This window comes from Halodesulfovibrio marinisediminis DSM 17456 (assembly GCF_900129975.1).
GTDB classification, from domain to species: Bacteria; Desulfobacterota; Desulfovibrionia; order Desulfovibrionales; family Desulfovibrionaceae; genus Halodesulfovibrio; species Halodesulfovibrio marinisediminis.
Window position 1 is genome coordinate 346030 of sequence record NZ_FSRG01000006.1, and the last position, 84216, is coordinate 430245.

At 45.8% G+C, this 84216-nt stretch carries 75 protein-coding genes and 2 tRNA genes; 47 read left to right on the plus strand and 30 right to left on the minus strand.

Annotated features, from left to right (window positions below):
* Positions 1-10: 10 nt before the first annotated feature.
* Positions 11-86 (minus strand) — tRNA-Thr (locus BUR09_RS12835).
* A 356-nt stretch (positions 87-442) separates the two neighbouring features.
* Here BUR09_RS12835 and BUR09_RS12840 point away from each other — a divergent pair.
* Positions 443-793, plus strand: coding sequence for a hypothetical protein (locus BUR09_RS12840; RefSeq protein WP_074217347.1), 351 nt, complete (start codon positions 443-445; stop codon positions 791-793).
* Positions 794-928: 135 nt separating this feature from the next.
* On the opposite strand, the gene BUR09_RS12845 is transcribed toward BUR09_RS12840, so the two are convergent.
* Positions 929-1609, minus strand: coding sequence for a GntR family transcriptional regulator (locus tag BUR09_RS12845; protein WP_074217348.1), 681 nt, complete (start codon positions 1607-1609; stop codon positions 929-931).
* Positions 1610-1853: 244 nt separating this feature from the next.
* Between BUR09_RS12845 and BUR09_RS12850 the strand changes: the two genes are divergently transcribed.
* The 5 genes from BUR09_RS12850 (at position 1854) to BUR09_RS12870 (ending at position 7531) form a co-directional block, all read left to right on the plus strand.
* Entirely contained in the window at positions 1854-2852 is a 999-nt protein-coding gene (locus BUR09_RS12850) for a TAXI family TRAP transporter solute-binding subunit (protein ID WP_074217349.1), read from the plus strand.
* A gap of 328 nt (positions 2853-3180) precedes the next feature.
* The gene (locus tag BUR09_RS12855; RefSeq protein ID WP_074217350.1) at positions 3181-5274 is read left to right on the plus strand and encodes a TRAP transporter permease; all 2094 of its coding nucleotides are present in this window, start codon (positions 3181-3183) and stop codon (positions 5272-5274) included.
* Positions 5275-5284: 10 nt separating this feature from the next.
* Positions 5285-6508, plus strand: a complete 1224-nt coding sequence (locus BUR09_RS12860) for a nickel pincer cofactor-dependent isomerase, group 22 (protein WP_074217351.1) — start codon at positions 5285-5287, stop codon at positions 6506-6508.
* A gap of 138 nt (positions 6509-6646) precedes the next feature.
* The gene (locus BUR09_RS12865) at positions 6647-6862 is read left to right on the plus strand and encodes a hypothetical protein (protein ID WP_074217352.1); all 216 of its coding nucleotides are present in this window, start codon (positions 6647-6649) and stop codon (positions 6860-6862) included.
* 372 nt (positions 6863-7234) lie between these two features.
* Positions 7235-7531: a hypothetical protein gene (locus BUR09_RS12870; RefSeq protein WP_074217353.1), complete on the plus strand. Its 297-nt coding sequence runs from the start codon at positions 7235-7237 to the stop codon at positions 7529-7531.
* Positions 7532-7827: 296 nt separating this feature from the next.
* Here the strand turns inward: BUR09_RS12870 and BUR09_RS12875 are convergent, their stop codons facing one another.
* On the minus strand, positions 7828-8109 hold the full coding sequence (locus tag BUR09_RS12875; RefSeq protein ID WP_139296842.1) for a hypothetical protein: 282 nt from the start codon (positions 8107-8109) through the stop codon (positions 7828-7830).
* Positions 8110-8271: 162 nt separating this feature from the next.
* Between BUR09_RS12875 and BUR09_RS12880 the strand changes: the two genes are divergently transcribed.
* Positions 8272-9672 (plus strand): glutamate decarboxylase, encoded by a 1401-nt coding sequence (locus BUR09_RS12880; protein ID WP_074217355.1) that lies wholly within the window; start codon positions 8272-8274, stop codon positions 9670-9672.
* A gap of 150 nt (positions 9673-9822) precedes the next feature.
* Here BUR09_RS12880 and BUR09_RS12885 read toward each other — a convergent pair whose 3' ends face one another.
* The 5 genes from BUR09_RS12885 to BUR09_RS12905 all read right to left on the minus strand — a co-directional run bounded on the left by BUR09_RS12885 (position 9823) and on the right by BUR09_RS12905 (position 15410).
* Positions 9823-11547 carry an aldehyde ferredoxin oxidoreductase family protein gene (locus BUR09_RS12885; RefSeq protein WP_074217356.1) on the minus strand — a complete coding sequence of 575 codons (1725 nt, stop codon included), beginning with the start codon at positions 11545-11547 and terminating at the stop codon, positions 9823-9825.
* Between the two features lie 158 nt (positions 11548-11705).
* Positions 11706-12356, minus strand: coding sequence for a response regulator (locus tag BUR09_RS12890; RefSeq protein WP_074217357.1), 651 nt, complete (start codon positions 12354-12356; stop codon positions 11706-11708).
* Positions 12349-13683 (minus strand): PAS domain-containing sensor histidine kinase, encoded by a 1335-nt coding sequence (locus tag BUR09_RS12895; protein ID WP_175566031.1) that lies wholly within the window; start codon positions 13681-13683, stop codon positions 12349-12351. Before BUR09_RS12895 ends, BUR09_RS12890 begins: the two co-directional genes overlap by 8 nt.
* Before the next feature lie 244 nt (positions 13684-13927).
* Positions 13928-14530 (minus strand): cytochrome P460 family protein, encoded by a 603-nt coding sequence (locus tag BUR09_RS12900; RefSeq protein ID WP_084539483.1) that lies wholly within the window; start codon positions 14528-14530, stop codon positions 13928-13930.
* A gap of 394 nt (positions 14531-14924) precedes the next feature.
* Positions 14925-15410 carry a DUF1269 domain-containing protein gene (locus tag BUR09_RS12905; protein ID WP_074217359.1) on the minus strand — a complete coding sequence of 162 codons (486 nt, stop codon included), beginning with the start codon at positions 15408-15410 and terminating at the stop codon, positions 14925-14927.
* Positions 15411-15744: 334 nt separating this feature from the next.
* Here BUR09_RS12905 and BUR09_RS12910 point away from each other — a divergent pair, with 334 nt between their 5' ends.
* Positions 15745-16149 carry a VOC family protein gene (locus tag BUR09_RS12910; RefSeq protein ID WP_074217360.1) on the plus strand — a complete coding sequence of 135 codons (405 nt, stop codon included), beginning with the start codon at positions 15745-15747 and terminating at the stop codon, positions 16147-16149.
* 348 nt (positions 16150-16497) lie between these two features.
* The gene (locus BUR09_RS12915; RefSeq protein ID WP_074217361.1) at positions 16498-18030 is read left to right on the plus strand and encodes a phosphoethanolamine transferase; all 1533 of its coding nucleotides are present in this window, start codon (positions 16498-16500) and stop codon (positions 18028-18030) included.
* 98 nt (positions 18031-18128) lie between these two features.
* Here the strand turns inward: BUR09_RS12915 and BUR09_RS12920 are convergent, their stop codons facing one another.
* The 6 genes from BUR09_RS12920 to BUR09_RS12945 form a co-directional block, all read right to left on the minus strand.
* Positions 18129-19664: an ABC transporter ATP-binding protein gene (locus BUR09_RS12920; protein WP_074217362.1), complete on the minus strand. Its 1536-nt coding sequence runs from the start codon at positions 19662-19664 to the stop codon at positions 18129-18131.
* Between the two features lie 2 nt (positions 19665-19666).
* Positions 19667-20587, minus strand: a complete 921-nt coding sequence (locus BUR09_RS12925; RefSeq protein WP_074217363.1) for an ABC transporter permease — start codon at positions 20585-20587, stop codon at positions 19667-19669.
* A 2-nt stretch (positions 20588-20589) separates the two neighbouring features.
* Positions 20590-21651 carry an ABC transporter permease gene (locus BUR09_RS12930; protein WP_074217364.1) on the minus strand — a complete coding sequence of 354 codons (1062 nt, stop codon included), beginning with the start codon at positions 21649-21651 and terminating at the stop codon, positions 20590-20592.
* A gap of 30 nt (positions 21652-21681) precedes the next feature.
* Positions 21682-22752, minus strand: coding sequence for a BMP family ABC transporter substrate-binding protein (locus BUR09_RS12935; protein ID WP_074217365.1), 1071 nt, complete (start codon positions 22750-22752; stop codon positions 21682-21684).
* Between the two features lie 77 nt (positions 22753-22829).
* Positions 22830-23321 (minus strand): xanthine phosphoribosyltransferase, encoded by a 492-nt coding sequence (gene gpt, locus BUR09_RS12940; protein ID WP_074217366.1) that lies wholly within the window; start codon positions 23319-23321, stop codon positions 22830-22832.
* 113 nt (positions 23322-23434) lie between these two features.
* Positions 23435-24610, minus strand: coding sequence for a THUMP domain-containing class I SAM-dependent RNA methyltransferase (locus BUR09_RS12945; protein WP_074217367.1), 1176 nt, complete (start codon positions 24608-24610; stop codon positions 23435-23437).
* Between the two features lie 630 nt (positions 24611-25240).
* Between BUR09_RS12945 and BUR09_RS12950 the strand changes: the two genes are divergently transcribed.
* A complete protein-coding gene (locus tag BUR09_RS12950) occupies positions 25241-26479 on the plus strand; it encodes a glycosyltransferase (protein WP_074217368.1) in 1239 nt (412 codons plus the stop codon).
* A gap of 370 nt (positions 26480-26849) precedes the next feature.
* Here the strand turns inward: BUR09_RS12950 and BUR09_RS12955 are convergent, their stop codons facing one another.
* The gene (locus BUR09_RS12955; protein ID WP_074217369.1) at positions 26850-27440 is read right to left on the minus strand and encodes a TrmH family RNA methyltransferase; all 591 of its coding nucleotides are present in this window, start codon (positions 27438-27440) and stop codon (positions 26850-26852) included.
* Positions 27441-28113: 673 nt separating this feature from the next.
* On the opposite strand from BUR09_RS12955, the gene BUR09_RS12960 reads away from it, so the two are divergent.
* The 5 genes from BUR09_RS12960 (at position 28114) to BUR09_RS12980 (ending at position 33790) form a co-directional block, all read left to right on the plus strand.
* Positions 28114-29553: a sodium:proton antiporter gene (locus BUR09_RS12960; RefSeq protein ID WP_074217585.1), complete on the plus strand. Its 1440-nt coding sequence runs from the start codon at positions 28114-28116 to the stop codon at positions 29551-29553.
* Positions 29554-29906: 353 nt separating this feature from the next.
* Positions 29907-31352 carry a sodium:proton antiporter gene (locus BUR09_RS12965; protein ID WP_074217370.1) on the plus strand — a complete coding sequence of 482 codons (1446 nt, stop codon included), beginning with the start codon at positions 29907-29909 and terminating at the stop codon, positions 31350-31352.
* A 291-nt stretch (positions 31353-31643) separates the two neighbouring features.
* Entirely contained in the window at positions 31644-32297 is a 654-nt protein-coding gene (gene cbiM, locus BUR09_RS12970; RefSeq protein WP_074217371.1) for a cobalt transporter CbiM, read from the plus strand.
* A 3-nt stretch (positions 32298-32300) separates the two neighbouring features.
* Positions 32301-33068 carry a cobalt ECF transporter T component CbiQ gene (gene cbiQ / locus BUR09_RS12975; RefSeq protein ID WP_074217372.1) on the plus strand — a complete coding sequence of 256 codons (768 nt, stop codon included), beginning with the start codon at positions 32301-32303 and terminating at the stop codon, positions 33066-33068.
* Positions 33068-33790 (plus strand): energy-coupling factor ABC transporter ATP-binding protein, encoded by a 723-nt coding sequence (locus BUR09_RS12980; RefSeq protein WP_074217373.1) that lies wholly within the window; start codon positions 33068-33070, stop codon positions 33788-33790. Before cbiQ ends, BUR09_RS12980 begins: the two co-directional genes overlap by 1 nt.
* A 376-nt stretch (positions 33791-34166) precedes the next feature.
* Here BUR09_RS12980 and BUR09_RS12985 read toward each other — a convergent pair whose 3' ends face one another.
* From BUR09_RS12985 to BUR09_RS12995, 4 genes are all read right to left on the minus strand, one after another.
* A complete protein-coding gene (locus tag BUR09_RS12985) occupies positions 34167-36491 on the minus strand; it encodes a mechanosensitive ion channel family protein (RefSeq protein WP_074217374.1) in 2325 nt (774 codons plus the stop codon).
* A gap of 134 nt (positions 36492-36625) precedes the next feature.
* Entirely contained in the window at positions 36626-36790 is a 165-nt protein-coding gene (locus BUR09_RS16900; RefSeq protein WP_175566032.1) for a hypothetical protein, read from the minus strand.
* A 61-nt stretch (positions 36791-36851) separates the two neighbouring features.
* Complete coding sequence (locus BUR09_RS12990) at positions 36852-37883, minus strand: glycosyltransferase family 9 protein (RefSeq protein WP_074217375.1); 1032 nt, start codon at positions 37881-37883, stop codon at positions 36852-36854.
* Positions 37884-38495 (minus strand): D-glycero-alpha-D-manno-heptose-1,7-bisphosphate 7-phosphatase, encoded by a 612-nt coding sequence (locus BUR09_RS12995; protein ID WP_074217376.1) that lies wholly within the window; start codon positions 38493-38495, stop codon positions 37884-37886. It abuts the gene before it with no gap.
* Between the two features lie 431 nt (positions 38496-38926).
* Here BUR09_RS12995 and BUR09_RS13000 point away from each other — a divergent pair, with 431 nt between their 5' ends.
* The 19 genes from BUR09_RS13000 (at position 38927) to BUR09_RS13085 (ending at position 55942) form a co-directional block, all read left to right on the plus strand.
* On the plus strand, positions 38927-39970 hold the full coding sequence (locus BUR09_RS13000; RefSeq protein WP_074217377.1) for a CNNM domain-containing protein: 1044 nt from the start codon (positions 38927-38929) through the stop codon (positions 39968-39970).
* Between the two features lie 241 nt (positions 39971-40211).
* The gene (locus BUR09_RS13005) at positions 40212-40625 is read left to right on the plus strand and encodes a cytochrome c maturation protein CcmE (RefSeq protein WP_074217378.1); all 414 of its coding nucleotides are present in this window, start codon (positions 40212-40214) and stop codon (positions 40623-40625) included.
* A 75-nt stretch (positions 40626-40700) separates the two neighbouring features.
* Positions 40701-42614 (plus strand): heme lyase CcmF/NrfE family subunit, encoded by a 1914-nt coding sequence (locus BUR09_RS13010; protein WP_074217379.1) that lies wholly within the window; start codon positions 40701-40703, stop codon positions 42612-42614.
* Positions 42604-43251, plus strand: coding sequence for an ABC transporter ATP-binding protein (locus tag BUR09_RS13015; protein ID WP_074217380.1), 648 nt, complete (start codon positions 42604-42606; stop codon positions 43249-43251). The genes BUR09_RS13010 and BUR09_RS13015 overlap by 11 nt, the downstream gene beginning before the upstream one ends.
* Entirely contained in the window at positions 43245-43922 is a 678-nt protein-coding gene (locus BUR09_RS13020) for a heme exporter protein CcmB (protein WP_074217381.1), read from the plus strand. Before BUR09_RS13015 ends, BUR09_RS13020 begins: the two co-directional genes overlap by 7 nt.
* Positions 43923-44047: 125 nt before the next feature.
* A complete protein-coding gene (locus BUR09_RS13025; RefSeq protein ID WP_074217382.1) occupies positions 44048-44722 on the plus strand; it encodes a cytochrome c biogenesis protein in 675 nt (224 codons plus the stop codon).
* Positions 44723-44754: 32 nt separating this feature from the next.
* Positions 44755-44910 (plus strand): hypothetical protein, encoded by a 156-nt coding sequence (locus BUR09_RS16905; protein WP_175566033.1) that lies wholly within the window; start codon positions 44755-44757, stop codon positions 44908-44910.
* A gap of 36 nt (positions 44911-44946) precedes the next feature.
* The gene (locus tag BUR09_RS13030) at positions 44947-45081 is read left to right on the plus strand and encodes a CcmD family protein (RefSeq protein WP_019999436.1); all 135 of its coding nucleotides are present in this window, start codon (positions 44947-44949) and stop codon (positions 45079-45081) included.
* On the plus strand, positions 45074-45649 hold the full coding sequence (locus BUR09_RS13035) for a tetratricopeptide repeat protein (protein ID WP_074217383.1): 576 nt from the start codon (positions 45074-45076) through the stop codon (positions 45647-45649). Before BUR09_RS13030 ends, BUR09_RS13035 begins: the two co-directional genes overlap by 8 nt.
* 347 nt (positions 45650-45996) lie before the next feature.
* On the plus strand, positions 45997-47454 hold the full coding sequence (gene guaB, locus BUR09_RS13040) for an IMP dehydrogenase (RefSeq protein WP_074217384.1): 1458 nt from the start codon (positions 45997-45999) through the stop codon (positions 47452-47454).
* Positions 47455-47475: 21 nt separating this feature from the next.
* Positions 47476-49026 (plus strand): glutamine-hydrolyzing GMP synthase, encoded by a 1551-nt coding sequence (guaA, locus tag BUR09_RS13045; RefSeq protein ID WP_074217385.1) that lies wholly within the window; start codon positions 47476-47478, stop codon positions 49024-49026.
* A gap of 29 nt (positions 49027-49055) precedes the next feature.
* Positions 49056-49433, plus strand: coding sequence for a Sec-independent protein translocase protein TatB (tatB, locus tag BUR09_RS13050; protein ID WP_074217386.1), 378 nt, complete (start codon positions 49056-49058; stop codon positions 49431-49433).
* A gap of 362 nt (positions 49434-49795) precedes the next feature.
* Complete coding sequence (gene tatC, locus BUR09_RS13055; protein WP_074217586.1) at positions 49796-50548, plus strand: twin-arginine translocase subunit TatC; 753 nt, start codon at positions 49796-49798, stop codon at positions 50546-50548.
* Between the two features lie 91 nt (positions 50549-50639).
* The gene (gene hisB, locus BUR09_RS13060) at positions 50640-51230 is read left to right on the plus strand and encodes an imidazoleglycerol-phosphate dehydratase HisB (RefSeq protein ID WP_074217387.1); all 591 of its coding nucleotides are present in this window, start codon (positions 50640-50642) and stop codon (positions 51228-51230) included.
* A complete protein-coding gene (locus tag BUR09_RS13065; RefSeq protein ID WP_074217388.1) occupies positions 51230-51880 on the plus strand; it encodes a hypothetical protein in 651 nt (216 codons plus the stop codon). The genes hisB and BUR09_RS13065 overlap by 1 nt, the downstream gene beginning before the upstream one ends.
* The gene (gene hisA / locus BUR09_RS13070; RefSeq protein ID WP_074217389.1) at positions 51877-52611 is read left to right on the plus strand and encodes a 1-(5-phosphoribosyl)-5-[(5-phosphoribosylamino)methylideneamino]imidazole-4-carboxamide isomerase; all 735 of its coding nucleotides are present in this window, start codon (positions 51877-51879) and stop codon (positions 52609-52611) included. Before BUR09_RS13065 ends, hisA begins: the two co-directional genes overlap by 4 nt.
* Before the next feature lie 185 nt (positions 52612-52796).
* Complete coding sequence (locus BUR09_RS13075) at positions 52797-53780, plus strand: glucokinase (RefSeq protein WP_074217390.1); 984 nt, start codon at positions 52797-52799, stop codon at positions 53778-53780.
* Between the two features lie 4 nt (positions 53781-53784).
* A complete protein-coding gene (locus tag BUR09_RS13080) occupies positions 53785-54480 on the plus strand; it encodes a TVP38/TMEM64 family protein (RefSeq protein ID WP_074217391.1) in 696 nt (231 codons plus the stop codon).
* A 1-nt stretch (position 54481) separates the two neighbouring features.
* The gene (locus BUR09_RS13085; protein WP_074217392.1) at positions 54482-55942 is read left to right on the plus strand and encodes a dihydrolipoyl dehydrogenase family protein; all 1461 of its coding nucleotides are present in this window, start codon (positions 54482-54484) and stop codon (positions 55940-55942) included.
* Positions 55943-56021: 79 nt separating this feature from the next.
* Here the strand turns inward: BUR09_RS13085 and BUR09_RS13090 are convergent, their stop codons facing one another.
* Complete coding sequence (locus BUR09_RS13090) at positions 56022-57182, minus strand: cytidine deaminase (protein WP_074217393.1); 1161 nt, start codon at positions 57180-57182, stop codon at positions 56022-56024.
* 195 nt (positions 57183-57377) lie between these two features.
* Positions 57378-58172 carry a hypothetical protein gene (locus BUR09_RS13095; protein ID WP_139296846.1) on the minus strand — a complete coding sequence of 265 codons (795 nt, stop codon included), beginning with the start codon at positions 58170-58172 and terminating at the stop codon, positions 57378-57380.
* Between the two features lie 111 nt (positions 58173-58283).
* Between BUR09_RS13095 and BUR09_RS13100 the strand changes: the two genes are divergently transcribed.
* Positions 58284-58772: a CinA family protein gene (locus BUR09_RS13100; RefSeq protein WP_074217395.1), complete on the plus strand. Its 489-nt coding sequence runs from the start codon at positions 58284-58286 to the stop codon at positions 58770-58772.
* 146 nt (positions 58773-58918) lie between these two features.
* Here BUR09_RS13100 and BUR09_RS13105 read toward each other — a convergent pair whose 3' ends face one another.
* The gene (locus tag BUR09_RS13105; RefSeq protein ID WP_074217396.1) at positions 58919-59404 is read right to left on the minus strand and encodes a hypothetical protein; all 486 of its coding nucleotides are present in this window, start codon (positions 59402-59404) and stop codon (positions 58919-58921) included.
* A gap of 270 nt (positions 59405-59674) precedes the next feature.
* Here BUR09_RS13105 and BUR09_RS13110 point away from each other — a divergent pair, with 270 nt between their 5' ends.
* The 4 genes from BUR09_RS13110 (at position 59675) to BUR09_RS13125 (ending at position 62875) form a co-directional block, all read left to right on the plus strand.
* A complete protein-coding gene (locus BUR09_RS13110) occupies positions 59675-60124 on the plus strand; it encodes a universal stress protein (protein ID WP_074217397.1) in 450 nt (149 codons plus the stop codon).
* 227 nt (positions 60125-60351) lie between these two features.
* Positions 60352-61467, plus strand: coding sequence for a histidinol-phosphate transaminase (gene hisC / locus BUR09_RS13115; protein ID WP_074217398.1), 1116 nt, complete (start codon positions 60352-60354; stop codon positions 61465-61467).
* Positions 61457-62119: a (d)CMP kinase gene (gene cmk, locus BUR09_RS13120; protein ID WP_074217399.1), complete on the plus strand. Its 663-nt coding sequence runs from the start codon at positions 61457-61459 to the stop codon at positions 62117-62119. The genes hisC and cmk overlap by 11 nt, the downstream gene beginning before the upstream one ends.
* A gap of 252 nt (positions 62120-62371) precedes the next feature.
* Positions 62372-62875, plus strand: a complete 504-nt coding sequence (locus BUR09_RS13125) for an FxsA family protein (RefSeq protein WP_074217400.1) — start codon at positions 62372-62374, stop codon at positions 62873-62875.
* 61 nt (positions 62876-62936) lie between these two features.
* Here BUR09_RS13125 and BUR09_RS13130 read toward each other — a convergent pair whose 3' ends face one another.
* The gene (locus BUR09_RS13130) at positions 62937-64178 is read right to left on the minus strand and encodes a uracil-xanthine permease family protein (protein ID WP_074217401.1); all 1242 of its coding nucleotides are present in this window, start codon (positions 64176-64178) and stop codon (positions 62937-62939) included.
* 196 nt (positions 64179-64374) lie between these two features.
* On the minus strand, positions 64375-65001 hold the full coding sequence (gene upp, locus BUR09_RS13135; protein WP_074217402.1) for a uracil phosphoribosyltransferase: 627 nt from the start codon (positions 64999-65001) through the stop codon (positions 64375-64377).
* Positions 65002-65122: 121 nt separating this feature from the next.
* Between upp and coaE the strand changes: the two genes are divergently transcribed.
* The 3 genes from coaE to BUR09_RS13150 all read left to right on the plus strand — a co-directional run bounded on the left by coaE (position 65123) and on the right by BUR09_RS13150 (position 68797).
* Positions 65123-66724 carry a dephospho-CoA kinase gene (coaE, locus tag BUR09_RS13140; RefSeq protein ID WP_074217403.1) on the plus strand — a complete coding sequence of 534 codons (1602 nt, stop codon included), beginning with the start codon at positions 65123-65125 and terminating at the stop codon, positions 66722-66724.
* 81 nt (positions 66725-66805) lie between these two features.
* The gene (locus tag BUR09_RS13145) at positions 66806-68134 is read left to right on the plus strand and encodes a TrkH family potassium uptake protein (protein WP_074217404.1); all 1329 of its coding nucleotides are present in this window, start codon (positions 66806-66808) and stop codon (positions 68132-68134) included.
* 12 nt (positions 68135-68146) lie between these two features.
* Positions 68147-68797, plus strand: a complete 651-nt coding sequence (locus BUR09_RS13150; RefSeq protein WP_074217405.1) for a potassium channel family protein — start codon at positions 68147-68149, stop codon at positions 68795-68797.
* Positions 68798-69120: 323 nt separating this feature from the next.
* Here the strand turns inward: BUR09_RS13150 and BUR09_RS13155 are convergent, their stop codons facing one another.
* From BUR09_RS13155 to BUR09_RS13165, 3 genes are all read right to left on the minus strand, one after another.
* The gene (locus BUR09_RS13155; protein ID WP_084539505.1) at positions 69121-70191 is read right to left on the minus strand and encodes a response regulator; all 1071 of its coding nucleotides are present in this window, start codon (positions 70189-70191) and stop codon (positions 69121-69123) included.
* A 142-nt stretch (positions 70192-70333) separates the two neighbouring features.
* A complete protein-coding gene (locus BUR09_RS13160; RefSeq protein ID WP_074217406.1) occupies positions 70334-75331 on the minus strand; it encodes a response regulator in 4998 nt (1665 codons plus the stop codon).
* A gap of 156 nt (positions 75332-75487) precedes the next feature.
* A complete protein-coding gene (locus tag BUR09_RS13165) occupies positions 75488-76216 on the minus strand; it encodes a substrate-binding periplasmic protein (protein ID WP_074217407.1) in 729 nt (242 codons plus the stop codon).
* Positions 76217-76681: 465 nt separating this feature from the next.
* Between BUR09_RS13165 and BUR09_RS13170 the strand changes: the two genes are divergently transcribed.
* The 4 genes from BUR09_RS13170 (at position 76682) to BUR09_RS13185 (ending at position 80299) form a co-directional block, all read left to right on the plus strand.
* Positions 76682-77449: a rhomboid family intramembrane serine protease gene (locus BUR09_RS13170; protein ID WP_074217408.1), complete on the plus strand. Its 768-nt coding sequence runs from the start codon at positions 76682-76684 to the stop codon at positions 77447-77449.
* A gap of 138 nt (positions 77450-77587) precedes the next feature.
* On the plus strand, positions 77588-78385 hold the full coding sequence (locus BUR09_RS13175) for an ABC transporter ATP-binding protein (RefSeq protein ID WP_074217409.1): 798 nt from the start codon (positions 77588-77590) through the stop codon (positions 78383-78385).
* A 2-nt stretch (positions 78386-78387) separates the two neighbouring features.
* Positions 78388-79548 carry a SufB/SufD family protein gene (locus tag BUR09_RS13180; protein WP_074217410.1) on the plus strand — a complete coding sequence of 387 codons (1161 nt, stop codon included), beginning with the start codon at positions 78388-78390 and terminating at the stop codon, positions 79546-79548.
* Between the two features lie 301 nt (positions 79549-79849).
* Positions 79850-80299 (plus strand): coiled-coil domain-containing protein, encoded by a 450-nt coding sequence (locus tag BUR09_RS13185; protein ID WP_074217411.1) that lies wholly within the window; start codon positions 79850-79852, stop codon positions 80297-80299.
* Positions 80300-80578: 279 nt separating this feature from the next.
* Here the strand turns inward: BUR09_RS13185 and BUR09_RS13190 are convergent, their stop codons facing one another.
* The 3 genes from BUR09_RS13190 to dksA form a co-directional block, all read right to left on the minus strand.
* On the minus strand, positions 80579-81547 hold the full coding sequence (locus BUR09_RS13190) for an NAD(P)-dependent alcohol dehydrogenase (protein ID WP_074217412.1): 969 nt from the start codon (positions 81545-81547) through the stop codon (positions 80579-80581).
* 108 nt (positions 81548-81655) lie between these two features.
* A complete protein-coding gene (locus BUR09_RS13195) occupies positions 81656-83254 on the minus strand; it encodes an NFACT RNA binding domain-containing protein (protein ID WP_074217413.1) in 1599 nt (532 codons plus the stop codon).
* 6 nt (positions 83255-83260) lie between these two features.
* Complete coding sequence (gene dksA, locus BUR09_RS13200) at positions 83261-83623, minus strand: RNA polymerase-binding protein DksA (protein WP_074217414.1); 363 nt, start codon at positions 83621-83623, stop codon at positions 83261-83263.
* 518 nt (positions 83624-84141) lie between these two features.
* Between dksA and BUR09_RS13205 the strand changes: the two genes are divergently transcribed.
* A tRNA-Gly gene (locus BUR09_RS13205) sits at positions 84142-84216 on the plus strand.

Consider the following 84216-nt stretch of genomic DNA (forward strand, 5'->3'; position numbering starts at 1 on the left):
CTTTATTTACTGGAGCCAACAATCGGAATTGAACCGACGACCTACTGATTACGAATCAGTTGCTCTACCGACTGAGCTATGTTGGCTTATGTGCGGTGTGATTTTTATCGCAACAGAATACCGAGGTCAAGCGAAATATCTTTATATTTGGAATGGATATACATCAATCAGGCATTCAACCTAAACCTGACATCGCCTGCCTGCTAAAGATAATTCAAGATCAACCATAGTACGAAGATAATTTAACGCCGTTGCAACGTTCGATGGAAGCAATACATATTCAAACCACAAACATAACCACCTTATAAAACCAGCAAAAACGTATTCACTTAATATAAAAAAGATTTTTTATGTAATAAAAATCTACTCTCTATCAAATAGACCAGGACAAACTGGACGTGGTATTCTTGCATCATCTTTATAAGATAAAGGAGATTATTTTATGGCTAACCAAGATTATCCCGGCGTTTGCATGTCCTGCTCTACACCAGAATGCCAAATTGTTGCACCGGACATCCAAGCCGTTCGTGAACGTGTTAAACACGATCCAATCACAGGTTACACAAGAAACGTTGTGAACAACCTCACCACCGCAATGAGTGATAAATTTACCGATGAATACGAAGCATACCTCGCATTCGATGTGGTAAAAGCAGCTATCGTTATGGGTCTCAAAAATGGACAAAAAATCGACTTAGGCGGCCTTGGTGAGTTTACTATCCAAACTGTAAACGGCAAAAAAACTGTTACTTTTACGGCATCACCTAGCCTTGATGCTGCAATTAAAGAATAAATAACACCCTATTGAGTCAGCACACAAAAAGGCGACATCCAAAAGATGTCGCCTTTTTTATTTCTACTCATAGCTCACTCATATCAAAATCAGCTAATTGAAAAGTCGAATATCAAGAAGATATCCGACTATTTTTTATTCAAACCCTACTTCTTTTTCACAAAGAGCTAACGGGGTAATTTTTGAAACACGCTTTTCATACGCGATCTTCGAATTGTAAATATGTCTGCGAGCAAGGTCATTCAGCACATCCAGTTCTTTCTTTCTGAGGGCTTCAATAAACTCAAAATGTTCCTCTCCGGATTGGATAATATTCTCACGCTTATCCCATGCCGCAAATCGCGTAATGTAGAGCTTAATATGCAGATCTGTAATAATTTCAAGCAACGGTATATTATCCGCACGCTTGTATATAATGTTGTGAAACGCGGTATTCAGTCTGCTTAGCTCTTCAATACTGGAATCCACGCTGTCCATAAACTTTTGTGCAATAGCTTCGAGCTCTGCAAAATCTTCTTCACGCATATTGTTCAAGGCAAGACTGTAAGCGAACCGTTCTAAATTAATACGGATATCAAACACATCGCTGATCTCTTTCATTGAGAGACTTACTACGCGTGCGCCCTTATATCGCTTAATTTCGATAAGTCCTTTACTCTCTAGTATCTTGAAGGCGTCACGGATAACGTGACGCTTAACAGAAAACCTTTCTGCCATGTCAGTTTCGCCAAGACGCTCTCTTGGTAAAAGCTGTCCCGAAAGAATAAGATCTTCCAAATGATCAGCTACCTGCTGGCAAGGTGAAGAATCCTTCATACCAATTTCCTACCATTACTATCTTTTAGAATAAGCACCCTTAAAAAGGCGGTCTGGATAATACTCAACTTTCCACAAAAGGGAAGATGCTGAGTAAAATATATGACATTCTATGTCTATTTATCGCACAATAGATTAACAACAATCTATATAACAAGATTGTTGACAATCTTGTCAAGCTCTGACATTCATTTTCCAACAATGTGTTGTTTCGTGATTTTTACTGTGAAAAAGGAGTGTGACCGTGCGTAAGATTTGTTCTCTCATCATCATTGCTGCGTTAATAACCATGAGCATTCCTGCTATGGCTCAAAATAATAAACGCCTCATTATTGCAACAGCCACTACAGGTGGCACCTACTACCCTGTAGGGGTTGGCATTGGTACTCTCATAAGCTTAAAACTTGCTAAAAAAGATGGCATTACCGCAACTGCAATCAACTCTGCAGGTTCCGGTGAAAACATCGAAATGCTTAATAACAAAGAAGCACATTTTGCTATTCTCCAGTCCCTTTTCGGACTCCAAGCATCCCGCGGTAAAGGTTTCTACAAAGGCAAACCTGTAGACTCCTTCCGTTCCGTTACCATGCTGTGGCCTAACGTTGAACACTTTGCGTTAATGAATAAATACGTGAAGACAGGTACAGTAGCTGACCTTTCCGGACTTAGCGAACGTTTTTCCATTGGCAAACGCGGAAGCGGCACCGAAGGTTCCGGTCGTGCACTCCTCGACGTGCTCGGTATCGATCCAAACAGCTTAAAACTCGAGTTCCTCGGCTACACACCTTCCACACAGGCTATGCTTGATAACCGCATCGCTGGAGCAAACATCCCTGCGGGTGTTCCAGCAGCAGCTATCACTCAGCTCTTTGCTATGAGCCACGGCAAAGCTACCGTTCTCGACTTTTCCGACGAGCAGCTCGCACAAATCCAGAAGGAATTCCCTATCTGGTACCGCTACTTAATCCCAGCAAACACATACCCTGGACAGGAAAAAGAAATCCGTACAATTGCTCAGCCTAACTTCTTAGCAGTACGTGCAGACCTTCCAGATGAAGTTGTCTACAAAGTTACCAAAACTATTTACGAGAACCTCAACTTCCTCGGTACAATCCATTCTGCGACCAAAAATATGAGCGTTCAGAACGCACTTAACGGTCTGCCTGTAGCACTGCATCCTGGTGCCGCAAAATACTACCGTGAAGTTGGTATTGAAATTCCAGAGCGTTTGATCGCTAAGTAATCTCCAATGCGTCCGGTTGGTCTTTTAAGAGCCTCCGACGGCCAGAGAACCCTTTTGAAAAAGGGCTTCTCTGGACTCTCCTAAAAATTTTACCTGCAAGACCAATATGTTATGTTCTTAACCTCGTGGCTTATGCACCACTACCTTTCCCACCGAGAACCGCTTGGCCCAACAAGCTAACTTACCCTGAGAAAAGCAGTGAAGCATAAGCCGCGAAAAGTGTTAATAACGTTCTTTCTCGCTAACATAAGTTTAGGAAAGAGTCTGGGAGAGGCAAGAAATCCAACAAAAAACCACACAGCTAAAAGTTATAAAATAAGGTTCTGATATGGGATTGTTTAGAAAGAAAGGAGTCAAGGCAACAGAAGACTCCGGTGAGGTGATGGTCAGCACACGTGAGCTGACAGGTCGCCCTGCTGTTGTTTTTTACTGTCTATGCATTGTTGCAAGCGTATTCCACATACTCACAAATACAGTCTGGCTCATGCCGGAGATCCATAGGAACGCGCTGCACTTCGCCTTCTTTGTTCCGCTTGCTTTTATGATTTACCCGTTCAGCGCCAAGAGTCTTGATAAAAAGCCATACGTTGACTGGTTTCTTGCGGTGCTGAGCATCATCTGTGGATTATATCTGGTCTTTTTTGAAGACGCATTGCACGCCCGCAACGAGCAGATGATTGAACTCGATATATTTTTCGCAGGGCTGACTCTGTTGCTTATGTTGGAGATTGCGCGCCGCGCAGCCGGCAAAATTATTCCTTTGCTTGCCGTCTTCTTCTTAAGCTACGCCCTGTACTGGGGACAGTTCCTTTCTGGCAACTGGAACTTCCCCGGTGTTACCATTTCTCGCGTGCTGTACCGTATGTACTTTGCACCGGATGGAATCTTCGGCAGCATCGCTACCATTTCAGCATCATACGTATTTTTGTTCGTACTGTTTGGCTCATTCCTCGTAAAATCCGGTGCTGGTGACTTCATCATCAAACTGGCAATTTCCGTTGTAGGTCGCAGTGTTGGCGGTCCTGCAAAGATGGCTGTATTCTCCAGCGGGTTAATGGGCTCTGTTTCCGGTAGCGCAGTTGCAAACACCGTGAGCACTGGTTCCATTACTATTCCAATGATGAAACGTACCGGCTTCAGCCCTAAGTTTGCTGCGGCTGTAGAAGCTGCCGCAAGTACAGGCGGTCAGATTATGCCGCCTATTATGGGTGCAGGTGCTTTTGTTATGGCGCAATGGACTCAAATTTCATACCTGAAGATTGTTGCCATCTCATTCATTCCGGCAATTCTGTACTTCGTGAGCGTTATCTTTTTTGTTCATTCCAGAGCACGTAGCGAAGGCTTACAGCCAACTGCGGAAGAGGATATTCCACGTTTCTTTGATGTGCTTAAAGAAGGCTGGCCGTTCTTTATACCTATCGGTGTACTGATCACACTGATGAGCATCGGCTACACCCCTACATTCGCAGCTTGTTGTGCTATTGCCGCGATTGTCGGTGCAAGCTGGATGACCAAAAACCACCGTATGGGTTTAATGGACATTGTTGATGCACTGGCTCTAGGCGGAAAAAATATGGTAGCTACAGCTATTATTCTGCTGTGTTCCGGTGTTGTTATCGGCATTGTGTTGCTGGTTAGCCTTGGAGTAAAATTCTCCATGCTCATCTCAACAGTTGCAGGTTCCAGCTTGCTTGTAACTATTGGGTTGGTTGGCGTAGCTTCCCTTATTCTGGGCATGGGCCTACCTGTGACAGCATCCTACATCATTCTCGCCACATTAAGCGCGCCATTCTTGGTAAACCTGATTAAACTCCGCTATGTAATGGCTGTTAACCCACAGTTCGTTGAATCTATGGGATTGAGTCTGGATATGATCTCTGACCCGACGGCTGCCGGAGCGTTGTTTGCCATAATTAATACGCAGGTTCCTACAGAGCATGCGACTATCTTCCTGCTTGCAGCGCATCTGCTTATCTTCTGGTACTCACAGTCTGCAAACGTAACCCCACCGGTTTGTCTTGCTGCATACACAGCTGCAGGAATCGCTAAGTCTGACCCGTTCCAGACAGGTATTCATGCGTTTAAACTGGCAAGTGGTCTGTTCATTATCCCAATTATGTTCGTGTATGAACCGGCAATCCTATTCCTCGGTCCTCTCTGGCAGACAGTATTAACTATCGGCATCATTCTGCTGGCACTGTTCTGTACTGCGGTCTCACTAGAGGGAGTATATATTCGCAAATTGCACCCGCTTCTGCGCATTGCATTTGGTGGCACTGCCATCCTGCTTTACATCCTGCCTGAGCTTCAATGCTGGATTGGAGTTGGCATCTTTGCTACCCTTACAGCATTACTTAAATATACCAGTGCATTCGATATGGATGAACAGCTGGAAGAATCCGCACTGACCGAAGCAGCTTAGCAGGAATACTATGACATACCCTCTCTTTTATGACGTTGAACAAACGTTTGAGACATCTCAAATTGATAATATTGCAAAGACCGTGGATGCGGTCTTTGCTTCTTTTGACAGCTCTGCACTAAAACAAAATGCACGCGTCGGCATTACAGTCGGCTCCCGTGGAATCGATCGCATCGTGCCGCTGCTGCAAGCTGTTGTACGCAACCTCACCGCGCTTGGCCTACGTCCTTTCATTATCCCTTCCATGGGATCACACGGAGGTTCAACCGCTGAAGGTCAAACCGCAATTCTTGCTAAACTGGGGATTACGGAAGAATCAGCAGGCTGTCCTATTGTTTCATCTATTGAAACTGTAAGCCTTGGTGTTCTGGATGAAGGACCTGAAGTGTTTGTGGCTAAAGACGCTCTGGAAGCAGACTATGTCTTTGTTATGAACCGAGTAAAACCACACACTCTTTTCCATGGAGAAGTGGAGTCTGGCCTCTGTAAGATGCTGGCAATCGGTCTTGGTAAACCACGCGGTGCAGACAACCTCCACAACTTCCCACTGGAAAAGGTAATCAAGCCTGCTGCCCTGCGTATTCTAGAGCATATCAACCTTCTTGCAGGTCTTGCAGTTGTAGAAAATGCTGTAGAAAAACTACATAGCCTTAAGCTCTGCACAACAGAAGAAGTCGTTAAGACTGATTCTTCGTTACTGGCTATATCATCCGCCATTCTACCGCGCATTCCTGTTGATACCCTTGACCTGCTTATTATTGATGAAATGGGCAAAAACATCAGCGGGACCGGTATGGATACAAACGTCATTGGTGCATGGCGTCGCATGGCTGGCGAACGCAAGCCGGAATACAAAACGCTTGTTGTGCTGAATCTCACACCACAGTCACAAGGAAACGCACATGGCATTGGCATGGCAGACCTCATCCCGCAACGCCTTGCAGATTCTATAGACACCGCCGCAACCTATGCAAACTCACTAACGACAGGAGTATGGGCTAGCGGACGCCTACCGATTACCCTTCCAACAGATAAAGCAGTAATCGACGCGGCACTGGCAAAATCTCCGGAGAACATTCGGGCAGTTCGCATTACAAACACTCTTTCGCTACAGCACTTCTGGGCTACAGAAGCTGTCCTCGAAGACCTTGCCTCAGCTGGTGCCGCTGTACACCATACACGTTCGCATAAACTTGCATTTGACGACACCGACATTTTACAACAATTCGCGTAAGATCCCGCCTTCAGCGCATTTAAGCGAATGCGCTGAAGGCAATAATACTCAAACTAAGTTCTCTCCTACTGCTATAATTGTGCAAGACACACCTAGCAGCAGCGCATCCCAGCAAATAGCGCTGCCAAGGAGAGACACATGCTTCGAAAGATTATTTTACTGGGTGGCTGCATCATGCTGCTTGCCTCATTAGCAGGATGCAAAACTACAGCATATGGCGGCTACGATCCTTCTTGGTACGTTCCTTACGGTGGGGAGTATAATTTCTACTTTGAAGACCACCACCATCATCACCACCATCACCACGGCCACCATAGTCATCATCATAGCCATCACCACCATCACCGCAGATAACTTCCAGTGCAGCCTATTTATTCATTATAACCGAATAATATGAATACAAGCACACCTCTCAGGCACACAAGCAACCAACAGTATCTGCAATGCCATCTTCGCACGCTTTCACTCAACTTTTCTGGCGACACAGGTATATTCTCGACGACTTAACGTTAGCTGACTAACTCTTACACTTACCCGCTCCCATTCTCCCCAATTTAGCAAGCACAGAATTTTTCAATAATTCGATCAAGTTTTCGCCATCAGCGCATTTCACCAGATGCGCTGATGGCAATAATACTCAAACTAAGTTTTCTCCTCCTGCTATAATTGAGCAAGACACACTTAGCAGCAGCGCATCGCAGTAGTAGCGCTGCCAAGGAGAGACACATGCTTCGAAATCTTATGCTATTTATTGGCTACGCTATGCTGTTTGCCATGCTCTCTGCATGCACAGCGTCAATGGCCGATGACTATGGCGACAACGATTACTATACCCCACCACCAGCCTGGGCACCTCCGTGCGAGGTAAACGCCAATTTCTATTTCGACATCCACGGTCATCATCACCATCACCATAATTCCTGTCCGTATTGGGGAACTCCTGACTGGGCAAAACCACCAAAGATACCAGAAATACATATGCCTTCAATGCCTAAGATGCCAGAGATGCCCCATATGCCTTAATACGGACATCTAGCTCCCCAACATCCAGCCATTCATGTATTCAATCTGCGCTGATTGTTTTCTCTTGAATTTTCCTATTAAACCATTCGGCAACAATTTGAGAAAGTTCCCATCATCAGCGTATCCCGTGAGATACGCTGATGACGATAATACTCAAACTAACCTCTCTCCCTTTGCTATAACATAACGAGACACACTTAGCAGCAGCGCAGTTTAAACACCCTCAAAGGCCCTAACAAGCTGCGCTACCAAGGAGAGACACATGCCTAAAAAAGTTATGCTACTGATTGTTAGCATTATGTTTGTTGGCGCTTTGGCGGGATGTAAGACCACAGTTTCCAGCGGATATTATTACCCGCACAGGAACACCATCTACATTGATAACTATGAGTACCGCCATCATCACAGGTATCACAAGCCCCACCGGTATCACCGTCCTCGTCATCACAGATACCATCGTCCTCGTCACCACAAGTATCATCGTTCTCGTCACCACAAATATCAACGTTCTCGTCACCATAGGTATCATCACCGTTATCGCAGATAACAGTGCAATACCTAGTATCAATAAATAACAAATTTGCTTGATACTCACAGTGCGGTCAAAAACGGCAGCACAATCTTTCATAGATTGTGCTGCCTTTTTGTCCCGCTACAATAGCAAGTTATACTTTCCTCACTACGTAACTATTTTATTGTATTAATTAACCAAATACATTCACAAGCGCAGAGAGGAACATATGCCCCTTCATAATCATAAAACGACTATTGATGATCTCTTCACAGTCGAGGCTATGACAAAGCCCTTAAACGTACACCGCATTTCCCGCAAAGAGCGTAACCCCGAAGCGGTCTATCAAATGATCCATGATGAACTGCTTCTTGACGGCAATTCGCGCCAGAACATGGCAACGTTCTGTTCCACATGGCTCGAACGAGAAGTGCACGAGCTTATGCACGAATGTATCGACAAGAATATGATCGACAAAGATGAGTACCCGCAAACAGCTAATATTGAATCGCGCTGTGTCTCCATGCTCTCCAATCTTTGGAATGCTAAAGAAGTTACTGATCCCGCCGCTAAAGATCATTCACCAGCCATTGGCTGTTCCACCACCGGTTCAAGCGAAGCTGCCATGCTTGGTGGTATGGCGCTTAAATGGAACTGGAAGGCACGTCAAAAAGCGGCAGGAAAACCATACGACAAACCCAACCTTGTTTGCGGGCCGGTGCAGGTCTGCTGGCATAAGTTCGCACGCTATTGGGAAATAGAGCTACGCGAACTCCCCATGCATAAAGGCAGCTACATGTCATCGCCTGAAGACGTACTTGCGCACTGCGACGAAAATACCATAGGCGTCGTCCAAACCCTTGGTACAACCTTCACTGGACATTACGAGCCAATCGAAGAAGTGCACGCAGCCCTCGACAAACTTCAGCAAGACACAGGGCTCGATATCCCCATGCACATTGATGCAGCCAGTGGCGGATTCGTCGCCCCATTCATGCATCCAGAAATAAAATGGGATTTCCGCCTCTCGCGCGTTAAATCAATCAACTCATCCGGTCACAAGTTCGGACTTTCTCCCCTCGGCTGCGGCTGGGTCATCTGGGCATCTGAAAAAGACCTACCGGAAGATCTCATCTTCCGCGTAAACTATCTTGGTGGGCAAATGCCAACCTTCGCTCTCAACTTCTCCCGCCCCGGTGGTGAAGTCATTGCCCAGTACTACAATCTTCTCCGTCTCGGATTCGAAGGATACATGAAAGTGCAGGGAGCATCGTACGATGCCGCAAGATTCTTCACAGAAGGCCTTAAAAAATTCGGTCTCTTCGAATTTATCAACGACAGTTCCAAAGGGCTTCCGCTTGTTTGCTGGAAATTCAAAGACAATGCAAAGGCTCCTTTCAGTCTCTACCAGCTTTCTGACGAACTGCGTCAACGTGGCTGGCTCATCCCCACATACACTCTACCACCTGACTGCGAAGACATTGTCGTTCAACGTATCGTTGTCCGGCATGGCACTACCGTGGATATGCTCCACCTTCTGCTCAAAGATTTCAAAGAAGTCATAGATGAATTAATGGAAAGTCCACCGTGCGGTCCCGACAAGGAACGCAAGTCGTTTAATCACTCGTAACTTGTTTGTCTCCGACGGCGCTTGCCATCAAAATGCCTTCGGCGAGTCTGCGACACTTTTTTACCTCAGGCGGCTGGGGGCAAAAGGAAACAAAAAAACGCCGGAGTTACCTCCGGCGTTTTGTAATTATCGTATAGTATCAGCCAGCTATTAAACTTTAGCTTTCTGAAGTTCTTCGTTGGAGAAGTCCCATTTCACGTTATGTGGTGGGAGAGCTTCTTCAGTGAACCAACGTGGAAGCTGATCATCTTTATCGGTGAAGCCAGCGCGACGGTTAAAATCGAGCTCATCCTGAAGCGCACCAACACCGAGGTTTACTACGTCATCAACGGAGTATTCGGAACCAAGGAGACCGGAAACGAGTTTTGCCATACATGGCACACCACGTTCGTCATCAAGAACTGCGAACGCTACGAAGAGACAGAGACCAAGGGAGTCAACAGCAGCGGTTGCAATCTGAAGGTTTTTAGAAACTTCAACGTTGCCTTCTTTGTCGTGACCATCAACATCGCCACCGCATTTGAGTACGTTCTGACATACTGCGTAACCGGCAGTGTGGTCAGCACCCATTGGAGTAGTTGCGTAGGTAACACCTACACCTTTTACTGCGCGTGGGTCGTATGCTGGCATAGCCTGGTTTTTAACAGTCGGAATACGGTCAACACCGAATGCTGCTGCGGTAAAGCCTGCGCCGTTACCAAGGATACGGCCTACAGGATCGCCGGTACCAACTTTTCTGAGGAACTCAAGCGCTGCAGGGCCATCACCCCATGCGATCAGGCCGCCTTCCATTGCCATTGCAAGTGCGCTTGCCATTTCGATGGTGTCCATACCGATTTCGTCACAGGTACGGTCCATTGTAGCGATGAGATCGAGGTCATCGATAAGAAGATGTGCGCCAAAGCCCCAGATGGTTTCATATTCAAAACCAGTGGTGAGCATTTTGCCATTCTTATCGTTGTAAACCTGAGAACACTGGATGATACAACCGGTGTGACAACCGTGGGAAACTTTACCTTCACGTTTGGTGATGGTGTCTGCCATGGTTTCGCCGGAAATCTTACTAGCATTTTCAAAACGACCGTCACGGAAGTTTTTGGTTGGCAACGCACCAGCTTCGTTAATGATGTTAACGAGGATAGCGGTACCGTATGCAGGAAGACCCTGACTGGTTACTGGGTGGCTGCGAAGAATGTCAGTCCATTCTTTACGGGCTGCTTTGAAGCCTTCTTCATCACCCATAACAGCTTTGCCCTTAACTTCAGGGTCAAGGATGATGGATTTAACTTTCTTGGAACCAAGAACAGCACCCATACCACCACGACCAGCTGAACGGGTAGGGAGACCTTCAGGGTCGGAGAACTGAATGGTTGCTGCCTGCATGCAATGTTCACCAGCAGGACCACAAAGACAGGTAACTGCTTTTTTACCAAACTCTTCCTGCAGTTTTTCCTGTGCCGGGTAGTTGTGCATACCAACGATGTTGCTAGCAGAAGAGAATTTTACTTCGTCTTTGGAAATAAAGATGTTTGTAAAATCTGCATCGTCTTCCGGCTTATCTTCGAGGATAATTGCCTGAAGTTCCATTTTACCCATCTGGTTAGCAAACTGGCCACCAGAGTTACTTTCTTTAATACCACCGGTAAGTGGAGACTTAGCGCCTACAGAAACACGGCCAGAGTTAGCAGCGTTGGTGCAAGCAAGCACACCGGAAGCAAAAACAAGCTTGTTTTCTGCGGAAAGTGCATGACAATCAGCAGGTACTTCTTTGTTTACAACGCGGGAAGTTAATGCACGACCACCAAGACTTGCATACTCACCCAACTCTTCAAACGCATACTCTTGAGTACGAGTATTGATTCTGAGAATTCTCATTTTCAACTCCTTGTATTGCTCCGGTTTTCACCGGTGTATAAATCCACGATAGATATATAGAAGTAAGTCGAATCAAAGATTCTCTCAATCAGGGAAAGGCGGAAAACCACTAAGGCATTCCCCTAACACATTCATTTCACTTAATATTGATTGAGTGCTTAAACAGTCGTCAATCCACAACGAATAGCGTACTTTGTGAGCTCTGCCACACTTGTATATTTCGTTTTTTGCATAATCTTACTTCGGTGCGTTTCTACTGTTTTAACACTAATGCACAACTGCTCTGCAACTTCTTTGGTGCTGTTGCCTTCTGCAATTAATTTAAGCACTTCACTTTCTCTTGCGGAAAGTGTGACGTCCTCATCCTGAGGTTTACGCAATGTTCCTATGTAGTCCATGACTACGGAGTCCCTGAGAGGCTGGCTAAGACATATTTCGCCTTTCATTGCAGACCTCACAGCATGTGCTAGTTCATCAAAACAACAATCTTTTAACAAGAAACCATATGCATTTGTCTTAAGGATTTCCCGCACGAACTGTGTGTCCTTATGCATCGACAATGCGATGATACGCGTATCAGGGAATTCCTGAGTAATTTTCTGCGCAGCCGCAATACCGTTCATGTCCGGCATGCTGATATCAGAGATAACAACATCAGGACGCAATTCGGCAACCAGCTCCAGCAGCTCTACTCCGTTACTGGCCTTTCCGACAATTTCAATGTCCTTTTCGTCTTTAACTAAAGAGCAAAGACCTTCTAAAAAAACCTTATGGTCATCCGCAATGACAACACGGATAGTTTTATCCATCGTATGTTCCTGTTGCTGCACTCATTTCTACATTAAGAGCGGGCGCAGCTTGTTTGAATGGAATAAATATAAGAACGTTGCCGCCAACAGAATTAGTGGTGAACGTTACATCTCCTCCAAGATGACGGACTGACTCTTGAATGGTCAGCAGACCAAAACCTTTTCTGAAGCCCCCTCCTGCTGTCCTATCGGGAAACCCCTTCCCATTATCATGTACGGTAATAACAACACCGTCTGAACGGTTATAAAATTCAATTGTACATGAAGACGCGCCGGAATGTTTAACTACATTTGCCATAAGTTCACGAACAATACGGAACATAATGATCTTGAAGTCACTACCCCATATGCAGCACTGTAGATCATCTTCAACAATAAACTCAATATCGTGTTCCTTGGCGTACTTCTCACCAAGCCACTCCACAGCAGAAACAAGACCCAAAGCATACAATGTAGGGGGGCTTAGCTCCCACACAAGGGTTCGTGTCAGTTCAATACCACTCCCGAGCTGTTCCATACTGGAATCCAGCAATGCAAGCTCGTCACCTTCTGACAAATATCGACGTAGCAAGTTGAGGCGCATTTTAACGATTGCTAAAATCTGACCAAGACTGTCATGTAATTCGACCGCAATCTTACGACGCTGCTGTTCTTCAGACAGTGCAAGGCGTGTCGATAACACGCGTACAGCCTCGCGGTTGCGCTTCTCTTCAGTGATATCACGTGCAACCCACACTATTTTTCGAGGGCCACAACCGTGCTGTGGCAGAGCAAGGGCACGCCCTTCCAACCAGTATTCTTTACCTGCATGCTCCACACAATATTCAAGAATCTGTAGTCGCTTGCAATCAAGGCTTTTCAACAAAGCACGGCGTATCGTGTTCGACATTTTTTCATCAAAAAGCTCGGCCAGTTTTTTCCCCGTAGGTTCTACAGGATGACAACATCTTAATAAATCTTCACGGGATGTAATAACATTCTGACACACGCAAAATTCATCAAAAACATAATACACATTCTGTGAGGCATTAAAAATAGACTGCATTAACGTTTCACTGCGTTGCAGAATACGGACCTGAAGTTTGGTATCTGCCAATTCAATCAACAATGCTGTCTTGTTCTCAACTATCTCTTTCTGCTGCTTACGATACACAAAGGCAACAAGGCTCAGAATGACAATCGGTACACCGCACAAGAGCACAAGCAGCCCCTGCCTACTCAGTTCAACATTAAAAAAGTAAACCGCCCCCGCCACAGCCATACATAGAGCAATACCGGATAGACAAAGAGCGTCTACAACTACACTATTTTTAAGAATATTTGGCAATTTGGAATTCTCCCTCTCACCGTGCACCATATACCACGCAGCAATCACGCATATACAGGAACTACACAGTTCCTAATTCATACCGTGAATCAGCAACAAAAAAAAGAGCAGAGACTCTCAGAGAAGGACAAACATATTTGTTGCCGCAACTCTCTGCTATCCTCTACTCTTTTTTACTTAGTCAGTATTTAGGCAAAAATTTAATTCTGCGTCTTATATTTTAATGTGGGTCGGTAACAAAACGCTAAGGAAAAATAGCAGGAACCGTAAACACATAGTCACTGTCCTTTAACGGAGAATGGCACTGTACACAGCCCTGCACATCTGTATTAAAATCTTCCGGTAATTCAAAATGTTCTGACTGCCAAAGCGAAAACCCCCAACCAAGAGTGTCAGCAAACTGCTCCCTATCTTTGTACATAATACCGACCCCAAGAATTTCCGCAGGAACCCATGATTCTTTCCACGTAGGTAATCTACGCTGGCGCCATAGCACTTTAATCAGCATGGCCCCTTCCGGCCACGGAGTAAACCTCTTCTCACGAGCAGCGCGAATCGCCACATCATTCCCCAAAATAACCCGAATAGACTCCTGATCCTCATGATGGGAGACGCTCAGCACCCGCCAGTCGCGATAATCAACAGGAAACGGCAGCTTGTTCGGTGCCATTCGTGGCTGCTTCCACTCTGCTCGCCCACTATCCCACTTGTTAAAAGCCTTCTCCCACTCTTCAAAAGAAGAAATACCGCCAGACGGAATAGATACCGCCATTGCCGGACACGCAAACAAAACAGCAAAGAACATAAGCCATACAACTCGTCGTATATTCTGCACGGACTCTGCCACAGAGATACTCCTTTCATACAAGATACTTTTCTTATTACCTTTTTGAAGTATCGTCCCCCCGCAAAATCGTCTCAAGTATATATGGCTGTATACTGATTACTCTGCTGATTTATTCTTTTGTTCTATGCAGTTAACTCCGGTAGAAAATCCACCACCCTTGCCTAACTGAAGAAAACAGGTATCCACCTACACGGATACCTGCCTTCCTTTTGAGCTTCTCAATAAGCTGTACCGACCTGACGCGGAACAGGAGTAAAATTTATTTACGCCGACGCGGTAAGCGGCATCCCTGCCGAGCCATCTTAGTTTTTCTAAAACCAGCCACGATACCGGACAACACAAACAAGCCTGCTACGAAGGACATAGAAATCATCATAACCGCACTCCAATTCGACTATTTATCGCCAATGGCTTTACGCAGTCGTTCTTCATCTTCATGTGAAAGTGAAGTCTGCATTACGTGCCCTCCACTATTTTTCAACCGCTCAAGAACACGCTCAGAGGTCATTTTAGAACTCAAAACAAACAAGGCAGAGGTTCCCGGAGTCAACTTTCCACCAAGCTCTTTCATAAAGTTATCGTTAATCCCTACATCACTGAATGCCCCCGCAGCTGCACCGGCTCCGGCCCCTACTACCAATCCAAGCAAGGGATGCAGTACCAAAAGACCAATCAGCACTCCCCAGAAACTGCCACCAATGGCACCTGCGGCCGTCAAATCATGTATTTGCTGCAACTTCACTTTGCCATTCTGTTTATGAATTGCAATCGCAGCATCTTCAATATCTACTAGGTATTCGCCAGCCATCTTTAACAGCTCTGCACGAACTTCTGCAGCACGCTGCTCCGAATCATAGGCAATCACCACTAAATCGGCCATGCTGAACCTCCATATCAGTTTAAATTGACATCGTTCAGCATACCCTGAGCACAGCCTGTAGGGTTATGATAACTCACATCAAATAAATTCAGAATTCCCCTGTCACCAGCAGGTCTAGGACCTATCATCTCACAGTAACTTATTATTTTGAAAAAAAGTTTCTTTGAACAAATCCGCAGTCCCTGTAGCTTCACTCCCCTTTTTCAACACAAGGCAGCAGGCAAATTTGCTCTCACCCTCTTTTCTTGCTGAATATATTAGGATAACAAAAGAAACAAATACCAATCCGACCCTTACCACAACCAATGCGGACTACTTTCGGGAGGAAAGAATAATGAAGTTAGGATATGTGACTCTGTATGTAGATGACATTCCAGAAGCAATCGCGTTCTACGAGAACGTGCTCGGCCTCACCCTTCGGTTCAAACACGAAAGCGGCATGTACGCAGAAATGGAAACCGGAAACACTGTTCTTGCTTTTTCCCACCACGAACTCGCAACACAACTTGTCCCTCAAGGCTACCAAAAGGCACACCCAGACAAAGAAGCACTAGGTATGCAAATAGGTTTTAATGTCGAAAATGTCTCTGAGGCCTACCAAAAAGCGCTTGAAAACGGTGCAAGTACCATAACGCCACCGGAAGTTAAACCGTGGAACTTTGAATCAGCCATGGTTAAAGACCCTAGCGGACACCTTGTTGAGTTTTGCAAACCAGTCCATGCAGTGAATCCATCATAATCGCATCACACAACTACAAAGCCCATACACCCACCCTGGTGTATGGGCTTTCTTTATGAAATACGACTAATTAATATCAAAAATGTCTTCAAAAATATTTAAGTCAGTCAGTACCCATGCTGTGATTCGACGGAAAAAGCGGTCTACTCAAGAAGTTAATAAATCAATGAAGCAGCCATGCTCATAACGACCGCCCCCCCTTCTTTACGCTTCTTTACGCTTCGTTACATCACCTAATTATTCGTACTAAACCCTCTAGCCAATCAGGCGTTAATACTTTATTAACCCTCTGACCTATATATGAAAAATAATTTTTTTCATTTTTATACAAAACTTCAGGAATACTAAATGGCATTTCCAAAAACGAATATCACCCTCTTGTTGCTCTCTCTTGCCTTTGCAGGAATGATGTACCTGCCGTTATCACAACTTAGTCCTACATACGCTCTATTCGCGTTTACGTACTTAGTCCTTTTTCACTACAGTATTTTTGCCATTGCCCTTAGAATCAAGAAAATAGCAATAATCGTAATCCCTGTTCTGCTCTTTTTAAGCACGGTCGGTGCCTATCTTTACAACTTCCTCAACATTAAAATTAGCGACAACCTGTTATTTCTCTTAATTGAAACAACAGTAGGTGAAGCAAGCGAAACCCTCACCCCACAGTTTGTTCTATCTATCGTTATTGCTCTGCTTCTCTCCATTTCTGCATATGCTGCCATCAAACGATGCACTCAGCCCCCCAAACTTAAGTGGCCGATTCTACTACTCTTACTCCTTATTCCAATTAACGTCGCCTTATCTAAATGCAACAAGCATCCTATAGCCGTACAGCTGCGCCCATCCATTGCAACAAAATATGCCTTTCCGTTTTGCGTCATCGATTCTGTAGCCAACTTTTCCATTCGCTGGGTTCAATACAAAACTAGACCAAAACCTAAGAGTTCTGCCTCACTCGATTCTGAACTCATTACCCCACAGCAAACCGAGCCACTCACAGTTATCTTTGTTATTGGAGAATCCGCACGAGCCGATCATTTCCAGATCAATGGATATTCCAGAGAGACAACTCCGCACCTTATCAAAGAAAAAAATGTCATTACCTATGGTGCAATCCGTTCATTTGCTGCCCTTACAAGAATTTCTGTTCCGGCAATGCTTACTCCGGCAACTTCTGCACATCCGAAAATCACAACAAACTCATTTCTTGATTTATTCGTTAAGCACGGATTCGCCACAGCGTGGATCTCAGCAAACAGCAGGGCTGTCTATAGTAGTGACATGCCAACAACTCGCATTATGGGAAATGCGCAGCAAACTATTTTTCGAAACGATTTTACTACTGCTGACTACTCTACATTCAGGGATGAAATGATGCTCCCTGTAGTTAAGAGGGTACTTTCCAACATTGATGGTAATCGAACCATTGTTATACATACCCGTGGAAGTCACTTTAATTACCATACAAAGTACTCAGAAAAATATCGGAAATTTACTCCGGACAAATACAGCAACTACGAAAATCTAAACACTGTCATTAACGCATACGATAATAGTATCCTTGCTACAGACGCATTTTTAGCCAATTTATATGACTTGGTCAGAGATAAAAATGCACTTGTTATCTATTCATCAGATCACGGTGAATCGCTTGGAGAAGACGGCATATTCATGCACGGCAATAAAAAAAGGCCTGAACAACGAAATGTGCCGCTAATCATCTGGTACTCTGACAAATATGCGATCCATAACCCACGGTATGTTGAGGCCTTGAAACAACAAATCGGGAAATCGTTATCGCATGATATCCTCTTCCCGTGGACAATTAACCTTGGAGGTATTGCACTCAAAAACACTTCCTTGCCTGTATTAATGAACTAAACGAATCTTACCAGCTTAGTTACAACATAAAAAAAGGATGGAGTGAAATCACTCCATCCTTTTTTATATTGCAGATTATAATCTCTTCCGAGTAGCACTTATTCAGGTGTAACACCTGCCATCATAAGCCCGATTGCTTCAACCTTCTTGGTATCCGATTTCGGGAACTGATCGATAATGCGTCCACGATACATTACTGCGATGCGGTCTGCGAGTTGCAATGCCTCGTTCAGCTCTGATGTAATGAGCAGAATACCGGCACGATTTCTAACTTCCAACAGACGCTGCCATACTTCCTCGGTTGCGGAAATATCGAGCCCCTGTGTCGGGTTTTCTGCAACGATGATGTCAGGCTGACGGAAGAACTCTCGACCGATAACGAGCTTCTGCAGGTTACCGCCGGAAAGAGCTCGTGCGTCTGCATCGATGTGACCAGGCTGTACGTTAAACTGCTCTACAATATCGATAGTTGTATCAACAGCTTTACAACGGTTCAGGAACGGTCCTGTTGTGAACGAGTGACGCGTTGTCAGCAGGAAGTTGTCTACAAGGTCAACATACTTACAGGTTGCGAGACCTTGGCGATCTTCCGGAATGTACGCGAGAGAGCGTCCTTTTCTTGGAGGACGCGGGTAGAAGTCGTGCCATTCAAGACCGAGGATTGCTACTTCGCCACGTACCGGCTTACGGAGACCACAGACGACTTCTACAAGCTCCTTCTGCCCGTTACCTGCAACACCGGCAATTGCGACAATCTCACCTTTCTTAACGGAAAGCATGATTTCTTCAAGGCCGTCGCCATCAAGCCCCTGGACATCCAAAACGGTGGAGCCAAGCTCAACAGGCTTCGCATCAAGAGAAAGCTCAACGTCACGACCAACCATGCGGTTAGCAAGCACAGTTTCGTTCGGAACGTCGGATCCTTTAAATTCGTCTACAATTTCACCCTTACGGAGAATTGCAATTTCGTCTGCTACTGCCATAACTTCTTTGAGTTTATGGGAAATAAAGACGAGAGATTTACCTTGGTCTGCCATGCGCCACATAGCTTCAAAAAGCTGCTCAGTCTCAGTCGGAGTAAGAACGGCTGTCGGTTCATCAAGAATCAGTACGCGGCTGTCGCGATACAACAGCTTGAGAATTTCCACACGCTGCTTTTCCCCCATGGACAGGGAAGAAACAACGGCAGAAGGATCAATCGGCAGACCGTATTGCTCTGCCAGATCCGCAACTTCTTTTTCCTGCGCTTTCGGGCTGACAAGAAACGCTTTTTCCTGACCAAGCAGAACGTTCTGAGCAACCGTCATGGATTCTACCAGCATAAAATGCTGATACACCATACCGATGCCTGCTTTAATCGCATCTTTCGGAGAGGTAAACATTGTGAGTTTGCCGTCTACCAGAATATCACCGGAAGTCTGCTGGAATCTGCCGGAGAGAATGGACATAAGGGTAGATTTACCCGCGCCGTTCTCACCAAGCAATGCTTTAATCATACCCGGGCGAATATCGAGAGTGATTTCGTGGTTAGCACGCACCTTACCAAAGTGTTTGCTAATTCTTTTCAGACGAACAAACGGTGCCTCACCTTCAAATGCGCCACGATTGGTTCGTTTATTGACGTATTCAGCCACGGCTATTCTCCCGGCTCAATATTCACGCCGAGAGCAGCAGGAGCCTGACGTCCCTTGCCTCGCGCTGATGAAAATAGAAGAACAATAACTGTCAATGCGTATGGAAGCATAAGCAGCAGCGAAGACGGCAGTGTCGCACCAACGGCCTGCAAACGCATCTGGAATGCCATAATCCCACCAAATAGATACGCGCCGAACATTGCGCGTCCCGGACGCCAGAATGCAAAAATAACCAATGCTACCGCAATCCAGCCACGTCCTGCTGTCATATTGTTTGTCCACAAATGGGTGTAGGCAAGAGACAGATACGCACCGCCAAGGCCACACAGGACACCGCCAAAATAGATACCGGCCCAGCGCAGTTTTACAGGGTTAAGACCTGCGGCAAAACATGCGGCAGGGTTCTCACCGGCTGCACCAAGAGCAAGCCCCCAGCGGGTTCTGGTCATAAAGAACCAGAACAAGAACGGCAGCAAGTAGGACAGATATACCAGCGCATCCTGCTTAAAGAAGATATCGCCAATTACAGGAACAGACGCCAGTACTGGAAAATCGAACGGTGAAAAGCCCGCTGCAGACATGCCCACGTATGCTGTGCCGAGGAAGTCTGCCAGACCGACACCAAGGATGGTAAGAGCAAGGCCGGATACAACCTGATTGCCTTGGAAAACAAGACAAACAATGGCATGTGCAAGCCCGAAGAATCCGGCAAGAATACCGGCACAGGCAAATGCGAGCCACGGGTTGCCGGTATAATGTGAAACTAAAAACGCAAAAAATGCGCCGAAGATCATCATACCTTCAACACCAAGGTTCAACACGCCGGAACGCTCTGTCAGCATCTCACCGAGAGTTGCATACAGAATTGGAGTACCGGACTGAATAGTCGCAGCCAGAATAGGAATAATAAGTTCTAAGCCCACGATTATCCTCGCTTGCTTCTCTGGAATGAGTACCAGTTAAAGAACTGCCCAGCCAACACGCTTAACAGAATAAGTCCCTGCATGATGCCGGTAAATGAAGCTGGCACCTGCAATTCAAGCTGTAAGTTTTCTACACCTACACGCAGGCCCGCCAAAAGAATGGAGTACCCTGCAATGGAGGTAATACGCAGACGTGCAAGCCATGCAACAACGATTGCGGTGAAACCGTAGCCCACCATAATCGTCGGCTGAAGACGGTTAAGCGTTGCAGATGTTTCAATCAGCCCTGCCCAGCCTGCCAGCGCGCCGCATATGCCCATTACCAGCACAACAAGAGCGCTGTATGGCATACGCGCATAACGGGCTGCACGAGGGTTCTCACCGCTAACCATGATTTCAAAGCCAAGGCGGGTATGTTTTAAAAATACGGTTAATGCAGCCGCAGCGCCCGCACAGACAAGAATGCCCCAATGGATTCGGCCAAAGAACTCGCCGATAATTGCTGTGTCAGGGAACATAATGGTCATCGGGAAGCCGAAACTTGCTGGATCCTTCCATGCGCCGTAGACAAGAAACTCTAAGAACAGGATACCGATGTAGTTAAACATCAGAGTCGAAATAATTTCGTTGAGTCCCATCTTTTCACGCAGCAGAGCCGGAATAATCGCCCAGAGACCGCCAAGCACTGCCGCAGCAAGGAACATAAGCGGCAACAGTGCCCACATAGGTGCATCCGGCATACTCAGCACAACCCAAGTTGCCCCGACAGCACCAAGAGCATACTGCCCTTCTGCGCCGATATTCCAAATCTGCATACGGAAGCAAACTGCAACCCCTAAGGAACAGAGGAAAATAGGGATAGCTTTGAGAACAGTATCCTCAAGTGCCCAGTCATGTGCAAAGGCTCCGTCCCATAACAGGTACATTGCTTCTAACGGTGGTTTTCCCTGAATAGCCAGCAACAGCCCGCTTACGCCAAGGGAGAATACCAACGCAACCAGAAAGATAAAAAAGGAGCCCCACTTAAGGGGCTCCTGACGTTTTTCAATAGTAAAACCTAGCATAAGCTAAGATACTCCAGATTAGCCCAACGGCTACTGGTTAGAGCCCTCAACGCCTTCAACAAACCAATCCATACCAGTAAGCATTGCGTCGGAAGCTACTTCACCTTTTGCAACACGGATAGTACCAGACTGATCTTTGATAGGGCCTGCAAACACCTTGAATGTACCGTTTTTGATTTCCGCTTTGCGAGCGTTAACCATAGCCTGTACATCCTGTGGAACCATATCACCGAATGGTGCGAGATCAACTACACCTTCGGAGAGACCCCACCAGTAGTTGTCAGCTTTCCATTCACCTTTCTGAACTTTTTCAATAACTACAGGGTAGAATGCACTCCAGTTCCATACTACAGAAGTAAGGTGTGCTTTTGGCGCAAACTCAGACATGTCAGAGTTATAACCGATGGAGTAGATGCCAGCTTCCTGTGCTGCTTCCTGAGGACCAGGGGAATCCTGATGCTGAGCAATAACGTCGGAACCGATGTCGATAAGAGACTTAGCAGCTTCTTTCTCGGTTGCTGGGTCGTACCAGGTTTTAGTCCATACTACGTGTACTTTTGCATTTGGGTTCACAGCACGAACACCAAGAGTAAATGCGTTAATGCCGCGTTTTACTTCTGGAATCGGGAACGCGCCAACGTAGCCGATGATGTTGGATTTGGTCATGGAACCAGCTACAAGACCTGCGAGGTAACGGGACTGGTAAATACGACCAAAGTATGCAGACATGTTCGGTGCGGTTTTGTAACCGGAACAATGCATAAATGTGATATTAGGAAATTTCTTTGCGACCTTGAGCATTGGGTCCATGTAACCAAAGCTGGTACCGAAAATTACATCATACCCTTTACGAGCCATGTTGTTGATAACACGGGTTGCATCAGCACCTTCAGGTACGGATTCAACATAAAAAGTTTTTACGCCGTCCATTTTAGCAACAGCCTGACGACCAAGGTCGTGAGCGTAAGAGTAACCAGCGTCACCGATCGGAGATACGTACACGAAGCCAACTTTCAAATCTTTCGCCTGTGCTACAGTTGCACCGAAACCGGCAACAACAACCATAGCTGCAAGCATTGCAATACCTACTAATTTACGCATTGTTTCCTCCCATGAAACATCAATCCCGAATGGTAAAATGGAGTTGCAGAATCCCCTGCAACAACCAGAACAACAACCTATTTATTATCACTTACCCGCTTAGCGAGTGGCTCTGTAAACTGCACCTCAGAATCCCAAGGGAATAAGATCCAGGTATCCTGAGAGTATTCTCTGATGTATGTGTCAACAAGCGGCTTGCCTTCCGGCTTTGCATACAAGGTTGCAAAGTGGGCTTTAGGCAGCATGTCACGCACAACTCGTGCTGTTCCGCCAGTGTCCACCAGATCGTCAATAATCAGCCAGCCTTCGCCGTCTCCATCAACGTCCTTCAGGATATTCATCTCACCCTGATTTTTCCAGCTGTAGCTGTTGAGACAGATGGTTTCGATCTGGTAAATTTCCATTTCCCTTGCAAGGATAGCAGCCGGAACCAAGCCTCCACGCGTAACAGCGTAAATGCCCTTCCAGTCACCTTTTTTCAATAAATCCCAAGCAAGCTGCTTGGCATCCCGTTGCAACAACTCCCAAGATACAGGAGTAACTTTAGAATAACGGTTGGAGTCAGACACTGTAGTAATCCAATATGTATTTAAAGTGGAAGTATTTCGGTAACATATTTTTTCTGAAAGGAAAGAGGATGTATGAGTCCTCTCTCCTTCCAGACATACAACCTAATGCATAATTAGCTAAGCTTATTTGCCTTTTTGGAACCAGAGTACAACTGGTAACCCAGCAGCTTACATTCAATCTTTGCACTAAAGAATGTAAGACGCTTAAAGGTGCGTAAGCCAACCTGTTTTGCTAAGTCCAAGTTACCTGTAAAAATAAACCCGTTGTAGCCCTGACACTTCTTCTTAAAGAAGTCGCCAATTGCCTGATACACTTCGCCAAGGAAGCGAACATCACCAAGGCGTTCGCCGTATTCAGGGTTCATAATTACAATTCCGCCGCCTTCGGGAACTTCTGTCTCACGGAAATCGCACACATCAAATTCGATGTAGCGGTCAACTCCCGCAGCAGCAGCGTTCTTTTTAGCAGCTTCAATAGCTTCTGCACTCTTATCTGTTGCGATAATTCTGAAATTCAGTTCGCCGTTTTCAGCAGCTTCAGCTTCGTCGAGAAGCTTGTCCCAGCGAGCCTGATCATAATCTGGAAGGTGCATAAAACCGTAGTTTTCACGCATAAGCCCCGGCGCGCTGTTTAGCCCGATAAGTGCAGCCTCGATAGCAAGAGTACCACTACCACACATCGGGTTTACTACATTGCTCTTAGCATCCCAGCCACTGGCAAGCAGAGCTGCTGCGCCAAGAGGTTCGGACATTGGAGCTTTCCAAGGAAGTTTACGGTAACCGCGACGGTTAAGAGGTTCGCCGGAAGTATCAAGATACAGTTTACACCGGTTCTGAACCCAATGCAGAAACAAGACTGTACCTGTCTGCTCAGGACCGGAATCCGGCCTGCGACCATGCTTATCGCGCATGAAGTCACAAATAGCATCTTTTACGCGAACGTTGGCATAACGAGTATCACGAATGGAGTCGTTCTGCACAAAAGAAGAGATAGAAAGGTAGCCGTCGGGCGCAATGATTTCGTCCCAGTCGATGTATTCACGAATGTACTTATATACATCGTCGGCATTGTATGCCCTGAAAGATGCAAGCTGAAACTGAACACGGTGCGCAGTGCGCAAGTGCAGGTTCAAACGCATACAGCCTGCCATAGTTGTGTATGTCTCAACAGCAGCAGTATGTTCTTTTTTTACAGGGAAGTTAAGTTGTTTAATTTCTTCAGCCAAAATAGGTGCAGCCCCACGTGGGCATGTAATAAGCACCTCTGACTTGCGGTTAAAAATACTCATGATTCTCCTGCACTCTTCGTGCAGCTACAAATAAAAAATCCGGCAAAATTACACGTTCCGTCCGCATAATATTACCAGACAAAAACAAGGCTTGCGCCCTGCACCCTTTCAATTACCCCGCAAGAAAGCATCGCTGGCTTCAGCCAACTAAAAGCTTTTTGTACGAAGTTGATCTTACTCATTGATTTTCCGATATTTTTTATGAAAAAATCAGTATCAGTTCTTAAGATGGAACACGATATATATGAGTCGTGAGCAAGATGCAAACTCCCACAACCTGAGACACATTTTGCGTCTCAACGTGTATCAATTCTCGAAAAAACTGTATCAACCACCTCCTATTTTTTTTCTTTCTATAAAACATCGCCCTACAGCCACAGTCCTAGAGTTGCCTGTTTTTCCAGATACGTTTAAGAGAAAGACACTATTTCAACAATCGGGCACACGCTTCAGCCACCATCAAACAGTCTAGACGCTATCACCATAAGGCCTGCTGCAAAAACACTTTTCACGCAGCACAACGTACCAGCTAACCTGTCGCCTTCTATCTTAGCCTTGCTTACAGATTGTATCATTACATATGGCAACGCCCGATTGAATACACATTCAAGACACTACAGAATGCATACTATGACGACAACCACACTATCCATACTTGTTTCAAGCATCAGCTCAACCGAAGCTGTTGCCCTGACTCTTGCCTCATTCACGAATCTGCCGAAAGACCTCGAATGCGAAATTCTCATCACTGCTGACAGTGAAGCAACTCCTGCCATCTCAGCGCTTATTGAAGAAGTAGCACCGTTGCTTCCAGTACGCCCTGCTGCGCTCGAACTCACTGCGCCTATCAGCAGAGCACGCGCATTCAACCTTGCTGCAGACAACGCAAAAGGCGGTTATCTGCTTTTCCTCGAAGCAGGAACACAAATTACAGCAGAAAGCATCAGCCCGCTGCTTCAACATCTCTCAGACAATTCGTCCACCGGCATTGCAGCACCACTGCTCATTTGCCCTCAGTCCGGACGAGTACAAAACTGCGGAACAACTTTTACTCCATCTCTACGACCACAGCCACTTTTTGCATCATTCCCTGCAACGCACCCAGCCGTAACCAAACAACGCTCATTCCAAGCGGTACCTGTAAACGGCATGTTCATGCGTGCAGAAACCTTCAAAGAGATCGGTCAATTCGACACCAAGTACAAAACCGGTATGGAAGTACTCGATCTCTGCTGTGCAGTACGCAACAACGAACAGACCATTGAACTCATCCCGCAGTCCACGCTGCTGGAGCCAGATAAAAACGAGTCCATTCTTGAAGATGATCTCAGCATAGACACAATGCGCCTGAATGACCGCTGCAAAGGCTGTTTCGGGCCCGACAAGCACCTCATTGCAAAAAAAGAAGGCTACGTTTTCACAATTTCACCGTGGCTGGAAAGCTACATGACTCTTACACCAGAACGAGAGCAGGAACTGAACGAACAGATGATGCAGTCACCAGACCCGTCAACCTGTCTGGCGCTCATCATTGAGGAACCTCTCTGGCAAACAGGGTATGTACAGCTCGCAGCCTACCTCGAATCGACAGGTAAATTTGAAGAAGCATGCGGCATCAGGCTGCTGCAAACGTTCTTCTTCCCGATGCTGCCGCTTTACCGCAAGCTTGCAGCCGTGGCAGAAGCCGCACAGAATGAGAGTCTGCTTCAGATGGCGAACGACAAGCTCGGGCATATCGACAACCAGCTTGAAGATATCAGCGCACTTACCAAAAAAGCAGCAGGACTCGCCAACTGGGCACGCAAAGCCAAAGAAAAAGAGCTTCAAGAGCTCTACGAAGGTTGGCTTAAGGACTTAGGACTGCTCTAACCACTAGCTTTATTTTTATTTTTGCCTTCAGCGACACTGCGGGGCTTGCCTCCGGCGGCCAGAGAACCTTTTTGAAAAAAGGCTTCTCTGGACTCTCCAAAAACTTTCACTTGCGAAAACAGCCCGTTATTTACAAAACCTCGCGGCTTATACACCACGACCTTTCACGAAACAAAAAAAGGGCTGTCCTATCAAAATAGGACAGCCCTTTTATATTTTTACGAAAGGTAGTAGAGCGTAAGCCGCAAATTACACAAGCAACGTGCTTAGCTCGCTATTAAAAGTTTCTGGAAATTCTTAAGAACCTCTTGCAAGAGGTTCTTAAGCCGCCGGAGCCTAAACAACGTACTCACCGGAGGCTAAACAAAAGCTATCGCTCGAGCCAATCTTCAAGAACAGCTTTGTACTCTTCTTCAGTGTAGGTTGGCTGATCATACTTACCGGAAAGCTGACGCTGACGGGAAGCCTCAGAGAGGATTACAGCTGCTGCTACGGATACGTTGAAACTCTGAATCATACCGAACATCGGGATGTAAACTTCACCGTCTGCAACTTCTACAAGCTCAGGATCGGTTCCGCGATGCTCATTACCCATGATAATTGCAGTTGGCTCAGAGAGGTCGTAGTCACGAAGCGGCTTTGCGTTCGGGGAGCAGCTTGTAGCGAGAACTTTCATGCCTTGGGCACGCAGGGACTTCATAAGATCGTCAGTGTTGTCGTGACGTTCTGTATCTACCCATTTACGTGCAGACGCAGAAGATTTGTTCCCGAGTTTCGGGAATGGGGTATCTGTGTAGTAAAGGTGAACTTTTGGTACCCCAAATGCGTCACAGCTACGCAAGATAGCGGAAACGTTATGTGGATCGTGTACGTTCGCCATTACAAGAGTCAGATCTTTCTGACGAAGTTTTAACACTCGTTCGAGTTTAGCAGTTCTTTCTGGAGTTCTTTCTTTTGTCATCTGCACACCATATATCCTGTCAAATTTACCGGACAAAACCGGCAACAGGTTTGTCGTTGTATTAAGAGCCATTACCTGATGAAGCACGGAATTTAAGCCATCAGGGCAAGCCATAATTCATAAAAAACATGCGCACCAACAGCTGAGATGCCTTACACAGAAAGTTCCAAAAATGAGTCATCCCAAAGTGTATATTGGCATGAAACTGATTTTCTTTCTTGTAATGTTGCGCGAATTGGGTGTACAGGCTTTTACAGCTCTTGTCACGCAATGCATAGTCGCGCTGAACTTGGTTAGATATATAATTTTTCGCGAGAAGCTTTGAAAGTCTAACCAAATGATTTTCAAAGTAAAAAAGACTAACTCGCTGCAAATTATATTTTTTTACACCTAATCTATTGAAATGTGCATTGTGTACGAGTAAAAGAGCGACTTGTCTTCTAGTTTAATCCAAGAAGTTCGTGAATATACCAAAAACCAGATGCACCCACACATGCAATGGAGAAATGGCAATAGTTGTCTTTGTTTTATTGTCCATTCCTACTGGTATATCTCGCTTTGTATCTGTTGATACACAACTTGTATGAAGGAGTCTTACGCTGTGTTTACCTTTTTGAAATCCAAAGCTATTAAAAGTCTTAGCTTTGCCTTAGCAGGATTGTTGCTGCCTGCTATGGCATTCGCGTCCGCTTCTGCAGGCGCTCCGCACCTTGATGGTGCATCCCTTTCTGCGCTGTGGGTAATTCCATTCGCATGTATGTTGCTTTCTATTGCAATCGGTCCGATTGCTGCGCCACACTTCTGGCACAACAACTTTGGTAAAATTTCTGTATTCTGGGCGCTCTGTTTCCTCGTGCCATTTACTATGGCATACGGATTCTCCCTTGCTCTTTACGAAGCATTGCACGCTCTTCTTCTCGAATACTTCCCGTTCATCATTCTGCTTCTGGCTCTGTTTACCGTAGCTGGCGGCGTTCGTCTTAAAGGTAACCTTGTTGGTACACCTATTGTGAACACCGTGATGCTTCTCATCGGTACAGCTCTCGCTAGCTGGATGGGTACTACTGGTGCAGCAATGCTCCTTATCCGTCCGCTTCTCCGTGCTAACGCTCACCGTAAATACAAAGTACACACTGTTGTATTCTTCATTTTCCTTGTTGCAAACATCGGTGGTTCCCTCACTCCACTTGGTGACCCACCACTCTTCCTCGGCTTCCTGAAAGGTGTTTCCTTCTTCTGGACCACCTCTCACATGCTGCCACTCATGGTGTTTGCAGCTACTATCCTTCTTGCTCTTTACTTCGGCGTTGATACCGTACTCTTTGCTAAAGAAGGTAAACCTGTACCACCTACCAACTGTTGTGACGAAGCACCAGCAGCTCCTGGTCGTTGTCGCTTCGAAAATGGTCGTCAGATCTACGGCTGCGGTTCTGAAGCTAAACTTGGCCTCGACGGCAAAGTTAACCTCCTGCTTCTCCTCGGCGTAATCGGTGCAGTACTCTTGTCCGGTATGTGGAACCCGCATGTAAGCTTCAACGTATACCATGTTCATGTTGAACTGCAGAACGTTGTTCGTGACATCATTCTTCTTATCATCACCGGTCTTTCTCTTAAACTTACCGACGACGAGTGCCGCCGTCTCAACGACTTTAACTGGTTCCCAATCCTCGAGGTTGGTAAACTCTTCATCGGTATCTTCCTGTCCATGATCCCAGCTATCGCTATCCTGAAAGCTGGCGAGAACGGTGCCCTTGCTTCTGTTATCAACATGGTTTCCCACAACGGCGAACCTGTTAATACCATGTACTTCTGGCTCACCGGTCTCCTTTCCTCCTTCCTGGACAACGCACCTACCTACCTCGTGTTCTTTAACACTGCTGGTGGCGATGCAGTTCACCTCATGGGCGACATGGCAAGCACTCTTCTTGCTATCTCCGCTGGTGCTGTATTCATGGGTGCTAACACCTACATTGGTAACGCACCTAACTTCATGGTTCGTTCCATTGCAGAAGACCAGGGCGTAAAAATGCCTAGCTTCTTTGGCTACATGGCATGGTCCTTCGGTATTCTCATCCCATTATTCGTTCTCATCACCTACGTCTTCATCGCATAGATTTAGGTTTGAATGATTGTATTGCCCCCGTGCTCAGCACGGGGGCTTTTTTTTGCCTAACTTCAGAACGATAGAAGACAGCTTACTACCTGCGCTCACACCAAAACACCGCATGCATACGTGTAATCCTTCTCCCCACCCTGCTCTCTGGACATAAATTCGACAATCAACTTCGCTGCCCAACTTTTTTTGAGAGAAATATCACATTCATCTTATTATCAGAGCAAAAGATCTACTTTTAGAAGTAGTTACTAACTTCGAGAATTCGTTGACGCCTTCTTAATAACCATAGTATGCCTGTATGCTAATTGTGTCTTACACAACGCTGGAATTGATAAAAGGAGTTTGAGTTTATGTTGACAGGTAAGCCTAACTTACTGTTTGCTAAATTGCTTACAGTTTTCGCAACGCTTCTGCTGCCATGCGCTGCGTTTGCGGCCTCAGCTGGCGCACCACATCTTGATGGTGCCGCCCTCTCCGGCATATGGGTTCTGCCATTTGTCTGCATGCTGCTTTCTATCGCAGTATTTCCGTTGGCTGCGCCACACTTCTGGCACAGTCACTTTGGTAAGATCTCTTTATTCTGGGCTCTTTGTTTTCTCATTCCATTCACAATTAAATTCGGTTTCTCTCTTGCCCTTTATGAAACATTACATGCCCTTTTATTAGAATATTTCCCATTTATTATTCTTTTATTAGCGCTGTTCACAGTGGCTGGCGGCGTACGTCTAACTGGTACTTTGGTGGGTACCCCTATTGTGAACACCTTAATCCTTGTTATCGGTACAGCACTGGCGAGCTGGATGGGAACGACCGGCGCAGCTATGCTGCTTATCCGCCCGTTGCTTCGTGCAAATGCACACCGAAAGTTCAAGGTGCACTCCGTAGTGTTCTTCATTTTCCTTGTGGCAAACATCGGTGGCTCCCTGACTCCATTAGGTGACCCACCGCTCTTCCTTGGCTTCCTGCAGGGTGTGTCCTTCTTCTGGACTACAACCCATATGCTGTTACCAATGCTATTCTGTATAGCTATCCTGACAGTTGTGTACTTCTTCTTAGACACCTACCTCTATAACAAAGAAGGTCGTCCTGCCCCTGAAGGTCTGGATGCTTCCAATACCGAGAAACTCGGTCTGGAAGGCAAGATAAACCTTCTTCTCCTTCTTGGTGTTATCGGATCTGTACTGCTGTCGGGTACATGGAAGCCAAATATTGAATTCAACATCTACCACGTACATGTTGAGTTGCAGAACGTTGTTCGTGACATGCTCCTTCTCATCATTACCGGTCTCTCCCTGAAGCTGACCTCTGATGAAAGCCGCAGACGAAACGACTTTAACTGGTTCCCGATTCTTGAAGTTGGAAAGCTATTTATCGGTATCTTCCTATCCATGATTCCGGCAATCGCTATTCTGAAAGCAGGAACAGACGGCGCTCTTGCACCGATCATCAACCTTGTTTCAAATGCTAATGGCCAGCCGGTTGACATCATGTACTTCTGGCTTACCGGTATTCTTTCTTCCTTCCTCGACAACGCACCAACCTACCTCGTGTTCTTCAACACAGCCGGTGGTGACGCAGTACACCTTATGTCTGATATGGCAAGCACCTTGCTCGCTATCTCAGCCGGTGCTGTATTCATGGGAGCCAACACATACATCGGTAACGCACCAAACTTTATGGTTCGTGCGATTGCTGAAGATCAGGGCATAAAAATGCCTAGCTTCTTTGGCTACATGCTCTGGTCATTCGGCATTCTCATACCAGTATTTATCCTTGTAACCTTTATCTTCATTTAAACCGCATAACGAAAGCCCCCTGCACACCGCAGGGGGCTTTTTATTAATAACAGTCAGGCAGAGATGTAACAATCTTAACAAACTTACCGCCCAATAATTACCTTACACAATAAATAGCATCGCCCTATTCTACCTGCAAAAGCAGTTTCCACCCACAGTCTCCCAGCCAAGTCTGTCAGCAAGCCGACTAAGCGTGTCATTTTTTTAAATTCGTAACACGTTGACGATAACCTTCCACGAATGGTATCGGTAATCCATCGCGCCAATCACTCATACCATTGGATACATATTATGCATATTGCCGAAGGTGTTCTTCCTCCAGTCATTTTAGCTTCCAGCGCTGCATTAACAGCAGCGGGAGTTTGTATCGGGCTGAAAAAGCTTAATTATGATCGCATCATGACTACTGCTATCCTTTCAGCCGCTTTCTTTGTTGCATCGCTTATCCACATACCTATCGGGCCGGTTTCCGGTCATCTTATTCTGAACGGACTTCTTGGTCTGATGCTCGGTTGGGTAGCTTTCCCAGCAATACTAGTTGCCCTGACCCTTCAAGCAATCCTGTTCCAATTTGGTGGCCTCACTACACTTGGTGTGAACACGCTGAACATGGCACTTTCACCTGTCATATGTTTCTACGTTTTCCGTCCCATGCTCAGCAGAGGAACCTTCTCCCTGCGAATGGCAGCCTTTTTATGCGGCATGTCAGCAGTGGCCCTTTCCGCAGTACTGACATCGGGAACTCTTGCCCTTGGTGGTGACAATTTCCTGAACTCCGCAAAAATATTACTGCTTTCCAGTGTACCAGTTATGATCATTGAAGGACTGATTACAGCTATTGTTGTCGGTTTTTTAGCAAAAGTGGCGCCACAAATTTTCGATTTCAAAATTGCTGTGCCGAATCCCGGCATTGCTACGCAGACTTCACCAAGCGTAACAGAGTAACATATGGCTCTTGAATCTTTTGCTGAAGGCACAAGCCCTTTTCATTCAATGGACGCAGCAGCTAAAATTACTGCTGCGACATTTTTTTCAATCTGCACTGCGTTGCTCACGACTATTCCAACAGCCTGTGCAGCACTAATCGTAGGTATCGCCCTGCTTTGCATTGCGCAATTGCCCGTTAAAACTCTTTGCAGACGTCTTCTGTTCATCAATGCATTCATCGCTTTTCTCTGGCTCACCCTACCTGTTTCAACCACAGGAACGCCAATCTACTCTTGGGGCGGCTTCACCATAACCAAAGAAGGCGTTGATTTGACGCTGCTTATCACGCTAAAATCAAACGCAATCATCACAGCATTTATTGCACTGCTTGCAACATCCAACATAACCGACATAGGCGCAGGGTTCGCAAAACTTCGTGTTCCACAAAAACTCAGCCTGCTTTTCCTCTTCACATGGCGTTACATTCACGTCATTCAGGAAGAATACAAACGGTTATCCACCGCCGCAACGCTACGTGGATTTGTTCCAACTACCAACAGTCATACTTACAAAACCTACGCAAACCTTATTGCAATGGTGCTGGTAAAGAGCCACGACAGAGCCGAGCGTGTTTCTAACGCTATGAAGCTTCGCGGTTTCAATGGCACATTCCATTCTCTGCACAGCACGCAGAAAACCTCCACAGACACAGCCGTTACCGCCTGCATTATACTTATCGGCACAGCCCTACTCGCTGCCGATTTTTTCCATCTTACGGAGTTATTGTAATGAGCACCCCATTGCTTTCCCTTACCGACATCCACTACACTTACGCTGGAACCACCGCACCTGCACTCACCGGTGCAAGCCTTGAGTTATTCTCCAGTTCTCGACTCGGTGTGCTCGGACACAACGGCAGTGGTAAAACAACACTTTTTCTTGCAGCAATGGGTATTCTCACGCCAAACAAAGGCACCATCACCTACACAGGCAAACAGCTCAAAGCTGAAAAAGATTTTCGCACACTGCGCGCTGAGATCGGATACCTTTTCCAGCGCTCAGACGACCAACTCTTTTCACCTACCGTCATAGATGACGTGGCATTCGGCCCCCTTAATCTAGGCAAAACGCCTGAGCAAGCATTCCAAATCGCCACAGAAAAGCTTTCTCTCGTGGGACTGCAAGGATTCGAAAACCGCATTACCCACAAACTCTCAGGCGGCGAAAAAAAGATGGTTGCCCTCGCCTCAGTACTGGCAATGCAACCCAAAGCGCTCCTCCTTGATGAGCCGACAAACGACCTTGATCCAGATACCCGCGAACGACTCATAGGCATCTTGAAAGATCTCGATATTGCGCTCTGCATCATCTCCCACGACTGGGATTTTCTCGACAAAACATGCACCAGCTTCCTCAACGTGGAAAACGGTGTTACCAAGTCTGCCGAGTGCATACCGCATACGCACGTCCACACGCATCATGGTGGCAACGTCGCTCATAAACATGAATAATTTTTTGCTAACGCCTCCGCCAGGCCTTTGATGATTTCTTCTTTTTGCCTCCGGCGGCCAGAGAACTTGTTACACTTTCGCTATCTGTAATCTCTCGTTCCTCGAGAACAGCTACGACTTTTGTAAAAAGGCTTCTCTGGACTCTCCAAAAACTTTTACTCGCGAGGGCAACACGTTACTTACGTCCCCTTACGGCTTATACACCACTACCTTTCACTTAATAAATAAGGGCTATCCTAGCTACACAGGACAGCCCTTTTTTCTATTCAAGTCAGTTAATTAAAGCCGCGTAAAAATATTAAACAACATACTTTCGTCGCCTAATAAAGGCTTCTGGAGATTCTTAAGCCGCCGGAGGCATTCCTAAACAGATACTCTACTTTGTTCCCTTAGCTTGGGCTGCGGCATCATCGTCAGCCATATTTTGCGCAGCTGCTGAAAGCTCCTGCTGCTGCTCCGGAGTAAGCTGCTCCCCCTTGGGAACGTGCACAGCCACAGTAGGCCGAGCAAACTCAATGCCTTCCTCTTTAAAAATCTGACGCATTTTAGTGTACACGATCTTACGTATACTCCACTGTCCGCCCGGCTTCGTCATGAACTTCACACGCATGCGCAATCCATATTGTTCAATTGCTTTTACGCCTTGCGACTTAATGTCATCCAACAAAAGAGCATCCAGATCCGGATCCTCACGAACCTCTTTATTGATACGTTTAATGATCTTTTTAATCTTATTCACATCGGTATCGAACGGAACAAGATATTCAAGCTTCATGATGGCAAATCCACGGGACATGTTCGTCACAAAATTAATTGTTCCGAATGGAATAGTGAAAAGAGAACCACGATGATGACGTAACTTCAGAGCACGTATAGAAATTTCTTCGACTGTCCCCATGGAATTACCCACTTGGATGTAGTCATTCACTCGGAACGCATCATCCATCAGGAAGAATATGCCAGAGATAATATCTTTAACGAGAGTCTGTGCACCAAAACCGATTGCGAGCCCAAAGACACTGGCACCGGCAAGAAGCGGTGTAATGTCGATACCAAGAGATGATAAAATAATAAGAGAGACTACTACGACAAGAAAACCAAAAAGGAATTTGCGGAACAACTGAAGCAGTGTTGCAAAGCGGTCTCCTCCGGCACTGCCGCCGGACTCGTTATCTTTGGCATGATATGCATCAATTTTTCGCTCTATTGCAACACTGATAAGCGCCCAAAGAATGTAGGCTACGACAATGGTAAAAAGTATACCGATGAATGAACCGGCGGTGTCTAATCCGACACGAACAGGAACTCCCCAGATATTAAGTAACCCCATGAATATCAGTAGAAAAATACCAACACGGAAGCTTACCTTAAGAAAATTACAGAATCGCAATGCGGTTGTAGCTGGCAGACTTTGTACAACTTGATCTGAAGAGTCCTGAGTGTGTTCTACTGCTTCAGTGTTAACTGTGGTTGTTTCTTGTTCTGACTCAACTTTTGCTTCTTCAAATTGCCCTTCTGATGTCTCTATTGGCTGACAACCTCCAGTCTTCAGGGCAACACCACTCATGCAGTCCACAAGCTGCTGTGCAAGCCAGTTTACAATGCAATATACTGGGACACTCAAGATTGTGGCGACAGCCGGAATAACTGCACCAGAGCCACGTACCATCAAAACGACCAGCCAACACAACCAGCCGAAGAACAACAAGGTGACCAACATAACATGCCATATTCCAGCAACCTGATACCGAAGCGAACCAATCTGGGTGTTCTTTCGAAGCGCCGCTGTCCCGTTTCGCGCCTCCCACACAACCAAAAGAGAAATACCGCACACAACAATGAAGCTGGTAACAGCAAGTGAAAGAAGGTACCAGCGTTCTGCTTCACCTTGTAAGAGAATGAGAAATGAAATCAGCAACCCTAACGCTGCAATACGACTAATCCACAGCACCCACTGGTACACAGTCATTGCTGTTTCATTTGACAACGGTAGATACCGAAGCCCTTCTGCCTTCGGCACAAGTACAAATCGGGCAACAAGCCCCACAAAATCTACAAGCAACACAGTAATAAACCATGAGAGGATTATAGGCTTTGCTTCACTGCTCTGCTCGTACAAGAAAAGATAGACTCCCAAAATAACAACGCTGGAAAGCACTATACCAAACAGGTCAATGCTTGCACGCATACAAAGACGGAGTACTTTCCTGAAGAATCCCCATTCCTTTGGGGTTGTTTCAATGATGTTTCGTAGATTACGGGTTTTTCTACGATAGAACATACGTACACCTATCCAGATTAGGGACAGCAAAACTATACCCTTGGCAAGATCTATCAGCGGTACTTTTCCCCTTCCGCTTACTGCCTTAAAAACTACATCCGGTATATCTTCAGCTGCTTGCGCAGCATCACCAAATAAGTAGTCAAATCTCTCATGCACCCGTGCGAGCTTTGCAGAAAATACCTGCGCTAAATTTTTTTCCTGAGTTGCAGCAGGAGCTAGGGCCTCCTTACGAAGCTCTTCAAGAAGTAACGCACGCACTTGCTCATCACTCATTCCTGCTAAGATTGCATCTACCTGTTCACTGGTAGCATCAGCAGGAATTTGCGGAACTGCATCTGCTGCCCTGCTCACATTCACAAGCAAGCAACCAAAGAAGATCAACACAAACGCAATAAGAATCTGATTACGTATACTCACAGACACTCTCCTGTATTATCCTGTAAGCATACTCTTTTTTTATCTTTTATTCCTATGACATAAAAAAAGAGTAGAACCCGAAGACTCTACTCTTATATCGTTCAATCGTTACATTGGGATGTAGCCAATGTTACCTATTTCTTTTTTAACGGCTTGCCACAACACTGCAGCGGCACTGAACATCGCTCTTCAACGCTGCCATCAGTCTTGCATGCACAAGGCTTTTCGATCTTAATTTCTAAGTGGCATGAAGTACAGTAATACACATCGCCTTTCTTCATTTCGCTACAAACGGTCATAAAACCCTCCTTGGAATAGAGAGAAGTGTAGCATATTCAAGAAAGTCATGGTGTATAGATTCTATTTTCCAAACAGCTTTTTCTTTGCATCGTTCCACACCATTTCTGGCGTAATGGAATGCATACAGTTAAAATGACCTTTCGGACATGTCTTAGGCCCATGAAGCCCACATGGACGGCATGCTATGTCTGTTTCAAGAACAGTTGAAGCATCGCCCCGAGGGAAAAAGCCCAGCTCGCGTACGGTAGGACCAAAGATGGCGGTCACAGGAGTTCGCTGCGCCCACGCGATATGCATCGGACCGGAATCGTTTGTAACGTAACAGTTCAGCTTGTTCAGATAGGCAGCAAGCTGAACAAGAGAAAGTGTACCGGAGCAATCGATGATCCGACCAGAATCCTTGGCACCGCTTTTTTCAATAACGTCTTGGGCCATCGGCTCTTCACCAGGACCGGCAAAAACCATCACCTGTGCACCTGCATCAATGGCCTTTGCAACCACATCAGCATAGTATTCAGCAGGCCAGCGCTTTGTTGCCCAAACAGAGCCTGGGTGAACCCCAAGCACTGGAGAATTTACATGCTCTGCCCAGAAGGCATCTGCATCATCATACGCAGTCTGCGGCAGCACCATTTCAGGCCAATCAAGAATATTTGTAATACCAAGTGGTTTAACCAGCTGCATGAGCCGTTCAATTTCTTCCAGCTCAGAAAATTTTCTGTCCACTGTGGTAGTGTAGAACCAGTTATTAAACAGAGGCTTGTTGTAACCGATACGTGTATGGGCGGATGTCCAGCGTGCTATCACACCACTTCGAAAACTGGTATGAGCTGAAATCCATAATGAATAATCCTTCTTGGCAAGTTCACGGCCATAGGACATGGCAGACAATATGGACTTCTGCGCACCACGTTTATCGTACGCATACACATTGTCCAACTCAGGCTGGGCAACAAAAAGAGACTCCACACCCTTGCGGACATAAAAATCAACCGGAGCATCCGGAAATGCAGCTTTCACTGTTCGAATAAGTGGAAGCGTAAGGACGGCGTCTCCAAGAAAGGCGGTATTCCATATACCTATTCTGCCCATTTACTTGTCCCCTTGTACCAACACTTCAGCAACCCAGCGGGCTGCTGCTGTAAGATCTTTTGCAACAGCAAGAGTCCAGCCGTTTTCTGTGGACACAGTCACATATCCTGTTGCTTCATCCACCTCAGGAAGTTCCAATTTCTGGCGCTCTTTCTCGCCTTTACCGGTAAGAACCAGAATCGATGCTGCTAATCCAGCATTTTTGCCGAAATCAACATCAGCCTGTTTATCGCCAATCATAACGGATTCTTGCGGTAATAAGCCATACATATCTTTAAGTTGATTCCACATTCCCGTCTGCGGCTTACGGCAATCACACTCTTCGTCCGGTGTATGAGGGCAAAAAACAGTATCTTCAATTATGGCACCAAACAGTTCTGCAAGCTCATCAAGTCGAACAGTACACGCGTGCAGATCATCTTCTGTAAAATATCCACGACCGATGCCGGACTGGTTTGTGACAACATACATACGCATTTCTGCCTGCTGAAGCGCAGCAAGAGCTCTTCCACCGTCTGGAATAAGTTCCACACCTTCCGGATCGGATAAGTAATGTTTGTCCACAATCACGGTACCGTCACGATCAAGCAGTATATTTTTAATCTGCGCCATTTATTTTTTCCCTGCGTTTCTGTTATCAATTAAACTGGTAGTAGCGTTCGCGACTCTTTCGCACGGCAGTGAGTTTTTTGCAAGAAAATGAGGCCGAGATCAGATTCTGAATAACGGTAGTATGATAGAAGCAGGTACCTTCGAATTTTTTTTATGATACTGTAATTTTTTTTGCAGCGTTAAGATATTGCTATCTGATTAGTTAGTTAATAATAATCAAAAGGAATCGCGACCAGCAAAGCACACAGCACAGCAGTGCTTTAAGTAGAAGCGACGGACGGCGAGTGTACTGATACGCCAACTCAGACAATACATGCACCGCCCACAATGGCAGCGTCTCTTAAGAGTGCACCAAAGAATACAATGCGGAAGCAGTCTACCGGCATGCCGCAATTATATCACTATTCATATATCTTACCTGAAGGAACTACATGTTTGAGTTAATAACCGCCGTTACATTTTCAATCGTTGTTTCGGCTACATGCTCTATTACCGAGGCTATTTTATACGCTCTTCCGTGGAGTCACATTGAACGACTTCGCAGCTCAGGCTCCAAGGCTGGTACACTGCTTTTTAAACTTCGCAGTGATGTTGAACGACCTATCACAGCCATTCTTACACTGAACACCGTTGCAAACACTGCTGGTGCTACGATAGCTGGTGCTGCCTTCACTAAAGTCTACGGCGCAGAATACATGCCGTACTTTGCTATCGGTTTTACCGTCAGCATCCTAATTTTTTCAGAGATTCTGCCTAAAACTATCGGAGTTTCATACGCCTCCCAACTAAGCAGGTTTATTGCAAGACCACTAAACTTTCTGGTTTTTTCGCTCACTCCTATCATTTATATTTGCTCATGGATGACACGCAAGCTTACACCTTCGGAAAAGGGCCCTAAAGCCACTGAAGATGACATCCTTGCCATCGTGAGCCTTTCACGGCGCGCAGGGCAAATCGAATCAAGCGAAGAAGTATCAATCAAAAACATTTTGTCACTCGATCTCAAGCACGTAAATGACGTTATGACACCACGTACCGTAACATTTACCCTGCCTGTAGATTTTACGGTAAAAGAAGCACAGCAACAGCTGGATTTGAATAATTACAGCCGCATTCCTGTATATGCAGAAGACAACGAAGATATCGTAGGCGTTGTAATGCGCCGCTATATTTACGAAGAGCTTGCATCCGGCCGTACAGAAACCAGACTTTCTGAACTGATGCGCCCTGTGCACTTTGTGCTCGATTCCGTCACACTTGATAAGGTGCTGAGAAACTTCCTTGAACGCAGGGACCATCTCTTTGTTGCCGTTGATGAATACGGTGGCGTAAGCGGTGTTGTTTCGCTTGAGGATGTGCTTGAGGAAATTCTCGGCAAAGAAATTGTGGACGAAACTGACCGTGTCGATGACATGCAACTTCTTGCAAGAAAGAAAAGAAAACAGCTGGGTAAGAGAAAATTGATCAAGCGCTAATAGTAATGTATAGCATAAAATATACACATTTTGCTTATCAACCCGGATACACCCTGTTTTTTTCTACTTCAGAACCGCTGAACCGGAGTCAAAAACAGGGTTTAGCGCTCCGTTACCCAAAACTATTTGTTGCAATGAAGCACCAAACCAATTATTCGAAAAAGGCATCTGAACCGGGGGAGAAAGGCTCAGATAGCACAGGACATTTCTGTCCATAAACTCGACACTGTCAGGAGACACTATGGCAAAGAAAAACGGCAAAAGCGTCTACATTGCTGCCCTGCTTCTTTTTTTAGGAGGCATCGGGTATCTGCTTTTCTCCGGTTTTTCACAAAACAGCGTATACTTCCTGGAAGTTTCTGAAGCTTTGGCAATGAAACCGGACCAGCTTGGTTCTGCCCGTCTTTTCGGTACTGTTAAGGCAGGAGAGATCAAGCGTCATGAGGAGGGTCTGGGCGTCACCTTCATTCTTGAAGATGCTAAAGACAAGAAGCTTGTATTGCCTGTTGTATACAAGGGTGCTGTACCGGACACATTTAAAGCCGGTGCTGAAGTCATTGTTGAAGGTAACATTGACGACGCCACAAAGGCGTTTCAAGCCCGTACACTTATGACTAAATGTCCGTCGAAGTACGAAAAGAAAAATAGGGAATAACCAACCGCTGCACATCGGTCTTATTCCACCTGTACTACTTCCCCCACGTTGCCGTTTATCGGCTAAAGGAGCATTATGCATCTCTTAGCATTCTTGCTGCTTGTGGCGTCTTTGCTGTTTGCCATTGGCTTCGGCGCAGTTGCTGCATTGCAGATTTGGCAGGGACGCTCTACCCTGCTGCACTGGATCGAAAAATCACAGATGATGATCACAACACTCATCACTGTGAGTTCTTTCATTCTTCTCTGGGCGCTGGTTAACTTTGATTTCTCAAACTACTACGTATCAAGTTACACCAGTCTCGATCTTCCACTCTTCTACCGCATAACCGCCTTCTGGGCTGGGCAGGCAGGCTCATTACTGTTCTGGGCATGGTCTGTGGCTTTATGCGGCATCATTTTCCTTTACACTAACGCGTATAGAGCGCTTTCAGACGGCACAAAAATGTGGTTCTGGATGCTCTTCCTTACGTTTATCGGTTTCTTTTTATTCTTGTTAACCACTTGGTCCAACCCGTTTACACTTATCAGCCCAGTTCCGGCTGACGGTAACGGCTTGAACCCGCTGTTGCAGAACCCGGGTATGATTTTCCACCCGCCACTTCTGTTCCTCGGCTACGGTGGTTTCACAATTCCTAGCTGTCTTGCTCTTGCACAGGCTCTCAACAGAAGCCAGCATGAAGAAGCCAGTTGGACTGACGCATCCCGCAACATGATTCTGTTTGCATGGCTTACCCTTACCGCAGGTATTATCCTCGGTTGCTGGTGGTCATACATGGAACTCGGCTGGGGTGGTTACTGGGCATGGGACCCTGTAGAAAACGCATCACTTATCCCTTGGCTCGTAGGGTCTGCATTCCTGCACACCTCCGTTATTGAGTCACGCAGGGGTAAGCTGCACAGAACCAACACCTTCCTTGTTGCGCTCACAACTATCTCTGCTGTGTTTGCAACCTACCTTGTGCGTAGCGGTGTTGTTGAGTCCTTGCATGCATTTGGTGACGGTGGCGTTGGAACCCCACTGCTCATCTTTATTATCTTCTTTACCGCATTGTCCCTGTTTGCATCTGTAACCAGCAAAAACCCGAAAGCTAAGCCAATGGCTGAACTCTTCAGCCGCGAAGGCCTGCTTCTGGTTACTGCATGGTTCCTTATTGCACTTGGCGTTATCATCCTCATTGCTACAATGTGGCCAGTATTCTCCAAGTTCTTTACAAGCAACCCTCAGGGACTTGAACAAGACTTCTATAACAAAGTCTGTATGCCTCTGGCAGCAATCATCTCCGTACTGCTGATGATCTGTCCTTGGATGAAATGGAAAGGCGGCGTTAAAAGCAGCATGATGCTCAGCACCATTACCGGTGTATTTATCGCTACCGGTGTGGGCATGTATATTGCCGGATACCAAATTCCTGTTTCCATCCTTGCTGTAGGCTCTGCTGCCGGCTGTATCGCCGGAATCATTATGCTTTTCGCTACAGATGCTTCTGTACGTAAAAGCAATCGTGCCATCGGTGCATACGGTGTTCACGTCGGTGTGGCGCTTATCGTTATCGGTATCGCGTTCTCAGGCCCGTACAAGCAGGAGATTCAGACTCAACTCAGTCGTGGCGGAACAGCTACTCTTGAGGAATACACCTTCAAATACAAAGAGCTTTATGAAGGTGAAGCAGTAGAATACATCTTCCTGCAAGCTGAAATTGACGTCTTCGAAGGCGACAAATATCTCGGCACCCTTGAGCCTCAGCGCCGCATTTACAAAAAATTCGGTAATAACAGGACATTCGCAGAAGTATCCATTATCCCGTCTCTTGGCGAAGAACTCTACTCTTCTCTTTTAGGGGCTGACGCAAAAGGTAACATTTCTGTCACCTTGAGTATTGAACCAATGGTTAACTGGTTCTGGATTGGTGGTACGCTCATGTGTCTCTTCCCGTTCATCGGGTTCACCAGATTCCGCAAATCTGAAAAGGTAACGGATGCTGCTTAAACTGGACAAGGTTGCTAAGTTTTATGGCAACCGTCTGATCATCAAGGATGTTTCCTGCACGGTGGAACCGGGTACAGTAACAATACTGGCCGGCCCTAACGGTGCGGGCAAATCAACCTTACTCAAGATAATGGCAGGTCTTTCCGAGCCGACAGCCGGAAAGGTAGAGCTTACGGTAGAAAACGACAACATCGGATACGTAGGGCACCAAACCTTCATTTATCCCGACTTGTCAGCCATTGAGAACTTGGCATTCTGGTCTTCCCTTCACGGGCAGAAGAGTGACGAGAAAACACTGCTTGCCGCACTCGACCGTGTAGAGCTTAAACGCTTTGCATTTGAGCGCGCAGGTTGTTTCTCACGCGGTATGGCGCAGCGTTTGAACCTTGCCCGTGTATTTTTGCTTCAGCCTTCCCTTATCCTGCTTGATGAGCCGGGGACAGGACTCGATGTTCGTTCTATGAACATCCTGCATAACGAAATTGCTGCTGCAAAAGAGCGCGGTGCAGGGCTTGTGTGGATCAGCCACTCCGTTGCATCCGACCTTGTACGCGCAGACAAAGTACTCGCTATCCGTGACAAGAAAGTTGAGTACTTTGGGGATGCTAAGGGATACACACCGGAGGCGGTATGTTAAAAGCTGCTGTTTCCATTGCTGCAAAAGACCTGAAACTTGTGCTCGCACGAGGAACAGGACTTATTCAAGCGCTTCTACTCGGCTTACTGCTTATCTTTGTATTCAGTTTGTCCCAACAGATCGGTGAAAAAATGAGTGCACAGGCTGCTGCTGCCATCTTCTGGCTGGCATCAGTATTCTGTCAGGTACTTGTCTTTAATACATTATTCAGTCTAGAAGAACAGAACGGCGCACGCTTCGGTCTACTCCTTTCCCCTGCTCCTGTGCAGGCGATATGGATAGGCAAAGCCCTCGGCGGATTTGCTCTTCTGTTATGTGCACAAGCAGTATTCTTACCGGCAACTATTGTATTCTTAGGTCAATCCGTATCCGACTTATGGCATATCGGACTGGCAATGCTTCTTGCCATTGACCTTGGATTAATATTGCTCGGTGCGCTGCTCGGTGCGCTTTCTCAGGGACAGGCTGCAAAAGAGTCCTTACTCTCTATCATCCTGTTCCCGTTGCTTATTCCTATTCTCCTCGCAGGGGTGCGTGTTGGTTCTGCCGCGTTTTCCGGTATCATTCCGGAAGGCTTCGGCGACTGGCTGGGCATTGCCTGTGCATTTGATGCGCTGTTTGGCGCCGCAGGGCTTCTACTCTTCGGCTACATCTACAGCGGCGAAGAATAAGAGGATGGCGCAACCGCACTTGCTGCGGTACTCCGTCACCCCAGAATAGGAAACACTTTGTCAGTAACTGGCTGCTTTGCTATACAAAACAGTCGGATATGCAGATAACAGTTACAGAGGATATGATGCGAACAAAATGGATAGCACCTGTGGCACTTTTAGCCGCACCGGCGATGGCATTATGCCAGTACCTCATCTACCAGTATGCCCCTGTTGAACAGATTATGGGCATTGTGCAGAAGGTGTTCTATACCCATCTGCCGCTGGCATGGTGGTCACTCTTCAGCTTCTTCTGTGTATTCATTGCCTCCATCCTGTATTTGAAAACCCGCAGACGTTTCTGGGATAATGTTGCAGCAGCGTCTGCAGAAGTGGGTGTTCTTTTCAGCGGTCTGGCACTGGTTACCGGAATGATCTGGGGCCGACACAGCTGGGGTGTATGGTGGACATGGGACCCTCGTCTCACCACTACCCTTGTTATGTGGTTCGTATATGCGGGCTACTTAATCCTTCGCTCCATGTCCCTTTCAACAGAACGTAAAGCTGTGGTCAGCTCTGTTGTCGGCATTGCCGCCTTCATTGATGTACCTCTTGTATTTCTTTCCGCACGCTTGTGGCGCTCCATCCACCCTGCTGTATTCAGCAGCAAATCTGGTGGACTGGAACCGGAAATGAAGCTGACAGCAATTGTCTGTGTTATCTGTTTCGGTCTTGTGTGGGCTGCCTTAGTTGGTCTCCGTACATCACAGATGGCTCTTTCAGACCGTATTGATAGTCTGACAACACACGACGAAATATAGCTGTCTAAAGAAAAAACGCACAAGGCTTCAACATGGAACACTCCATCTGGTCTCTCATGACAAATCTGGCAGTTACCATATGTGTTATCTGTTCCGGCCTTATCTGCACAGCAGTTGTTGGAATTCGTTCTTCAAAAATTGCACTTTCTGACAGCATTAAACCGTTAACAAATCATAACGAAATATAACCGCCTGAATTCACAAGGCACTTAAGGAGATTCATCATGGAAAGCTCCAACTGGCTCCTCATGGCTAACGTTGCAGTATGGGTTGGCATTGCAGGCTACCTCTTCTTTATCGCACGCAAACACTGCGAGCTGAGCAAGCGCGTTCGTCAAATGGAGTTGCTGAATGACTAATGCTCCAATAAAGCAGCCGACATCGGTTGCAAAAATATTCATTGCTGCAATCCTTCTAGGATTTGCTGCAATGCTCGTAACGTCCGGTATATACCGTACAAAGAACCCGAACCTGACAAAAGTTGTTCAGGTTCGCAAAGAAGAATCCGGACAGGCACAAAATACTAACGCGGCCCACATTGCAGATCTCATGGGGAAACTCAAAAAAGATCCTAACAATGTGAAGCTGATTGAAGAAATTGCTCAGCACTTCATGGAAGATGGAGAGTTCAGTCAGGCACGTAAGTTTATCCAGCGCGGCATTGCCGCTCAGCCTAACAACGCGCATCTGTTCTACATGCTCGGCATGGCTAATTTTAAGCTGCAAAGCTTTAAAAAAGCTGCCAGCGCATTTGAGACCTCACTAACTATTGCGGAAGATCCTTCTGCGCGCTATAACCTCGGCGTGCTGCTCAAGTACTACTTGGATAAACCGGCAGAAGCTAACGAGCAGTTCGAAAAGATCGTCAATTCTTCTGCCAATAAAGAGCTTAAAGCCGCAGCGCAAAAAGAACTCAATGACAAATAAAATTAAACAATTACTGTAAAGCCAAAAGCGCATTGCACTTGCAATGCGCTTTTTTTTTACCTGTTACGTGCCGTGCACGTAGTATGTGTGTCTCATTCTGTATCAGAGCATCTTTTAATGCTTTTATGATATAGTAACTATGCAATCGGTTTCACTACTACTAAAAAGTATAAACAACCGTTGACATGGAATCAAAGGACGCATACGTTAACGGGATTACCTAACGTACTATCCGCCTAAACATCTTAGGGAAGAAAGTACTGAACTCCAGGCCGGTTAAATGCGTGAATTTACGCTACTGTGGCCTTTTTTAATAGCTACCCAAAACTTATTTGGAGACCCACACCATGAGCGTAATCTTAGGCAAAGCACTGACTTTTGACGACGTGTTGCTTCTTCCTGGTTATTCAGAAGCCACGCCGGATCAGGTGGATCTGTCCACCCAGCTCACTAATTCCATCGCACTGAACATTCCACTCATGTCCGCTGCAATGGATACTGTCACCGAATCTGAGATGGCCATTGCAATGGCTCGCCACGGTGGCATCGGTGTTGTTCATAAAAACATGCCGCTTGAGCAGCAGTGCCTTGAAGTAGAAAAGGTTAAGAAGTCAGAATCCGGAATGATTCTTGACCCGGTAACTGTTGAGCCTTCTCTCACCATCACTCAGGCTCTCGAAGTCATGTCTACTTACAGAATTTCCGGCCTTCCTGTCGTAAAAGACGGCAACCTCGTTGGTATCATTACCAACCGTGACGTTCGCTTTGTCGACGATCCTGACACCACTCTCGTGTCTGACATGATGACTAAAGACAAGCTTGTGACTGTTCCTGTGGGCACAACCCTTGAACAGGCAAAAGAGCACCTCCACAAGCACCGTATTGAAAAACTGCTCGTTGTTGATGATGAGAACACCTTGCAGGGCATCATTACCATGAAGGATATTGAAAAAGAAATTAAATATCCTAACGCATGTAAAGATACGAGCGGTCGTCTTCGTGTTGCGGCAGCACTCGGCGTTGGTGCAGATTGTAAAGAACGTGCTCAGGCTCTGCTCGACGCAGGCGCAGACGTGCTCGTTCTTGACTCTGCTCACGGTCACTCTCTCAACATCCTGAAAGCTGTAAAATCTATCCGCACCTCCTTCCCTGATGCGCAGATTGTTGCAGGTAACGTAGCAACCTACGAAGGTGCAAAAGCGTTGTTCGAAGCTGGTGCAGACACCGTTAAGGTTGGTATCGGACCTGGCTCCATCTGCACTACTCGTATTGTTGCGGGCGTTGGTGTTCCACAGATTACTGCTATTCAGGAATGCTGCAAAGCAGCTAAGGAATTTGGTCGTCACATCATTGCTGACGGCGGCATCAAATACTCCGGCGACATTGTAAAAGGTCTGTGCGTTGGTGCATCCTGCGTTATGATCGGCTCCCTCTTCGCAGGTACTGACGAGTCCCCAGGTGAAACTGTTCTTTACCAGGGTCGTCGTTACAAAAACTACCGCGGTATGGGTTCCATTGATGCAATGAAAGCTGGCAGTTCTGACCGCTACTTCCAGGAAAAGAGCAAGAAGCTCGTTCCGGAAGGCATTGTTGGACGTGTACCGTACAAAGGCCCAGTACAGGATTCCATCTACCAGCTTTTAGGTGGCCTGCGTTCCGGTATGGGTTACATTGGCGCAAAAACTATTGGTGACATGCCAGAAGTTTCCAAAATGGTGGAAATTTCTCCTGCAGGTCTGCGTGAATCTCATGTTCACGACGTTATTATTACGAAAGAAGCTCCTAACTACCGTATTGGGAACTAAGATATCTTTCTAGAGGAACTTATGGAAGCAATTAGCAAAGTCATTATTGTTGACTACGGCTCTCAGTTTACTCAGCTTATCGCACGTCGCGTACGCGAAGCGGGCGTATACTCTGAAATTCACCCTTGCATCATAACAGCTGAAGAAGTCAAAGCAATGAACCCTTCCGCTGTGATTCTTTCCGGCGGTCCTTCCAGCGTAGGTGACGAAGACGCTCCTACTCTTGATATGGGTCTGCTTGAACTGGGCGTACCAGTACTCGGCATCTGCTACGGCATGCAGCTGCTCGCTCACAACCTTGGTGGCCAGCTTGCAAGCTCTGAAACCCGTGAATACGGTCCTGCAGACTTCAACATGACCTCTGACTGCCCTCTCTTTGCCGACCTCGACCGTGAAAACTCCTTACGTGTTTGGATGTCTCACGGCGACCAGGTTAAAGCGGTGCCACCTTCTTTCGAAGTTATCGGTTCTACTGAGACTCTCGAAGTTGCAGCAATGGCATGTGTAGAGAAAAACATCTACGCGCTTCAGTACCATCCGGAAGTACACCACTCAGAGGGTGGTGACATCATGATCAACAACTTCCTCTTCAAGATCGCAGGCGTAAAGCCAGACTGGACCATGTCCGGCTTTATCGATTCTGTTATCAAAGATTGTCAGGACACTGTTGGTCCTGAAGGCAACGTAGTTTGCGGTCTCTCCGGCGGTATCGACTCCACCGTTGTTGCTGTTCTCCTGAACAAAGCAATCGGTCACCGTCTCCACTGCATCTTTGTTGATAACGGCCTCATGCGTCAGAACGAAGTTGAAGAAGTATCAAGCTACCTTCGCGAACACTTCGACCTCAACCTCACCGTTGTTGATGCACGCGAACGCTTCCTATCCAAACTCGAAGGCGTTGAAGATCCTGAGAAAAAACGTAAAATCATCGGCTACGAATTCATCGAAGTATTCGATGCTGAAGCAGCGCGTATTGAAAACGTTAAATTCCTTGCACAGGGCACCCTGTACCCTGACGTAATCGAATCTATTTCTCACAAAGGCCCTTCCGCGGTTATCAAAAGCCATCACAACGTTGGCGGCCTTCCTGAAGATATGGAACTCGAACTCATCGAGCCGCTTCGCGAGCTCTTCAAAGATGAAGTACGTAAAGTTGCTATCGAACTCGGCATGCCTGACTCCGTAGTATGGCGTCATCCGTTCCCTGGTCCTGGCCTTGCTATCCGTATTATCGGCGAAATTACCGACGAACGTCTCACTATTTTGAGAAAAGCAGACAAAATCGTACAGAACGAGTTGACTGCATCCGGATGGTATCGCAAAGTGTGGCAGGGCTTTGCTGTTCTGCTGCCGCTCAAGACTGTTGGTGTAATGGGCGACGACAGAACCTACGAAAACGTTATTGCCCTTCGTATTGTTGATAGTGTAGATGCTATGACAGCGGACTGGGCACGTCTTCCTTCCGAACTGCTGGAACGAATCTCCAGCCGTATCATTAACGAAGTGACTGGCGTAAACCGCGTTGTTTATGACATCTCCTCCAAGCCACCGAGCACTATCGAGTGGGAATAAGCCAACCTTAGCTAATTGGGCGTGACTGCATGTTTGGAATCGGTACTACTGAAATACTGGTTATTCTTGTTGTAGCACTTATTGTGCTGGGTCCTAAGAGTTTGCCAAAAGTGGCTCGTACACTTGGGAAAGGTCTTGCGGAATTCCGCCGTGTTTCTACAGATTTTCAGCGTACAATAAACACTGAAATCGCATTTGAAGAACACGAAAAAGAGAAAAAAGCCGCTGAAAAGAAAATTTTTGGCGAAGAAGACTCTAAAGCGGAAGCAAAACCTGCTCCAGAACCGGCTGCTGAGCCATCGACTCCGGACGCAACCGGAAACCTTGCAGTAGCTCCTGACAATGTAGCCGCTCAGCCAGTAGCTGAGAAAGCTGCTGAAAAACAGACCGTGAAGGAACAGGCATAATGAGCGTTGATAACAAAAAGGACGCTCAGCCTTCTGAAGCAGAAGAAACTGCTTCCACTACCGAGCAGACTGAAGACGCAGAGTCTTCCAACGAAGTTAAAACTTCTGAAGATGCCCGAGTAGAAGGAGGCGACGACTCTGACCCTTCTGCTGAGATGGATTTCTCAGACGGTCCACGTCCAGATCGCGTTGAAGATCTTGACGATGAAGATATAGATAACACCGCGTCCGAGGCACAAGCTGCCTCGGACGACGGTGATTCTTCCGACACAGAACAAGATACGTCTCAACCCGCCACTTTGACCGACCGCATTAATGCGATGGGTGAAGAGGACGAGGATGAGGAAGACGAAGAAGAGTCCATGACTCTGCTCCAGCACCTTGATGAACTGCGTGTGCGCTTAAAGCGCATCAGCTTTGCTGTCATCATCGGCTGTCTTGCCTGTTACAGTTTTGCAGAAAAGCTCTTTGATTACCTGGTAATGCCGATGGTTAAGGTAATGCCGGATCAAAGTTCTTTCATTTACACAGCGCCACATGAGGCGTTTGTAACCTACCTTAAAGTCGCTGCACTTGCCGGTTTCTTCGCTGCAAGCCCATATATATTCTATCAAATCTGGGCATTTATTGCACCGGGGCTGTACGAAGAAGAACGCAAGTACATCATACCTATTGCATTTTTCTCCGCAGCTTGCTTTATCGGCGGCGGTGCATTTGCGTACTTTATTGTATTCCCGTTCGCTTTTGAATTTTTCATGAGCTTTAACACAGGAAACATTCAGGCTATGCTCAAGCTGAACGAATATTTAAGTTTCTCCATGAAGCTTATATTCGCCTTCGGCCTTGTGTTTGAAATGCCGTTGTTTGCCCTGTTCCTGAGCAGATTAGGAATTGTAACAGCAACTATGATGCGCAAAGCACGTAAGTTTGCTATACTTTTCTCATTTATTCTAGCTGCTCTCCTTACGCCACCGGATGTTGTATCCCAGCTTCTTATGGCGGGACCATTGATGATTCTTTATGAAATCTCAATTGTCATCGCTGCTCTCTTCGGCAAACGACGTCCTTCCGAGGAAGTAGACGAAGAAGATGAAGAAGCAATGGCTGAGTCCTAATCGACTCCTTCTGACACTCTCTAGGTGTACTACAGGCCGGGCTTTTTGCCCGGCTTTTTAACCATCTACCGACTAAATCTGAGGAAAAAGTATGACTCAACGTACCGCAACCATTACAAGAGACACGAGCGAAACCAAAATTTCCCTGACTCTTACTCTGGACGGAACCAGCAATGTAGACGTGAAAACTGGTTGGGGCTTTGCCGACCATATGCTCACCCTTATCGCATTCTGGGGCGGATTTGATCTCCATGTACATTGTGACGGAGATTTACACGTTGATGCACATCATACACTTGAAGACATTGGTATCTGCTTAGGTAATGCACTGCGCGAAGCACTTGGTGACCGAAAAGGTATTAACCGCATCGGCATGGTAAAAGTACCAATGGACGAATCCATTTCTGAAGTGAACATCGACATTTCTGGCCGTCCTTATCTCGTATACAGAGGCGATGAATTACTGCCTCCTGTTATTGCAGGTGATGAGTCCGACCTGTGGCGCGAATTCTTCAAATCTGTAAGTTATGGTGCAAGAATAAACATGCATATTTCTTACCTTTATGGTAAAAATGGGCATCATCTGCTCGAATCAGCGTGCAAAGGCTTAGGATTAGCTCTGCGCATGGCTGCTTCCTGTGACCGAAATCAACTTCTCAGCACCAAAGGGAGTCTCGATTAATGCATAAACACCTTCGTAATACCGGACTTATTCTCTGCCTCCTCGGCCTCATACTGATTACCGGTTGCTCCAAATCTACAGCACCAGCCCAATTACCACGACTTTCTATGGGCTTGGCGATGTTCACCCAGCCAACCAACACTGGGGAGCTTCTCGCCGGATATATTCCTTCCGACCAGTACAAAGTTTCTCCTGAGACTCTGGATAAACTCGATGCTGATTTTGAAAAACTTTTGAAGACAGAAACTTCCCGCGTATACACAAGCGGTGCTGCTGCTCGCCAGTGTTATGAGATTACCCAAGCTCAGCACAGAGACGAGCCACTGAATGCGCTGAAGTTCTGGAATCAGGTTGGCATATGCATGAAGGCTGACGTTCTCATCGTTCCACAGGTAATTGACTGGACACCTCGCGAAGGTGGCGAAATGGGCGCATTCCAGTCTGCCGGTGTAAACATGGACTTCTACGCAATACGCGTTGATGTTGAAGAACCGACCCTCTCACGTTTTCACTTTGAAGAAACCCAAGAAAGCCTTTCAAACAACCTTCTCAACATCAAAAAATGGTTCAAGCGCAAAGGTAAGTGGATCACTGCTGAGCAGCTTGCAGAAGAAGGTATGCGTCAGGCTATAACGGAGCTTGGTCTGTGATAATTTTTCCTGCTGTAGACATTAAAGGCGGACAGGCAGTTCGTCTTAAACAGGGTAAAGCCGATCAGGAAACTGTGTTTTCCTCCGATCCGGTAGCAATGGCAAAAAAATGGCAGGAACAAGGCGGCAAATGGCTCCATGTAATTGATCTTGATGGTGCTTTTTCCGGCGAACCAGTCAACCGTGAACTTATTAAAAATATCTGCTCAAGCGTAGATATGCCTGTTCAGCTCGGCGGTGGTATCCGCGATCTGGAAACCGCTAAAGCATACCTTGATGCTGGCGTTTCCCGTCTGATCATCGGCACTATCGCGCTGACCGAACCTGAATTATTCGGTTCCATCTGCAAGGCATTCCCGGGTAAAATCGGTGTGTCTCTTGATGCAGAGGGCGGCGTACTAAAAACCAAAGGCTGGGTAGAAGACAGCGGCCTTACAATCTACGATGTGCTTCCTCGCTTAGAAGAACAAGGCGTAGCATTTATCATCTACACCGACATCGACCGCGACGGTATGCAGACAGGCGTTAACCTGCCAGCGCTTACCAAACTGGCACAGACTTCTTCTGTTCCTGTAATCGCAGCTGGTGGCGTAGCAACTCTTGATGATATCAAGGCACTCTTCCCGCTCACAAAAGAAGCTAACCTTGAAGGTGCTATCTCCGGTAAAGCTATCTACACCGGAACTCTCGACCTCAAAGAAGCTTCTGACTGGATTGCTGCTCAGAACTAGCAATTCTCTATATGAAATAAAAAAAGCGAACTTACATGTAAGTTCGCTTTTTTTATTTGCCTTTACCGTTCTATTGCGACTAGTTATTACTTGTAACCATGGCATCCCATTGTATAACAGTTCATTTCCATTCAGGCGCGTATACTACAGCATAAGCATTCATTCTAAATCAGGCGCATACTCCTATGAAACGTATATTAGCCGCAGACATTGGCGGAACAAACAGCCGCTTTGCAACATTTACTCTACGTGGGGAAACTATAAGCCATGATCGCAGCATTTGGCTTTCTACAAATGCTGCAGATAGTTTTGAGCAGCTACTGGAAATGTTGGCAAGCTCTAACTTCGACCTGCAGCCGCATAAAGCTGACGCTATAGTATTCGGAGTGGCAGGTCCTGTTCTTGATGGATTGCAATCTGACCCGCCGAATATTCCATGGGATATCAATCTAACAAAAATTCCCAAAAAACTGTGCTGCAGTAACGCAATACTAATTAACGACTTTCTAGCGCAGGCATACGCAACGTTTACACCAGCATTTAAAGACGCGATGGAAGTTGTTGCAGGCAATCCTGTCAGCACCTGTCCAGTAGGGATTATTGGCGCTGGTACAGGGCTTGGAAAATCACTTCTTGTTCCGGACAGCACTGGAAAATATACTCCCGTCCCATCCGAAGGTGGACACGGTGTATTTCCGTTCACCACTAAAGAAGAAATTGAGTACGCTGAATTCTTACGCGCCAAGATTGGTCGTGAAAAAATAATTCAAGAGCATGTACTCTCCGGTTCAGGCCTTTCATACCTTTTTGAGTTCCACACTGGCGAAATAGCTCCTTCCCAGAAAGTAGTTACCCATTTTGCAGATTATCCGGTTGTACTGGAATGGTTCTCTAAATTTTATGGGCGAATTTGCCAGAACTTTGTGTTCGATACCCTAGCTCTTGGCGGCCTATATATTACAGGTGGAATTGCAGCAGGAAACCCTGTAATCGTTACACATAGTGAATTTAAAAAATCGTTCTACAACACCGAACTGCACTCAAACATCCTCTCCAGTGTTCCTATCAAACTCAATGAAAACGAAGAAGCAGGTCTATGGGGAGCAGCACAATACGGAGCAGACCATTTGATGCATAAAGCCAGCCCTCGCCCGACAATGAAAGGATAGTTACATGACGGCAATTCAACTCAAGCGGATCAGCATTGTCACTACAATTGTGCTCATATTTGCAGCGACATGGTACTTCGATCTCACAGACTACCTCACCCTTGAATACATAAAAGCAAAGCAGGATGCGTTCAGAATTCTCTATGCAGAAAACAGCTTCATCATAATCAGTAGCTTTGTCATTCTCTACATCGTCGTCACTGCCCTTTCCATTCCCGGTGCAACCATAATGACACTTGCTGCGGGAGGACTGTTCGGATTTTGGACATCGCTCATTGCTATCTCGTTTGCGTCTACCATCGGCGCAACTCTTGCTTGTTTTGTATCCCGCTATCTTCTCAGAGACTGGGTTCAAAACATGTTCGGCAATAAAATAAAAAGAATTGATGAAGGAATAAAAAAAGAAGGCGCATTCTACCTTTTCACCCTGCGCCTCGTACCTATTTTCCCTTTTTTTGCCATCAACTTAATAATGGGCATCACTAGCCTGCCATTGCGGACATATTTCTGGGTATCCCAGATCGGCATGCTCCCCGGAACAGCCGTTTATGTTAATGCAGGCAAACAGCTTGCGACTATCAATGATGTGTCAGATGTCCTCCAACCAGTGCATCTCATTTCCTTTGCCCTTCTTGGCATTTTTCCACTTCTTGCCAAGTATCTTTTGAAATTTATCCGCAAAGTAAAAGAGAGCGGTTAACATGGCAGAATACGATTTTGATCTCATCATCATAGGCAGCGGCGCTGCTGGCTTAACGGTTGCTTCCGGCGCTGCTCAGCTTGGGGTAAAAGTTTTACTTATAGAAAAAGAAAAACAGATGGGCGGCGACTGTTTGCACTATGGATGTGTCCCAAGCAAGACGCTCATTAAGTGCGCCAACGTACGGCACCAAATGGCCAATGCAGAAAGTTACGGACTTCCAGCCCCAGCACTTGAGCCTGTGGACTTCTCAAAAGTCTCAGCACATATCAAGTCCGTCGTTGAAAAGATCCAGCCACACGACTCACCTGAACGTTTTGAAAGCCTTGGAGCCGTTGTCCGTTTCGGCACAGCCTCATTTGTTGATTCCCACACCATTGCCCTTGTCCCACAAGACGGTAAAACAACGGAACACATTTCTGGAAAAAACATTGTTATAGCAGCTGGCTCTACCCCATCGACACCACCATTCAAGGGCTTGGATCAAGTGGACTATCTCACCAATGAAACAGTCTTCTTCCAAGAGTCGCTACCGCCTACACTCACAGTAATCGGCGGTGGCCCCATTGCCGTAGAAATGGCGCAAGCATTTCAACGGCTAGGCTCTAAAGTAACCCTCCTTCAGCGTTCTGCCCACATACTTTCAAAAGAAGACCCTGACATGGCTTCTGTTGTCGAAGACACCCTCCGCAAGGATGGGGTCAACATCATAACAAACACCAATATTGCAGAAATATTTGAGGAAGATGGTAAGATCTCCGTCCTTTTTGGAACCAAGGAACACCCTGCTCAAAAGATAGCCAGTGACCGTTTGCTTGTAGCCCTAGGCAGGACCCCTTCCGTAAAAACTCTGGTCCTCGAAAACGCAGGTGTTAAGTATTCTCAAAAAGGCATACCGGTTGACGACAGAATGCGCACTAATGTGCCGCATATCTATGCTGTGGGTGATATTACAGGCAAGTATCAATTCACACATGCGGCAGGATACGAAGGCGGCATAGTCATCGCTAACGCCGTATTCAAAATACCACGCAAGGCAAACTACTCGCTCCTCCCGTGGGTAACTTACTGTGACCCCGAACTTGCTTCCATCGGCTACAATGAAAAACGCGCCAAAGAAGCAGGAATAACTTACTCTATCGACATAGAAAAATTTACATCAAACGACCGCGCACTTGCTGAAAACAAACCGGAAGGAAAACTTAAGCTCTTACAAGACGCCAAAGGGCGCGTAATCGGAGTTCAGATCGTCGGTATACATGCTGGCGAACTTATTAACGAATGGGTCGCCATATTAGGTGGAAACGTTAAGCTCGCCACCCTCGCAGGCGCAATCCATCCGTACCCAACTCTCGGCGAAATTAACAAAAAGGTAGCGGGAACTATTCTCAGCAAGAAAGTATTCTCCCCGTTTATCCGTAAGATACTCCGCACGTTGTTTAAATATCGCGGCAAAGCTTAGTCAATTGGCTATCCCAAAAATAAAAGGCTGTCCCAACTAAAGGACAGCCTTTTTAAAGCATAAGTTAAGTTATCTTCTGCTACTCATAGGTAAAACCTTTATTACCTGATAGCACAGGATATGGAAGCAACTGGGAAACCATGATCATTTTCACATCTCCCTTATCCGGCTCAACAGCTGCAAGGATACCGCGTCCAAACTCAAACAAGAACTGTCGGTCTTCAGCAGTTGGAGCAACTACGGAACCATCTGGAGCAAGTGCAGCTACCGCACGAAAATCATACTCGCCATCGGCAATAGCTTTAAGAATTGCCGTCTTGATAGCAGAAATATTCTCTTTGGCTGTCTCTACGTTACAACCAACATATGTTTTACCGGAACGGGTAAGAACTGCCGCGCCTACTGGAACTTTGGAATATGGAGCATAGGCGTTTACTGCTGCTTCAGAAGCTGCTTCAAACAGCTTGTTCATATCATCTTCATACAATTCAGGAACAAACCATTTGCGATAAATTCTGTCGTATTCACCTGTTGCAACAACTCGCTGGAACCCTTTATTTACCATGTCCAAAATGCGTCCTTTGTCGCGATTAACCGCAACAAACGCTTCTGTAATGCGCATAAGGCTTCCTACAGCGCTAATTTTTCCGTACTTGAACCGATTTAGGTAGTAATAAGCTGTCTGTTCAGGTCCGCAATAAGCCTGCACTTCGTCACGACCAAGAGCATGAATTGCATCCACCTTGGATGGGAATGGTTTAATATTCATTCCACCGAAATCTTCCAATACTCGCTGCTGGAAAGAACCTCGTTTTACGGACACTTTCTGACCACGCAACAAAGTAATATTTCCGACACGGTTTGGAGTCTTAGTAAACAATCGAACCTTCATCGGAAGCGTAGGCTTTTCAGAAAAATTAAAAAGTAGATTGCGCTGTTTTGTTTTTGCCATGCCAGTGGTCACATCAATTGTACCGGAAGAAAGCTCCATCAAAACATGATCCCAAACAAGCGGACGTGTCACCAACTTCACATTTTGACCTTTGAAAATAGCGCGAATCAAATCAACGTCAAACCCTACAGCCTTCCCTTTTGCCTCTTCAAATGAGAACGGAGGGAACTCCCTGTCAAAACCATACACAACTTTTATAGGCGCTTCAGCATAGGCCTGCGGCACAGCAACAAAGGTACATACACTCAGGGCAATGCCCATTAACACAGCTAAAATTCGACAGCGCATTACTATCTCCTAAAAATAAACATGCTTTGCGGTAAGCCTGTACGCATCTCAAACAAAATTACTGCCACGACTTGCTGTTTCTGCATCAACTGCAAAACATAGCAAAAGGCAGCGTACAATACTCTTCGGCACAACCTGTAAAAACTGTAGGTAATGCCTCAAGTACAGCAACACTGCCTTTTTCATGCGTAAATTCTAATCTTTTTTCAAGGTACTAAGAATCTGCTTAACCTTCTCACGATCTCTTTTGTATATTTCTGAAGCATATTCTTTAAGAATTGACTCTACAGTGTGTTTATCTGAAAGCTGAGTGTTCAATGGAGGAATTTCGGGGAGCTCCATTGCCTTCAAGTCTTCACAAGGCACCAAAAGCAGACACAGATCATCGCCCGGTAAACAACCGGCTGCAACATTGACAGCCCCTACAGCACGCTGTTTCGCCACCGTATCTACATCCAAATCACGCACAACACTTAACACATGCGCCGGTGAACGGTCCCGGTTAACCTTCTTGATGCGTTCATTCAAGTCATCACACCACTCTACATATCTATAATAGCCTGTGGTCTGACCAAATTTTCTAAACGTATCAGTCGTCTTATACGTTATACCGTGCAAAAACGATTTAAACGCTGAATACATATTCTCATATGTTTTCAGAACGCATTTTTTGTACCGCCCCTCCGCGGTGAAGGCAAAAGGTAGTTCCATATTAATCCACGGATCAGTGTCTTCCATGCGCTCAAGAAACTCTACCGATACGCCGAGCAGACGCAATAATTTTTCCAGATCGCGCTCACTGGTCAGCAATGCTTTTAACTGCGCACAGGTATTTAAGGCGCGCTGTTCTGCCAGCCGAAGATCGCTTTCTACATGATGAAAAAGATCGCGCTCATCATCTATTGCTTTACGCGCTCCAAAAAAACCAGTGGCAATGTCAGTCATTACCTCGTCCTTAAGGGCCGATGAAAGAGAATCAAAATCTGTCAACGTTTTCTCCTCCTGTACTTCGTGCTATTCTACATTGCATAGGGAGATTCTAGCAAGGCCAGCTTGCTATGCGTTTCTCACAATGGTAGCGAGTATTCAGGGAGTTATCATATGCATATTCCAGAACTATCCACAAAGATTATAGAACTCGGTGAGATCCTGCGCCAGAATAAATACATGCTCGGCACAGCTGAATCATGCACAGGCGGACTTATTTCTATGCTGCTTACCGACGTATCAGGTTCATCCAGTTGGTTTAAGGGAACCATCGTTTCCTACGCAAATGAAGTAAAAGAAAACATGCTGCATGTACCGCATGAAACCTTATTAAAGCATGGTGCTGTAAGCGAGCAGACAGCTCTTGCTATGGTGCGTGGAGTACAGGATGTTTTGCAGCTGGAAACAGCAATTTCTGTAACCGGCATTGCAGGCCCTTCCGGAGGAACGAAAGAGAAGCCGGTCGGAACAGTCTGGATTGGTTTTGCCATCGGTTCACAACATTTTGCTCAACACCATGTATTCAGTGGTGACAGAGCAGATGTACGTTATCAAACAGCTATGGCAGCGATTACCACCCTACTTCATGAGCTGAGGCGATAACTGCTCACCCATACCAAAAAGAAAAAGGCAGCTGTATAGCTGCCTTTTTCTTACTATCATTATCACAAGAAGTTTGCTGTCTGTTACAGACAATCAATTCCTTGCATGCTGCATGACGTTCATAGAAAGCCAACAGCGTCTTGATATTACACGAGATAATCCCCGCGATTCAATTTAAACTGTTCTGTCACGGTCATAACCTCAAGCTCGTTGCGCACGTTATCCAGCTCTGGAAATTCTGACTGGAGGGACGGTGCAGACTGCTTAAGCGTTGCAAGGTTATGGGCAAGTTCCTGAAGGGTTCCAAATGCACCTTTAAGATCAGGTGTTCCCTGTGTGCTGATCTGTGTGGAATATTTTTCCCACTGATCAAGAATGCCTTCAAGCTCATCTGCCACCTTATTCGGATCAACAACTTGCTGTGCAACTGGCTGCTGATCAGCATTCAGACGCGGATCAAATGCAATTGAGCGGGTACCGGGAGGCAACAATGCCTCAGATGCAGATTTGCTCTGCAACTCAATTTCCTGAGAAAGCAGATTATGGAAACCGTCCGCTGCTCTTTTAGGAGCTTTGGTTGCCTGGCTCTGCCTTGCTATCAATGTAATCTGTTCTGTTGTATTTATTCTCATAACAATATCCCCGGCGATTAGGATTTATGCTCCTAATCTAGCAAAGAGCTTGCCAAAACGTCTGAACCGTTGAAAACAGTACATTTTCATTTTTCGGACATAGATCATGCGGAATTTTCTGCCTATTGTTTGCAGAAAATAGTGCACAACCTCTACAACCTACATAAGAACGTTATCCTTGTCTATCTTCACATACTGTGTGTATATAAGGTATAAAACAAAACAGTTGACCGCTTATAGACAGATACTCGTTATCCCTCAGGAGGTAGTATGGTTGCTATAAAAAAAGCTCTTGTGGCTATCGATTTTTCGGACGAAAGTACCTACATTGCAGAATATGCACAACTTTTTGCTGAAAAATTTGATGCTGAACTGATTGTTGTTTACGCGGCTCCATCCTTGAACCAATATGTCGGTTTCCACGTTCCACCGAACACAATCGAAGCCTTTGTTGGAGAAATTGTTACCGGCGCAGAAAAAAACATGGATGAGTACCTTGAAAAGCACTTCCCCGGCTTAAAAGTTAAAGGCAAAGTTGTTACCGGCTTTGCTGCTGAAGAGATTCTAGAAATTGCTGCGGACGAAAAAGCCGATCTCGTTATCATGGGAACCCATGGCAGAACCGGCATCGACAGGCTTCTGTTTGGCTCCGTTGCTGCCAAAGTTGTTCGCGGAGCAGAGATTCCTGTACTTACAGTACGCCCTGATTTTCCTAAGTAACACTCTGCTACTTGCGATATACATTTTAGTAGTCTATTCAAAAGGACGACTCATAACGGGTCGTCCTTTTTACTATGCATCATTTTTCTGGTGCATACCTTGCTCAACTATTGTCTAACTATCGGCTACCGATCCTAACTGGCTGTTTAACCATATATAATAGCCCAATCAACCAGAGACGGCATGCCAAAAACGTATTGAAAAAACATTGGGAAAAGGGGCAATACATGAGCTCAAAAGTATGTGAAGCAATCCGCGAAGAGGTTAAATGCTTTTCTCCCTACACGGCAGGAAAGTCCATTGACGAGGTAAAAGAGGCTTACGGTCTCAACTCTATCATTAAACTTGCCAGTAACGAAAACCCGCTGGGCACTTCCCCGCGAGTTCAGGATGTCATTAAATTATATGCTTCATCCACATTCCGTTACGCTCAGGTAGGCACACCGAACCTTGTCGACGCCATTGCCCATTACTTCCATATTCCCGATGACACCATCGTATCCGGTAACGGTTCTGATGAGGTCATCGACATGCTCATCCGTGTTAAAGCCACACCGGGAAAAAACAACATTGTTGCTTTTAAACCGTGCTTTTCCATGTATCAGGTTCTCTCACGCCTCAACGGTGTAGAATTCCGACAGGCAGCACTGAACGATGACTTTACGTTTGACTGGGACGGCCTGCTTAAGCTGGTAGATGATCAGACATCCATTGTATTTATTACCACACCGGACAACCCTTCCGGCTATGCACCGAAAGTGGAGGAAATTCTTGCCCTCCATGCAAAGCTTCCAAAAAGTTGCTTGCTCGTTGTGGATGAAGCATACATGGACTTTGCGGAAGATTTAGACCGCTACTCCATGCTGCCTCGCTTTACGCAGTACGATAACGTGTGCGTACTGAGAACTTTTTCTAAATGTTTCGGCCTTGCTGGCCTGCGCCTTGGTTTTGGTGCCATGAATCCGCAGCTTGCAGAATACCTGCGCCGCATCCGCGCACCATTCAACGTAAACATTCTTGCTGAACAGGCAGGTATTGCCGTTCTGCAAGACACACCGTTTATTGAAGAGACTCTGCGCGTTACACGTGAAGGTCGCGCTTACCTTACCAAGGAATTAGAAGCGTTAGACTTTAATGTCTATCCGTCCCTTGCAAACTTTATTATGGTTGAAGCTCCAAAAGACGGCAGCTACTTAACGGAAGAACTGCTCAAGCGCGGTCTCATCATTCGCCCTCTTGTAAAAGGCTACAACCTTCCTAAGCACTTGCGTATAACCATCGGTACTGATCATGAAAACCAAGTGCTTATTTCTGCTCTCAAGGAGATTCTTAATGCAGAATAACCTGCGCGTCGTTACTCTCGACGGCCCCGCTGGTGTTGGCAAAACGACACTTGCCAAACGCGTTGCACAGGAACTTTCCATTGCCTACCTCGATACCGGAGCAATGTTCCGCATCTTTGGCTGGAAATTCGGAGAAGCTGCCCCTAGCATGTCTGAAACAGAACTGGAAGAACACATTGCACAGTACTCCTTTTCCCTTTCCGGCATCGGATTTGATTCTGTACTTTCTGTTAACGGCACACCTGTCGGTGACGAAATTCGTACAGAAGAAGTTGCTGCTCTGGCTTCCTCCGTTGCTCAACTTCCTGTTGTGCGCGAGGCATTAAAACGAGTCCAACGAGAAATCGGTGCACAGACATCCCTCGTGGCAGAGGGAAGAGATATGGGATCTGTTGTATTCCCTACAGCCAAGCACAAGTTTTTCCTTGATGCAACTGCAGAAGAACGCGGTGCCCGCCGTTTCAAACAATTACAGGAAATGGGAAAACCAGCTGACCTTGATCTCATCATCAAGCAGATTAAAGAACGCGATGAGCAAGACAGAAACCGCGCTGTTGCGCCACTTGTAGCAGCAGAAGACGCTCACATCATTGATACGACAGAGCTCGATATCGACGGCGTATTTGACGCCATCATGAGCTACTTTGAGTAACAAGACGCTGCTACTTCATTCGCTAATTGAGATTAACCTCCTGCCGAAATTATTCGGCAGGAGGTTTTTTTGTGCTCGCAACCTGTAACATAGCTCACAACCACCCAATATATTTAGACTAGAGACTATAACATCTTTTAACACATAGTCTAACATAGTTATGGCATAGTCCCTCTAACGACCAATTTTTTCTCACTTCATGTTTTTCTGCAAAAAGTCCGCATTTTTTTGAATCAACCGCAACAATATATTATGAAGCATATTATTACAGAGGCAGAGCTGCGTTTTCTGCTAAGCAACCAAGAGATAGATGAAAAACAGCTAAAAAAGGCAGAACGATTAGAAACATGCGCCTCAGTACTTCGCGCCTTACGTGTTCTGTACCCTGAAAAATTACGAAGCTACTTTGCTCTTTTTTTAGTTTTTTCCATACTTAACCCGCTTGAACACAAACTTATCACTCCTTTGCACCCGCAAGAGTTTCTGCTTATTTTTACAATCGCAACAAACTGCATCGGACTTGCTATCCTTAAATATAACGGTGCAGAATGGATCACGACCTGTCTGAATGATGTACAACTTGGACTGCTTCCTCCAGTCTCTGCATACCGTTCAGGGCTCGTCGCTCTTGCAGCAACTCTTTTCCTTCTACCCGGAGTCATGTTCAGTCTTATGGGTACAATCCTCCTTATTCCACCTTTAACCACGCTTCTTGCCATCTATATGCAAAGAAGAATTATCAATAAATTCGAATAAAAAAAGCCCCTGCCGCGTATGCGACAGGGGCTTTAGCCTTAATTGGACGGTAATTCAGAGGCTATGTGCGATGTTTCGGCAAAATGAGGTTGAGAATAATGCCGATGATACCGGCAAGACCGATACCTTTGAGGCTGAACGCACCAGCGTGGAAAGCCATGCCGCCAACACCGAACACAAGAATTACTGCGATGATTGCAAGGTTACGAGGTTCCATGAGGTCCTGACCTGCGCGAACCAGAGAGTTCATGCCTACCACAACAATGGTACCGAAGAGCAGAACAAGGATACCACCCATTACCGGAACAGGAATGGTAGCAAGTACAGCACCGAGCTTACCAACGAATGCAAGACAGATTGCTACGATGGCCGCCCATGTCATGATACCAGGGTTGAAAGATTTAGTAAGTGCTACAGCACCAGTTACTTCAGAGTAGGTAGTGTTAGGAGGACCACCAAGCATAGAAGCAAAAGTAGTTGCAATACCATCACCAAACATAGTGCGGTGAACACCAGGTTCTTTGATGTAGTTTTTGCCGGTTACAGCGCCGATGGCGAGAACGTCACCCACATGCTCAATAGCAGGAGCAATAGCAACTGGAACAATGTACAAAATAGCTTCCCAGTTCCACTCAGGGGTAACAAAATTTGGAACTGCAAACCAAGGAGCATTGATAACCGGAGAAAAATCAACAATGCCGTAGAAGAGGCTTAAAGTGTAGCCAACAACAATACCGCAGAGAATCGGAATAAGTCTCAGCATACCTTTACCGCACAAAGAAATCAGAATGGTTGTGCCAAGAGATGCCATGGAAATAATAAGCGCAGTGCTTTCTGGAATGAGCTGGATAGCACCATCGCCTGTTTTACCCAGAGCGTTGAAAACTGCTACAGGTGCAAGCATAAGGCCGATAACCATAACAACCGGACCGGTTACGATGGTAGGCAGTACGCGTTCAAGAATCTGTGGTCCCTGCATTTTAATAAGAAGTGAAAGTCCCATGTACAGGAAACCGGAAGCAGCAAGACCACACATGGTCGCCGGAATCCCCCAAGTCTGTACGCCATAAATAATCGGTGCGATGAACGCAAAAGATGATGCAAGAAAGATTGGTACAGAACGTTTTGTAACAAGCTGGAACAACAAAGTTCCCACACCGGCGGTAAAGAACGCCACGTTAGGATTAAGTCCTGTGAGCAGCGGCACAAGTACAAGAGCACCAAATGCAACAAAAAGCATCTGTGCGCCAAGAAGGCAATCTTTAAGCCTAAAAGAGTATTCCGTATTTACGTTTGACACCATTCCCTCCTACTGTGAGTGTTTATCACTCTTTTTTAACCCCAATAGCGCAACCCATTGATATAAAAAATTATATCTGCGCTAATTCATATCCTGACCGCCCAAAAAAAGAGCACCCTTCCCCCGAGTTCACTGCCATCAAAAGAAAGCAGAAACATGGGGGTCAAATGCTCTTCCCGTTCAAAAACGGTTCGAAACGCTACTTGGTTCCGAAAATCTTATCACCAGCGTCGCCAAGACCTGGTAAAATATATCCGTGCTCATTGAGTCGTTCATCCACAGATGCAGTGTAAATATCTACGTCAGGATGCGCCGCAACTACACGCTCAACGCCTTCTGGTGCTGCAACGAGGAACAGACCAATGATTTTTTTACATCCAGCTTTTTTAAGCAGATCGATAGTAGCGATGAGGGTACCACCGGTTGCAAGCATTGGATCTAAAATAATCGCAGTACGTTCTTCAATATTTTTAGCAAGCTTAACGTAGTATTCTTCAGGCTCAAGAGTTTCCTCATTACGGAACATACCAACAACGCTAACTTTAACGCCTGGGATCATGTCCATAATACCGTCCAGCATACCAATGCCAGCACGGAGAATTGGAACTACGGTAGCTTTCTTTCCTTTAATCTGGTCTACTTCTACAGGACCAGCCCATCCAGTGATGGTGCATTTCTCGGTTTCGAGACTTTTGGTAGCTTCGTAGGTAAGAAGACGACAAATTTCATTGGAAAGTGCGCGGAATTCTGCAACAGAGATATCTGCTTCACGAATTCGTCCGAGTTTATGTTTGACCAGCGGATGGTCAACCACGTAAACAGCCACATCGGCCTCCTTGAGCGATTGCTTGAAAAAAGCGGTCTAAAAAGACCGCGCCTAAACGAATGACTTATACTCTAACAAATCGCCAATGGTCAAGAAACAAACACTATAAGCTAGAAATATTATGACAACACCCGAAGAATACAGCGAATTTTCAAAATTTGAGCACCGTGTCCCTTCACACGTTGATGGCGTCAGACTTGACAAGCATCTTGGTGATATTCTTAAAAATGAAGCCGTTAGTCGCGAAAAAATAAAAAAGCTCATTAAAGACGGATTTGTGACCATTGATGATAAAAAATGCACAAAGCCGAACACAAAAATTTTTCCGGATATGAGCATATCTATAACGATGCCCGTCGTAGAGAATTCTATTGTCCCTGAAGAAGGAGATATCGACATCCTACATAGGGATAACGACCTCATTGTGATCAACAAGGAAGCAGGACTCACTGTACACCCATGTCCAAGCTGCCCTGAAGGTACGCTTGTTCATCGCCTCGCGCACAGCATTCCAGAAATCACGCAGATGGAAGGCTTCCGTCCGGGCATCGTGCACCGTATCGATAAAGACACATCCGGTCTTCTTATCGTTGCGCTTAATGAAAAAACTCGTCTTGCTCTTTCTGAAGCATTTGCTTCACGTACTGTTTCCAAAGAATATCTTGCTCTTGTGCACGGCACTCCCCCTAAATCCGGTGAAATCAAAGAGCCTATCGGGCGTGACCCGAAAATGAAAATTCGAATGGCTGTTGTACCGAACACAAAAGAAGCACATTCAGAATTCCGCACACTCTACTCTGACCCGAAAGGAAAATTTTCACTGGTTGCCGTTAAAATTTACACCGGCAGAACACACCAGATCCGTGTGCATATGAGTCATATCGGCTATCCGCTGTGGGGAGACACCTTGTACGGCGGTGGGGTTAAAGCTAATTCCCCGTTGGCACCTTTTGCTTCACGCCAAATGCTTCATGCATGGAAACTAAACTTTGAACATCCGGCCACAAAAGAGCAAATGTCATTCACCTGCCACCCGCCGCAAGACTTCATTAACCTGATCGAACGCCTCACACTTTCCGTACAACGCGTTGCGCTCACCGGCATGCCCGGATGCGGTAAATCTGTTGTTCTTTCTGCACTTGCTAAAAAAGGTATTGCAACATGGAGCGCAGATACCATCGTACATAAACTGTACGAACACGGCGCAGACGGCTGGTATGTCCTTCGCGGACGCTTCGGCTCCGAAGTATGTCCTGATGAAGGTCCGGTAAACCGCAGGGCGCTATTTGAACGTATGCAGGAAAGCAAAGCCAGCCGGAACGAGGTGGAACAGCTGGTGCACCCACTCATCCTGCACGACCTTACATGTTTTTGGCAGGAGCATTCAGCTGATCCGTTTGCTGTTGCAGAAATACCATTACTTCACGAAACCCATTGGGATCGCGAAATAGATATTGTAGCGGGCGTTCGCTGCGAAGGTACTTCACGGCAGAACAGACTGAAAAAAAATCGAGACTGGAGTGATGATCTCATCGCTACCATGGACTCGTGGCAATGGGCAGAAGATGATAAGATGAAAGCGTGCCACATTATTATTGAAAACAACGGCTCGCTTGAAGCACTAAACCAGTCTGTTGATAAATTCATTGACGCAATCATGCGCGTACGCGCCAAAAAGCTACAACAGACTATTGATGCTATTACAGCCTTGTGGAGCGAATAACAAACTCACAGACATCAAAAAAAGAGCAAGAGGCTTATAAAGCCTCTTGCATACAAAAACATGTAGGCGTATTGCACCCCCATGGCTAAAAAGACGTTACTACCTTTTGTGCTTCCTGTAGCAGCATTCAGTACAGCTATTACTGTTGGTACGGTACTGTTGTACAACTTTTCCTCTACAGGCACTATGAGTTGGATAGACGCACTGTTTACCGCAACTTCTGCTGTATGTGTCACAGGACTTACAGTTCTTGACCCTGCGTCATCCCTGACACATGGCGGACAACTGACCCTACTTACGCTTATTCAGCTAGGCGGGCTTGGTATTATGACATATTCAAGCCTTGCATTGTTTCTTCTCAGAAGACGAGTAACCCTCACAGACAGATTAGCTGTAGGACAAGCGCTTCTTCACAACTCCTCATTCGATTTAGGTCGTTTTTTGCTGCGATTAGCAGGCATGACTTTCATCATAGAAATTGTGGGAGCTTCCTTGCTCTTCTACTTTGGAAATGGGCAATTCACCGTATTTTCAGCCTTTTTCCATTCCATATCAGCATTCTGCAATGCAGGATTTTCACTTTTTCCAGACAGCCTCATGGGCATGGCTACCAACCTTGGCGTCAATGTCACCATCATGATGCTCATCATACTTGGTGGACTAGGCTTTGCTGTATTAGATGAACTCACCCTTTGGTTCCGAAACGGACGAAACCAAAAATTTTCCTTTGTTACCAAAATCATTCTTTCAACCACGACAGCTCTCATTATTATCGGGACAGTTGTGCTGTTCATTTCACGAATCTCCTCCCCGAACACGGACTCACTTACAACAAATCTGATTACGTCCCTGTTCCAATCTGTCACAGCCCGTACTGCCGGATTTAATACTGTTAACATGGCGGAAATGACCAACCTGTACCTGCTGTTCATGATTTTTTTAATGATTATCGGAGGTGCACCGGGTTCTTGTGCAGGAGGAATCAAAGTCACTACATTCCGTGCTTTGGGCGCATTTATGATGGCTCAGGTACGAGGGCGGGAACAAGTTGTCATTGGCAACAAAGCGCTGGATTCAAAAACAATCAACAAAGTAGTTACACTTGTTTTTGTCGCCACTCTTATCATCGGATTTGCTACTGTTGCACTGAACCTGACCGAAGGAGGCAACTATTCCCACACTCAGTTGCGTGGGCAATTTTTAGAAATATTTTTCGAAGTTGTTTCAGCATTTGGTACAGTGGGACTCAGTCTAGGTTTAACCGCAAAACTTACCACTGCCGGTAAATGCATCGTTATCGCTCTTATGTTTGTTGGCCGTATTGGGCCAATCTGGCTACTGACGACATTACAGCAGTTTCATTCTCATATCCGGTACAAGGTACCGGAGACAGACCTTCCTATCGGCTAGGAGCATATACAGATGAAGAAAAAGGAAGTCGGCATTATTGGACTCGGTAAATTCGGCGGCGCACTTGCCCAATGCTTATCCGAGCTTGGACACACCGTTATTGGCGTGGACAGCTCCGCCAGCGCCACCAAAAAAACAGACGAATTTCTTTCACAGACATATGAAGCAGACGCTACCGATGACAACGTGCTAAAACAATTACGTTTTATGGACTTAGATGAAGTCGTCGTAAGTGTCGGCAAATCAATGGAAAAATCCATTCTTATCGTCCTTAATCTACAAGAAATAGGCGTAAAAAAAATGGCTGTTAAAGCCATCAGCCACGAACACGCAGTTGTTCTCGAACGACTCGGTGTAGATACCGTTATCCAGCCAGAACGTGATGCAGCAAGCCAGTATGCTCACCGCATTGCAAACCCGGGCATGCTCGACCTACTTCCGCTTGGAGGAAACATCCTGCTCCAAGAACTCATCGTTGACAAATGGACCGGTAAGACCCTCATCGACCTAGAACTCACAAGCTTCGGGGTTATGGTAGTTGCAATCAAAAAGAATGGTGACACAGACTACTCGTTTGTTCCCCGTGCCGACAGGATCCTTGAGAAAGGTGATATTCTTGTCGCCATCGGCAAAGAATCTGACCTGCTGGACCTTGAGTCATAACCCCGCCGCAACGAATGGTTTTGCAATAAAAAAAGGTGGAGTAAAATACTCCACCTTTTTATTTTATTTCTGCCTACATCAAGCCTGTACCGCAATCTCCAATAGGAAGCCCTGCCCTATCCTCTTGCCCAGAATAGAACTTGTTCAACGCCCCTAATAGCAACTGCGCCGCTCGAGTAACCAAACAGGAAAATTTCGTATTTTATGTCGAATATGAGCCGTTACCTTTAAGTAAGCACATGCAACGAGTCTCTCACGTCCAACAACAAAGTTATAACGAGAACCATCCAGGACAAAGTAGATAAGTACAACTTGCCCAATTTCTATGCGCTTACACCAAGGACATTATGGAGGTGTTTAGACACACCTTCAGCGTTCTCTGCGTATTTCTTTTTAATTTCAAGCACAGCTGGTAATTCTTTCAAGAAAAGCGGAACAAGGTCAGGATCAAAATGTTTCCCTGCATTTTCCTGAATAAGGGCAACAGCATCTTCAACTGCCCACGCATGCTTATACGGACGTTCTGAAGTCAACGCATCAAACACATCAGCAATAGCTACAACTCTTCCGGAAAGTGGAATAGCTTCCCCTGCAAGATTATAGGGATAACCGGTTCCGTCCCACTTCTCATGGTGCGTCAAAGCAATTTCACGCGCCATGGAAAGCAACAACGATGAATGGTCGCCGATAATCTCTGCACCGTATTCCGGATGGTTGCGCATCATCTGCCACTCTTCATCTGTAAGTTTACCGGGCTTACTCAAGATTGAATCAGGGATACCAATTTTACCGACGTCATGCATTGGAGCCGCTTGAAACACAAGCTGTACCCAGTCATCACCAACATCAAGCTGCTGAGCAATAATACGGGCATAGTGACTCATTCGAATAACATGTAACCCTGTTTCGTTATCTTTGTATTCAGCAGCCTGCCCTAAGCAACGGATGAGCTCTAAGTGCGTATTCTGCAACTCTATAGTACGCTGCACAACAAGCTCTTCAAGATGATGCGTCTGATCCCGTAAAGCCAAGTGAGTTGCAACTCGAGCTTTTACAATGGCTGGCCGCACTGGTTTTGTTATGTAGTCTACAGCACCCAGTTCAAACCCTTGAGTCTCATTATCTGCTGAGGTTTTTGCTGTAATAAATATGATAGGTATTTCTGCCGTTGTCGGATCAACTTTTAGCTGACGGCACACCTCATAACCGTCCATTTCCGGCATAACAACATCCAACAGAATCATATCCGGCGGAGTTGTCTGTGCAATCTTTATCGCTTTTTCACCTGTTCTCGCTGCTTTAACCTTGTATTGCGGTTGCAGAATCGTACGCAATATCTCAATATTTTCCGGCGCATCATCGACCACCAGAACTGTTAACTTATCTCTATTCACAGGACTGCCCCCAATACCTGACACTTTCAACACATACTCACCTCAAAGCAAACCATGCAGGTGGAAAAATGATTGATATCTAAAATCCTATGCATTTCAAAGAAAAATATTCACTACCTCAGCTTTACATAATTGTCTTAATCTACGCGGAAAGCTTTTCGACACCTATTTCCAGTTCTTTCAGTAACACTAACGCGCTTTCAAAATCATAATCATGAACCATCTCATTCATATTACGAACAAGTTCCTGTAATTCAGGAGCTCCTCCCATATGACGCTGAATCTCTTCAATAAGATCAACAGCCTCTGTATCATCATCAGTCAGCAATGAACGTAGCTGCAAGAGTTCATCTTCGATAATATCTTTCGAGAAGCGACCAGTTGAAACAACAGGCACAAGAACAAGCTTGTTTCGTATATCATTCACAGTAACGGCCAATGCTCCATCTAACGCGTTAGTAAGCTGGCGCTGCATCGCATGAGCATTATCCGCCACAATGCTCGCTTCAAGCTCCGAAGCAAGTTCCTGAATTTTTGTGGCTCCAATATTACCCGCAACTCCCTTTAGCGTATGGGCTTGTCTACTTGCAGTCTCAATATCCCCTTTTTGTAACGCGTCATTCAGCGTGACAGAAAAGTCCGCTTGCGTTTCGGCAAACCGCACAAGCAACCGCCGCAACAAATCTTTATTCTGCTGACAAACTGACAGACCTTTTTCAAAATCTACGCCAGCAATACTTGGTAAATCTTCATTCTTATCTACTGATCTTGTCCGCAGTTGCGCGGTCAGTTTCGGGGTAATCCAACGTGCCATTTTAGAGAACATATCTACGAGTTCAAGCGGCTTTGCGATGTGGTCATTCATACCAACCTCAAGAACTTTCTCCCTGTCTCCAACCATGGCATTCGCAGTCATTGCAAGAATCGGTAAATCAGCAAAACGAGGATCTTCACGCAGCTTACGTGTTGCTTCATAGCCGTCCATGATCGGCATCTGACAATCCATCAACACACCGTCGAAGCTTTTTTCTTCGAGAATATCCAATGCTTCCAGTCCGTTCGTTGCTACAGAAACATTCATACCGTTGGCTTCCAGCAGTTCAACTGCAAGCTCCTGATTCACCTCATTATCTTCGACCAATAAAATAGTTGCTCCGGCAAGCTGCTGCAAAGCAACGTCCACGGCATTCTGACGTCCAGAGTTCCGTTTTTCTGTCTTATCGGACGCGCCAGTTACAAACGACACAACCTGCAATAAAGAATTTTTTGTAAGCGGCTTTGTAACGCAGGCATCAATAATACCCTGTTCAGCAGCATCGGCTGCCGCCTCACGCCCAAAAGCAGTAACCATGATTAAATGTGGACATTTTTCAGAACCATACTGTTCTTTAATCAACGTGGCAGTCGTGATTCCATTCAAGTCCGGCATGCGCCAGTCGAGAAAAATCATCTCATACTGTTCCGCCTTAACGGACTCCTTAACCATTTTTACTGCATACATGCCACATGTTACTACATCTACAACATAACCGAATTCAGTTAACATTGAGCTTAGGATATCACGTGCTGTTTTACAGTCATCTACCACCAACACACGTGCACCATTGGATAACACAACAGGCGACTGTTCCTTACAGTCCGAATCTATCTGCAAGCTGGCATTAAAGGAGAATGTTGTTCCTTCTCCATAGACACTGTCCACCCAGATTTCTCCGCCCATCAACTGAACAAGTCGACGTGAAATAACAAGGCCTAAACCTGTACCACCATACTTACGGGTTGTGGAGGTGTCTGCTTGCGAAAAGGATTTGAACAACTTGAAAATCTGCTCATCCTTCATACCAATGCCAGTATCCTGAACAGAAAACAGAAGGGCGATATTTTTGTCATCTACAGCTTCAACATCAACTGTAACAACAACTTCCCCTTCATTCGTAAATTTAACGGCATTGTTACCAAGATTGATCAAAATCTGCGTCAGCCGTAACGGGTCGCCTATCAACTTTGAAGGAACATCAGGACAAACCTTAAAGAGCAGCTCCAGTCCTTTTTCTTCCGCTTTCAACCCTACGACACCTGCAACATCCTGCATGACATCATCAAGATAAAATGGCACTCCTTCAATCCGCATTTGTCCTGCTTCAATCTTAGAGAAATCGAGTATATCGTTAATGATGCCAAGCAGCGAATATGCCGCTCTGTGTACTTTTTGGATAAAGTTACGCTGGCGTCTGTCTAATTTGGACTGCAACACAAGATGAGACATACCAAGAATAGCGTTCATAGGAGTTCGAATTTCATGACTCATATTCGCCAAAAATTCACTTTTTGCATTGGAAGCTTCCTCTGCTGCTATCCTTGCCGACTTAAGGTCCTGCTCCATTCGTTTTCGCTGCGTAATGTCTGTAAATACAATCACACAGCCCTGAATCTCTTCCTCGTTAATGATAGAACGGCATGTATACTCAACTGGGAAAACATGGCCCGATTTGGCCTGAAAAAACTCATTTGGGTTGGTGCTGGTCTGCCCTGACTGCAAGGCATCATAAATAGAAGAACGAAGTAAAGAAACGTGGTTATCCTCTTTCTTTACCGAGATATCACTGAGAATATTTTTCCCAATAATTTCATCGTCTGTATAACCGAGCTGCGACAATGCTGCATCGTTTGCAAAAATTACTTCTCCGTCACTGTTCAGTCCAAGAAGCCCCTGTCCTACCGAAGTAAGAATAAGACGCCATTGTTTTTCAAGTTCTTCAAGGTCCTGAGTGCGTTCAAGAACTTTACGCTTCAACACTTCCTTCGACTGCAAAAGACTTTTATTCGCCTTTCTACCAAGACTTAACGTGAATAAAATCGAAGGGATAGTAAACGAAAGCATAAGCAGGATCATGGCAATAACACTGTGTTTAAAGCGTGTATATTGCTCCAAAACCTCAGACACTCGTACTTCTGTAACCAGTCCTATATTTAATCCTGGTATCCAGCGTGCAAGTCCGTAGACCTGTTGGCCCTTATAATTCCGATACTGAACAAGACGCATCCCACTAACTTTAACCCCACCATACGGATTCACAACAAATGGTACATCGGCTCCTGCAAAAGCACTTAAGTATGTATTTAAATATAACTTATCTACACCAGTAACAGGACTACACTTCTCATGAAGAACTTTTCCCTCTTCGTTAACAGCAAGAATTTCACCATGCTGCTCGGAGCTGCCATCTCTGATGGAAGAATAAAAATTCTCATCGACATCGAGCCGTGCAGCAAGCACTGCAACAGGTTTGCGGGAGAAATCCATAACAGGCATAAGTAGGAACATGCTTCGTTCATTAACACCCGTTATCGGGTCAAGATAATTACATGGAGGTACAAAAACAGTCTGCCCAGAAAACGCCTTTTTGAATAACCTTGGATGCCGGCTAGCAAGACCAAAATCTTTAGCACCGCTATCGCCAACAATTATTTCTCCTGCTTCAGACAACAATACACGAGACTGTTCTCCAGAAAGAATTGTGTAATGACTCCATAACTCTTCAAGCTCCAACCTAATACGTTGATATTCGAAAGAATCTTTACTCTGTGAAAGAGACGTAATTTGGTCAACAAGTGTAAAAAACGAACGTCTTCTAGCAATATATTGAAGAAGACGGGAGTGTGCATCAATCATACGTAATAGACGGGACTGAGTTGCCTCAAGCCGGACTTCAAGAGAAGACTCTTCCTTTTGAAGAACGTCCATCTTGCTCTCTTTCAAAATAAACCATGAAGTAGTTGAGCAAAACACAACAAACAAAGCAATCGCAGTGAACAACAGGCGGGCAAAACTCCATGACCCAAAGGCCAGCCCATTCTCATCTTTTGAATTCTTATTCAACGCTCGAACAATGAAAAACAAAGAACAAAGAAACGCCACAAAGAGGATAGATAAAACAGCAGCGGTTTTTCCCAGACTTTTCTCGGCGGGCTTCCGCATGGGCCCTGAATTTTGCGCGAGGACATAATGTTTTATCAATTCATCTTTTTCAGTATCACTTATTGAATTAAGGGTCTTTTCAATAATTGAATGTAAGTAAGGATCTTTTTTTGACGTGATGAAATGAAGAGGCTGGGACGGAAAATCATTCTGAGAAATAGCTTTTATACCGGTAAGTCCGTTCTCTTTTTGGGCGTAAAGAACTGCCATATGTGCGTCAAGAAGAGCATCAACTTCACGATTTAACAGTGCAGCAATGGAATCCACCAATGTCGGCATCGGCACCACTTCAATACCGGGATATCGCCGTGGAAGCTGCTCTTCCATCAAATATCCCTTAATGACAGCAACCCGCTTACCGCGCAGGTCTGCCAATTTCCGTATTGAAAACTCATCCTGCCGGACAAACAAAAAATCCCGCACATTCATGAACGACGTTGTATAATTACCAAAACTCTCACGAGAAGGGTGATAATATACGTTTGGAAGCAGGTCGACTTCACCCTGCTTAAATTTATCCAGTAACTCTGAAAAGGTCCCCCCGACAAATTCAAAACGTACAGGAATGCGCTCAGACATTTTCGCTAGGAGGTCAACGACAATCCCTCGAGGAACTCCACCCGGAACGAAGTAGTTAAAAGGCGGCCAAGGTTCGATACCAACGCGTAAGACAGGATGTTTCTCAAGCCAGCGCTGCTCCCCCTCCGTAAACCAAACTTCTTTATCACCCCCAACCCTCATCCTAGGGTCCTGATAAAAAAGCTCAAGCCTGCCTATCATACTGCCATGATAAACAATAGATGCTGTATATTTCGGGTACTGCTCTGCAATGAGAGGGATTTTCTCATTATAGACATGCTGACGACGAGACCGGTAATATGTAAAAAAAGGGTCGCCCGTAATGCTGTCCACAATCCGGATTGCTTTGATCTGCGGATTCTTATTGATAATAACTGAAAAGGTGCCTTCAAGTTGCGCGGCATCAAGGTTATATAAAAAAACTGCACCTAAATTTGATAACTCAGTTGCGAGCGCTGACCCGCTCTGTATTGCTTTGGAATACACTTCGTCCGGCTGAGCTTGGACACACGGAACTACTGAAAACAGTACACACAACGCAACTACACAGCCGACTACTATCCGGTATATTTTAATAAACACTTCGCCCCCGTAACTTCCACCATGCACTTCTAAAACAACCCAGCATACAAACGAAGCATATCAACACACACCTGTCCATTGTCAGACTCGGAAATAACTTTTTTATGACGCTGCACCATAAGCATCATAACTCTACATCAGGCTTACCAAACCAGACTACCTATAGCGCTTGAGAATACTGGCAAGCCGTCCGTTGAGTTTCATTCTTCTCAACCCTTCATTAATTCTCGGAAGAAGCCACTCATGCTTTTTATTGAGCCGCAACCGAACATCATATGTTTTAAAAGAGCTTGAAGCAACTAGATCATAGGAGTTTTCACGCATCAAATGACTAAAAATGTTGTACTGCATGACAGTATAATCACAGCGTTTCTTATCGATCATTTTCAACAATTGCCGCTCAGAAAGAACATACTGCCGATCTTTTTCACCAGCCATTTTCGGAACACTGAACCCAAGGATTGAACAAAACATCCCGTCAGCAGGAGTACTCCTTGTTATGCCAAGGTTACCGGGCATCGAATGCATTACAAAAACTAATTCCGTTTTCATAAACGGAATGGAATACACAGAATTTTCAACTTCTGCTTTTTCTTTACGCCATCGCTTTGCAACACCCACTTCAACGTCAATTTTTTCCGCTACCATATACAAGCGAATACGTGCCATGGGCAACGCTTTGTATGAAAAATGAATACTGGTTTCTTTTGTCAGCTCATTGAGTAAATCTATATACAGCCCCCGATAGCCTCCGCTATCATCTTTCCAGAAATACGGTGGTCTGTCGGCACTCATCACCCCCACTATTAGCGATTCTGCCTTTGCACTACCAATGTCCAAACATCCGCACAGCACCATAACAAGACACAGTAAAAAACGTTTCATTGCGCCCCCTAACACCAGTATGATCACTGAATTTCCAAGCTGAACATCTGATACGCTCTGTCGTAATATTCAGCTATATTAGAAACCCCTTACACAATCCGTTGTAACGATTTCTGCAGCACTCAAAGGCAATCCATTAACAAACTGTAAGAAAAAATAAGACAACACTCATGTTCTTATAAAACCCCATAATAACTCATTGTTATAAAGATTCTTCTGAACAAAACGGAGTTACTTGCACCTTTCATTTCATTTTTTATATTTCAGTACAAAATGTTGTACATAACTTTACTGGATTATCAAAGCATTAATCATCAGGAATTGCATAATTTTTTCATAACGACATAACAAGATGCAATTAAACCAATGTACCTTTACAGTATGTAGCCCGCATCAACATATTATACAGATGTTCATTCTTCCCAATTTACTAGGCAGTACAATATGCTTGGTCTATAGTTAGGTATGATTCCACTCCATGATTCAATCCCCCGTGTCCACACGCCATACATGCTGTACGCAATCACGACAGCCTGTTCCCTTATTTTTGTATTTGAAATGCTCCTTCCGCTACCACAACTAACAGAATTTTTTTATTTATATGGTGTTGTTCCCGCGCGTTTTACGAATCCGGAGTGGGCAGCACGCATGCATTTCCCTCCTGATGCAGGCTATGTGTTTCTCACCCACCTCTTCATTCATGGCGGATGGATGCATATTCTTATTAACATGTGGTTTCTTTGGATTTTTGGTGACAACATTGAAGACGTTATGGGGCCGACACGTTTTCTAATCTTCTACCTTGTATGCGGGGCTGTCGCCACTGGAATCAACATTTTATTCACACCGACAAGCACAATTCCAGTTGTAGGCGCATCAGGTGCTGTTGCCGGCATTATGGGGGCATATTTCCTGCTTTACCCCCACGCCAGAGTGCTCACGCTCATTCCGGTTATAATTATCCCATTCTTTTTTTACCTTCCGGCGTTGTTCTTCTTATTATTATGGGCAGGTATACAAATAGTGCTTGGAATTGCGTCACTAACCGGACATGCCAGCAGCTCTGTTGCATGGTGGGCACACATTGGCGGTTTTTTATGTGGAATCATTCTCCTGCCATTTTTCCGTAAAAAAAACCGGTGCTACTATTGCAAAATCCCAGAGGGAACCCCACCGGTAAAACCACAGCTTATGACCCCAAAGCCAAGGGAGTTTCCGCCACCAGAAGAGTGATTAGCCACCACTTACCAACCTTTAAGAATTAAGTTGCAGCCCAAAACACGATTGACTTGAGCGCATTGATACCGCATAACGGGACGTCCAGTTACAATAGACGTGACTGAAAAAGGATCCCGTAAGGACGGTTCTCTCATGCTTGAAATTAAAAACCTTCACGTTAACATCGGCGATAAAGAGGTTCTCAAAGGAATTGACCTCGTTATTGAAGACGGTGAAACGTTTATTCTGTTTGGCCCAAATGGCTCCGGTAAAACCACTCTGCTTATGACCCTTATGGGTTTTGGTAACTACACCGTTACCGAAGGGCAGATTATTTATAAGGGTCAGGACATTACATACGCACCTATGTATGAACGTGCCCGCCTTGGCATCGGCATGTCCTTCCAGCGCCCTCCTACAATTCACGGTCTCAAAACCAGCCACCTCGTCCGTATGTGCGGTCAGGGACGTGAAGTTGATGTTGAAGGCCTTGCGAAAAAGGTTAACTTCAGCAACTTCCTTGAGCGTGACATCAACGCAGGCTTCTCCGGCGGCGAAATCAAACGCTCCGAACTGCTTCAGCTGATGGCGCAACGTCCTGACCTGATCTTGTTTGACGAACCGGAATCCGGCGTTGACCTTGAAAACATGTCCCTCATCGGCAAGACTGCACGTAATCTGCTTGACGGTCTTGAAGAAGGCTGCACAATGAAAAAGGCAATGCATCGCTCCAACACTTCCGGTCTCATCATTACCCATACCGGTCACATTCTCGAATACGTGAATGCAGACCGAGGACAAGTAATGTACAACGGCAAGCTGTGCTGCGAAGCAAACCCACGCGACATTCTCGATCATATTTCCAACCACGGTTACCAGGAATGTCTGCGTTGTCTTTCCGCTGAAACCGGTGAGATCCTCGACCTTTCCAGCTTTAACGAGGCTTCCTAGACATGAAAAAATTAGATCTTTCCCAGTACCGCGTTGAAGGTGCTACAGAAGCAGCTATTGAAGATTTCAACGGCTTTTCTGCTGAAGATAAAGAACGTCTGTTATTTGCAGGTATTGATGTAGAAAACCCAAGCGATTCCGGCGCATTCATGCACCTGAACCACTCCGGTGTTCACTGCAAGACCCACCGCGAAGGTCTTGAAGTTATGGACATCAAAGCTGCTCTTGAAAAATTTGACGGCTTGCCAGACTACTACTGGCAGCTTGTTGATAAAGACAAAGACGAATTTACCAAAGCAGCGCACGACAACCTGCACGGCGGTTACTTTATCCGCGCGAAAGCAGGCACAAAAATTACTGAACCTGTTCAGTCTTGTCTGTTCATCGACAAAGCGGGCATCTCCCAGAACGTTCACAACATCGTTGTTGTTGAAGAAGGCGCAGAGCTTCACATTATCTCCGGTTGCGCCACTGCACACGGTGCTAAGGAATCTGCCCACCTCGGCATTTCCGAGTTCTACGTCCACAAAGGCGGCAAGCTTACCTTCACCATGATTCACAACTGGAGCGAAGACACAGCCGTACGTCCACGCTCAGCAGGTGTTCTGGAAGAAGACGCTGTATTCCTCAGCAACTACGTTCTGCTCAAGCCTGTAAAAGACTTACAGATGTACCCAAAACTTACCCTTAAAGGTGAAAACTCTGTTGCACGCTTCAACTCTGTAATCGTTGCACCAGAAGGTTCCTACATTGACTGCGGTAACCGCATCGAAATGAAGGCACCTAACACCCGCGCAGAAATCATCGCGCGCACTCTCACCACCGGTGGTACTATCATCAACCGTGGTTTCATTGGCGCAGAAGCTGTACCTGCTCGCGGTCACCTTGAGTGTAAAGGTCTTATCCTCGGCGGCGGTCGTATTCATGCAATTCCTGAACTTGATTCCGATCAGGACGGCGTTGAGCTTTCTCACGAAGCAGCTGTTGGCAAGATCGCTCAGGAAGAAATTGAATACCTCATGGCTCGCGGTCTTGATGAAGACGAAGCAACTTCCACCATCGTTCGCGGCTTCCTGAACGTAGACATGGAAGGTCTCCCGAAAGAGCTTCAGGATGCTATTGAAAAGCAGATTGATGAACTTGATGCAAGTGACGCAATGTAACCTGCTCTTTTCATAAAAAAGTAAAATCCCTTTGAAGCAGTACTTCAAAGGGATTTTTTTATATAATACAGTACACAAACTAAAATCTATCTCAAAAATAGAATTTTTGTACTGTTGCCTAAACGGCGAAGCTTAATTGGGGGAAGTCTTTCCAATGAAATTCGACCTTTATATAAGCTGAATATAACGCAGGCACAGTGCAAAAGAACATTTTTAACATCTATACTAGAACGAAACATTTTTGAAACCGTACAGTTGCTCAATCGATTAATACATTTCGAAAAGCAACAGGAGATCTATTGTGACGAGATTTGTAACCACATTTTTTGCTGTCATCTGCACATACATGCTGTGCTTCAATCTTCCAGCATACGCAAACGAAGAGTGTATTAACTATGCAAAACCGCTGGCCACCTCTGCACGGCTGTTGGCAAAGTCCATAGCTGCAACAACCGAATCCCTTGTTGCTATTAACAAACGTGCAAACGACAACGAAATCACCTCTTTCAATGACCTTGTTGAGTCCACTCAAAAACGGTCTGAAGAAATGGTGCGCGATCTCAATGAAAAACAAGAACGCATCATGGAACGCGCTGAATCCACTACAGACTACACCTTGTGCAAACAGGATATGCAGGATGAACTTGAAGATTTGAAAGAAGCTACAAAGGAAGCAAAAGACCTGCTGATAGAGCTTAAAGATTCAATCAAGGCCATGCTTGACGAACTCAAAGGAGCATTCTTCGGATAAGTAGGCTCTTCACTCACGACTATAGGATAAAGGGACTCCCCCCCTAACAACCCAGAAGTTTTTGAACCCTAAATATGTTTCATGTGCGCTGTTAGAAACTGCTAAAAAACAGGTTTCGGACGGAAAAAACATGCTGCACTTACCCGAGCCGCAATGCTTCCAAAGAAAAATTTAGACTATGCGTTAAGATATGCATCTTATTGAAGGCAATACAGTAGCGTAGCGAAAAGGCGTGGAAGTCCGTCCGGAACTTTTGAAACAACTGTCACGAACATACCATCAATCAATGGTAAGTACCCTGCGGCCGGCTATCTTAACATCCTTCGGCGCAAACTCATTTAACGCCTCTGCAAATGGTGAAACGCTCCCTACGATAGGTTCCAACATCTCTGCATCAAAAAGCGCCGTAATATTCTCAAGGACATCACTTTTCCCCTGAGACACGTAAAGGTATTTGGATTTTTTTGCAGTAAAGAAAGAAGAAACAATCCCGAGGGGGTCACGCTCTGGGTGGGTTGTAATGTAAACACCTTTCGATGTAAGGTGCGAGTACATATTTTCAAGAGTCCAAATGCCCGCCACATCGAAGATAACATCAAAGACTTCTTCAGAATGAAGTATTTCCTCTCGAGTATATTCAATAAAAGACTCTACACCTAAACGCAGCAAGTCGTGTTCATGCCATGAACGCCCCTGCGCTGTTATCTGAGCACCCAGCAACTTGGCATATTGCACAGCATACATGCCAACACCGCCAGTAGCACCGCTTAATAAAATGCGCTGCCGCTTCTTCAGTCCAGCCAGATTCTGCAACGCCTGGATGGACGTCATGCATCCTACTGGAATTGTAGCTGCCTGCACGTGGCTAAGCTTAACAGGTTTATAGCTGATCATATGTTCAGATACACAAACAAACTCTGCATGGGTCACCCCTCCCTTACAGAAATTGGTGTATCCATAAACATCGTCGCCTTCCTTGAAGCGCTCACCACTCGTCACCACTGTACCGGAGAATTCATATCCAGTAATTACCCCCCGTGCAGCACGGCGTCTTTTAGAGCGCCAGCCCAACTCTTCCACCGCAAACAATTCCTTGTCACGCCCGCCAATAGTGGTAGCACGGACGCGTACAAGCACCTCGCCTCTTTCTGGCACAGGTACAGGGCGCTCTTCAAAAGCTATACGCTGCTCATACTCATGTTCGGGGTACAATACCAATACAGTCATGATCTGCTGGTGAGATGACATATGCGAAACGCCTCCTTGTTACACGTTTTCGCACTAAACTCCCTTCAGCTTATCTAACCTTGCAAAGTATAAGCAGTATAGTTTCAATTCTTCAACTGAGTAGAAATGCTAGATACCCGACTTAAGCGTCTCTTCAAGCTCTGGATTCAGTTTAACCAGTAGCGAGCCTTCTGCCTCAGCACGCACTTTACCGGCAGCAGCACCTTTAATTTTGCGTACATTTTTTACACGGGCAAACATAACACGCGCCTGCTCATCTTCCCGCTGCCAGCTTTTTACACCGACAAGAATTGCAGCCTCCTGCAATGTCCGTTCAGGAATTTGCTGATCAGGATAGTCCAGATGCAATACTAAGTGAGCACTCGGTCCGTCTTCAGCATGGAACCAAAGGTCATAGGACGAAACCCTGTTAAGAATTTCATGGTTTCCCTGCGCGTTACGTCCACGGAGCATTAAAAATCCGTCAGAGCTTCTGAACCGCTGGATAAATTTATCTTTGGCCTCTCGCTTCTGCTGCCGCTTCAACGCACCGCCAGCAAGCTTCTGCTCAGTTTGCAACTTAGGAACTTCGCCTTCACCACGCTGTAAACGTGCATATTGCAGCTCAAGCACCTGCCGCCGCTCTGCAAGCATATCCATACCACGCTTACCACGGGTAGCCTGCTTAAACAGATGCGTCATATTCTCACGGATTGTCTTACGCGGATCGAGTGTAATTGTGCATTCTTCCCCCGCAACAAGCCCTTCAATCCCATCTGGAACTGTCAGGGTAATGAAAGGAAGTTTTTGATCAGCATCAATCTGCCACAAACATGCCTGCAACAACTTAGCATGCTGCTGCCCTGCTATCATGCGTTCCAAACGATCTTTTTCCTGATTCAATCGAGCAAGAGTCTTTTTGGTACGTTTTAAAGCGGCAACAACAGGTTTGGCAGCTGTTGATGCTTCTGCCTGTGCCAGCTCTGCAAACAGACGCATTTCACCTACGGCTGTAGCTGCTTCGATAGCAGAAGGAACGGCTTGTTCTTCACGTTTTCCAAAAATTGATTCAGGTAACGTCCAGACATATGCTTCAGTGGGCTTTCCGTCCTTAGTATATAGATAGACCTCGCCAAGCTCTTCTAAATCATCCTGAGTAACTACAGTCCCGTATCCGTATTCTAAATCAACTAATAGAGCCTGAGCATCCATTGGATCATCATGAATCAAGGCAGAAAGTGCCTTACGAAGAGGTGGTGTCAGTTGTGGATATTTGCTCCACACCTCACTGCTTGCCAAAACTTGCGGTAAATCCTGAGGCTCACACCATGCAGGCTCGTAACCAGCCCATTCCGGCTCATCTTTTGTAATGAACACACCATTACACAAATCGAGCACAAGCCACTTTACAGGGGTAGTTGTGAGCGGAAATGCAATACGTCGGTTGCACCAGTCCACAACGGGAATACCAAGGCGCTTACCAGCGGCATGCTTGCGCAGCCACATAGATTTTGCAGAAGGATTGTCCGGATTTACCGGACGCTTGTCGCTGAGAAAAAGGAGGGGAAAACGGCGACCGGCCTGAAGCAGAAGGTTCTGCTTCCGGCCGGCGCGGTGAATTACTATTGTAGTGGTATCGGGGGCTGGCTCAAAGAACTTTTCAATGCGCGCTCCTCTAAGCTGCACTGCAAGTTCTACGCATAACCGCCGAAAGAAATGTGCTTCCATTGTTTACTAGTCAGCGCGCTGGCGCTCGTCCTCTTCCTGTTTACTTTTGCAATTAATGCACAGTTTGGTCACAGGACGTGCTTCTAAGCGTGCAACGCCGATGTCTTCGCCACATTCATCACAAATGCCAAAAGAACCTTCGTCAAGACGAGCAATAGCAGATCGAATCTTTTTAATAAGCTTACGCTCACGGTCACGAATACGTAAAGTAAACGCACGGTCAGATTCAGCGGTAGCACGGTCTGCAGGATCTGCAAACATTTCACTGTTATCAGTCAGATCGTCAAGGGTAGCGTCACCTTTCTGCTGAGCTTCTTCGAGCATTTGATTCAGAAGTTGACGGAAGTGATCAAGATCTTTCTGTTCCATGTATGTCCTCCTCGGCATCTATCAAACTGAGGCCATTATTCTATAATAGCCAGAACACACTGCAAATAACGCCAAGAATATGGTCGTATGCGCATTACCATAAAAGAAGAACAACCCAATAAACTAAAACATATCAAAAAGCAAAGCTCTCGTTGCGAGTTCTAATGCATTTAAAGAAATTGTGTTGTATCCAACTAACTGTAGCGCTAGAATGTTAACTTGCCATTATTATTGATCGAACAAGCTGCATGTCTAACTTAATAATAAATACCATAAAACAAAGTCATACAGCTCCCCCCTATCACTTGTATGATTACGTGTATTTATGCGAGCCGCACACTTAAATTCACCACCGCAAACTCACCACACTCATTAGATTAGAGTGCCCACCAAATTTTCAAAACCATTCAATGGCGTTTTACAGAAAAATAGAAAAAAATTATCTTTTTTGCTTGACCGGGTGATGACCTCTGCGTATACACCTCCCCCGTTGGGACGAACAAGTCCTCACGCAACGAGCGGGAATAACTCAGTGGTAGAGTACAACCTTGCCAAGGTTGGAGTCGCGAGTTCAAATCTCGTTTCCCGCTCCA

What these genes read in the sequence shown, in the direction of transcription:
- BUR09_RS12840 (WP_074217347.1), top strand. Translation starts at nt 443, where the DNA reads ATGGCTAACCAAGATTATCCCGGCGTTTGCATGTCCTGCTCTACACCA.
- BUR09_RS12845 (WP_074217348.1), bottom strand. Translation starts at nt 1,609, where the DNA reads ATGAAGGATTCTTCACCTTGCCAGCAGGTAGCTGATCATTTGGAAGAT.
- BUR09_RS12855 (WP_074217350.1), top strand. Translation starts at nt 3,181, where the DNA reads ATGGGATTGTTTAGAAAGAAAGGAGTCAAGGCAACAGAAGACTCCGGT.
- BUR09_RS12860 (WP_074217351.1), top strand. Translation starts at nt 5,285, where the DNA reads ATGACATACCCTCTCTTTTATGACGTTGAACAAACGTTTGAGACATCT.
- BUR09_RS12865 (WP_074217352.1), top strand. Translation starts at nt 6,647, where the DNA reads ATGCTTCGAAAGATTATTTTACTGGGTGGCTGCATCATGCTGCTTGCC.
- BUR09_RS12870 (WP_074217353.1), top strand. Translation starts at nt 7,235, where the DNA reads ATGCTTCGAAATCTTATGCTATTTATTGGCTACGCTATGCTGTTTGCC.
- BUR09_RS12880 (WP_074217355.1), top strand. Translation starts at nt 8,272, where the DNA reads ATGCCCCTTCATAATCATAAAACGACTATTGATGATCTCTTCACAGTC.
- BUR09_RS12885 (WP_074217356.1), bottom strand. Translation starts at nt 11,547, where the DNA reads ATGAGAATTCTCAGAATCAATACTCGTACTCAAGAGTATGCGTTTGAA.
- BUR09_RS12890 (WP_074217357.1), bottom strand. Translation starts at nt 12,356, where the DNA reads ATGGATAAAACTATCCGTGTTGTCATTGCGGATGACCATAAGGTTTTT.
- BUR09_RS12905 (WP_074217359.1), bottom strand. Translation starts at nt 15,410, where the DNA reads ATGGCCGATTTAGTGGTGATTGCCTATGATTCGGAGCAGCGTGCTGCA.
- BUR09_RS12910 (WP_074217360.1), top strand. Translation starts at nt 15,745, where the DNA reads ATGAAGTTAGGATATGTGACTCTGTATGTAGATGACATTCCAGAAGCA.
- BUR09_RS12915 (WP_074217361.1), top strand. Translation starts at nt 16,498, where the DNA reads ATGGCATTTCCAAAAACGAATATCACCCTCTTGTTGCTCTCTCTTGCC.
- BUR09_RS12930 (WP_074217364.1), bottom strand. Translation starts at nt 21,651, where the DNA reads ATGCTAGGTTTTACTATTGAAAAACGTCAGGAGCCCCTTAAGTGGGGC.
- BUR09_RS12935 (WP_074217365.1), bottom strand. Translation starts at nt 22,752, where the DNA reads ATGCGTAAATTAGTAGGTATTGCAATGCTTGCAGCTATGGTTGTTGTT.
- BUR09_RS12945 (WP_074217367.1), bottom strand. Translation starts at nt 24,610, where the DNA reads ATGAGTATTTTTAACCGCAAGTCAGAGGTGCTTATTACATGCCCACGT.
- BUR09_RS12950 (WP_074217368.1), top strand. Translation starts at nt 25,241, where the DNA reads ATGACGACAACCACACTATCCATACTTGTTTCAAGCATCAGCTCAACC.
- BUR09_RS12955 (WP_074217369.1), bottom strand. Translation starts at nt 27,440, where the DNA reads ATGACAAAAGAAAGAACTCCAGAAAGAACTGCTAAACTCGAACGAGTG.
- BUR09_RS12960 (WP_074217585.1), top strand. Translation starts at nt 28,114, where the DNA reads ATGGCATTCGCGTCCGCTTCTGCAGGCGCTCCGCACCTTGATGGTGCA.
- BUR09_RS12965 (WP_074217370.1), top strand. Translation starts at nt 29,907, where the DNA reads ATGTTGACAGGTAAGCCTAACTTACTGTTTGCTAAATTGCTTACAGTT.
- cbiM (WP_074217371.1), top strand. Translation starts at nt 31,644, where the DNA reads ATGCATATTGCCGAAGGTGTTCTTCCTCCAGTCATTTTAGCTTCCAGC.
- cbiQ (WP_074217372.1), top strand. Translation starts at nt 32,301, where the DNA reads ATGGCTCTTGAATCTTTTGCTGAAGGCACAAGCCCTTTTCATTCAATG.
- BUR09_RS12980 (WP_074217373.1), top strand. Translation starts at nt 33,068, where the DNA reads ATGAGCACCCCATTGCTTTCCCTTACCGACATCCACTACACTTACGCT.
- BUR09_RS16900 (WP_175566032.1), bottom strand. Translation starts at nt 36,790, where the DNA reads ATGACCGTTTGTAGCGAAATGAAGAAAGGCGATGTGTATTACTGTACT.
- BUR09_RS12990 (WP_074217375.1), bottom strand. Translation starts at nt 37,883, where the DNA reads ATGGGCAGAATAGGTATATGGAATACCGCCTTTCTTGGAGACGCCGTC.
- BUR09_RS12995 (WP_074217376.1), bottom strand. Translation starts at nt 38,495, where the DNA reads ATGGCGCAGATTAAAAATATACTGCTTGATCGTGACGGTACCGTGATT.
- BUR09_RS13000 (WP_074217377.1), top strand. Translation starts at nt 38,927, where the DNA reads ATGTTTGAGTTAATAACCGCCGTTACATTTTCAATCGTTGTTTCGGCT.
- BUR09_RS13005 (WP_074217378.1), top strand. Translation starts at nt 40,212, where the DNA reads ATGGCAAAGAAAAACGGCAAAAGCGTCTACATTGCTGCCCTGCTTCTT.
- BUR09_RS13010 (WP_074217379.1), top strand. Translation starts at nt 40,701, where the DNA reads ATGCATCTCTTAGCATTCTTGCTGCTTGTGGCGTCTTTGCTGTTTGCC.
- BUR09_RS13015 (WP_074217380.1), top strand. Translation starts at nt 42,604, where the DNA reads ATGCTGCTTAAACTGGACAAGGTTGCTAAGTTTTATGGCAACCGTCTG.
- BUR09_RS13020 (WP_074217381.1), top strand. Translation starts at nt 43,245, where the DNA reads ATGTTAAAAGCTGCTGTTTCCATTGCTGCAAAAGACCTGAAACTTGTG.
- BUR09_RS13025 (WP_074217382.1), top strand. Translation starts at nt 44,048, where the DNA reads ATGCGAACAAAATGGATAGCACCTGTGGCACTTTTAGCCGCACCGGCG.
- BUR09_RS16905 (WP_175566033.1), top strand. Translation starts at nt 44,755, where the DNA reads ATGGAACACTCCATCTGGTCTCTCATGACAAATCTGGCAGTTACCATA.
- BUR09_RS13030 (WP_019999436.1), top strand. Translation starts at nt 44,947, where the DNA reads ATGGAAAGCTCCAACTGGCTCCTCATGGCTAACGTTGCAGTATGGGTT.
- BUR09_RS13035 (WP_074217383.1), top strand. Translation starts at nt 45,074, where the DNA reads ATGACTAATGCTCCAATAAAGCAGCCGACATCGGTTGCAAAAATATTC.
- guaB (WP_074217384.1), top strand. Translation starts at nt 45,997, where the DNA reads ATGAGCGTAATCTTAGGCAAAGCACTGACTTTTGACGACGTGTTGCTT.
- guaA (WP_074217385.1), top strand. Translation starts at nt 47,476, where the DNA reads ATGGAAGCAATTAGCAAAGTCATTATTGTTGACTACGGCTCTCAGTTT.
- tatB (WP_074217386.1), top strand. Translation starts at nt 49,056, where the DNA reads ATGTTTGGAATCGGTACTACTGAAATACTGGTTATTCTTGTTGTAGCA.
- tatC (WP_074217586.1), top strand. Translation starts at nt 49,796, where the DNA reads ATGACTCTGCTCCAGCACCTTGATGAACTGCGTGTGCGCTTAAAGCGC.
- hisB (WP_074217387.1), top strand. Translation starts at nt 50,640, where the DNA reads ATGACTCAACGTACCGCAACCATTACAAGAGACACGAGCGAAACCAAA.
- BUR09_RS13065 (WP_074217388.1), top strand. Translation starts at nt 51,230, where the DNA reads ATGCATAAACACCTTCGTAATACCGGACTTATTCTCTGCCTCCTCGGC.
- BUR09_RS13075 (WP_074217390.1), top strand. Translation starts at nt 52,797, where the DNA reads ATGAAACGTATATTAGCCGCAGACATTGGCGGAACAAACAGCCGCTTT.
- BUR09_RS13080 (WP_074217391.1), top strand. Translation starts at nt 53,785, where the DNA reads ATGACGGCAATTCAACTCAAGCGGATCAGCATTGTCACTACAATTGTG.
- BUR09_RS13085 (WP_074217392.1), top strand. Translation starts at nt 54,482, where the DNA reads ATGGCAGAATACGATTTTGATCTCATCATCATAGGCAGCGGCGCTGCT.
- BUR09_RS13090 (WP_074217393.1), bottom strand. Translation starts at nt 57,182, where the DNA reads ATGCGCTGTCGAATTTTAGCTGTGTTAATGGGCATTGCCCTGAGTGTA.
- BUR09_RS13100 (WP_074217395.1), top strand. Translation starts at nt 58,284, where the DNA reads ATGCATATTCCAGAACTATCCACAAAGATTATAGAACTCGGTGAGATC.
- BUR09_RS13105 (WP_074217396.1), bottom strand. Translation starts at nt 59,404, where the DNA reads ATGAGAATAAATACAACAGAACAGATTACATTGATAGCAAGGCAGAGC.
- BUR09_RS13110 (WP_074217397.1), top strand. Translation starts at nt 59,675, where the DNA reads ATGGTTGCTATAAAAAAAGCTCTTGTGGCTATCGATTTTTCGGACGAA.
- hisC (WP_074217398.1), top strand. Translation starts at nt 60,352, where the DNA reads ATGAGCTCAAAAGTATGTGAAGCAATCCGCGAAGAGGTTAAATGCTTT.
- cmk (WP_074217399.1), top strand. Translation starts at nt 61,457, where the DNA reads ATGCAGAATAACCTGCGCGTCGTTACTCTCGACGGCCCCGCTGGTGTT.
- BUR09_RS13125 (WP_074217400.1), top strand. Translation starts at nt 62,372, where the DNA reads ATGAAGCATATTATTACAGAGGCAGAGCTGCGTTTTCTGCTAAGCAAC.
- BUR09_RS13130 (WP_074217401.1), bottom strand. Translation starts at nt 64,178, where the DNA reads ATGGTGTCAAACGTAAATACGGAATACTCTTTTAGGCTTAAAGATTGC.
- coaE (WP_074217403.1), top strand. Translation starts at nt 65,123, where the DNA reads ATGACAACACCCGAAGAATACAGCGAATTTTCAAAATTTGAGCACCGT.
- BUR09_RS13145 (WP_074217404.1), top strand. Translation starts at nt 66,806, where the DNA reads ATGGCTAAAAAGACGTTACTACCTTTTGTGCTTCCTGTAGCAGCATTC.
- BUR09_RS13150 (WP_074217405.1), top strand. Translation starts at nt 68,147, where the DNA reads ATGAAGAAAAAGGAAGTCGGCATTATTGGACTCGGTAAATTCGGCGGC.
- BUR09_RS13165 (WP_074217407.1), bottom strand. Translation starts at nt 76,216, where the DNA reads ATGAAACGTTTTTTACTGTGTCTTGTTATGGTGCTGTGCGGATGTTTG.
- BUR09_RS13170 (WP_074217408.1), top strand. Translation starts at nt 76,682, where the DNA reads ATGATTCCACTCCATGATTCAATCCCCCGTGTCCACACGCCATACATG.
- BUR09_RS13175 (WP_074217409.1), top strand. Translation starts at nt 77,588, where the DNA reads ATGCTTGAAATTAAAAACCTTCACGTTAACATCGGCGATAAAGAGGTT.
- BUR09_RS13180 (WP_074217410.1), top strand. Translation starts at nt 78,388, where the DNA reads ATGAAAAAATTAGATCTTTCCCAGTACCGCGTTGAAGGTGCTACAGAA.
- BUR09_RS13190 (WP_074217412.1), bottom strand. Translation starts at nt 81,547, where the DNA reads ATGTCATCTCACCAGCAGATCATGACTGTATTGGTATTGTACCCCGAA.
- BUR09_RS13195 (WP_074217413.1), bottom strand. Translation starts at nt 83,254, where the DNA reads ATGGAAGCACATTTCTTTCGGCGGTTATGCGTAGAACTTGCAGTGCAG.
- dksA (WP_074217414.1), bottom strand. Translation starts at nt 83,623, where the DNA reads ATGGAACAGAAAGATCTTGATCACTTCCGTCAACTTCTGAATCAAATG.